General features: G+C 36.4%; 91 protein-coding genes (1 of these 91 running past the window's edge). 36 read left to right on the plus strand and 55 right to left on the minus strand.

Features of this window, described 5'->3' with window-relative positions; genetic code table 11:
- From HH304_RS07585 to HH304_RS21395, 3 genes are all read right to left on the minus strand, one after another.
- On the minus strand, nt 1-237 hold the 5' end (the start) of the coding sequence (locus HH304_RS07585) for an alpha-L-rhamnosidase-related protein (RefSeq protein WP_169679787.1). The gene continues 2,412 nt to the left of window position 1, outside the view; only the first 237 of its 2,649 coding nucleotides appear in the window; it begins with the start codon at nt 235-237; the stop codon falls past the left edge of the window.
- A gap of 146 nt (nt 238-383) precedes the next feature.
- On the minus strand, nt 384-785 hold the full coding sequence (locus HH304_RS07590; RefSeq protein ID WP_169679789.1) for a DUF7793 family protein: 402 nt from the start codon (nt 783-785) through the stop codon (nt 384-386).
- Nucleotides 782-1,684: a sensor histidine kinase gene (locus tag HH304_RS21395; RefSeq protein WP_169679791.1), complete on the minus strand. Its 903-nt coding sequence runs from the start codon at nt 1,682-1,684 to the stop codon at nt 782-784. The genes HH304_RS07590 and HH304_RS21395 overlap by 4 nt, the downstream gene beginning before the upstream one ends.
- A gap of 283 nt (nt 1,685-1,967) precedes the next feature.
- On the opposite strand from HH304_RS21395, the gene HH304_RS07600 reads away from it, so the two are divergent.
- A complete protein-coding gene (locus HH304_RS07600; protein ID WP_169679793.1) occupies nt 1,968-2,549 on the plus strand; it encodes a DUF4136 domain-containing protein in 582 nt (193 codons plus the stop codon).
- A gap of 63 nt (nt 2,550-2,612) precedes the next feature.
- On the opposite strand, the gene HH304_RS07605 is transcribed toward HH304_RS07600, so the two are convergent.
- The 13 genes from HH304_RS07605 to HH304_RS07665 form a co-directional block, all read right to left on the minus strand.
- Entirely contained in the window at nt 2,613-3,164 is a 552-nt protein-coding gene (locus HH304_RS07605; RefSeq protein WP_169679795.1) for a DUF3347 domain-containing protein, read from the minus strand.
- Nucleotides 3,165-3,302: 138 nt separating this feature from the next.
- The gene (locus HH304_RS07610; RefSeq protein ID WP_169679797.1) at nt 3,303-5,030 is read right to left on the minus strand and encodes an efflux RND transporter periplasmic adaptor subunit; all 1,728 of its coding nucleotides are present in this window, start codon (nt 5,028-5,030) and stop codon (nt 3,303-3,305) included.
- Nucleotides 5,031-5,047: 17 nt separating this feature from the next.
- Nucleotides 5,048-6,319, minus strand: coding sequence for a TolC family protein (locus HH304_RS07615; protein ID WP_169679800.1), 1,272 nt, complete (start codon nt 6,317-6,319; stop codon nt 5,048-5,050).
- A complete protein-coding gene (locus tag HH304_RS07620) occupies nt 6,306-10,244 on the minus strand; it encodes an efflux RND transporter permease subunit (protein ID WP_169679803.1) in 3,939 nt (1,312 codons plus the stop codon). The genes HH304_RS07615 and HH304_RS07620 overlap by 14 nt, the downstream gene beginning before the upstream one ends.
- Nucleotides 10,245-10,316: 72 nt before the next feature.
- Entirely contained in the window at nt 10,317-10,727 is a 411-nt protein-coding gene (locus HH304_RS07625) for an HYC_CC_PP family protein (RefSeq protein WP_169679806.1), read from the minus strand.
- A gap of 68 nt (nt 10,728-10,795) precedes the next feature.
- Nucleotides 10,796-11,368 carry an HdeD family acid-resistance protein gene (locus HH304_RS07630; protein WP_169679809.1) on the minus strand — a complete coding sequence of 191 codons (573 nt, stop codon included), beginning with the start codon at nt 11,366-11,368 and terminating at the stop codon, nt 10,796-10,798.
- A 174-nt stretch (nt 11,369-11,542) separates the two neighbouring features.
- Complete coding sequence (locus tag HH304_RS07635; protein WP_169679812.1) at nt 11,543-12,880, minus strand: OprD family outer membrane porin; 1,338 nt, start codon at nt 12,878-12,880, stop codon at nt 11,543-11,545.
- Nucleotides 12,877-13,902 (minus strand): c-type cytochrome, encoded by a 1,026-nt coding sequence (locus HH304_RS07640; protein WP_169679815.1) that lies wholly within the window; start codon nt 13,900-13,902, stop codon nt 12,877-12,879. Before HH304_RS07640 ends, HH304_RS07635 begins: the two co-directional genes overlap by 4 nt.
- 219 nt (nt 13,903-14,121) lie before the next feature.
- Nucleotides 14,122-14,283: a DUF1328 family protein gene (locus HH304_RS07645; RefSeq protein WP_169679817.1), complete on the minus strand. Its 162-nt coding sequence runs from the start codon at nt 14,281-14,283 to the stop codon at nt 14,122-14,124.
- Nucleotides 14,284-14,452: 169 nt separating this feature from the next.
- The gene (locus HH304_RS07650) at nt 14,453-16,411 is read right to left on the minus strand and encodes a monovalent cation:proton antiporter family protein (protein ID WP_169679820.1); all 1,959 of its coding nucleotides are present in this window, start codon (nt 16,409-16,411) and stop codon (nt 14,453-14,455) included.
- Between the two features lie 72 nt (nt 16,412-16,483).
- Nucleotides 16,484-17,119, minus strand: coding sequence for a chloramphenicol acetyltransferase (locus HH304_RS07655; RefSeq protein ID WP_169679823.1), 636 nt, complete (start codon nt 17,117-17,119; stop codon nt 16,484-16,486).
- Between the two features lie 10 nt (nt 17,120-17,129).
- Nucleotides 17,130-17,816, minus strand: a complete 687-nt coding sequence (locus HH304_RS07660; protein WP_169679826.1) for a potassium channel family protein — start codon at nt 17,814-17,816, stop codon at nt 17,130-17,132.
- A 2-nt stretch (nt 17,817-17,818) separates the two neighbouring features.
- Nucleotides 17,819-18,874 carry an endonuclease/exonuclease/phosphatase family protein gene (locus tag HH304_RS07665; protein WP_169679829.1) on the minus strand — a complete coding sequence of 352 codons (1,056 nt, stop codon included), beginning with the start codon at nt 18,872-18,874 and terminating at the stop codon, nt 17,819-17,821.
- 299 nt (nt 18,875-19,173) lie between these two features.
- On the opposite strand from HH304_RS07665, the gene HH304_RS07670 reads away from it, so the two are divergent.
- The 13 genes from HH304_RS07670 (at nt 19,174) to HH304_RS07730 (ending at nt 39,281) form a co-directional block, all read left to right on the plus strand.
- Complete coding sequence (locus HH304_RS07670) at nt 19,174-20,742, plus strand: arylsulfatase (RefSeq protein WP_169679832.1); 1,569 nt, start codon at nt 19,174-19,176, stop codon at nt 20,740-20,742.
- A 37-nt stretch (nt 20,743-20,779) separates the two neighbouring features.
- Nucleotides 20,780-21,799: a hypothetical protein gene (locus HH304_RS07675; protein ID WP_271711540.1), complete on the plus strand. Its 1,020-nt coding sequence runs from the start codon at nt 20,780-20,782 to the stop codon at nt 21,797-21,799.
- A gap of 148 nt (nt 21,800-21,947) precedes the next feature.
- Nucleotides 21,948-23,519, plus strand: a complete 1,572-nt coding sequence (locus HH304_RS07680; RefSeq protein WP_169679835.1) for an arylsulfatase — start codon at nt 21,948-21,950, stop codon at nt 23,517-23,519.
- Nucleotides 23,520-23,771: 252 nt separating this feature from the next.
- Nucleotides 23,772-25,670 carry a DUF3604 domain-containing protein gene (locus HH304_RS07685; RefSeq protein WP_169679838.1) on the plus strand — a complete coding sequence of 633 codons (1,899 nt, stop codon included), beginning with the start codon at nt 23,772-23,774 and terminating at the stop codon, nt 25,668-25,670.
- A gap of 178 nt (nt 25,671-25,848) precedes the next feature.
- Nucleotides 25,849-27,726, plus strand: a complete 1,878-nt coding sequence (locus HH304_RS07690) for a DUF3604 domain-containing protein (protein ID WP_169679840.1) — start codon at nt 25,849-25,851, stop codon at nt 27,724-27,726.
- A 184-nt stretch (nt 27,727-27,910) separates the two neighbouring features.
- A complete protein-coding gene (locus tag HH304_RS07695; protein ID WP_169679841.1) occupies nt 27,911-29,785 on the plus strand; it encodes a DUF3604 domain-containing protein in 1,875 nt (624 codons plus the stop codon).
- Nucleotides 29,786-29,961: 176 nt separating this feature from the next.
- The gene (locus tag HH304_RS07700; RefSeq protein ID WP_271711541.1) at nt 29,962-31,860 is read left to right on the plus strand and encodes a DUF3604 domain-containing protein; all 1,899 of its coding nucleotides are present in this window, start codon (nt 29,962-29,964) and stop codon (nt 31,858-31,860) included.
- A gap of 179 nt (nt 31,861-32,039) precedes the next feature.
- Nucleotides 32,040-33,575, plus strand: a complete 1,536-nt coding sequence (locus tag HH304_RS07705) for an arylsulfatase (protein WP_169679845.1) — start codon at nt 32,040-32,042, stop codon at nt 33,573-33,575.
- 402 nt (nt 33,576-33,977) lie between these two features.
- Nucleotides 33,978-34,805: a hypothetical protein gene (locus HH304_RS07710; RefSeq protein ID WP_271711542.1), complete on the plus strand. Its 828-nt coding sequence runs from the start codon at nt 33,978-33,980 to the stop codon at nt 34,803-34,805.
- 55 nt (nt 34,806-34,860) lie between these two features.
- Complete coding sequence (locus HH304_RS07715) at nt 34,861-35,733, plus strand: peptidyl-prolyl cis-trans isomerase (RefSeq protein WP_169679848.1); 873 nt, start codon at nt 34,861-34,863, stop codon at nt 35,731-35,733.
- Between the two features lie 17 nt (nt 35,734-35,750).
- Nucleotides 35,751-36,737 (plus strand): HupE/UreJ family protein, encoded by a 987-nt coding sequence (locus HH304_RS07720; protein WP_271711543.1) that lies wholly within the window; start codon nt 35,751-35,753, stop codon nt 36,735-36,737.
- Between the two features lie 17 nt (nt 36,738-36,754).
- Nucleotides 36,755-37,816, plus strand: coding sequence for a BamA/TamA family outer membrane protein (locus HH304_RS07725; protein ID WP_169679851.1), 1,062 nt, complete (start codon nt 36,755-36,757; stop codon nt 37,814-37,816).
- 319 nt (nt 37,817-38,135) lie between these two features.
- Complete coding sequence (locus tag HH304_RS07730) at nt 38,136-39,281, plus strand: DUF418 domain-containing protein (protein ID WP_169679854.1); 1,146 nt, start codon at nt 38,136-38,138, stop codon at nt 39,279-39,281.
- A 7-nt stretch (nt 39,282-39,288) separates the two neighbouring features.
- Here HH304_RS07730 and HH304_RS07735 read toward each other — a convergent pair whose 3' ends face one another.
- Genes HH304_RS07735 through HH304_RS07750 form a run of 4 tightly spaced genes read right to left on the minus strand, consistent with a single transcriptional unit; the run spans nt 39,289 to nt 46,116 of the window.
- Nucleotides 39,289-40,707, minus strand: a complete 1,419-nt coding sequence (locus HH304_RS07735; protein ID WP_169679857.1) for an efflux transporter outer membrane subunit — start codon at nt 40,705-40,707, stop codon at nt 39,289-39,291.
- Nucleotides 40,700-43,849 carry an efflux RND transporter permease subunit gene (locus tag HH304_RS07740; protein ID WP_169679860.1) on the minus strand — a complete coding sequence of 1,050 codons (3,150 nt, stop codon included), beginning with the start codon at nt 43,847-43,849 and terminating at the stop codon, nt 40,700-40,702. The genes HH304_RS07735 and HH304_RS07740 overlap by 8 nt, the downstream gene beginning before the upstream one ends.
- A 19-nt stretch (nt 43,850-43,868) precedes the next feature.
- Nucleotides 43,869-44,897 (minus strand): DUF1214 domain-containing protein, encoded by a 1,029-nt coding sequence (locus HH304_RS07745; protein ID WP_169679863.1) that lies wholly within the window; start codon nt 44,895-44,897, stop codon nt 43,869-43,871.
- Between the two features lie 25 nt (nt 44,898-44,922).
- Nucleotides 44,923-46,116 (minus strand): efflux RND transporter periplasmic adaptor subunit, encoded by a 1,194-nt coding sequence (locus tag HH304_RS07750; RefSeq protein ID WP_271711544.1) that lies wholly within the window; start codon nt 46,114-46,116, stop codon nt 44,923-44,925.
- A 350-nt stretch (nt 46,117-46,466) separates the two neighbouring features.
- Here HH304_RS07750 and HH304_RS07755 point away from each other — a divergent pair, with 350 nt between their 5' ends.
- Nucleotides 46,467-47,723 (plus strand): DcaP family trimeric outer membrane transporter, encoded by a 1,257-nt coding sequence (locus tag HH304_RS07755; protein WP_169679866.1) that lies wholly within the window; start codon nt 46,467-46,469, stop codon nt 47,721-47,723.
- Nucleotides 47,724-47,881: 158 nt separating this feature from the next.
- Here HH304_RS07755 and HH304_RS07760 read toward each other — a convergent pair whose 3' ends face one another.
- The gene (locus tag HH304_RS07760; RefSeq protein ID WP_169679869.1) at nt 47,882-48,463 is read right to left on the minus strand and encodes a hypothetical protein; all 582 of its coding nucleotides are present in this window, start codon (nt 48,461-48,463) and stop codon (nt 47,882-47,884) included.
- A 152-nt stretch (nt 48,464-48,615) separates the two neighbouring features.
- On the opposite strand from HH304_RS07760, the gene HH304_RS07765 reads away from it, so the two are divergent.
- Nucleotides 48,616-48,897 carry a GNAT family N-acetyltransferase gene (locus tag HH304_RS07765; RefSeq protein WP_169679871.1) on the plus strand — a complete coding sequence of 94 codons (282 nt, stop codon included), beginning with the start codon at nt 48,616-48,618 and terminating at the stop codon, nt 48,895-48,897.
- A gap of 50 nt (nt 48,898-48,947) precedes the next feature.
- Here HH304_RS07765 and HH304_RS07770 read toward each other — a convergent pair whose 3' ends face one another.
- From HH304_RS07770 to HH304_RS07845, 16 genes are all read right to left on the minus strand, one after another.
- A complete protein-coding gene (locus tag HH304_RS07770) occupies nt 48,948-49,238 on the minus strand; it encodes a putative quinol monooxygenase (RefSeq protein WP_169679873.1) in 291 nt (96 codons plus the stop codon).
- An 11-nt stretch (nt 49,239-49,249) separates the two neighbouring features.
- Nucleotides 49,250-50,026 carry a type 1 glutamine amidotransferase domain-containing protein gene (locus tag HH304_RS07775; RefSeq protein ID WP_271711545.1) on the minus strand — a complete coding sequence of 259 codons (777 nt, stop codon included), beginning with the start codon at nt 50,024-50,026 and terminating at the stop codon, nt 49,250-49,252.
- Nucleotides 50,027-50,122: 96 nt separating this feature from the next.
- Complete coding sequence (locus HH304_RS07780) at nt 50,123-50,698, minus strand: Crp/Fnr family transcriptional regulator (protein ID WP_169679875.1); 576 nt, start codon at nt 50,696-50,698, stop codon at nt 50,123-50,125.
- A 166-nt stretch (nt 50,699-50,864) separates the two neighbouring features.
- Nucleotides 50,865-51,620 carry a sulfite exporter TauE/SafE family protein gene (locus HH304_RS07785; protein WP_169679877.1) on the minus strand — a complete coding sequence of 252 codons (756 nt, stop codon included), beginning with the start codon at nt 51,618-51,620 and terminating at the stop codon, nt 50,865-50,867.
- 1 nt (nt 51,621) lies between these two features.
- Nucleotides 51,622-52,788, minus strand: coding sequence for a molybdopterin molybdotransferase MoeA (locus HH304_RS07790; protein ID WP_169679879.1), 1,167 nt, complete (start codon nt 52,786-52,788; stop codon nt 51,622-51,624).
- Nucleotides 52,788-53,774 (minus strand): GTP 3',8-cyclase MoaA, encoded by a 987-nt coding sequence (gene moaA, locus HH304_RS07795; RefSeq protein WP_169679880.1) that lies wholly within the window; start codon nt 53,772-53,774, stop codon nt 52,788-52,790. The genes HH304_RS07790 and moaA overlap by 1 nt, the downstream gene beginning before the upstream one ends.
- The gene (moaCB, locus tag HH304_RS07800; protein ID WP_169679882.1) at nt 53,767-54,663 is read right to left on the minus strand and encodes a bifunctional molybdenum cofactor biosynthesis protein MoaC/MoaB; all 897 of its coding nucleotides are present in this window, start codon (nt 54,661-54,663) and stop codon (nt 53,767-53,769) included. Before moaCB ends, moaA begins: the two co-directional genes overlap by 8 nt.
- Nucleotides 54,660-55,103, minus strand: coding sequence for a molybdenum cofactor biosynthesis protein MoaE (locus tag HH304_RS07805; RefSeq protein ID WP_169679884.1), 444 nt, complete (start codon nt 55,101-55,103; stop codon nt 54,660-54,662). Before HH304_RS07805 ends, moaCB begins: the two co-directional genes overlap by 4 nt.
- Entirely contained in the window at nt 55,096-56,109 is a 1,014-nt protein-coding gene (locus tag HH304_RS07810; RefSeq protein WP_169679887.1) for a HesA/MoeB/ThiF family protein, read from the minus strand. The genes HH304_RS07805 and HH304_RS07810 overlap by 8 nt, the downstream gene beginning before the upstream one ends.
- Nucleotides 56,106-56,342 (minus strand): MoaD/ThiS family protein, encoded by a 237-nt coding sequence (locus HH304_RS07815; protein WP_169679889.1) that lies wholly within the window; start codon nt 56,340-56,342, stop codon nt 56,106-56,108. Before HH304_RS07815 ends, HH304_RS07810 begins: the two co-directional genes overlap by 4 nt.
- Entirely contained in the window at nt 56,342-56,923 is a 582-nt protein-coding gene (locus HH304_RS07820) for a nucleotidyltransferase family protein (protein WP_271711546.1), read from the minus strand. The genes HH304_RS07815 and HH304_RS07820 overlap by 1 nt, the downstream gene beginning before the upstream one ends.
- A 23-nt stretch (nt 56,924-56,946) precedes the next feature.
- Nucleotides 56,947-58,101, minus strand: a complete 1,155-nt coding sequence (locus HH304_RS07825) for an XdhC family protein (RefSeq protein WP_169679893.1) — start codon at nt 58,099-58,101, stop codon at nt 56,947-56,949.
- The gene (locus HH304_RS07830; protein WP_169679895.1) at nt 58,098-59,252 is read right to left on the minus strand and encodes a cysteine desulfurase family protein; all 1,155 of its coding nucleotides are present in this window, start codon (nt 59,250-59,252) and stop codon (nt 58,098-58,100) included. Before HH304_RS07830 ends, HH304_RS07825 begins: the two co-directional genes overlap by 4 nt.
- 72 nt (nt 59,253-59,324) lie before the next feature.
- Entirely contained in the window at nt 59,325-59,660 is a 336-nt protein-coding gene (locus HH304_RS07835; RefSeq protein WP_169679897.1) for a winged helix-turn-helix domain-containing protein, read from the minus strand.
- Nucleotides 59,661-59,678: 18 nt separating this feature from the next.
- A complete protein-coding gene (locus HH304_RS07840) occupies nt 59,679-61,952 on the minus strand; it encodes a xanthine dehydrogenase family protein molybdopterin-binding subunit (RefSeq protein ID WP_169679899.1) in 2,274 nt (757 codons plus the stop codon).
- A gap of 26 nt (nt 61,953-61,978) precedes the next feature.
- On the minus strand, nt 61,979-62,443 hold the full coding sequence (locus tag HH304_RS07845; protein ID WP_169679903.1) for a (2Fe-2S)-binding protein: 465 nt from the start codon (nt 62,441-62,443) through the stop codon (nt 61,979-61,981).
- 387 nt (nt 62,444-62,830) lie between these two features.
- On the opposite strand from HH304_RS07845, the gene HH304_RS07850 reads away from it, so the two are divergent.
- The 16 genes from HH304_RS07850 to HH304_RS07925 all read left to right on the plus strand — a co-directional run bounded on the left by HH304_RS07850 (nt 62,831) and on the right by HH304_RS07925 (nt 83,568).
- The gene (locus HH304_RS07850; RefSeq protein ID WP_169679905.1) at nt 62,831-65,458 is read left to right on the plus strand and encodes a helix-turn-helix transcriptional regulator; all 2,628 of its coding nucleotides are present in this window, start codon (nt 62,831-62,833) and stop codon (nt 65,456-65,458) included.
- A 109-nt stretch (nt 65,459-65,567) separates the two neighbouring features.
- Entirely contained in the window at nt 65,568-65,825 is a 258-nt protein-coding gene (locus tag HH304_RS07855) for a hypothetical protein (RefSeq protein ID WP_169679907.1), read from the plus strand.
- A 155-nt stretch (nt 65,826-65,980) separates the two neighbouring features.
- Nucleotides 65,981-67,243 carry a DcaP family trimeric outer membrane transporter gene (locus HH304_RS07860; RefSeq protein ID WP_169679911.1) on the plus strand — a complete coding sequence of 421 codons (1,263 nt, stop codon included), beginning with the start codon at nt 65,981-65,983 and terminating at the stop codon, nt 67,241-67,243.
- 63 nt (nt 67,244-67,306) lie between these two features.
- Nucleotides 67,307-68,890: a M20 family peptidase gene (locus HH304_RS07865; RefSeq protein ID WP_169679913.1), complete on the plus strand. Its 1,584-nt coding sequence runs from the start codon at nt 67,307-67,309 to the stop codon at nt 68,888-68,890.
- Nucleotides 68,891-68,916: 26 nt separating this feature from the next.
- On the plus strand, nt 68,917-69,843 hold the full coding sequence (locus HH304_RS07870) for a 3-hydroxyacyl-CoA dehydrogenase NAD-binding domain-containing protein (protein ID WP_169679915.1): 927 nt from the start codon (nt 68,917-68,919) through the stop codon (nt 69,841-69,843).
- A 26-nt stretch (nt 69,844-69,869) separates the two neighbouring features.
- Entirely contained in the window at nt 69,870-70,253 is a 384-nt protein-coding gene (locus HH304_RS07875; RefSeq protein WP_169679917.1) for a cupin domain-containing protein, read from the plus strand.
- Nucleotides 70,254-70,277: 24 nt separating this feature from the next.
- A complete protein-coding gene (locus HH304_RS07880) occupies nt 70,278-71,432 on the plus strand; it encodes an AI-2E family transporter (protein ID WP_169679919.1) in 1,155 nt (384 codons plus the stop codon).
- A 20-nt stretch (nt 71,433-71,452) separates the two neighbouring features.
- On the plus strand, nt 71,453-72,892 hold the full coding sequence (locus HH304_RS07885; protein WP_271711547.1) for a metal-dependent hydrolase family protein: 1,440 nt from the start codon (nt 71,453-71,455) through the stop codon (nt 72,890-72,892).
- Between the two features lie 7 nt (nt 72,893-72,899).
- Nucleotides 72,900-74,234: a metal-dependent hydrolase family protein gene (locus tag HH304_RS07890; RefSeq protein ID WP_271711548.1), complete on the plus strand. Its 1,335-nt coding sequence runs from the start codon at nt 72,900-72,902 to the stop codon at nt 74,232-74,234.
- 7 nt (nt 74,235-74,241) lie between these two features.
- Nucleotides 74,242-75,564 carry a metal-dependent hydrolase family protein gene (locus HH304_RS07895; RefSeq protein ID WP_271711549.1) on the plus strand — a complete coding sequence of 441 codons (1,323 nt, stop codon included), beginning with the start codon at nt 74,242-74,244 and terminating at the stop codon, nt 75,562-75,564.
- A gap of 9 nt (nt 75,565-75,573) precedes the next feature.
- Nucleotides 75,574-77,271 (plus strand): amidohydrolase family protein, encoded by a 1,698-nt coding sequence (locus HH304_RS07900; RefSeq protein ID WP_271711550.1) that lies wholly within the window; start codon nt 75,574-75,576, stop codon nt 77,269-77,271.
- Nucleotides 77,272-77,312: 41 nt separating this feature from the next.
- Nucleotides 77,313-78,986, plus strand: a complete 1,674-nt coding sequence (locus tag HH304_RS07905) for an amidohydrolase family protein (protein WP_169679921.1) — start codon at nt 77,313-77,315, stop codon at nt 78,984-78,986.
- 97 nt (nt 78,987-79,083) lie between these two features.
- The gene (locus tag HH304_RS07910; protein WP_169679924.1) at nt 79,084-80,457 is read left to right on the plus strand and encodes a serine hydrolase domain-containing protein; all 1,374 of its coding nucleotides are present in this window, start codon (nt 79,084-79,086) and stop codon (nt 80,455-80,457) included.
- A gap of 26 nt (nt 80,458-80,483) precedes the next feature.
- Nucleotides 80,484-81,383 (plus strand): hypothetical protein, encoded by a 900-nt coding sequence (locus tag HH304_RS07915; RefSeq protein ID WP_169679926.1) that lies wholly within the window; start codon nt 80,484-80,486, stop codon nt 81,381-81,383.
- 71 nt (nt 81,384-81,454) lie between these two features.
- Nucleotides 81,455-82,192 carry a hypothetical protein gene (locus HH304_RS07920; protein ID WP_169679931.1) on the plus strand — a complete coding sequence of 246 codons (738 nt, stop codon included), beginning with the start codon at nt 81,455-81,457 and terminating at the stop codon, nt 82,190-82,192.
- A 164-nt stretch (nt 82,193-82,356) separates the two neighbouring features.
- Nucleotides 82,357-83,568 carry a DcaP family trimeric outer membrane transporter gene (locus tag HH304_RS07925; protein ID WP_169679933.1) on the plus strand — a complete coding sequence of 404 codons (1,212 nt, stop codon included), beginning with the start codon at nt 82,357-82,359 and terminating at the stop codon, nt 83,566-83,568.
- Between the two features lie 215 nt (nt 83,569-83,783).
- On the opposite strand, the gene HH304_RS07930 is transcribed toward HH304_RS07925, so the two are convergent.
- The 6 genes from HH304_RS07930 to HH304_RS07955 all read right to left on the minus strand — a co-directional run bounded on the left by HH304_RS07930 (nt 83,784) and on the right by HH304_RS07955 (nt 99,544).
- A complete protein-coding gene (locus HH304_RS07930; protein WP_169679935.1) occupies nt 83,784-84,143 on the minus strand; it encodes a hypothetical protein in 360 nt (119 codons plus the stop codon).
- Between the two features lie 112 nt (nt 84,144-84,255).
- Nucleotides 84,256-91,743 carry a S8 family serine peptidase gene (locus HH304_RS07935; RefSeq protein ID WP_169679943.1) on the minus strand — a complete coding sequence of 2,496 codons (7,488 nt, stop codon included), beginning with the start codon at nt 91,741-91,743 and terminating at the stop codon, nt 84,256-84,258.
- 41 nt (nt 91,744-91,784) lie between these two features.
- Nucleotides 91,785-93,242, minus strand: a complete 1,458-nt coding sequence (locus HH304_RS07940; RefSeq protein ID WP_169679946.1) for an FISUMP domain-containing protein — start codon at nt 93,240-93,242, stop codon at nt 91,785-91,787.
- Between the two features lie 13 nt (nt 93,243-93,255).
- Nucleotides 93,256-94,668 carry a RagB/SusD family nutrient uptake outer membrane protein gene (locus HH304_RS07945; protein WP_169679948.1) on the minus strand — a complete coding sequence of 471 codons (1,413 nt, stop codon included), beginning with the start codon at nt 94,666-94,668 and terminating at the stop codon, nt 93,256-93,258.
- A gap of 19 nt (nt 94,669-94,687) precedes the next feature.
- Nucleotides 94,688-97,765: a SusC/RagA family TonB-linked outer membrane protein gene (locus HH304_RS07950; protein ID WP_169679950.1), complete on the minus strand. Its 3,078-nt coding sequence runs from the start codon at nt 97,763-97,765 to the stop codon at nt 94,688-94,690.
- A gap of 123 nt (nt 97,766-97,888) precedes the next feature.
- Nucleotides 97,889-99,544, minus strand: a complete 1,656-nt coding sequence (locus tag HH304_RS07955; RefSeq protein WP_169679952.1) for a coiled-coil domain-containing protein — start codon at nt 99,542-99,544, stop codon at nt 97,889-97,891.
- A gap of 298 nt (nt 99,545-99,842) precedes the next feature.
- On the opposite strand from HH304_RS07955, the gene HH304_RS21225 reads away from it, so the two are divergent.
- A complete protein-coding gene (locus HH304_RS21225; protein ID WP_271711551.1) occupies nt 99,843-99,968 on the plus strand; it encodes a hypothetical protein in 126 nt (41 codons plus the stop codon).
- A 617-nt stretch (nt 99,969-100,585) separates the two neighbouring features.
- Here the strand turns inward: HH304_RS21225 and HH304_RS07960 are convergent.
- The 5 genes from HH304_RS07960 to HH304_RS07980 all read right to left on the minus strand — a co-directional run bounded on the left by HH304_RS07960 (nt 100,586) and on the right by HH304_RS07980 (nt 105,681).
- The gene (locus HH304_RS07960) at nt 100,586-101,731 is read right to left on the minus strand and encodes a helix-turn-helix domain-containing protein (RefSeq protein WP_169679955.1); all 1,146 of its coding nucleotides are present in this window, start codon (nt 101,729-101,731) and stop codon (nt 100,586-100,588) included.
- A 209-nt stretch (nt 101,732-101,940) separates the two neighbouring features.
- Nucleotides 101,941-103,011 (minus strand): PCMD domain-containing protein, encoded by a 1,071-nt coding sequence (locus HH304_RS07965; protein WP_169679957.1) that lies wholly within the window; start codon nt 103,009-103,011, stop codon nt 101,941-101,943.
- Between the two features lie 12 nt (nt 103,012-103,023).
- Nucleotides 103,024-103,800 (minus strand): hypothetical protein, encoded by a 777-nt coding sequence (locus HH304_RS07970; protein ID WP_169679959.1) that lies wholly within the window; start codon nt 103,798-103,800, stop codon nt 103,024-103,026.
- Nucleotides 103,801-103,965: 165 nt separating this feature from the next.
- Nucleotides 103,966-104,220, minus strand: a complete 255-nt coding sequence (locus HH304_RS07975) for a hypothetical protein (RefSeq protein ID WP_169679962.1) — start codon at nt 104,218-104,220, stop codon at nt 103,966-103,968.
- Between the two features lie 216 nt (nt 104,221-104,436).
- Nucleotides 104,437-105,681, minus strand: a complete 1,245-nt coding sequence (locus tag HH304_RS07980) for a sensor histidine kinase (RefSeq protein ID WP_169679964.1) — start codon at nt 105,679-105,681, stop codon at nt 104,437-104,439.
- A gap of 265 nt (nt 105,682-105,946) precedes the next feature.
- Here HH304_RS07980 and HH304_RS07985 point away from each other — a divergent pair, with 265 nt between their 5' ends.
- On the plus strand, nt 105,947-106,372 hold the full coding sequence (locus HH304_RS07985) for a hypothetical protein (RefSeq protein ID WP_169679966.1): 426 nt from the start codon (nt 105,947-105,949) through the stop codon (nt 106,370-106,372).
- A 118-nt stretch (nt 106,373-106,490) separates the two neighbouring features.
- On the opposite strand, the gene HH304_RS07990 is transcribed toward HH304_RS07985, so the two are convergent.
- The 6 genes from HH304_RS07990 to HH304_RS08015 form a co-directional block, all read right to left on the minus strand.
- Nucleotides 106,491-107,123, minus strand: coding sequence for a hypothetical protein (locus tag HH304_RS07990; RefSeq protein ID WP_169679968.1), 633 nt, complete (start codon nt 107,121-107,123; stop codon nt 106,491-106,493).
- A gap of 63 nt (nt 107,124-107,186) precedes the next feature.
- Nucleotides 107,187-107,741 carry an REP-associated tyrosine transposase gene (locus HH304_RS07995; protein WP_169679970.1) on the minus strand — a complete coding sequence of 185 codons (555 nt, stop codon included), beginning with the start codon at nt 107,739-107,741 and terminating at the stop codon, nt 107,187-107,189.
- A 128-nt stretch (nt 107,742-107,869) separates the two neighbouring features.
- Nucleotides 107,870-108,364: a hypothetical protein gene (locus HH304_RS08000; RefSeq protein ID WP_169679972.1), complete on the minus strand. Its 495-nt coding sequence runs from the start codon at nt 108,362-108,364 to the stop codon at nt 107,870-107,872.
- A 71-nt stretch (nt 108,365-108,435) separates the two neighbouring features.
- Entirely contained in the window at nt 108,436-109,314 is an 879-nt protein-coding gene (locus HH304_RS08005) for an RHS repeat-associated core domain-containing protein (RefSeq protein ID WP_333908747.1), read from the minus strand.
- A gap of 353 nt (nt 109,315-109,667) precedes the next feature.
- The gene (locus tag HH304_RS08010; RefSeq protein ID WP_169679974.1) at nt 109,668-109,874 is read right to left on the minus strand and encodes a hypothetical protein; all 207 of its coding nucleotides are present in this window, start codon (nt 109,872-109,874) and stop codon (nt 109,668-109,670) included.
- Nucleotides 109,875-109,932: 58 nt separating this feature from the next.
- Nucleotides 109,933-111,426, minus strand: coding sequence for an RHS repeat domain-containing protein (locus HH304_RS08015; protein WP_169679977.1), 1,494 nt, complete (start codon nt 111,424-111,426; stop codon nt 109,933-109,935).
- Nucleotides 111,427-111,519: 93 nt separating this feature from the next.
- On the opposite strand from HH304_RS08015, the gene HH304_RS08020 reads away from it, so the two are divergent.
- Nucleotides 111,520-113,169, plus strand: a complete 1,650-nt coding sequence (locus tag HH304_RS08020) for a dipeptidyl-peptidase 3 family protein (protein WP_169679979.1) — start codon at nt 111,520-111,522, stop codon at nt 113,167-113,169.
- A 270-nt stretch (nt 113,170-113,439) separates the two neighbouring features.
- Here HH304_RS08020 and HH304_RS08025 read toward each other — a convergent pair whose 3' ends face one another.
- A complete protein-coding gene (locus HH304_RS08025; RefSeq protein ID WP_169679981.1) occupies nt 113,440-114,378 on the minus strand; it encodes a sensor histidine kinase in 939 nt (312 codons plus the stop codon).
- Nucleotides 114,379-114,454: 76 nt separating this feature from the next.
- On the opposite strand from HH304_RS08025, the gene HH304_RS08030 reads away from it, so the two are divergent.
- Nucleotides 114,455-115,069 carry a TetR/AcrR family transcriptional regulator gene (locus tag HH304_RS08030; protein WP_169679983.1) on the plus strand — a complete coding sequence of 205 codons (615 nt, stop codon included), beginning with the start codon at nt 114,455-114,457 and terminating at the stop codon, nt 115,067-115,069.
- Nucleotides 115,070-115,343 lie beyond the last annotated feature (274 nt).

The raw sequence follows: 115,343 nt of genomic DNA on the forward strand, positions 1-115,343 counted from the left end.
GTCAGTACCAGGCGCAAACTCATTATCTTTTTCGTTAATGCTGAACTTAAATTTGATTTGCCTGGAAAAATTCTGAGAAGCCGGACTTTTATAATTTGATTTTAATTCATGTTCAGAAACTACTTCTCCAATATTATTACCCTGAACAACCTTATCAGTATATATGGTAAACTCATCAGATTGATATAACACATTTGTGTTATCATTAGAATTAGTCTGATTATCCTGACAAGACATGATTAAAATCGAGAGGATGAACGTGTAAAGGTATTTCATTAATTTTCTTATTTACCAATCAAATTTATGATTTGATAAATATAGAAAATATATGTCTTAGAAAAGTATTTATAATTATTTAAGACTAGACGAATGATTAAAGAATACTATTTTTTTAACCAGAAAATAGCCTCTTCTCTATTTGTAAATAACTTAGTAGGCTTCAATGGTTTATTTAATCCAAGGAAAAAGTTACCGATTAATTTACTGATTGGGTTGGTTACTATTAATGCACATTTTGTATAAGTTTTGGCATGGCTTTCACCTGAAAAATGCTTTCTGCATTCTTTAGTCATCCTAACCACGTTAGTTAAATTACATAATAGCGGATAAGGTTCATTATTTAGTATTTCTGAAGTTATTCTGGTTGATTCAAGACCATCCTGAAGTGCCATCTCAGTATTAGGTTGACAATCCGTTTCAAAAATACCATCGGATCTTAGAGTGAATTTGATTTTGTCATTCTCTCTATAAGATAAGATCTCGATTTCCTGATGAGGTGATATCATATTTTAACCTTATTATTATCTGAATACTTTTCACTTTTATTGGTAATATTCATTCCAATGGTAAAATAAAATGTCGCACCTTGCCCCTCTACAGACTCAACCCAGATTCTTTCTCCTGCTGATTCAAGTAAATTTTTTACCGTAGCAAGTCCGATTCCCTGACTTTCATGTGTTCCATCAGGGTCATACTTATGGAAAAGTTCAAATATTTTTTCTTGTTCAATTACCGGAATACCCGGACCATTATCTGAAACAGAAATTACAATCTTATCATCTTCTTCTTTAATATCTATTCCTATTCTGCATTCAGGCTTATCACAGTATTTTACTGCATTACTAATAAGGTTTCTTAAAATCCTGACTAAAACAGTTCGATTAAACTCGATGATCCATTTACATTTAGACACATCAATTACAACATTATCGTCCAATCTGTCAGTTTCAATAATTTCATTAATTATTTCATGAAGATCTATGGCTGTTTTTTGTTCAGTGGGATCACTTAAAACAGAATATTCTAATATCCCATGAACGAGATTTTTCATTTTATCAACTGTACTGGCGAGTTTAATAATAAGCTCTTGAGCATCAGTATTATTCCTGTCTACCGTATGAGCTAGAAGATACACCAATCCTGAAATAGAATTTAAAGGAGATTTTAAATCATGTGCTGTGCTGTATGCAAACTTTTCTAGCCTCTTATTGATTTGATCTAGCTTTTGTTTTTCTACAACATTCTCATTTAACTCTTCACTTAACATATTTAGGCCCAGACAAATAGCATCTAGTAGATCATTTCGACCATTAACGTCTAATGACCTAGAAAAGTCCATAGCAGCCATACCTCCTATCATATCAAGGATTTTGCTTAACCTATCATCTTGAATATTGTTTTCCACAAGCTTAAAACAGTATGATGATTTCTAAAAATAAAAAAAAATATACAAAAATATATTTTCCAGACGTTATTTAAGATAGCATATTTTTTTGAAATAATTGCATTTATCTTTCAACAATATGTTACCATATTTTATCTGATGATTGCAAATGATCGATGATTAATGAAGTATAAATTTTTTTTATAATTAAAATCATTAAGGATTTGTTTAAATAAATAATATCTGACTATAATAATAAAATTAATTATTTGTATATTAAATATAACTTTTAAACTATTTCCATATGAAGAATATATTTTATTTTCTATTAATATTTCTGATGGGATGTTCATCAGCAAATATAGTTGAGTCATGGAAAGACCCTGATACAACAATTAGTGAAACAGAATATCAAAAAGTTATGATAGCCGTCTTGGCTTCTAATGAAGGCAGGAGACGAACGGCAGAAGACTTTTTAGCACAGAAGTATCCGAAACTTGTGCCTTCATATAATGTATTCAAAGGCTTGGATGAAAAGAATATAGATAAGGAACAATTAAAGAGTATATTAACCAATCAGGGTTTTGACGCTGTAATTATAATGCGATTGGTGGATGTTTCTAAAGAAACTAATTATGTACCAGGAAACTATTCAGGGGGATTTTATGGGTATTATGGAGCGTATTGGCCAGGATATTATAACCCCGGTTATTATACTGAAGACACAAAATATTCAGTATCTACTGATGTATTTGATTTAAATAGAAATAAGTTGGTATGGTCTGCAATAACTTCCTCTTATAATAGTTCTAAAATTGAAACTGCTGTTGAAGACATTGCTTATTCAATAACTAAGGAAATGAAAAAGACAGGCTTCTTGCAATAAAGATATATCAAGTTTAGGAATGCAGAAAAAAGTCACGACCATTAGATCGTGACTTTATCTTTTTTAAAGCTCCTCGGTTACACTTCCACAATGTAGCATCATATCACCAAAATATGGGTTCATGATTTCCTTTTCAGCACTTAACCAACTAGCTCCTTTGTTATCAAAAGCCATCGGGCAATGTTGTCTGTACAACTTCACTTCTGTATTTGATGACTTTACCAGAGAATATACATTATCTGAAAGTGTTTCGAATGCCTCACGTTGCTCATCAATATTATTGCTTTCTGAAATTGATTTTGCAGCTTCCTGAATTTTCAGGTATTCCTCTCCTTCTTTTCCATCTACTAATTCTGAAATACTTTTTGCAGTGTTTCCAGAAGTTTCAGCATCTGCTTTAACCAAAGCATCCTTTACTGTCAAATATGAATTAACAAGATTAGCTACTAATTCATCTTCTTGACCAGTTGATTCTGAAGTTTCTTCACTTACCTCTACTGTAGAAGTTGTAGACTCTTCTTCACCAGTGTTTTCTGTAGATCCTCCGCACGAAATAGCAAACATTGAAACTACCAATGCTAAAGCTAAAACTAAATTTGATGTTCTGATTTTCATTTGATTTTAAGTTTTAAATCGTTTTTAAAAATATATAGGATAAAGCGGCTAATCCTACAATTAGCCAAAATAGGTTCTTTAATATTCGGTTTGCCTTTGATTTTCTAACTTGGTATTTATCCGTGTTACAGCAATCCTTCATTTTACTATTGTTTTAATTTCGCCACATGAAAGCATAGAAGCTCCAAAATATGGGTTCTTGATTTCATCTTCTTTACTTAACCAGTCTGCTCCTGAATTATTATTTGCCATCGGACAATGCTGAACGTAATAGGTCTCATTTTTAAAGTTAAACAACTTGGCTGTTTCAATTATCTTATCAGACATTGTGATGAATATTTGTCTGGACTTATTTATGTCGCCTGTTTTATTGAAGAGATCAATTTCTTTGAGCAAATCTTCTTTTAGTTCTTTAATCTCATTTACTGCTTCACCATCGAAATTGGCTGTATTAATATCTGAAACTGATTTTTTCATGCTTTTGGCAGACTCCAAAGCTTTAGTGAAATCATCATTTACCAGATCATCTTTTAACTCAAGATAGGTTGAAATCAATTCATTTATTTCCTTTTCACCTGTGATAGTCAGATTGTCAGATAAATCAATCCCTGTATTATTCCTATTCATCATACTCGGTTTATCCGCCAACTGAGCTGCGGCATCAACACTAAAAGTTCCATTTACTACCACTTCTTCTCCTGGTTTTAAACCTTCCAATACTACATATTGATCGTTAGTTTTAGGTCCCAGGGTTACTTCTCTTAATCTAAATGCAATATTTTCTTGATTTGAATCTTTGATATAGACTACAGATCTGGTTCCTGTCCACATCACTGCCGATTCCGGAATAATTATGGATTCACTACTCATCTCCTCAGAAGCATCAATCACTCCTGATACAAACATTTCAGGTTTCAGGTTCAAATCAGAGTTTTTCAAGGTTACTCTGGCATAAGCAACTCTGGTTTGTGGATCTATTACCGGGTCTATGTAATCTATCTTTTCATTAAAATTTTTACCTGGTAAGGATTTTATCTTAAATGATATATCATCTCCTTCTTTTACCCATGATATATCTTCTTCATATAAATCAAATAAAACCCATACTGAAGACAGATCTACAATTTTGTAAAGTGATTCACCCTGTTTTACATGATCTCCAATATTAACTGTTTTTTCAATCACATATCCGGAAACGTCTGCGGTAATAGGAAATTCATTTAATATCTTACCCGAACTAACAATTCTGTTAATCTGGCTTTCTGAAAGTTTCCAGTTGCGTAGCTTTCTAAATGCTGATTCATATAATTGAGGTTGACTTTCTTTTATCTTACCTGCTTCAATTAATTCTTCTTGAGCAGTAACCAGGCCTGGTGAATAGATATAAGCAATTACCTGGCCTCTCTTCACTTTTTCACCTGTAAAGTTAATGTTAAGCCTTTCTATTCTACCCGGAATATGAGCGGTCTGTAGAAACACTTTTCTTTCATCTTGCTTTATTTTTCCAGTTAATCGAATAACTTTTCCAACTTCCCCTTTTTTTACCTGCATAGTCTGGATGTTTGCCAGTTTCATAGCAGATTTAGACATTGTTACAGCTTCCGGGTCTGTATTTTCATCAGAATCCCCTTCTGCCGGAATAAGATCCATACCACAAATCGGACAGTCACCCGGCTCTGGTTGTCTAATCTGCGGGTGCATTGAACAGGTGTAAATCGTTTCTTCCGCATGGTTATGTTCAGTCATCGATGCATCAGCAGAAGATTCGTTTTCACCTTTGTTTCCTATAACTAACCCTGATATAATACCTATCAATAGCATAAAGATACCGTAGGCAAATAGTTTACTTTTATTTGATATTTTCATGTTATTTCTTGTTCGATTTAATCTTCAAATTGTTTGTTCCCTGTTTGGTCCAGGTAATACATTAATTCAGCCTCGGATAATTTATACTCTTTTATTGCTTCTAACTGTAGAGATTGATATTCGAGTAACTCTTGTTGAATCCGAAGTAATTCTTCAAAATTTTCACCGCTATTTGCATAAGCTTTGAATTGAAGATTAAGCATTTGCTTCAGATTCTGAATTTGTTTATCGTATAAATTCAGCTTGTCAAGTGCTTTTTCCATTTTAAAACTTGTCAATGAATAGCCTGATTGAAAATCATTTATTGATTGAAGCCTCATTTGATTATACGATTCAGCCATAGCCTTAGCCTCATTTTTAGCAGCTTTATATTTTCCGCCAAAAATCGGTAAGGAAATGCTTACCATCGGCATAATTATATCTCTGCCACTATCCTCGACAGGCATTGGAGCATCACCAACTATTACATAGTCCAACCCTACCCCGAATCCGGGTTTACTTTGAGCTGTAATTGCATCTATTTGTGCTTCTGAAGCAGCAGCTTGAAATTCATAAGATTTTACTAATGGATGATTATCAAATAAAGAATCAGACCTGTATAGCAGCTTTTCTTGTGAAATTATTATAGTATCTGAAATGACTACTGTCGTATCCGGAGCTCTGTTTAATAATGAATTGAAGCCAACTGTATAAGTTGATTTTTGCTTCTCCAAAATTGTTATTTCGGTTTCAGATTTATTAATCAACAAATCTGTTCGTAACACATCAACCATAGGAACCTGGCCATTTTCAAACTTGATTAGAGCGATTGATTTATATGTCTCAAGAAGTTCAATATTTTGTTCCAGTATGAAAATCTTTTTATCAAGTTCGTATAATGGATAATAATATCCGGCTAGTTTTTGATATACCTGGCTTTGAGCATTGAGCAATTCCTGATATTTCCCGGAAGCTGCAATAGCTGCTGAATTACCCTTAGCTTTTAAAGTTCCAAACCATGGAAACATTTGCGACAATGACAATTTTGCTCTTTGAGGACCAACTCTTGTTTCTACTGGTGATATAAAATATCCAAAGGAAAATGTTGGATCAGGAAGACTCGTAGCCTGATCAATTCGCTGCATTGATGCTTCAAATTGATGGTGTTTAGCTTTAAGTCCCGGATTATTCTCAAGAGCTATTTTATAATAATCTTCAAAGCTTTGCCCAAATGAAGGAATAGCTATATAGATTAAAACAGCAAGGATCAACTGAGGTCTTATCATTGAATTATATCTATTTCTTTTCATTTTGATATCTTTTTTCTTCTCTCCAGCAATAAATCACCGGAACGATAAAATATGATATAGATGATACCAGCATACCTCCAAAAGCAGGAATAGCCATTGGTATCATAATATCTGATCCCCTTCCAGAAGAAGTCAGAATTGGTAACAGGGCTATAATAGTTGTTGCAGAAGTCATTATTGCCGGTGTAATTCTCTTTTTCCCAGCCTCAACAACTGCAGCCTGTATGGATTTAATACTATCAGGTTTATTTCTTGAAAAACTTTGATCCAGATAGGTAGCCATAAGGACTCCATCATCGGTAGCTATACCAAACAGAGCAATGAAACCAACCCATACAGCAACACTTAGGTTGATCGGATGGATTTGAAATATTTCCTTAAGGTTTATATTGAAAAGGTTAATATCACCAAACCCTTCTACTCCATACAACCAGATCAATATAAATCCGCCACTAAAAGCCATCGCTATACCTGTAAATACCATTAGTGAAGTTGTCACCGATCTGAACTGAAAATAAAGAATCATGAAAACCAGTCCCAAAACAATGGGTACAATTATGGTTAGTCTCTTTTCAGCTCTTATTTGATTTTCATAAGTTCCTGAGAATTTATAGCTTAAACCTTGAGGGACATTTAATCTGCCTGATGAAATAGCCGCATCTATCGCTCCTTTAGCTTCTTCAACCACCTCAACCTCCGAAAACTCAGATTTTCTATCAAACAATACATAGCCTGTTAGAAAGGTTTCTTCACTCTTAATTGCCTGAGGACCTTTTACATATTCTATATCAGCAATTTGTTCCAAAGGTATTTGTACTCCAGTTGGAGTTGGTAAAAGAATTTTTTTCAAAGATTCAGGATCATTTCTTAACTCTCTCGGGTATCTAACTCTGACTGGGAATCGCTCTCTTCCTTCAACAGTAGTTGTAACTTGCATACCTCCTACAGAAGTTTCAAGTGCTTCACGAATGTCTTCAATTGTTAGTCCAAAACGGGCAGCCTCATCGCGTTTGATATCAAAATGCAAGTATGGCTTTCCAACAATCCTGTCTGCAAAAACTGCCTCTTTTTTTACTGATGGAACTTGCTTTAAAATTTCTTCAAGCTTCATCCCAAATGACTCAATTGTTTTCAAATCGGGACCGTAAACTTTGATACCCATTGGAGCCCGCATACCAGTTTGCAACATAACAAGTCTGGTTTCTATAGGCTGCAGCTTAGGCGCTGACGTTACTCCAGGGATCTTAGTTACTTTTACAATCTCTTGCCAGATATCGTCAGGAGAGTTAATGTGGTCTCTCCATACGCGAAAGTATTCACCGTTGCTATCTTCAATTAGCTCATTTCTTGGTTTGTCATTAATTACTTCAGAAAGAGAGTGTTGTAAATTTGACTCTAGCTTCTCTCCTTTACTATCATAAAATATGCTTTCACCCTTGTCAAAACGAAGTTCACCGCCGTATTTATCTTTCTTATTAAGAATATACCTACCCCTTTTATCAGTTCTATACCTTATTTTCCTACCATCTTCATTTGTTAAAAATTCAGATTTGTAGTTAATAACATTTTCAAACATTGATATTGGGGCCGGATCAAGGGCAGATTCCACCCGACCAAGTTTACCTACGGTAAGTTCTACCTCAGGAATACTGGTTACCAACATATCAAGCTGAGCCAGGGTTTCCTTATTATATTCAATTCCCGAATGAGGCATTGATGTTGGCATGAGTAAGAAACTCCCTTCATCTAATGCTGGCATAAACTCTTCTCCTATTCCCGGGAATGTATGTGACAATGATGACCAGATAGTTGTTGTTCTGATATTTATCCCTAGCTTATCAAAACCATAGCCTATAAAACCAAAGACTGTGTTAAATCCTAGCCATATATTTAATGCTAGGATCATAAGAGTTAATGGTATGGCTAAAAATGCTTTTTTGAAATTTAGACAAATATCAAGTAGGTATGGGTAGAATTTTTCCAGAAGAATAAATCCTCCAAGGATTAGACCTACTAGTATAGAAACAAAAAGTATATTTATTACTAAACTAACTCCTGCTCCAAGAGGTAGCCAATAGTAACCTAATAAAACGATTACTATAAGTATACTTAATATAAGCTCTGCATTGGTATAAATTACATTTACCCAGCTTGGTTTGAAATTGTTTTCAGTCGGTAAAATTGTTGATTTTAGAATTCCAAGAACTCCAAAAACCATCAAAGCAATTCCAGTCCAAATAATCCCGGAGAAAAGAGCTATCAGGGAAATTATTATTAAGCTTATATTTAGAACTAATGCTGATTTTTTAGACTTTAATCTGATACCAAATACCCAATTCGCAATAGTAGGTAACAAAAACAAGGCAACCAATAAAGCAGCAATCAATGCAAATGTTTTAGTCCAGGCCAAAGGTCTGAAAAGTTTCCCTTCTGCAGCCTGCAATGCAAATACCGGGATAAAACTAACAATAGTGGTAGACACTGCAGTCAAGATTGCAGAACTAACCTCGGCTGCTCCTTCGAATATTGCATTTTTCAATTTTTCGAAATACCCGGGATCGGCTTTTGTATCGGGCTGGTTTAGTTTTTGTTCATCGATCTTCTTGATGATATTTTCAGAAAGAATCACTCCCAAATCAACCATCGTACCAATTGCTATGGCTATTCCTGATAGTGCAACGATGTTTGCAGTTACACCAAAATATCTCATAGCTATAAATACTATTAGAACAGCTATAGGTAGTAGAACGGAAATTAATACCGAGGCTCTCAAATTAAGGATCATTACAATCACAACAAGAATTGTAATTAGAACTTCCAGTGAAAGAGCTTCTTCAAGAGTTCCTAAAGTCTCATGAATAAGTATTGACCTGTCGTAAAACGGAACAATAGTTAGTTGAGATTCTGTCCCATCTGCAAGTGTTTTGGTTGGTAAACCAGGTGAAATTTCTTTGATTTTAGCTTTTACATTATTGATAACAGCCAAAGGATTTGAGCCATATCTGGCTACAACCACTCCTCCTACTACCTCAGCACCGTCTTTATCAAGAATACCTCTTCTCTGTGCCGGTCCTAAAGATACTCTTGCAATATCTTTTACTCTAATCGGAACATTATTCTGTACATCAACAACAGCCAGCTCCAGGTCATCAAGTGATTTTATATATCCTAATCCTCTTACCAGGTATTCGGCTTTATTAATTTCTACAGTTTTAGCCCCAAAGTCTTTATTTGAATTCCCCACTGCCTTCATTACTTTAACAAGCGGGATATTATAGGCTTTTAATGCATCCGGGTTAACATCAATTTGATATTCTTTAACATATCCACCAATTGAAGCTACTTCGGAAACACCCTCAGATGAATTGAGTGAATATTTAACATAGAAATCCTGTACAGTTCTGATCTCTTGAAGATCCCAGCCACCTGTAGGATTTCCATTTTTATCGCGTCCTTCAATTGTATACCAGAATATTTGTCCAAGAGCAGTTGCATCAGGACCTAAAGAAGGCTGAACATTTTCGGGTAATAAGCCGGAAGGCAATGAATTTAACTTTTCAAGAATTCTCGATCTGGACCAATAAAATTCAATATCCTCATCGAAAATGATGTAGATACTTGAAAATCCAAAAATTGAAGAACTTCTGATTGATTTTACACCTGGAATCCCTAATAGATAAGTCGTTAACGGATATGAAATTTGATCTTCGATATCCTGTGGAGATCTTCCAGGCCAGTTTGTAAATACGATTTGCTGATTTTCACCAATATCAGGTATTGCATCTACCGGAACCGGGTCAGTTGGCAAAAAATCTATGTTCCAGTTAAATGGAGATGTTACAACTCCCCAGGCAATCAGGAATACAAATACAAGCGTAGTTACTAATTTATTTTCAAGGAAATATTTAATTATCCTATTTAGCATGACGTAATTTATTTATCAAACAATAAAATATTTTCTGCATTAAAGCAGATTTTAATTATTGATAAATAATCGCTAAATACGAAAAACCTCATAGTGCACATTCAAGTCTCGTATCACCAGAGGTATTGGAACTTCATAAAGATTTGTGGATAGATCTTGTTCTACGGAAATGGTAGAAAAAGAATAAACGAATGAAGTGAGAAAAATGAAATTAATATTGTCAATTGAAGTCTTTCCAGGTACAACTGGCTCATCTACTTCAAAGGAATTATAATGATTTTCACAACACTTTGGACCACTAAGATAAGTTTGGCCATCAGCGTACTCATGATCAGTAATTTCCATTCCACAATTTAGATCATCATTGCCTATAGACAATTCAGATAACATAGCCATTCCACCGCAATAGTGAGTGGCCATTGTTATTCCGCTATTCCCCAGGAACAATAATAATGCTAACGATATGGATAATAACTTTCTCAAATCTTCATTTTGAACGGAGCAAAGGTAATTATTGTTACTAAAAAACAAAAATTTAATTCCTTTTAAGATTAATGAGAAAGTTTACCTTTTATCTTTTTAAGCTTAAGGGATAGAAATATTTCAAAAATACCTATCACAACGAATGTAATAGCTGTCCATACTACTACTGTTGATCCGGCAACCACAGGATTCCAAAGTAATACAAAAGCAAATATTACTCCCAGAACGCTTAAACCAAGTAATAGACCCCAATTTTCTTCGCCATATTTTTTCATTTCCAGCGACCAGGCAATGCCTAACATAGATCTGAACAGAAGCCCAAACCCAACAACAAAAGCCAGGACAACAAGGCTTATTTCCGGTCTGGAAATCAATATAATTCCTACTATTAAATCCAAAATACCTCCAGCCAGTGACCAGCCCCAGCCATCTAGCTCCTCTCTGTTTGAAAAGGCATATATAATTTCAGAAATCCCGGTAAACAAGAATGTTATGCTAAACACAATAGCTAAAGCAACATAAGCAGTTACTTGGTGTGTGAAAGCATATACTCCTACGATTATAAGGAGTACGCCAGTGATTAGATGTAAATACCAGTTTTTGATATTTGACTTAACTTTTTTTATAATTTGTTCGGCCATAGTGGTAGTTGTTTATATTAATATAAGCCAAACAGTTTATAAAAGCAAGCACCTATCTTGCTGATTTACTGTTATTTACGAAGACATAACAGGAGCTTAATTTTTAAATAACTTTAAATTATTTATTAATTCAGACTTTAACCAAAATAGCTTATCAACTTAATTATCAACTACTTATAAATTGTAATTTATAACCAGGTTAATCTGAAACATGTCAACTTTGTTAATAATAAAGTTTGGGTTATCCGGATATGTACCACTTCCTGGTTTCCATGTTAATAACAATTCAGGCTCAAGCTTTGGCAATTTCTTATGTTTATAATAGAGATCCAGGTTGACATGTGTATAATCTGGCATCGCATATTTGTTTAATTCAGGATCTGTTACTGTGGGCCTAAAATGCCTTCCTACATTAACCGTAGTATTGAAGGTATTTTGCTTCCACTCAAAATTCCGTTGATAGGATACAACTATTGCATGATTATTTGCAAAGCCCTCTGTACGCTCCCTTTTCTGGAAACTAAACAGAAATTCCCTTCCCCACTCTCGAGGAAACAAATACCTTCCGGATGGAAAAATATAATCATATGCAACTGAGAAGTTGCTTTTATTTACTTTCTGATTAAACTTTATACCCAGTATATTTGCTTTTGATGATGTAAAGTATCTTAAAGAATCATTCGAATTACCACCATCTCCTACCCTTATTTGGTTAAGCCATTCAAAGCTAATAGTCGTTTTATTATCATTAAGATATATAGATGGCCTTATGTATAACGAATTAAACAGGTTGTCTGCAAAGTAATTCCAGAGTTCAACTTTAAAAGCTTTGCTTATTTTATAATCAGCATTTGTCACAATCAGATAATCTGAATGGGTATTGTTTTTATAACCTGAAGGAGAACCGTCCTCATTTCTTCCCGTTGGATAGGTGCCAATAGATGACCCTATTGAGAAAAATTTATTTGTAGAACGCGGAGATATTTCATTTATAAGACCTAATTGAAGAGTTGTATTTTTAATAGAGTTAGTCTTATACCAGATACCTTGAATAAATGTTGGAATCATTCTTCCGTCTTGTCCATTCAAAAACGGAGATTTAACCTTCATTCTTCCTATTTTGATATCATGGCCTTTATTATGATACCGGACATATAATTCACCTAACACAGGAATAAAGTCATCTTCAGGGTTCTCCAAATCATATAATCCAAGCTCATATCTGCTCAATCGGTTAGTTGTTGGGTCGGGTATACTTAGGTCTTGAATATTAGTATTAATCGAAACATACCCGGCAACTGCCGCTTCAAAATGGTTATTAAATTTGTATTTATATTTGATAAACCCACCTAGAGCAATAGAATGAAAATCCCTCAAACTATCTTTATTCAGGGTACTCATATAAAAGGTTCGGAATTGACCAGATAACTCTGAATGCTTTATAGAATCGCGATCCTGTGCAAATATTCCACTACCCAGTAAAAGAAAGAAAAGAACTATACTTACTCTCATTTCGTCTTTTTGATTTTATACTTAGCCTGATAATAATCTGCAATTGGCTTAAATGGTCCATATTTATGTTGTAAAGAGTCAAAATCATCATCCCATGGACCATAGGGAGTTGAAACCGGTTTTAGTTTAAGATCAGGAAAGTCATTAATTGTATTTTCCTTTATTGGTCTGTTAAATTTATTAATATATGCTGCTACATGTATAGCTTCTTCATCAGATAATTTTGGATTATCTAAAGTTGCCTGTCCAAAAGGCATATTACCTTTTATAAATGCTGCAGCTGTGAGCAATCTATTCATACCTGCTCCATGATTGTAGGTGTCATCACCCCATAATGGTGGATATTCATAGTATTTTGTACTTGAATTAGATTTTATTCCCTCACCATTTTCACCATGACATACCTGACATTCTGCTTTGTAAATAGTTTTTCCAATAAGTGTATCGGCTTTAAAATCAGGTAAAATGATATTGGCAAACCCTTTATGTAGGTTTATTGTAGAATCAGAAACCCCCTCACTTAGCCAATTCATGTATGAAATAATTGCTTCCATCTGAGGAGAATCTTCGGGTAATCTTATGCCATTCATACTTCGCTCCATACACCCATTTACTCTTTCTTCCAAGGTAGAGACTTTATTTTCTCTGCCCCTGAATTGAGGATAGCGTTTTGAAATTCCTACCCACGAAGCAGCACCAGCCTTCGTCCCACCCTCTAAATGGCAGTTTGTACACGACAGGTTATTTCCCGAGTATCTGAGACTTTCGCTACTCACTTCAGACCCCATATATTTTGAAGATTGGCTAATTAATAAATATCCGTATTTAATTTCCTGGCCAATTTTCCCGGAAGGTAAATCAGACTCTATGGATTTTATCTCTGAATTAGATACAATAGCCTTTGATTTGAATAAATCAGGTTTAATATAGGCTACTTCCAGGATAGTAAATACTATTATAACTCCTGAAACCAGCAATAGTAATATTATCGACAGCTTACTTATTAGTTTTTCAATGTTCATTTAAAAAAATTGATTAGACCAAATTCAGGTAAAGCTTTTTTAACTAACTCCCCTTACCTGAAAACACCAGATTTTACAGAAACCAATATGTTTTTCAGGTATCAATTACAAAAGTAGCTTGCTGTTGATTGGTAAAAAGTAACTATAGTCACATTTGGCTAATAAAAAATGCCACTATATATAAGTGGCATTAAATTTATATCAATGTCGTACTATTCTTTATTTCTTCACAAGTCTGGCAAGTAGTGATAATACAAACAAGACAACGAAAATAAAGAAGATGATTTTGGCAATTGATGCTGCTCCTGCTGCAATTCCTCCGAATCCAAAAATTGCTGCAATTATCGCAACTACCAGAAATATTACTGTCCAACGTAACATAGTGAATTATTTTTTAGTTCTGCCCAATTTGTTACCAAAAGCCTGCCAACTTATTATTTGAGTGTTTTTGGGCATTTTCAATATTTACTTTGGTAGTTATGGGGATAATATTCTACATTAATCGTAGAAAATATCAATCACATTTTCACAACTTATTGATTAACAGAACCTAAGTCACATCTTTTATGAAATGAGAAATATTAGTGGAATTCCCACTAACATAAATAACATCATTAGGCTTAAGATATTCTTCAGGATCAGCCGTAATGAAAATATTATTTCTATTAATGCCAAGGATATTAATTTTATACTTTTCCCTGATATCAGTATCCTTGATAGGTTTATTAATATACCCTCCAGATTCTCTAATTATTGTAATGGCTTCAATATTAATATCAGGAATGTTCAAGGGTCTTATAACCTTTGAGGTATTATCTTTTGTCAATGCATTATAGTTGTCAGACCTAAATGAATGAGCTAGTTGTTTAAGTCGCTGAATCGGAATAAGATACCTATGTAGAGCTCGTGTAAATAACTCAATAGAAGTTTCAAACTCTTCTGGCACAACCTCATCAGCTCCAGTTAATAGCAAGGTATCAATATCCTTTACAAACCGGGTTCGTACAATAATATGTATTGAAGCAGAGTGTGATCGAATACTAGATATTATTCCTTTAATAGCAGCGGAGTCTGAAATTGCTATTATAGCAACTCTGGCCTTTTCTATTCCTGCTTTATGCAAGATAAAATCATTAGATGCATCTCCATAGATGATGTTTTCTCCTTTTTCTTTCTCTAATATTACCGTATCAGGGTTAAATTCTATGATTATATAAGGAACGTTGGCAATTTTTGACGCATGTGCCACATTTTTCCCATTTAGCCCATAGCCAATTATAATTATATGATCATGGAGTAATGTATCAGATGCAGTTTCTTTATAAATATTCTTTCTTTGCTTTTTCCTTTTTACCAAATATTGACTTATTCGTTCAGAATTAATCATAATAAAAGGTGTACATATCATTGAGATAATAGATACTGATAAAAAGTATTGATTAAGTTCTGCTGATAACAGATTATTATCTATACCAACTTGTGATAGGATAAATGAAAATTCACCAACCTGGAAAAGAGAAAGCCCGCCAATAATGGAAGACCTGAGCGGGTACTTTAATAAGATAGCAGCTATCGATGCAATTGTAGTTTTAATTACAAATACCAAAATTAAGACCGGGACAATTATTATAATATTTTTTAACAAGAAAGACAGATCAAGCAGCATACCTATTGATATAAAAAAGAACCCGGTAAACAATTCTCTAAATGGTAAAACCAAACTAACTGCGCGATGACTATAATCCGATTCGGAGATAACCAAACCGGCAATAAATGCTCCAAAGGCTAATGATAACCCAACTTCAGCAGTACCTACGGCAACTCCTAGGCATATTGTTAAAGTAGTGAATATGAACAGTTCATTACTTCTTGTTTTTGCCACAGAATGCAGCAATTTTGGAACCAGATAACGTGCTGCAAAAAGTGTAAAAATGATTATTATTACAGTTTTTAGAGCAAGAGTTGAAATGCTTCCTAAAATATTATCTGATTTTCCTGCCAGTATTGGAGTCAATAACATCATTGGAACAACGATGATATCTTGAAAAATTAAAACACCAAGTGAAAACCTGCCATGCGGGGTATCCATTTCATCTCTGTCTTGCAACATTTTGAAAACGATGGCCGAACTGGATAATGAAAACAAAAAGCCTATAAAAACGGCAAGACTCCAATCTTTAACAAGAATATATATTATGCCTGTTGTAAAAAGTATAGTCAGCCCAACCTGTAGTCCACCTCCCAGTAAAACTGTTTTCTTTATTAAAGCCAATTGCTTTAGTGAAAATTCAAGACCTATAACAAAAAGCAATAAAATGACGCCGATTTCAGCAAGCATTTCAACTTCTTCATTTGCAGCAACGAGAGTTAATCCATATGGACCGATAACTATACCTGAAATAAGAAAACCAATAATTGTCGGAACATTGATCTTATGAAATAAAGAAACCACAATAACGGATATTCCAAGTAGATATAGAATATCGATTAATATGGCAGGAGTATGCATTTGAAGTATATTTAGGATTTGATTAAATATATCCCAATAGTGTGATCTATACTAAAGAAGCACTTTATTTATTCAGTATTGGTTTAAGTTATTTTCCAACGCTTGAAAAAACAACCCGACATCATAACCGTCAACCAACGCATGATGAACATGAACTGATACGGGAATTACCTTCTCTCCCGATATATCAGTAAGCTTTCCCACAGATATTTTAGGACAGCTATCCTTAGTGCCAAATGTTCTGGCATGGCTAATAGAGGTGAACTTAACCCAAGGTATTGATGAAAAATGAATGACATCAATAGTATTTTTCGACACATCTAGTCCTGAACTATTTTTTACCCTTTCAAATTCTTTATTAACCATTTTATTAAACACTTTGAAATCATCATTATATGCAATATTTGAGAATCCAAAGGTTTTATCGTCTCTTAAAACAGTAGATGATATCCCGATACTTTCAAATTCCACTACCTTATCTTCATCAGTTATTCGTAAACGAAAAGCTTTAACTGAATTGACAGCTTTTAAGATAGAATGCATATAAAATAAGGAGAATGACTCTTCATTTGCCTTACACCATTTATATCCGCCTGTACATTTCACATCTGCTGTTAATCCATAGAAAGGCTCATCAAATGACTTAAAAAAATGATAATGTTCCCTTCTATTCCAGTTATCAATATCGAGAATTTTGAATTTTGCCAATTGTAAAAAGTTAATCTTTTGAAATTGAGTTTAATTTTCCAATTAGGAATGCAAGAATTATAGCAAGGTATAATTGACCCGCTACCCCTGTAAAAATTGCAATCGATCTACCAAAATTTGAAGTAGGGATTAATTCTCCATATCCTATGGTTGTTAGTGTAACGAATCCATAGTATAAAAAGATTCCGGTTCTTGAACCCACTCCTTGATCTAATACAGCTTGATTAGCAGAGAAGTTAAATGAATTATTATCATACGTATATGCAAAGGCAATGATTAACGATAGAGATAAACCTAGAAGTAAATACCCGTTTATAGCTTCAATAATTACACTTGACGAAACTTTTTTAGCCGCAGCAATAATGAAAATCAGCTTAAAAACGATGTAAAAGAAGAAGAGAAACTCAACAAATGCTATAACTTTAAAAAAAATAGAAGTTTCAATAAATGCAGCTAAAGTTCTGTTTGCAAATAATATTACTCCTATTATGAAAGTCCATGGTTTTTTGCCTGAGCCTTCTTCAATTGATTTAAAGGAAACAACATAGCTACACAATAGGATAATGACAGCATATAATAGTCCATAAATCTTTTGTTTATAATCTTCATGTACCATATTATTAATGAAGATTGTATAGAATAAAACTGCTGTCAATAAAAAGTTGACCCATAGATTAATTTTAGTTCTTTTAACCATAATTATTCGGCTTTTTCAATCTTCTCATTTACTTCTTCTTTTTCCTCATCATTTAATTCAAGTTCATTTTCTTTATCTTCTTTATAGGTTAAGGCCAGATCTACTAGTACAGGAAAATGATCAGATCCAATTTTAGGTAAAGTTTCCAGTTGAATTAATTGAAAGTGATGGCTACAAAATACATGATCCAGGGGCCATCTCAAAAGTGGATATTTCGCATTAAAAGTATTGTAAAACCCTCTACCCCTTCTTGGATCTAGTAATTGACTTGTCTTAAGAAATAGTTCTGTGGTATGACTCCAGGCAACATCATTCAGGTCTCCTGCAACAATAACTGGCAATTTTTCTTTGGCTGCTTTTTTTCCAACCTTTAAAATCTCGGCGTCACGCTCAGTTGCCCAGGAATTCTCTGAAGGCACTGGTGGTTCAGGATGTAAACAATATAGTTTTATCCTTTGATTTTGAATATTTACTATTGTTTCGATAGATGGAATATCATCTTTGATAAGGTATTTCACTTCAGTATTTTCCAAATCATATTTACTGATCAATAGCATCCCATAGGTATTATCCAGATCTTTGTAAATTCTTTGATGGTAATCCTCACTTAATGACTTATCGACTGCATTTTTCCAATCTTCATCTGTCTCTACGAGCAAGATTATATCAGGTTCATATTCTGATATTAATTTTGTGAGCTTATGATAATTACGATTATACTGATAAACATTAGAAATCATTAACCTGATTTTAACATGTGGGTTATTGCTGACCTTACTAATCTGAACCTTTGAAAATACAGTATAGGGATATATTTGATATGATAAGTAACCAAGGCTTAAAACCAGTCCTGCAATAAAAAAATAATCGAAGGCCTTAAGTTTATTGAATAGCCAAATAAATATACATAATACAACAAAATTAATTACCCACTTTTGAACCCTTGGAAATTCAAAAACCCTGAAAGTCCAGAAATCACTTTTAATTAAAGGAATAAATGTTATCAGAGTGATAACGATAGCTAGAATACGCAGTATAATAGTTTGATATAGAGGCACGAGTAGAATGACTTTGTATGTTATAATCAGTTAAATATAATTGATATTGAATTTATTTAAGATAACAATTTCAATCTAGTTAAATAATCAATCATAATACAAAATCTAATACAGGTTATTATATACTCGAAACTGTTATTTATTATTTAGATTATTAGCAGATTAAATATTAATAATTTAACTTAATAAGTGACATGTATTTTATTTAGTATTAGACTAAGCTGATCAATGGAATCGATATTCCATTATTGTTTGCTACTACGACACTATTGATAATTTCTATTAACATTCTTAACGCTATGAGACAATTTACAAAATTAAAAGTGGGTTTACTTTTGTGTCTGTTTTGTTCTATTTCTTTATTTGGACAGGACAAACCAAACATATTGGTAATATGGGGAGATGATATTGGCACCTGGAATATCAGCCATAATAACCGGGGCATGATGGGATATAAAACACCGAATATAGATCGAATAGCAAAAGAAGGTGTTGGCTTTACTGATTATTATGCCCAGCAAAGTTGTACTGCAGGACGCGCTGCATTTATTTCGGGCAGCGTACCCGTGCGTTCAGGAATGACAAAAGTAGGTTTACCCGGAGCAGCACAAGGTTGGCAAAAGACCGATGTCACGATGGCTACCGTGTTAAAAAGTCAGGGGTATGCTACAGGTCAGTTTGGTAAAAATCACCAGGGAGATCTTGATGAGCACTTGCCTACTATGCATGGATTTGATGAGTTCCTGGGCAATTTATATCACCTGAATGCTGAAGAAGAGCCGGAAAACCGTGATTACCCTAGAGACATGAAACTTAAAAACGGAAAGACCTTTCTTGAGACTTATGGTCCACGAGGGGTTATTCATAGCTGGGCTGATGGCAAGGGAGGTCAGCGAATCGAAGACACTGGTCCATTGACTAAAAAGAGAATGGAAACCATCGATGATGAAACTGTAGCTGCAGCCATTAGATTTATCAAAGAGCAGAACGAAGCCGGTAAACCTTTCTTTGTTTGGTGGAATGGCACAAGAATGCACTTCAGAACACATGTAAAAGAAGAACATAAAGGCATTTCAGGTCCTAGTGGTGATGAGTATCATGATGGCATGGTTGAGCACGATATGCATGTAGGTGAATTATTAAAAGTATTAGATGAACTGGGCATTGCAGATAATACAGTAGTAATGTACTCAACGGATAATGGTCCGCATTATAATACATGGCCTGATGCTGGAACGACACCTTTCCGTAGTGAAAAAAACTCTAACTGGGAAGGAGCATACAGGGTTCCGGCTTTTGTCAGGTGGCCGGGCAAATGGCAAGCAAATGTTACATTAAATGGTATCGTTGCTCATGAAGACTGGTTACCTACCTTTGCTGCAATTGCAGGAGCACCGGATATAAAAGATAAGCTATTAAAAGGAGTTGGACTAAATGGTAGAAACTACAAAAATCATATTGACGGATATAATCTGAATGATTATTTATCGGGGAAAACAGATCAATCACCCCGTCATGAGTTCTGGTATGTTAATGATGATGGTCAGATCGTTGCTGCCCGTTATGATGACTGGAAAGTTGTATTTCTTGAAAATCGTGGTGAAGCATTTGGAGTCTGGATGGAGCCTTTTACCGAATTAAGAGTACCTGCAATATTTAACTTACGAAGAGATCCTTTTGAAAAGGCACAACACAATGCTAATGTATATTATGACTGGTTGTTAGAAAGAGCCTATGTATTAGTGCCAATTCAACAATTAGCAGGTGAATTTTTACAAACTATGAAGGATTATCCTCCAAGTCAATCACCGGGTTCATTTAATTTGAGTTCAATTGAGGAAAAAATAAAAGAAGGATTGGGGCATTAAAAAAATGGTGGGTATAAAGCCCATCGCCTAAACATTTATGATTCGATCTTTAAAAATTGTTTGTGTATTAATTTTATTTTCATCTTTCTATTCGTTTGGACAGGGAAGACAGGCATATGACAATGAAGTCTATAATGACTATTTTGATAGCCTTAAAAACATGGAATATAATAAGTTCCTCCCGATTTTAGGCGATAAGGTATATAAAAGAGGTTATGATATCCAGTATGGTTATGGAATAAGTGCTGTATATTTCACTCAGACTCAAGAGATTGATATTCAGAGAACTTTATTGGGTTTTAATAATAGTGAACTAGTGGATATGAGTGATTTTATAGTATTTGCCCCTACTGTAGCTACTACCAATGCCTATACTGTCAGACCGGATATCTGGATATTACCTTTTCTGAATGTTTATGCAATTATCGGAGGGGGTACAACCCAGACTGATGTTACTTTAATTGAACCCATTGGAATCCAGACATCTCAGCGTTTTGGAGCTTCATCATTTGGCCTTGGTGTTACACTTGTTGGGGCTGTTGGGCCAGTCTGGATGGCCTGGGATAATAATTATAACTGGGCAGATGTTGAAGTAGTGGTTGAGCCTGTACCGGCATATAACGGTAGCCTAAGGATAGGTCATACTTTCTTCAATGCTAATAATCCCCAGAAAAGCCTTGCAGTATGGGCCGGAGCCTTTTACCAGATAATCCAGAGTGATACAGAAGGAAGTATTCCACTACAAAATGTCTTTCCAGATATCGGTAGCGGACAGACAATTGATAATCTAAGAGAATGGGCTTCTACCCTGCCTCCGCCCCAACGATTAATTGCAAATCAAATTATCAATAAACTTGAGGATATCAGTAATGGAATAGATCCCGATAATGCAATAATAAATTACAAGCTTGATAAGAAGGTAGCAAAACCTATGAACTTAATATTTGGTGCTCAATATCAATTTAATAAACATTGGATTTTAAGGACCGAACTTGGGGTATTTGGAAAACGAAGTCAGTTCATGCTTAATTTAAACTATCGCTTTACAGGATTATAGCAATATTTACCCGTAACAGTTTAGTTTAAGTTTTATTTTAAATCTGAACATTATAAATTAAATTAATAGTATTGAAGACTTATAAAACAATTGTTATCAATATCAGTTAATAAAATCTTACTATCTATCACACAAAATCAATAAAGCAATGAGAAGCAGAATACTATTATTTATTCTTTTTCTGAGTTGTTCGGTTCTTTTGAACGCTCAGGACAAACCCAATATACTGGTTATTTGGGGAGACGATATCGGGTGGTCAAACTTAAGTGCCTATGAGCATGGAGTTATGGCCTACAGAACTCCTAATATTGACCGAATAGGAAAAGAAGGCGTTATTTTCACAGATCACTATGCACAACCTTCATGTACAGCAGGTAGAGCAGCATTTATTACAGGGCAATATCCTATCAGATCAGGTATGACAACAGTTGGACAGCCTGGTGATGCGCTGGGACTTCAGAAAGAATCTCCATGTCTGGCAGAAGTGTTGAAAGCAGAAGGATACAGTACCGGTCATTTTGGCAAAAACCACCTTGGCGACAGAAATGAGCACTTACCAACTGCACATGGCTTTGATGAATTTTTTGGTAACCTGTATCACCTGAATACACAAGAAGAAGCAGAGCAAAGAGATTATCAGAATTTTGGTAAGGCATATTCAGGCAATTTAGAAGACTATGAAAAGAAATTCGGTACCCGTGGCGTATTACATTCATTTGCGACTGGTAAAGAAGATAATACTGATGACCCTAGATTTGGTAAAGTTGGTAAACAACGTATTACTGATACAGGCCCGCTTACTCAAGAGCGTATGAAAAATTTTGACAGGGCTGAAGTCATTCCTAAAGCACTTGATTTTATTAAAAGATCTAAAGACGAGGATGAACCGTTCTTTGTATGGTTGAATACCAGTAGAATGCACCTTTATACTCGTATTGAGGATGAATGGTTACAAAAAGTCGAGAAATATACCAGTGAAGCTGATTACTATGGCGCAGGTATGTTACAGCACGATTCTGATATCGGATATGTACTGCAACAATTAGAGGAAATGGGCTTATTGGATAATACGATCATCCTTTATTCTACAGACAACGGACCAGAGCATGCTTCATGGCCACATGGTGGTACTACGCCATTCAGAGGAGAAAAAATGACAACCTATGAAGGTGGTATTCGCGTACCATGTATGGTAAGATGGCCGGGTAAAATCCCTGAAGGAAGATCATTAAATGGTATTCAGGGACACCAGGATTTATTCACAACCCTTGCAGCTGCAGCAGGTGTTGATAACGTTGCCGAACAAGTAATGAAGAGTAAAAATCAATATATCGATGGAGTAAATAACCTTGATTACTGGATGGGAAAAACCGATCAATCAGCTCGTAATCATATATTCCATTACTATGAAAGTAAACTAACTGCGGTACGAATGGGGCCATGGAAATTTCACTTCTCTACCAAGGAAGACTACTATGCGAATGTAATTCCTCGAACAGTTCCATTAGTATTTAATATCCGGATGGACCCTTATGAAAGTTATTCCAGTACCGATGCATATGGACACTTGATGCAAAAGGTTTCCTGGCTCTTACAGCCAATGGGTGAATTGATGGGGCAACATTTAAAAACTCTGGCAGATTATCCACCAGTACAGGGAGGTAAATCATTTGATATGTCTAATGTCGTTCAGGAGTTTATAAATAAATCTAAGCAGTAAGAAAATATATTTCACTGAAACTTAAAAACCTGGTTGCGTTCGCTTTGAACTCAACCAGGTTTTTATTTTATGAAAGCCCACAATAATATTCAAAAGAAAATAACATACCCGGTATAGTTAAATACCAGAAACGATTATTTTAATATCATTATAAATGAATTAACTTATATAAGAATACACTGATTGCTTTCTGGTTATCAATCCCGATAAAAATCATTAATCAGAACTGCTATTTACAAAACAACACGATCAATGAAAACTATAAGTTATTATCTTATTGTAATATCACTCGTATTTCTTGGTTCCTGTTCAGGAAACCAGGAAAGTGAAGATACAACTGAATCAACTGAAAACGACATCGTTGAAGTTGAGGTTAAAACCAATCCTTTAAGAGATGTTTACTGGGGCGATCAGCACGTGCATACTGCCTGGTCTGCCGATGCCGGTGCAGCAGGTACCCGTATTGGCCCTGAAGAAGTACTTCGCTTTGCCAGAGGTGAAGAGGTGATAAGTGCATCACAGCAAAAAGCAAAACTTGCCCGACCTTTAGACTGGGTGGCTATTACAGATCACTCAGATGGAGCAGGTGTAATCAATGCCGTCATTGAGGGAGATCCGGAAGTTATGGGCGACCCAATAGTTGCTCAATATCATGAAGATATGGAAGCTGGTGGTGAGAAAGCCGCAGCAGTTATGATGGATTTAATAAATCGGCAATCAAACGGAAACCTACCTGATGTATTTATGGACCCTGAATTTGCAGCATCAGTTTGGTTACGAAATATTGAAATTGTCGAAGAATATAATGACCCCGGAACATTTACTGCTTTCATTGCCTACGAGTGGACATCCAATTATGGTGGGGGGAATAACCTTCACCGTAACGTGATCTACCGGGATAATGGTGATATAGCGTCCAAGATGTCACCAATGACGACTTTCGACTCTGAAAATCCGGAAGACCTGTGGAAATGGATGGCGAATTTTGAAGAAAAAACGGGTGGCCATTTACTGGCTATTCCACATAATGGAAATTTATCCAATGGTCTTATGTTTCGCACGGTAGCTTTTGACGGAAGCGAATTAACTAAAGAACTTGCCACACTAAGAAATAAATATGAGCGCCTCTACGAAACTACTCAAGGTAAAGGAACAAGTGAGGTCCATCCTTCTCTTGCCGCCAATGATGAATTTGCCAGTTTCGAGATATGGGACAAAGGAAACCTGGTAATGGTTCCTAAAGAACAAGAAATGCTTCAATATGAATATACACGTAGTGCGTTGAAAAATGGACTGATGCTGGAAGACAAGCTGGGTGTAAATCCTTTTAAGTATGGACTAGCATCAGGAACAGATACACATACCGGTTTATCTACAGCCGATGAGAATAATTTCTGGGGAAAATACGCTTCTTCAGAACCAAGCCCCGAAAGATGGGACGAAAAAGCGCTTGATTTTCCTTCTGGTTATGTTCTCGGTTGGGAACTTGGTGCTTCAGGTTATACTGGAGTATGGGCAGAATCTAATACACGTGAAGCACTTTGGGATGCGATGCATCGAAGAGAAACATATGCTTCAACAGGTCCTCGGATGACAGTTCGTTTCTTTGGTGGCTTTGATTATACAGAAGATGATCTGGATATTTCCAATATGGTTCAAAACGGATATGACAAAGGGGTGCCGATGGGAGGAGATCTTTCTAATGCACCTGAAGGCAAAGCTCCGGTATTTATGGTCTATGCAAATAAAGATCCTGAAGGTGGAAACCTTGATCGTATACAGATCATTAAAGGATGGTTGAATTCAAACGGAAAAACTGAAGAAAAAATCTTTAATGTTGCCTGGGGTGATGCAGATTCAAGAAACCTGGATAGCAATGGTAATCTTCCTGAAGTTGGTAATACAGTCAATGTTGAAAAAGCGACTTGGGAAAACAGTATCGGAGATTCTGAATTAAAAGCCATCTGGACTGATCCGGATTTTGACCCAAACCAAAGAGCTTTTTACTATGTCAGGGTAATCCAGATCCCAACTCCACGATGGACTGCTTATGATGCACTGAATTATGATCTGGAGATGACTGATGATGTGCCGATGAGTTTACAAGAAAGAGCTTATACATCTCCAATATGGTATACCCCATCAAAATAACACAGATTTAATTTTTAAAACACGGTCAGTATACTCCTGACCGTGTTTTTTTTGTTATCGATAGTTGATTCAATATAAATGAATTAACTTATATAAGAATACAGCCAATAGCTTTCTGATTATCAATCCACTATAAAAATCATTAACCAGAAATGCTATTTTCAAAACCACACGATCTATGAAACCTATAAGTTATTACCTTATTGTGATGTCGTTCATAATTATGACCTCATGTTCCGGGAATAAGGAAAGCGAAGAAACAGCCCAGACAACTGAAGAAGCAACAGTTGCAAACGAAATTAAATCAAATCCATTAAAGGATGCATACTTTGGTAATGTCCACATTCACACCAGCTATTCATTTGATGGATACACCAACAAATGTCCGACTAACCCTGAAGACGCTTATCGATGGGCAAAAGGAGAAGCTATCCCTGGTGGTGGCGGAGGTGGTGATCTGCAAATAAATGAGCCGTTGGATTTTTATGCCGTTTCCGATCATGCCGAATGGATGGGGATGTTTAAACAAATGGAAAATCCTGAAAGTCCATTGAGTAAACTGGATTTTGCAAAAAGAGTGACTTCAGAGGATCCCGCAGTTTCTTTCCAGGCATTTGCTGATTTTCTATATGATTTCAGTACAGGTGGCGAACTTTCTAAAGAACCCTTGTTTTCAGATCCGGAAATAATGAAATCTGTCTGGGCTGAAATCGTAAAAACAGCTGACGAGCATTATGAACCGGGAAAATTTACTACCTTCCCTGCTTTTGAATGGTCATCCAATCCTAATACTAGAAACCTTCATCGGGTTGTCGTATTTGAGAATTCAGAAAATATTCCTGATCTGGCTTTTTCAACGAATGATTCAGATAAACCGGAAGATCTATGGAAATGGATGGAAGGTTGTCGCGCTAATGGTGCTACTTTGTTAGCCATACCTCATAATGCAAATGCCAGTGATGGATTAATGTTTTCATTAAGAGATTCTGAAGGTAATCCACTTTCAATGGCCTATTCAGAAATGCGGATGAAAAATGAACCCTTGTATGAGATCTCTCAAATTAAAGGAACCTCCGAGGTTCATCCTGACCTCTCTCCAAATGATGAGTTTGCCGGATTTGAATTATGGGATTACACCCTTGCTGCTACTGCAGAACGACCAACAAATAGAAAAGGTAGCTATTTCAGACAAGCATTACTAGATGGAATAGAAATTGAAAAAAATGGAAATGGTAACCCATTTAAATATGGAGTAATTGGTGATTCTGATGGGCATAATTCAGCTGCCTCTGTGGAAGAAGATAATTACACTGGGAAATTTGCTACGGAAAACAGTCCAGCGCACCGTATTAATGGTCCGGAAGGTTTCTCGGAAAAAAACAAACAGCAGTTGCGTGAATTCAGCTCAGGAGGGTTAGCCGGAGTATGGGCGGAATCAAATACCCGTGAAGCTATTTTTGAAGCAATGATGAGAAAAGAGACTTTTGGAACTTCCGGAACGAGAATGAAAGTACGATTATTTGGCGGATATGACTTTCCTGATAATTTATTTGAAAATACCAATTGGGTAAAGTCTGCGTATGAAGGAGGTATTCCTATGGGAAGTACTTTACCGGCTTCTCAAGGAAAAGCCCCTACTCTTGTTATTCATGCCATTAAAGATGCAAACGGAGCGAATCTTGATCGTATCCAGGTAATTAAAGGCTGGGTAGATAAAAATGGTAAGCAAATGGAAAAAATATATAATGTTGTGGTATCAGATGATAGGACAATTGATTCAAACGGCAGTGTAGATCCCGTTGGAAATACGGTAAATGTAGCTGAGGCCTCATATTCCAATAGTATTGGTGATCCTGAATTAAAAACTGTTTGGACGGACCCGGATTTTGACCCTTCACTATCAGCTTTTTACTACGTTAGAGTATTAGAGATACCAACACCCAGGTGGAGTACTTATGATGCAAAGACTCTTGGAATCGAGCCCCGTGATGACTTACCTGTTACCATTCAGGAAAGAGGCTGGTCGAGCCCGATCTGGTATACCCCATCAAAATAACACATGGAATAATTCTTAAAGCACGGTCAGCATACTCCTGACCGTGTTTTTTTTTGTGATCAATAGTTGAATTAATATATATGAACTAAATTAAATACAAGTAATAATGCCAGTAGCCTTCTGATTATCAAACCCACTACAAAGCACAATGATCAGAAATGCTATTCACTAAAACACACGATCTATGAAAGATATAAGTTATTATCTTATTGTGATGACATTCGTGTTTCTTGGTTCCTGCTCTGGTAACAAGGAAAGCGAAGAAACGAACGAAACGACAGAAGAGGAAGTAGTTGAAAACGAAATCAAATCAAATCCTTTAAAGGAGGCATATTTTGGAAACCTTCATGTGCATACAAGCTGGTCTTTCGATGCCTATATAAATGGCTCGATCACCGGTCCGGATGATGCATATCGATGGGCACAAGGAGAATCCATACCAGGTGGTGGTGATGGCACTCCCCTTCAAATCAAAAAGCCTTTGGATTGGTATGCTGTATCTGATCATGCCGAATATCTAGGGGCTTTACCAAAAATGGCTGATCCAAATAGTCCGATGAGCAAACACCCTCTTGCAAAAGATATAACCGGTGATGACCCGGTGGCTGCCTTTGCTGCATATACCGAAATTTCTAATGGAATATATCAGGAAAGAAAAAAGGATCCGATATTAGGTGATTCTACTTTTGCAGCCAGTACCTGGACTGAGATAATAGATATTGCCGATAAACATTATAACCCGGGTACTTTTACCACTTTTGCTGCTTTTGAGTGGACTGCAGCACCTGACTGGAGAAATATCCATAGAATCGTTCTTTTTAAGGATACCGAAAATGTTCCTTCTGTCCCATTTTCTGCAGTTGACTCTGATGTACCAGAGAATCTATGGAAATGGATGGATGCCCAACGAGCGAATGGCAGCCATCTTCTGGCAGTACCGCATAATGGAAATGCCAGTGATGGAATTATGTTTCCAATTGGAACAACCTATGGTGGAAGTGAGATTAATCAGGAGTATTCAACAACAAGAATGCGCAATGAACCAGTTTATGAACTGATTCAGATAAAAGGTGCTTCTGAAACCATGCCTCTACTTTCACCTAGTGATGAATTTGCTGATTTTGAAATATGGGACTATACCCTTGCAGCTACTGCCACACCACCAAAAAATAAGAAAGGTGGTTACATGAGGGAAGCGCTTATTCGCTCAATGAAATATGAACAGGAAGGTAAAGGAAATCCATTTAAATATGGTTTCATTGGAGATTCTGACACCCACAACTCCTATTCTCCTATTGAAGAAGATAATTACCATGGCAAATTTGGGTTTGAAAATAATCCTGAACACCGGTTAGACGGACCTCCGGGCGTTGATGAAAAGGGAGCAAATCAAGTGAGAAAGTTTGGAAGTGCAGGGCTTGCAGGCGTATGGGCAGAATCAAATACCAGGGAAGCCATATTTGATGCGATCATGCGAAAAGAAACCTTTGCTACATCCGGACCACGATTGAAAGTTCGATTCTTTGGCGGGTTCAATTATCCTGAAAATATATTGGAGAATTCTGACTGGGTGAAAGAAGGATATGCAAATGGTGTACCGATGGGTGGAGATCTAACTGCTTCAGATGGAAAAGCACCTTCATTTATAATTCATGCGATAAAAGAAGCTGATGGTGCAAATCTTGATCGTATTCAAATTATTAAGGGCTGGGTAGACGCAAATGGAAATACTTACGAAAAGGTGTTTGATGTAGCCTTTTCAGATGATCGAAAATTAGATGCTAATGGAAACGTACCGGCTGTTGGAAATACAGTCAACGTAGCAGAAGCTAGTTACACCAATGATATTGGAGATACCGAGTTAAAAACAGTTTGGACCGATCCTGAATTCGATCCTTCACAATATGCTGTTTATTATACCAGAGTGCTTCAAATTCCTACTCCTAGATGGAGCACCTATGACGCAAAAACTTTAGGTAGAGAACCAAGAAAAGATCTTCCGGTAAGTATACAGGAAAGAGCCTGGTCAAGTCCGATCTGGTATACTCCAGCAAAATAATACACGATTTATTTCTTTAAAAATGGTCAGCATACTCCTGACCGTTTTTTTTGCGGTTAATGGTTTGATTATTATAAATGAATTAACTTATAAGAAGTATGTTAATAGCCATGTAATTTTCAATTACACCACACTTGAAGATTGATTTATTGGCGAACTATAAAAACACACGATCTATGAAAACCATATACAACCAATTGGTGATTCTGTTGGGAATTATCGTAATGATATCCTGTTCAGGAAGCCAGGAAAGTGACGATACCACTGAATCGACAGAAAACGACATAGTAGAAGTTGAGATTAAATCAAACCCAATGAAAGATGTTTACTGGGGCGATACGCACAATCATACCGGAAATTCCTTTGATGTATACTTATTTGGCACGCCAAACTCTACTCCCGAAACTGCTTACCGTTTCGCTAAGGGAGAAGAAGTTGAAAGCCCGACTACAGGAAGACCAATGAAATTGACTGAACCACTTGACTTCCTTGTTATTGCTGATCATGCAGAATTATTGGGATCAATGCCATTAATGTATGAAAATACCCCGGGAATTTCTGATTCAAAATCAGGTCAGGCATTTTTGAAAATAGCCCCGGATAAAACTGATGAAAAAGGACTTCAGAAAATTTATGATATTTTAAACTTTGCAGCTTTTGACCAGCCTAATGAGGCCAATCTGGGCAGTAAAGATTTGATTAATGATCTTGGGGGAGAAAACCGTAAAGAAGCCTGGGCGCGATATGTTGAAACAGCAGATGCACACAATAACCCGGGAACATTCACAACACTTATAGGTTGGGAATGGTCATCCAATAATAGCGGAGCCAATTTACATCGGGTAGTTTTTATGCCACAGGGAAAAGATGTTGCAAATCAGTTTTTACCATATAGTGCATTAAGTAGTGATAATCCTGAAGATCTCTGGGCATGGCTGGAGGAGACAAGTGGTCGTACCGGTGCCGAGTTTGTCGCCATTCCTCATAATCCGAATATCAGTCTGGGGCTGATGTTTCCTGAGACCAGGCTAAATGGAGAACCTATTGACAGAGAATATGCTGAAAGCCGTATGAAGTGGGAGCGAAATGTTGAAATCACCCAAATCAAAGGCGATTCAGAAACCCACCCTGCCCTGTCACCAAATGATGAATTTGCTGATTTTGAAACATATGATTTTGCACTGACGCCTGACGGAACCAGATCTAAACCAACAGAAGCTGATTATGTCCGATCCGGATTAAAACGCGGGCTGGCAATGGAACAAAAGCTAGGCGTAAATCCCTATAAAATTGGATTAATAGGAAGTTCGGATTCTCATACCGGAATGTCTGCAATAGAAGAAACGAATTTTGCCGGCAAAGGTCAACACGATGCCACTCCTGAGAAAAGGCCTCATCCAACAGGTATTGGATCTTCAAAGGGCTGGGACATGGGAGCTGCAGGCTGGGTTGCTGTCTGGGCTGAAAATAATACCCGCCAAAGTATTGTTGATGCCTTCCAGCGAAAAGAAGTCTATGCAACAACGGGACCTAGAATTACATTACGCTTTTTTGGAGGCTTTGAATTTACGGACGATGATCTTTACGGAAACATGTTACAAACTGGTTATGACAAAGGCGTTCCAATGGGTGGTGATTTGAATCAAAATGGAGAAAAAGCACCAACATTCATGATCTCTGCCATCAAAGATCCAAATGCAGCTAATCTCGATCGAATCCAGGTGGTTAAAGGATGGCTTGAAGCAGATGGCAGCACCAGTGAAATGGTTTATAATGTTGCCCTATCAGATGACAGAACTGATGGAAGTATTGCTGTTGGTAATACTGTAGATATGAATACAGGAAAATATACAAATACCATAGGTGATGCCGATTTAAAAGTAGTCTGGAAAGATCCGGATTTTAATCCAGCACAGCATGCTTTTTATTATGTCAGGGTATTAGAAATTCCAACTCCGAGATACTCCTTACTTGATGCGATTGAATTGGGAATAGATGTAAAGGAAACCAACCATCCTGCCACAATTCAGGAAAGAGTCTATAGTTCCCCGATCTGGTATACTCCAGCAAAATAAAACACGATTTATTTCTTTAAGAACGGTCAGCTTACTCCTGACCGTGCTTTTTTTATAATCAATTGTTGAATTAAAAAATATGAATTAACTTTTGTTTTAGTAAAACCAATTGCCATCTAGTCTTCCTTACCACCACATTCTATTGAAATTGAATTACTAGTAATTTAAAAACACGATCTATGAAAAAATTAAAAAGCATCTTTTTCATCCTGGCATTTGTGTTTCTAGCTCCGGCGCTTATTTGTCAGAATAAGGACAAACCAAATATTTTGGTAATTTGGGGCGATGATGTGGGTATGTGGAATATTTCAGCTTACCATAGAGGAATGATGGGTGGAACAACCCCGAATATCGATCGAATTGGAAAAGAGGGAATGATCTTTATGGATCATTATGCCCAGGCATCATGTACAGCAGGCAGAGCGGCTTTCATACTAGGCCAGTATCCGATGAGAACCGGTTTAAGTACCGTTGGGTTACCCGGAGCTAAAGAAGGGATCCAGGATAGTGATCCTACACTTGCTCAGATGTTAAAAGCAGTTGGGTATCGAACTGGTCAATTTGGCAAAAACCACCTTGGAGACAGAGATGAACACTTACCTACTGCTCACGGGTTTGATGAATTTTATGGAATTCTTTACCATCTTAATGCCGGTGAATATCCTGAGCAATATGACTACCCAAAAGATCCTGAGGTTCTAAAACAATTAAAACTTAATCAAAGAGGAATAATTCATTCAAAAGCTACTGGAAATGGTAAGCAGGAAATTAAAGATTTAGGTCCTTGGGGAACAGAAGTTCAGCGTAATCTGGATCAGCAGGTCCTAGAAGAATCAAAACGATTTATCCGTGATGCTGTTAAAGATGACGAGCCATTTTTTGTCTGGCATAACACGACAAGAATGCATTACAGAACCAACTTGAATGATGAATACCAGGGTAAGAGTGGGTATGGTTTGTATGCAGATGGTATGATGGAATTGGATGATGATGTGGGAGAATTACTTAATCTTCTTGAAGAGCTCGGGGTTGATGAAAATACGATTGTAATGTTCTCAACAGATAATGGAGCCGCATCAAACAGTTGGCCTGATGGAGGAAACCATCCTTTCCATGGTCAAAAAGGTGTTGGTGGCTGGGAAGGCGGTTTTCGAGTTCCCGTTTTAGTGAAATGGGATGGCCATATCCCTGCAGGAACTACTACAGGTGAATTTATGACAATGGAAGATTGGGTACCTACACTTATGTCATGGGTTGGTCAAACTGATGTCAAAGAGAAACTACTTAATGGACATTCAATTGGCGGCAAATCATTTAAAGTCCATCTGGATGGCTATGACCAAAGTGATATTTTATTAAATAATGGAAAGAGTAAACGTAAAGAGTTTTATTATTTTACAGAAACTACTTTACATGGTATGCGATATGGAGATTGGAAAGTGCTTTTCAGAGATCAAAAACACTGGTTCCGTTCTCCTCAGCCATTATTATCAACACCAATCGTAACTAATTTAAAACTAGATCCTTTTGAACGATTTCACGATGCTCGAGGATATGATGAGTGGGCTGAAAACAGAAGTTGGGTACTTGGCCAGATAGGTAGCCATTTAGGATCCTTTTTGGAAACTTTTAAGGAATACCCTCCCAGCCAAGAAAGTTTTTCTATTCAGTTAGGTGACTTTAATTCAATGCTCAATATGGTGACTTCGGATTAAATTAATAAGTCAGATAGATTCATGGTACTAAAATATAACATGAATCTATCTGATTTTTCTTAATGATATTTTTAAGTAAATTTTACTATTAAATATTTCAACATTTCGGTTGATTTTTAGTGTTGGTTAGAAATTGAAATAACTTCATAATTTTAAAGCGAACTACCCTAAACCCTTCTGATCTTTGATTTCTTTTAGTTCAATTATTTCCTGAGAACGAAATCATATATCCAAAACCGTAACTTGTCATTTAAATCATTAGGCATATTTGTATAAATGATTTAACTTATATATAGTATGTCTATAACCCTATCATGATTGATAAAGTGATAATTTTGATATGCTATTTATTAATTCATTTAAAGCCCAAAGTATGAAACTATGGTACAACCGTTACAAAATATGAGATTATTGTATTCCTTAATTTTCTTTATTTTTTTAAGCTTCAGTGCTAATGCACAAGAGGAAGACAAAAAGGAAGAGCAAATTGATACAAAATCAGGATCAGAAGCTGAAGAACTGGCAAAAAAACTGGCTAATCCAATAGCTTCATTAATATCTATACCTTTACAAAACAACACAGACTTTGGTATTGGTGAACTTGAGGGAACCAGAAATACCTTAAATATTCAACCTGTGGTTCCAATCAGATTAGGTGATAACTTAAACCTGATAACACGGTATATTTTCCCAGTTGTTACACAGTATAACATTACTGGTGTCGGTGAGAAACAAAGTGGCCTAAGTGATGCTGTTGTATCAGCTTTCTTTTCTCCGAGTAATTCTAAAAACTTAACCTGGGGTATTGGCCCTGTATTTTTGCTACCAATTGGCACTGATGACCTTCTTACAACTGATAAATTTGGCGTTGGCCCAACAGCTGTAGCATTAACTCAAACTAACGGGTGGACAATTGGAGGTTTGATAAATCAGATTTGGTCTGTTTCAGGTAATGAAGACCGTGCAGACGTCAGTCAAATGTTTGTTCAGCCTTTTGTGGTATATAACTGGAAATCCGGGGCTGGTCTTGGGGCTAATTTAGAATGGACACAAAATTGGGAGACTTCCGAATCTACTATCTGGTTAAATCCAACATTCAGTGCCGTGAGTTCTATGGGAAACCAGAAATTTCAGTTAGTTATAGGTCCCAGATTTAATCTCGATGCCCCCGATGGAGCAAAGGCTGACCTAGGAGGCAGGGCAGTACTAATTTTCTTATTTCCTAAATAGGTTGAACAAAAAAATGTCAGTATTTTATTAGTATCTACCAAACCAGTTTTTGATAATGAAAAGATTTTTAAAAGAACCATTTCTTCATTTTGTATTAATTGGGTTCGCCATATTTATTGTTTATGCTTTGACTGTGGATGATAATGACTCTGAAAATGCAATTATTATCGATAATAGTGACATCAGTCATATGGTTTCAATCTGGGAGTTGCAATGGCAAAGAAAACCTACTACCGAAGAACTATCCGGACTTATAAGTAAAACACTCAAACAGGAAATCATGTATCGGGAAGCATTAAAAATGAATCTTGATCATAATGATGAAGTGATTAAGCGCAGGCTTGCTCAAAAAATGGATTTTATAACCAGCGATGTATCTGCAATGGTAAATAATCCAACTGACAAAGACTTGAAAAATTATTACAATAAGTATTCTGAAAGGTATATGCGGCCCGCTCAATATAGCTTTTACCAGATTTGTTTCACTTTTGATAACCACTCAGATCCGGTCAATCAAGCCAAATCAGTTTTAGAAGAGCATGGTAATGTTTCAATTGAGGAATTCACAAAATTAGGTGACCCACTACCCTTTCCTTTTTATTATGAAAGTATCTATGCCAATAAGCTTAATTCAGAACTTGGTGGAAACATTGCTGAAACAATGGAAGGATTACCATTAAATCAATGGACCGGTCCTGTTGAATCAGGTTTTGGAACCCATCTTGTCTATATCACCGAGAAAATTGAACCTCAACTACCCTCTTTCACTCAAATGAAAGATGTGATAAAGAGAGATTATGACTATGATATGGAACAGGAAAGTCGTGAAAAGATTTATGAAAATTTAAAAAGTAGCTATAACATTAAGCTTGAGGCAGATATCAATAAAGAGTTAAGAGAAAAGATTTTAAAAGAATTCGGTAGCTAACATAAATTGAATTAAAGATGATTAAGCGATATTATTTATTAATCTTATTCTTGTTTCTGCCTGAATTTCTTTTTTCACATGAAATGAGGCCTGCCTATCTCCATATCAAGCAGGTAAATGAAACGACCTACCATGTATTCTGGAAGATCCCTCGCCGAGGCGATATGGTGATTCGGTTGAGTCCCGTTTTTCCGGAATCATCATCATTAAATGAGTTTGCATTGCCTAAGCTGATGGATGGCGCAATGCTTTATTCTTATTCTTTGGTTACAGAAACTCCCTTAGAGGGTCAAAAAGTTACTATCGATGGATTACAAAAGACCATGATCGATGTGCTTGTAAATGTAGACTATCTTAATGGAGAAAAGGTGTCATTTATGCTGAAACCTGATGATACGGAAAAAATCATACCCGGAAAGATGAGTACTTTTGCCGTTATCAAAAATTACACAGTGCTGGGTGTAGAACATATCTGGTTTGGTATTGATCATTTACTCTTTGTCCTCGCCCTGATTATTATTACCAAAGGATTTAAAAAGATTGTAAAAACGATCACAGCCTTTACCATTGCTCATAGTATTACCCTGAGTATGGCTGTTTTAGGATTTGCAAATTTACCAGGTCCACCTGTCGAAGCGGTCATTGCTTTAAGTATTGTGTTTCTTGCAATTGAAATAATTAAAAATGCCAATGGTAAAGAAACAATTACAAGTAAGAAACCCTGGTTAGTAGCATTTACATTTGGATTATTGCATGGCTTTGGATTTGCCGGAGCATTAGCAGAAGTTGGCCTTCCACAAACTGATATACCCTTGGCGCTAGCCTTTTTTAATATTGGTGTAGAGCTCGGACAAATTGCCTTTGTAATTTTGGTTCTATTAATTATTAAAGCATTATCATACAAAGAAAACTGGCCTTTGATATTAAAGAAAGCTCCTGCTTATGCCATTGGATCTTTAGCTGCATTCTGGACTATCCAGAGAATTGCCGGGTTCTGGTTTTAATTATAATTAATAAAGTGATGGTCAAAAAAAAATATTCCTACTTATTGATTATCAGCTTATTATATTTAATTCCGTTTAAATCAGATTGTCAGGAAAAGCTTAATAATGATAAAAAATTCAGGGTAGTTGCTCTACCAACCATAGACTACAACAGGTCATTAGGATTCAAGATAGGTGCTACAAGTATGGGTTTCTTTGACCTAAACGAAAAGGACTCCATTTCACCAGTTTCATCTGTTGGTTTAATGGGGTTTTGGTCTACAAATAACTCCTGGGTTGTAATGGCACATACTCAGTTATTTTTATCAGAAAACAAATATCGAATAAAAGCTGCAGCAGGCCTGGTAGACTTCAACTCTCAATACTATGAAGAAGATGTTTTTCCGGGTGGTTTATTTGTTGATTTTAATACAACTTCAGATTTCGTCTACTTCTTATTTGCTTTTAAGTTACGTAAGAATTTATACCTTGGTCCGCAGGTATTATTTTCTAAAAGAGAAACTCTATTTGATCTACCAGGAGATTCCGGTAATGAACAAAGGGCATTTAACGGACTTGGTGGTGCATTAGAGTGGGATGACAGATCAAATGTGTACAATTCTCATTCGGGTTTATATGCGAAGCTATCCGGATTTAGCTACAATGACTGGCTTGGGTCGGATGTTGAGTTTAATAACCTCCAACTAGAAATAAACAAGTATTTTCCATTAGATTCAAACCGAACCATTGCTACCAGGTTTTTTGGGTATTTTGCTCTTGGAAATAATATTCCCTTCGAAGCTCAGCGTTCTGTAGGAAGAAAAGACATTAGAGGCTATACACAAGGTGAATTCAGAGGAGAGCAAATTATATCAGCTCAAGCAGAATACCGATGGACTTTCTATAATAAATGGGGAATGGTTGCTTTTGCAGGATTGGCTATTTCTAATGACCCCGAAGGCTGGAGTCAGTTGTTACCAGGCGGTGGTGCCGGCATAAGATACATGATGATCCCTGATAAGCGCATCAATGCAGGTATTGATATTGCTGGTGGTGTTCGTGACTGGGGAATCTATTTCAGGATAACAGAGGCATTTTGAAGCAATACTTTTTCTATTGTATTGCTTCAATTGTAATTGATTTTTTCAATAATAAGTTAATCTTGTAAATCGTATAACTTATAATCTTCATTATTCATAAAATAAATTCCTGCCTGGCAGTAGGCTTCTACTCAATGTTTATTCATTATTCCTATTATAAGATACTATACATATTATAATAATCAATGAAAAAATTTAATTATTTCGATACGACAATTATATAAAAGTGATATCAAATTATAAGATTCATTGATAGTGATTAGTGGTAATTGCATAATTTTATTTTCATGCTATATTGTTGTTTTAAACTAATATAAGCATGAGCCAAAATATTCGATTACCCCATTTAGATGCTATCAGAGGTCTAGCCTTATGGGGAATTTTTATTGTAAATATTGTCTGGTTTTCGTTTCCATCTGAATATTTTGGAGAACTGTATGGCGGTGGACCACATTGGTACAATGACTTTATAAATTTTCTCAGGACTGAATTATTTGGAGGTCGTACAGCAACTATTTTTGCTTTATTATTTGGTCTGGGAATGGGCATGCAGTGGAATAAATGGAAAAGTTCTTCTATTTTATTAAAGAGAAATATAGTTCTTGCTTTATTTGGAATACTTCATATAATCCTTTTATTAGGTGGAGATATATTATTGGATTATGCATTATTTGGGCTGATTGGTATTGTACTTATCCGTCTTCCAAAAAGAATAATATTGGTAACAGCCATAATGATTGCACTATATCCATCGATGCTTATTCTATTTAGACACTTAGAATGGATAGAAGCTGCAGGAAACGCACCAGCAATGGGAATATCTGTTGATGAAAAGATTGAACTTTTTAAGAATGGTCCGTTTTGGCAACAATGTCTTTTCAGAATAAAACAATATCAAATAATCTGGCAAAACCCATGGGTGATTAATTTTTACTTCCCTCCTGTATTCGCTTGTTATGTTTTTGGGATTTACTTAAGTAAAACCAACTTCTTGAATTCGTTATCAGATCAATCCAGATATTGGAAAATTTTTATTCCTGCCCTGATATACAAGATTGCTATTACTTTAATTAACCATCTATCTATAACTTGGATGGTTGAGTTTAAGTCAACAATAGTTTTTCAGATACTCATGCAATGGGATCAGTATGTAACTTCAGCTATCCTTGTGATTTTGGTCATTCTAACCATTAATACAACTTTTGGAAAACGGTTATGGTATCCTTTCAGGCTCTTGGGTCAGATGTCATTAACAACCTATATTCTTGAAAGTGTTTTATCAAGCATTCTATTTTACTCATTTGGATTTGGTCTGTATAATGAATTAAGTCCGCTAGCAATACAGCTTTATTGCCTGTTTTTTACAATTATGATTATCGCTTTTAATTATTTCTGGCTTAAGCGATTCGAAAGAGGCCCATTGGAGACCATCTGGAGGAAACTAAGTTATCCTGACAAGATGTAATATTAGGTTATTTGATTTCAGAAGGCTGCCAGCCTCCCCCTAATGCTCTGTACAATTCTACCACTGAAAGAATTTGTAGTAGCCTTGCATTAACGATCTCAAATTGAGCCACCTGGGCATTGTCTTTCGCATAAATCACCTCCAGATAACTAGCAAGCCCTTGTTTTTGCAGTTCTTCGGAAAACAGCACGGCATCTAATAATGCACGGTTCTCTTTGCGTTTTAGCTTCACCAGTTCCTGAAAATTTTGATATGTGTATAATGAGTTAGATACTTCTTTGTAGGCATTCAGGATTGTTTCTTTATAATCGTAATATGCAATTTGTTGATCAGCAAGTCGGACTTCTTTTTGTGTCCTGAGTTTCCTTTGATTGAATAAAGGAAGTGTCAGATTACCAATTACATTACCAAATAAAGAATTGATGCTAAATAAGTTATCAAAATCCATGCTATTAAATCCTCCGGCTGCATTTATTGACAGTGTAGGATAAAATGAAGCTCTAGCTGAATTTGTCAATTCAAAAGCACTAATCAGGTTATATTCGGCTGCCTGTACATCTGTCCTGTTTTGTAAAAGCTGAATTGGTATTCCTATATTGAGCTCCTCGTTTATCTGAATGTTATCCCAATTTGCTCTATCAACAGGTCCGGGAGTTCTACCGAGCAAAATGGATAAAGAGTTTTCAACCAATCTAATTTCATTCATTATTTGCAGTAAACTACCTTCTGCTTTATATAGAAAAGCTTCACTCTGCTTAACTCCAACGGCATTTTCCTGGCCTGCTTCTTTGAGTGCATTGATTATCTCTAACCCTTTTTGCCTGTTTTCAATTGTGATTTCAAGAATTCTAACTTTTGCATCTAAAGAAACAAGAGTATAATAGTTTCTAACAATTTGGGAAATAATCACTGTTTGCAGATATCTGGTAGCATTTATTGTTTGCATATATTGAGCTGCAGCTGATCTTTTCAGGCTTGTAATCCTTCCCCAGATATCAAGTTCCCATGAAAACACACCACCTAAAACTATATCAGTATAATGTGTATCAGACGGCCGATCCTGAAACAAATATGAATTTGTCGGAAGATAATTTTCACCTACCGAAAACGCACTATTTATACTTGGTAAATAATTAGATCTTCTTTGCTTAAAAATTGATTCTGAAGCCAGTATATTTTGCTTCGCTTTCAAAATGCTTAAGTTATTTTTTAACCCTTCATCAATATAACCGATCAATATCGGATCATTATATATTTCCCGCCAGTCGAGTGTGGCCATTGATATGGTATCTTCTGTAAGAGTATCAGCATAAAAAGAGTCAACAGAATATGTTTCAGGACGTTCGTATTTTTTTGTAGCAATACAGCCCTGAATAAATAAGATTGAAATAAACAGTAGTCCAATATGTTTAATAAATCTATTCATTTAACTCCTCATTTGAATTCTTATCAAATTCCATTGGTTTGATCTTTTCTTGTAATGTTTGAAAGACCACAAATAAAGCTGGAATTACAAGCCCTCCGATCAGGGTTCCTACTAATAATCCAAATGCTGCTCCGGTAGCCAGGGAACGATTACCATTTGCTCCAATACCGGAGGCTAACACAAGAGGCATTACACCCACTACGAAAGCAAAGGATGTCATTAAAATTGGTCTGAGTCGATCTTTAGCTCCTTGAATAGCTGCTTCAGCAATACCCATTCCTTTTTTGCGCTGTTGAAGACCAAATTCTACTATAAGAATGGCATTTTTGGCAATCAGCCCAATAAGCATAACCAAGGCAATCTGAAAGAATATGTTATTTTGAAGTCCTGCAAGTTTTTGAGAAACAAAGGCTCCCATAACACCGATTGGAACAGCTAACAAAATACTCCATGGCAAAAGATAACTTTCATACTGTGCTGATAATAATAAATACACAAACAGGAATGTAATGATAAAAATTACAGTTGTCTGACCAGCTGATTTGATCTCTTCAAGGGTTAACCCTGAATAATCTATACTGTAATTTAGTGGTAGTTCGGTTTTTTCCATTTGATCTATCAAGGCAATAACATCGCCGGAACTATAGCCTTGTGATGGGGCACCATTGACTGCCGCTGAATTAAATAAGTTAAATCTACTAACAGACTGAGGTCCATAAACCTGTTTGAAAGTGATAAATTGATTTACCGGTAACATATCACCATTGGCATTTCGCACATTAATGTCATTCAGGCTACGAAGATCAGCCCTTTCATCAGCTGAAGCCTGAATCATTACTCTAAACTGCTTTCCGAAGCGAGTAAAATTGGCAGCATAGATTCCCCCGACATATCCTCCCACAGTCTGAAAAACATCAGATACTTTTACACCATTAGATTTAATAGCCTCTTCATTAATAATCATTTCATACATCGGATAATTTGTATTGAAGGCAGTTATGGCATATTGCACTTCAGGATGATCCATTAATTTCGACAGGAAATCTCGGGTTACTCTTTCCAGTTCCTGCTGGTCTCCACCGGTTCTGTCCAATAATTTAAATTCGAAACCAGAACTCACGCCAAAACCTGGAACACTCGGTGGACTGAAAAATATCATTCGGGCATCAGGCATTCCCTGGGAAATACCAAACAACTTACCGATAATGGCTTCCACAGATTGATCATCATGTTCCAGTCTTGTTTCCCAATCTTCAAGTTGAAGGAAAGCAACCCCGTAATTATTACCTACTCCATTTATCAGACTAACCCCTCCTATAACCGTACTATTAACAACACCAGGAATCTTATTTGCTTGTTCTTCAAGTTGTTTTAATACAAGATAAGTTCTATCGAGTGTCGCACCTGGAGGTAATTCAATATTGGCAAAGACAACCTTTTTATCCTCACCGGGAACAAATCCTGTAGGCATTGAATTATTCGCCCACCATATACCAAAAATGGATAACAGAAGGATACCTAGCACAAATATTTTATGCCCGATAAGGAAGGAAACAATACTGCCATATTTCTCGGTAAACTTTTCAAAGGCAACATTAAAAGCATCATAAAAGCGTTGAAGAAAGTTCTTTTTTTCCGGTTCATGGTGATGTTTTAGAATCAGTGCACAAAGCATTGGGCTTAATGTTAGAGCATTTATAGCTGAAATGAATATTGCACACATCAAGGTAATTCCAAACTGTTTAAAAAACACCCCTGTGGGTCCTGCTATAAACGTTACCGGAATAAAAACCGCAATCATAACTAGTGTCGCAGAAATCACGGCAGATACAATTCCACTCATAGCTTCCTTTGTAGCTGTTTTCACATCCATTTCAGGTTTTTTGGCCATCTTAGCATGTACAGCCTCAACTACCACAATCGCATCATCCACAACAATCCCGATGGCCAGGATCATAGCAAATAAGGTTAACAAATTAAGTGAATAGTCAAGAACAAGGAGAAAGAACAGTGCTCCAACGATTGAAACTGGCACAGCAATGGCCGGAATAATGGTAGACCTGAAATCCTGAAGGAAAATAAATACTACTATGAATACCAGAATAAATGCTTCATAAAGTGTGTGTAATACATTTTCCATCGAAGCTTCAAGAAATTCATTACTATCAAAATTAATTAAATAATCAACTCCCGGAGGGAAATTAGCTTCCTGTTCCTCCAAGTATTCTTTTACTTCTTCGATTATAACCTGAGCATTTGATCCTGGAGTCTGATAAATGCCCATAGTAACAGATGGATTACCATTGGTTTCGCCAATAGTTCCTGCAGTAAATGCTCCTAATTCAACTTTTGCAACATCAGAAAGTCTTAAAATCTCACCCTGATCTGTTGCTTTAACTATGATGTTTTCATATTCCTTTACTTCATCAAATCTTCCCTGATATTTCAACACATACTGAGTTGCTGCACCGGTATTCATCCCTATTTTACCTGGAGCAGCTTCAATACTTTGCTCATTTATAACAGCCACTATATCCTGAGGAACAAGATCATATTGTGCCAGTTTCTCCGGAGACAGCCATACCCTCATTGAATAATTTTTAACTCCGAAAGCCCTGGCGTCACCCACACCTGAAATTCTTTTTATTCCGGATATGATATTGATATTCATGTAATTCTGAATAAATGTCTCATCATACGTTTCGCTTTTGGAATAAAATGATATAAACATCAATGCACTTGTCTGCTGTTTTCTGGTAACCACACCTGATCTGACAACTTCCTGAGGTAATTTAGGAATGGCCAGGGAGACACGATTCTGTACATTTACTGAAGCTATATCCGGATCCGTTCCCTGCTCAAAATAAACCGTGATTTCTGCATTACCTCCATTATCTGCTCTGGATTCAATATATGTCATCCCCTCAACCCCGTTAATTTCTTCTTCAATTGGAACAACAACACTTTTTAATACAGTTTCCGCATTAGAGCCTATATAGTTTGTTCTAACTTTTATGGTAGGTGGAGCAATATCCGGATATGTAGTGACAGGAAGGCTCAATAACCCTAAAACACCAAGAAAAATAATTGTGATAGTAATTACTGTTGATAATACAGGCCGATCAATGAATTTTTCAATCATTTATATTCATTATTAGAAATTACTGAACTTCAGGTATTTCATAATCTCCTTTTAAAACTTCTTCTCCAGGTAAGTAAACTCTTAATAGGAAATTCCAGCCTTCTGGAGCATCAAGTCTATTTTTAACATCTCCGCAATTTTCTTCAGAACCATAATGTACTGTAAATGTTCCGTCGTTATTTAATTTAACATTCGAACCATTTAATAAGCAATTTTCAGATTTAATATATCCATCTTCACCATAAACCGTAATTGACCAAAAACCTGTATTTGAAGGAACCTCATAAGTAGCTGAAAAGCAATTTGATGCAGATGCATCTTCAGGAGTATAGTTGAGGTAAGTTGCGGCTTCTTCTGGTAATAAACCCCATGCTGCAGCTGCCGCAATATGCCTGGTATTTTCATTTACTTCTCCCCTTTTACCCATCATTCCTTCCCAACTTGCATAATTAGCACTTTCTTCATTATAAACTGTTCGTAGTGAATCTAAAGACTCTTTGTCCCATTTGAATTCAGGGAAATCCTTTGCGGAAACTGATTCCACAACAAATTTATTCTGAAGGTCATTAAGCATCTTTATTTCATTCTCATCATCTGCATTATAAACTTGTAACCGAATGATTATATATAGAAAATCTGTGTTACCATTCATGGTGTATTGTCCAGGTTCATATATAATTTCCTGTACATAATGGTCATTATCAATTATGTAAATGGATGCATACCGATCATCTGGTATTTCAGGGAAAGTGATATTTATCCCCTCTCTGGCATCAAAAACACCCCCTGAATAAAGAACATCTCTATTCATTCTAATTACAGTTTGTTTATCTAGTGGTGTAGGAGTTCGATAATGAAAAAATTCATTTGATTTTCCAGCATTATTTATCATTTGGACGAATGCATTATCGGTTTCAGCCCTAATAAAGTTTTCGGGGGTTACAGTTTTCTTTTCTGAGACAATTTTATCTATACTTTCTTTGGATTCATTTTGTTGTCCGCATGAAAAAAGAATCAATGATAAAACTAATAATTTGATGTATTTCATAATCGTGTATTTTAATATTTGAGAATTAATTATTAACAGGTCGTAAAGTATTAACCAGACTATCAATATCAACTGATTTTGGTTTGATAGGCGCTTTATGTCTGAGATTGTTTGCTCCCATCGCAACAACAACCTCTCCCTTCTTAAGACCTGATTCTACAATAGCCAGATTATCAATTCTATCAATAAGCTTGACGGGAGTTGTATTGGTGCTATCATTCCTGACTGTATATACATAAGATATCCCTTGCTGCTCAAATACTGCTGTTTCAGGAATTACAAGTACATTTTCAAATTTTCTTGGTATTCTAATTAATCCGGTACTCCCCTGATTTAATAGCTTGGAATCATTATCAAACTTTACCCGAAACTGTATAGTTCCTGTTTGAGGGTTTATTTGTCCTGAAGTAGTCTGGAGTTTACCTTTTTCTTCGAAAATACTTCCATTTGCCAATTCAAGTTCAATTGGAGGCATTAGATTAATTTTTTCCTGAAGATCTTTACCAGGATACTCCTGAAAGAAATTTATGTATTGTTGTTCATTTATTGAGAAATATGCATAAATCTCACTAACATCAGAGATGGTAGTAATTGGATTACTATCAGTTGGCTTAACTAGCGAACCCTCCCGGTTATATATTCGACCTACAACTCCGTTTATTGGACTGGTTATCTCCGAAAACTTTATATCTTCAAGAACACCCTGATATGCTGCCGAGGCAATTTGATGGTCAGCCTGGGCTTTACTTAATTGCCCCTTGGCTTTTAATAGTTCTGCTCTGGCTGTTTCAAGCTGTACTGAACTAATAATATCCCTCTCAACGAGAGGCTCTAGTTTATCCACTTCAACTTGTGCTGCTTTTACATTTGCTTTAGCAGACTCTATCGCTGCAAGGCTCGAACTTACTGAAGCCTGGGCTGCAGATGCATTTTCAGCCTGAATATTAGCCTCTATTTTAAATAGTTTTTGTCCTTTTCGAACTGTCTGCCCTTCATCAACAAATACTTGTTCTATATACCCGCTTATCTTTGGTTTTACTTCAATATTAATGACTCCGGATATTTCAGAAGGAAAGATAAAGTAACCATTGATATCTCTTTGATCAACTTTTACAACTGGAAATGATCGTCTCGGAACAGTTGTATTATCATTTTTTTTACCACAAGAAGTTAATAATAAAATGACAATGAATATCTGTAATGATCTAATAGTAATCATCCGTTATCTGGTTACAATTAATACTATTTTGGTTTGATCATCCTGACAAAATATTTGGCAGATAACAATCCTTAAGAATATAATTTTTACTATATTTAATTTAACTATTTAATATTAAAATTTATAATTAGTTGAATTGTTTATAATTAAATGATTTTTCTTTCTGTGATGTGTTGAAACAATGCCTATTGTGATATCAGGAAAATTCGAGAAATGAAAGACAGGTCAAGTTTCATTTAGATAATTAATAAATAAGCATCTTAAATAATCTTAATATTTAGCATCAAACTCTTTAATAAGTATTGGTGGTATTTTAAGTAAGTTGATTTCAATTATAGATCCGTTTCCTGATGAATAAAATATGCATAATTAATCGAGTAATAATTCTGTGCCTGATATTTCTGTTTACAACTACAGTGATACAAGCCCAAAATAATCGAAATAATGCTATAAAAGTTGTTACATTAAATACATCGGATACAATTATTGTTGATACTACAAGAATGTTTGAAGATGCTCCCCTGGACATTAGTCAAGATCGAGGTTTGTTTATCGTAAGTCCAGATAGGAAGATGCAATTAAGGATACTTGGCTCTATTAGATATCATATTGTAATGGATCAGGTTAATTTAATTTCAGAGAATTCATTCAACACCCATGAAATCCCAACCGGAGATGATAATAATCCGATATTTAATTATTCAAACCAGCTGAGTCAGACCCGACTTGGTTTTGAGGTAACACGCCGAACAGATTTAGGTGATGTATTTATACGACTGGAAACAGATTTTGCCGGACCAGATGGTTTTAGAATAAGACATGCCTATGGGGAAATTAAAGGATTATTACTTGGGCAGACCTGGAGTTTGTTTTCACATGTAACTTCTGTACCCGCAACCGTTGATTTCGCAGGACCAACATCATCCATTAACATAAGGACACCACAGATTAGATATACATTCAGGAATTTATCAAACGGGTGGAATCTGGCATTAGGATTAGAATACCTGGTTCCGAATCTGAATTTTCCGGATTCAATTAATGCCGAGATATTTCAACTTACACCTGACCTCTCTGCTCGTTTAAATAAGACATTTAAATGGGGTGAAATTCAGGTTTCCGGATTATTACCTATCCTTTCTGGCAGGAATGTATTTGGAGACTTAAAAGTTAAGACAGGTTATGGAGCTGCGGCTTCAATTGTAGTTAACTCATGGGTTGGAGGTAAATGGTATTTACAATCCGTCGTTGGAAGAGGCATATCACGTTATTTTAATGATCTTGACAATAATGTACTTGATGTACTTGTAGATATAAATAACAATTTAGCTCTCCCTCTTAATTATGGAATTAACGGATCTTATGAACATGCCTGGAATAAAAACTGGACTACAAGCTTTACTTATGGCATTCTTCAGGTTGAACGGTATACCATCACACCTCCAAGTTGGTATTTCAAAGGACAAACATTTAGATCAAACACTTTCTGGTCGATTTCTGAAGGTGCAAAATTAGGAATTGAAGTAATCTATGGTACGAGGGAAGATAAAAATAATGAAACCGGTGACGCCTTTAGAGGGAACATATTAATGTTCTATGACTTTTAGATTTAATCACAGCCATGTTAATTTCACCCTGCTATGTGGTTGTTGGCCTAATTACAAATTAAATCATGTACTGCTAAAGTTTAACTGGAAAGTCCTGCTATCCTAACAAACCAAAAGAATCGCATTGTTAATTATTTATATATAATTCGTCTTAATAATTAATTGTTTGCCTTCAAATATCTAGAACGGAAATGCTCATTGTTTTTGAAAACACAGGAATTTATTTCTGATATACTATTTCCTTTTTCTTTATCCATTTCAAGCATATCAATTAACGACACACCCACTATTGGATCAATTTTATCCCTTAACATAAAAAAGACCTTATCAATTTCGGGGTGTAACAATAAACTTTGAGTTGTGGGGGTTATACTTGAATATTTATGCCTATAAAATTCACACATATCTTTTAACATGTGATGAGGATGGCTCAGATCAAAATCATATTCCTTTACGAGGCTATTAATCAATTCGTCTGGCATATTCTCTTTCTCATATTGAAATGCTACCTTATGGGTTTTACTATCAATATCCTCAAATGATTCGGAACTGGAATTTAATAATTCTTTATTTTTTTGAAGTAATAATATCTTCATTAATTGCTCAATTGATAACCATAGTAGATTATTCCCTCCTACAGTCCCCCCTCTCATCCAAAGATATCTGCCTTGAATATAATTTCTGTCTGCGGTAGACAACCAGTTGTTTAATACCTTGATAAAGTGTTTGTTTTCAGCCATATATAAATATAACAAATCTATGGCTAATTATATTTAATTTGGAATGACATAAAGATTTGTATTAATAATATTACTATTATCATATCATTAACCCCACGTATAACATATATAACATAATTGAATATTTAGGCAATAATGATATCTTCAAAGAAATGGAAATAGTAAATGAAACTAAAGATACCAAGGGCAGGTTCGTAGCCATGGAAGATGATATGGAACTCGGTGAAATGACTTACAGTATTGCCAATAAAGATTTAATAATTGTGGATCATACCGGAGTTAATGATGAAGCCAGAGGGAAAGGAATTGGTAGAGCATTGTTTCTACACCTGGTTGATTATCTTAGGACAAATGAAATTAAAGTTATTCCCCTTTGCCCATTTGCAAAGTTGATGTTTGATAAACACCATGAAATGACTGATGTTGTCCGGTAAATTTTTACGGAATGAAAAAGCTTCCGGTTAATTTACCGGAAGCTTTTATATTATATAGCACTAGCAAGTGTAACTTTTCTTTCTTCTAATAATGGGACTATCTGTTCCAATACTAAACTCTTGAAATGTTCAGAATTCTTATGAGATTCAATCGCATTCTGACCAAGATAAGCTTCGTGAAGAATTATAACATTTTTATCTTCAATACTCTGATGAGCATTATAAAATAAGTTTCCTTCTTCATTTTCACTTTTTATTTTAAGTTCCTGTATAAGATTAAGAACAGTTTCCAGAGAACCTTCTTTTACTTTCCAGGTAGCAAATACATGAATATTGCTCATAAATATTGGAGTTATTGATTGACTTTTTTGTTTAATAACTTTAATACTTCCTCACCTACTCTATGAGCTGAGGCAGGATTCTGGCCAGTTACAAGTCTGCCATCAACTTCAACGTGAGACTCCCATAATCCGGATTTCTTGAACTCAACTCCTCTTTCGATTAAAGCTGTTTCTAGAAGATATGGAACTACATCTGAAAGTCCAACGGCATCTTCTTCTTCATTTGTAAACGCATTAACTGTTTTACCTTCGATAAGATGTGAACCATCGCTAAGCTTGATGTTAATCAACCCTGCTGGACCATGACAAACTGCACTTACTATACCGTTGTTTTCATAAATAGTAGCTGCAATTTCAGCTAGTTCTTTGTTGTCTTTGAAATCCCACATGGTTCCATGGCCACCAGCATAATGAATAGCTAAATACTCTTCCGGATTAACTTCTGATGGTTTCATTGTATTTTCAACCTTAGCCTTATACTCCTTGTTTTCCCAAAATTTCTTATTGATTGGGTCTTCAAGATCAAACCCGTCAACCGGAGCCTTCCCTCCTTTTGGACTTACAAAATCAATTTCATATCCTGCGGCTTGAAGTATATCCCATGGATGTGCCACCTCACTTAAATAAAATCCAGTCGATTCGCCAGTATTACCTTTTTGGTCATGGCTTGTTACTACAAATAATACTTTCTTTTTCATTTCTCCTCCTGTTTTGTTTTGTGCATTTGAAAAAAACATTAACAAACTTGCAGTCAGTAGTAATATACTTGTTAATACTCTCATTTTCATTACATTAAATTGTTTTGACAATGCAAAGGTGTAAAGATTTGACTGATCATCACAGGAGGTAGATCACAGGTTTTTTGTGATCTATATCACAGGCATTTATTTACCAAGGCGACTCAATGTTTCACGACTTACGCCGAGATACGATGCTAATATTGTTTTGGGGATTCGTTGAACTAAAGAAGGATATAATCTGATAAATTCATCATATCTCCCGCTTGCGTCTTTATTTAAAAGTGTAAGAATTCTCTTCTGAAGGGCTACATATCCTTTATTTGACTTGACCCTGAAAAAGTGCTCAAGCTTATGAATTTCAGAACAAATATGATCTTTATCTTCCAGAGAAATATATAACAAATCACACTCTTCTATGCAATCAATATTTATTGTTGCTTTTCCGCCATTGTAAAAAGCATTATAATCAGTTACCCACCAGTCTTCCATTGCAAATTGGAGAATATGATCTTTTCCTTCAAAATTGGTCGAATAAGCCTTTACTAACCCGGAAACAACGAAATACTCAGGTACTTCCAATTGATCTTCTTGAACAACAAATTGGTGTTTCTTAAAATGCTTTTGATGATAAAAAGACGCAGCATATTCAAACTCCTCATCAGAAAGTGATATTAATTCTTGAAAATGATTACGCAATTTTTCTTTTGCAATAGAGTCCAAAATGATGCGATTAATAAGTGAAAACTATAATTCAATTTAATTCAAAGACGAATCTGATACAATATTGTTTTGTATACCTATGTGTTTTAATTTCAGAATAGAAAAACACTTACCCTCGATAAAACACAATGAATTATTACAGGTAATTTGCAAGGTGATTGAAAATTTAAATTTGAATTCCAATTCCATAAAACAGGACCAACCTTAGGCCAACATATAAAATAAGGATTGAAGTAAGTATTCCCAATATTTTAAGATTAAAGCGCTTACTTGATAAATAAGAGCCAATTAATCCACCAATAACTACAGCAATTACAAGGCTTAGTGCCATTTTTATATCAAGTATATAAGAGCCTGCAATATTCAGACTAATAATCCCTGCCAAAGAATTAACAAGGATAAACACGGATGCCAAGGAAGCTATAACCCTTGGATTCTTCCAGTGCATCAAATTTAAAGTTGGCGACAGGAAAATACCTCCGCCTATTCCGGAAATCCCTGATAATAACCCAATAAAACCTCCCATTAGGCTTTTTTTACTATTTGAAAAGTCTTTTGAGGAAATATTACTTTTCACATATTTAAGTATCATAAATAATCCGGCCAGAATTAATGATATTCCCAATATTAGAAAAAATGTAGATTGAGAGAGCTTTATTTGCCCCCCCACAAATGCCATAGGAATACTTAAAATAAAAAACGGCCATATTGCTTTAAAATCAAGTACATTATTTCTGAAATACATTATTGTGCCAATTGCTACAACACAAACATTTAGAGTCAGTGCTAATGATCTTATCTCATAGAAATCGGTTAATACAAGGCTTAAAATTGCCAGATAGCTCGACCCGCCTCCAAATCCAACCGAACTATAGAATAAAGCTATAAGAAAAAAAATGATAGGTAAATACTCTAAAGACATATTAATGAATCAGATAACAATCTAATAGATCACCTTTAATCATTATTGAGTCAGCTTCGATAAATGCCAGGGCATTACCAACAGCCATTGAATGAAGCATTGAAGAACTTTGAGCATTTAAAATTTCAACTTCGTAATTATAAATCTTTGCTTTCAAAAATGAAGGCTTGTCCGAATTATTTTCAAAATTATGTGATAATGGCAGTGAAAGCTTCATTAATCCCGGAGATTCCATACCGCTAAGTTTTTGTAAAAGGGGAAGAACATAAATATAAAAACAACTCAATGATGAAGCAGGGTTTCCTGGAAGAGCAAATACATATTTATTTTCCTTCTTACCATAATAAAGAGGCTTCCCAGGTTTTTGGAATACCTTATAAAAAAGCTCTTCTACCCCATTTTCTTCCAGTGCCTTTTTTACAAAATCATAATCTCCGACTGATATTCCACCACATATTAGCAAAACATCAGAGTCTTTTAGTATCTTTTCTATTTCAGCTTTTATAGCATCAAAGTTGTCTTCAATATGGTTTCTGGTTTTACACAAGAATCCAAATTGAGTACATGCTGCGGATAATGCAAAACTGTTCGATTCATAGATTTGTCCATCAAGTCTGTCTTTTCCAATTTCAACAAGTTCGTTCCCTGTAGTTATCAGATTAATAACAGGCTTACTAAAAACTGATACTTTTTCAATACCAAGGCTACCTATCAACCCCACACTTGCAGGCGTTATCCTATGATTTTCCTTAAATACTACCTGACCATTTTTTAGTTCATCACCTTTTCGTCTGATACATTGTCCGGTGGATGGCTCAGTTTCCAAAATAAGATTCTCACCTTTAACAATAGTCTTTTCCTGCATAACCACCGCAGTTGTATTCTCCGGAACTTTCGCTCCGGTAAATATCCTTGCTGCTTCACCCGGATTTAAATTGACTTTATCCAGGTCACCAGCTGCTACTTCACCAACGATAGTATAATTTTTAGATATCCCGCACAGTGCGTATCCATCCATTGCTGAATTGTCAAAAGCTGGTATATCAAAAGGTGCAATAATATCTTCTGCAAGAGAATAACCAAGGGAATCTGATAGACTTCTTAATTCTGTCTTCATCTCTGTATTTTGGTTAGAGATGATATCTAAAGCTTCTTGTATTGTAATCATTATCCTCCTATTGAAATCATTGAACGGTTTTTTTCATAATGGTCTGAATCCATTTTAACATCCATTCCATCACGTGAATACTTTTTGGTCTTTATTGCATTAAGAATCAGGTTATCAATCTGTTCCCCTTTCCTCAATGGAGTAAGCAAATCTGTTTCTGAATTTGCAAAAAGGCAGTTTTTCATTTTACCATCGGCCGTTAATCTCAACCTGTTACATTCACTACAAAATGGATTAGTAATAGTACTGACTATGGCAAATTTACCTTTATGTCCCGGAATCTGATAGTTGTTTGAAGTGCTGTGTTTTGGATTTACAAGTTCTTTAATATCACCAAATTGAGTTGAAACTGTATCCAGGATTTCCTTTTTCCCCACCACATTAGTCCAATCCCATTTATTCCCTTTAAATGGCATAAACTCAATGAACTTTACCGTCAGATTTTTATGCTTTGTTAACTCAATAAAATCATTTATCTCCCTATCATTGATACCTTTTATTAATACGATATTGAGTTTAACCTCCATATCCATTTCGAGAGCCTTGTTAAGATTTTGCATGATCCGGTCAAAATAATCTCTCTTGGAAATAAAAACAGACTTTGCTTTATCCAATGTGTCCAGGCTAAGGTTAATCTTCGTTAATCCAATACGCTTAAATAAATCCAGGTATTTATCAAGCAGGATTCCATTTGTTGTTATTTTGAGGGTCAACCCTAAATTAGCCAACTCTTCAACAAGGAAGCCAAAGTTCTTTCTTACCAGAGGTTCGCCACCTGTAAGACGGATGGTATCGACTCCCAGATTCTTGAAAGTTACAGCCATGCTAATAACCTCTTCCAAAGTCATTATATTGGGCTTGTCCATTAATTCTATACCTTCCTCAGGCATACAGTAAAAACACCGAAGATTGCACCTGTCTGTCAGGGAAATTCTGAGATAGGTATGTGGTCTTCCGAACTTGTCTACTATTTTTTTCTCAGTCATGTCTGCTTCCTTCAATTACTTTGTAAACATGTAAAACATGAGGAAATATCGAATCAATACATTCTGCCGCTCCTTTAGTTGATCCTGGTAAAATCAGAACTAATCTTCCATCTTTGATACCGGCAACTGATCGAGATAACATGGCATAAGGCATTCTTTGCTGGCCATAGTTCCTCATTTGTTCTTCTACTCCTTTTAACCTGATATCAAGTAATGGTTCAATCACATCCGGGGTTACATCCCGCGGTCCTACTCCTGTTCCTCCGGTATAAATAATCATATCATGGCTGTTTTTACTTAAGATTGCCTTGATTTTCTCTTTATCATCAGGAATAATTGTGATATCACAATCAATACCCAGGTCTGAAAGCTTTGAACTAATTATCTTACCGGCCTTATCTTCTCCCTCTCCTTTCGAAATGGTATCTGAACAAACAACTATTTGAGCAGTCAACCCTTCTGAATCTAATCTAAATGACGATTTACCTCCTTTTTTCTTTTCAAGCCTGATAGTGCCTATCTCTATATTTTTATCTATTGGTTTTAACATGTCATACATGTTTAAGGCTACAATACTTGCTCCATGCATTGCTTCGACTTCAACACCGGTTTTATAAATTGTCTTTATGGTAACTGAAATATGTATCTCTAATCCTTGGATTTGATATTCAATTCCGGTGTATTCAATTGGTAATGGATGACAATCAGGCAATAAATCAGGAGTCTTTTTTATGCCAAGAAGCCCTGCAGCCTTAGACATTTCAAATACATTCCCTTTTGGAACTGTGTTTTCCTTTATCCGGTTTATGGTATCCGGGCTACTTGCTTTTACAATGGCAAGCGCAGTAGCTTCTCTGAGTGTATTGACCTTATGTGTTATATCTATCATTTATTAACCTTCCATTGATGAGTTTGGTCTTCAAACATTTCTTTTCCGAAGATTGGTACTTTTGCCTTGATTTCTTCAACCAGATAATTGCATGCCTCGATAGCAGTTTTCCTATGAGCAGACGATGTAAAAACAAACAGGCAAATTTCACCTGTTTTAACTTGGCCCAGACTATGGTAAATATGGGCACAGGTCATGTCATATTTTGAAAATGCTGATTCACGTATTTCATGAAAAACCTGTTCTGCCATTTCCTCATATGCAGTATACTCAATAGCAGCAACTTCTTTACCTTCTATCCCATCAGCTCTAATTTGACCGAGAAATATGCTATGGGCACCAATCTCAGTTTTAGACTGGTGATTTGCTATTGACTGAGCAATTTTCTCGGGAGGAATTGCTCCTTGTATAAATACTTTATTTGGTTTCTTTTTATCCATTGATTATCGAGTTTAGTCCGCCTTCAACATTTTTCAGGTTTTGAAATCCAAATTCGCTTCTGAGGATTTCTATTGCTTTTTTACTTCTAATACCAGATTGACAAAAAACAAGGACCTCATCATTTGATGGAATCTCGGATACCCTGTTTCTGAGGTCATTCATTGGTATTGTAATAACATTTTTATCATTAATCCTTGGTTGTTCAGAAGTGTCTCTGACATCAAGGTAGGTTTTGCCTTTATCTGATAATTCACAAAAAACTTTAACGGGGATTATCCCATGTTTCTTTATCTTTTCTATTTCTTCTTTTTGAGGCCTTATTTTTATAACCTGTTCAGCGCCAGTTAGAATATTTATAAGCTTGACTCTTCCATAAAGTATATCTCCGGTATCCAAAATAATCTTCAATGCCTCAATTGATTGAAGTATACCTAATAAACCCGGAGTCACTCCTAATACCCCTGTAGTTTCACAGCTTATGTTCTTATAGGCTGGTACGGGAAAAAGACATCGATATCCAGGGCCTTCCTGATAATTAAAAACTGCAAGTTGACCTTCATTTTTATAGATTGATGCATAAACCCATGGTTTGTCAGCCAGGATACAAGCGTCATTAATTAGGTATTTTGTTTCCAGATTATCAGATCCATCGATCACCAGATCATACTCTTTAATCCTGTTTATTGCATTTTCGATGGTTAAAGCTTCATTATAAGTAACAATTTCAATCTCACTATTAAGAGATCTTAATTTTTCATAAGCAGCAATTACTTTAGGTTTACCTATATCAGATTCATTATACAAAACTTGCCTGTGCAGATTGGTGATAGAAACTACATCATGATCCATTAGCCCGACTTTACCTACCCCCGCACCAACAAGATATTGAGCAGCCGGACATCCTAATCCACCAACACCAATGATTAACACACTGGCCTGAAGAAGTTTTTGTTGTCCTTCGGCACCTACTTCGGTGAGTTTAATTTGTCTATCGTATCTATTCATCCTCCTGCAAATGGTGGTAAAATTGCTACTTCATCGCCTTCATTAAGCCTGATATCAGTTTCAAGACTTTTATTTACTGCTATTTGAATTGACGCCGGATCTGTTAAATCATATTGTTTTATAAGATGATATTTAAGTTCAGAGGCAGTGAAATCATCAGAAACATCTATAGTTTCCTCATTCATGCCCGTTGCTTCAGCGATCATCCCAAAGTATTTTAGTTTTAATTTCATTATTTCTTGCTATAGGTATTAAGAGTTTCTACATCTTCCTGAGTATCAATATCAAATACACCGTCTTCAAATCTTACCGTGTTATATTTAATATTGTCTCTGATGATTAATTTTTTAGCTCCCTGATCACCCTCCAGACTCATTAAATCATTAAATAATTCCTTCGAAAATATAGCCGGAACACCAATTTGCCCATTATATTCCGAGAAGGTAGAATTGTTCTGACTATTAAGTTGGGTTTCAATTATTTCATTTAGCTTTTGAGTATTTATAAATGGTTGATCAGAAAGTAAAATCATTATATGTTCTAATTCTGGCTTAATTTCCAGAGATTTTTTTAGTCCGGATTGAATACTAGTAGCCATACCTTTTCTCCAATCGTCATTTAATACTAATTTGAATGATTTAGGATTGATTATTGACCTGATTTCATTTGAATTCGCTCCTAAAACAAGGGTTTTCACAGTAAAAGGTAATGATTCGGCTACGTCAATGACATGCTGAAGTAATGGTTTATCTTGAAATTGAACTAATTGCTTAGGATATCCCAGTCTGCTGGATGATCCGGCTGCAAGTATCATAACCCCTATATTTTTATTGGATTTCAAATTTTTACTGTGTTAAAATGATTTTCAACAGAATCATGAATTGGTCCATCCTTATCTTTTAAAAACCGGGCATTGGTGTTGGTAATTACAGATTGGATCTCGGATAATATTGACAGTCCAATTTCTGCCGGAGTCTCTGCTCCCAGCTGCAGCCCAACAGGTGAATGTATTTTATTTAAAACAGATGTCATTATTTCAATTCCCTCTGACTTCAGCTCATCAACCATCCTTGTAAACTTCTTTTTTGGACCGAGAATTCCAATATATGGAATTGTTTCATTGTAAATTAACAATTTTAAAACAGCCAGATCATAGTTATAATTATGGCTCATTAAGACAAAATAACTTCGTCCATCAATTGATATATTATCTAAAGTTTCTTCAGGTTTAGATACGATTATTTGACATGAAGAACCGAATCTGGATTCATTGGCATGAGAAGATCTGCCATCTGTAACAACCACTTTCCAACCCAGTATATCAGCTTGCCTGGCTAAAATCTGTGCGTCATTCCCTGCACCGACGATTACCAACTGTACCGGAGGTGGACAATATTGAATAAATGCGCAAATTTTTGATGAATCAACAGTAATCTCGGCAAACCCTGATTGATTCTTTTCAAAAACAAATTCTGAATGATTAAATAAAATGTCTTTTATCTCCGAATTGTCAATTTCACCAGCAATCAATCCCTGCCTGCCAACCAATAATTTGGTGCCCGGTTGTTCATGGTTCCGATCAAAGCTAAACAAGATTATTAAACCTAATGGATCTTTTGACCTGGAGACTTCTTTAAGTAACTCACAAGGGTTTAGGTCATCATCATAGTCAATTGGCTCAAAAAGCACCTCAATAATGCCATTACAGCCTAGTTGTGCTCCAATTACAGCATCTTCTTCTTTAGTTGTATCGTAGGTCACAAGTTTATTCCTGCCCTGGTTTAAAGCATTTAAGGCCTTTCTTAATGCATCTCCTTCAAGGCATCCCCCACTAATCGCTCCGGTAATATTACCGAATTCATCTACGATCATTCTGGCTCCAGCTCTACGATATGAAGAGCCTTCTACATGAACAACAGTAGCCAATACACAATGAGTTTCTTCATTTTTTAAGAACTCATATCGGGACACTATGGAGTCAAGTTCTCTCATGCTTCTATAGATCTTAATTGATTCACGGCATTTTTAATATGCGAAGCAGCAATCTCAATATCTTCTGTTGTTGTATTTCGACCAAGACTAATTCTTAAAGAGGCCAGAGCTTCTTCATCACTTAGTCCCATTGCCTTTAAAACATGAGATGGCCTCAAAGTATTGGAGCTACATGCAGAACCCCTCGATATAGCCAGCATATTAAGTCTTCTAAATAATTTTTCTCCCTCAATATTTTTAAATGAGACATTAATAGTATTTGAAAGTCTTTCGGAAGAACCAGAATTTAAACTTGAACCTTCTATTTCGAGTAAACGTTTTTCAAGTGTTGATCTTAAAGTGAATAATCTTTCGTTTTCTTCATCAAGTAGCGAAATGGCGATTTCAAGTGCTTTGGCAAACCCTATTATTCCAGGGACATTTAATGTTCCCGGACGAATACCATATTCCTGTCCTCCCCCAAAAAGAACCTGATTAATATTAAAACGGTCTGTCTTATTTATATATAATGCACCAACGCCCTTTGGACCATATATTTTATGCGAAGAAAAGAAGGCCAGGTCAAGATTTAATTCTTCCAAATCTAATGGTAGCTTGCCAACTGCTTGTGTTATATCACACAATAATTTCACTCCTTTACTATGGACAATACTTTCGATAGCCTGAATCGGGTGAATGACTCCGGTTTCGTTATTTGCCATCATCAGACAAACCAAAATCGTTTTGCTTGTTATGGCTCGATCTAATTCATCTAAATTAATATTACCTTGATGATCAACATCTAGAGTGGTTATTTCAAATCCTTCTTGCTCTAGATTTTCCAATGTATCTAAAACAGCTTTATGCTCTGTTTTACAGGTAATTATATGATTTCCTTTTGATCTATATTTTCGGCTGAATCCATTAATTGCCAAATTTGCTGCCTCTGTTGCTCCGGAGGTAAAAATGATTTCCGTTGGATTACAGTTTAATAAATCTGCTATATCTTCTCTAGCTTGTTCTACCGCTTCATCAGCTTCCCACCCAAAAGCATGATCGCTACTGGCATTACCATATATTTCTGTGAAATAGGGCAACATTGCTTCCACAACCAGTTTATCAACAGGCGTTGTTGCGTTATAATCAAGATATATATTTCTACTTCTATTCATGTAAGCGATATGTTTTGTAATATATAACGTTTAATAAATTATAAGGCTTAAGACTAAACTTAAACCTCATAATTATATGCTCATTAATTCATCTTGTTCGATTAGAAGATCATTTATTTTCTTTTGTAGCTTATCATATTCAAGCATTACTTTAATACCATACGGGGTTATTTCTGCCCCACCCCCATGTGGTCCTCCCTTTTTAAGGATCACTAAAGGCTGTTTTGAATGGTGATTTAACCTTTGCACTATTTCCCAGGCCTTTTTATATGACATATTCATAAGTCCTGCAGCCTTTGATAGAGAACCTTCACTTTGAATGCCCTTTAACAACTGGTTAGGGCCAGGCCCAAAGAAACGCTCATTATCTTCTTCAATCCAGCATTTACATTTTATCACCTTGTTCATACCAATTGAATTAAAGAATTATCCTTTAACCTTCACACCACTATTCAGTTCATTAATAAATGGTTGATTATAAAACCTTTTCCCTGTTGCTTTATATAATGCATTAGCCAAAGCTCCCATTATTGGTGGAAAAGGAGGTTCTCCTAATCCCGTAGGATCGATTCCGTTTTCTACAAAGTACACATCAATTTTTTTAGGTGCTTCGGAATGCCTGATTAATCTGTAAGTATCAAAGTTTTTATGTTGTGGAACACCTTCATCAAATGTCATCTGACTAAACATTGCATGACCGATACCATCGATTGTACCACCTTCTACCATATTCTTAGCTGCATCCGGATTAACTACAATTCCACAGTCAACTGCACAAGTCACTTTATGAATATTAGGTTTATTATCATTCATACTCATATCGAGAATTTGTGCTACATACGAATTATGGCAATAATAAGCGGAAACACCTCTTGCTACCTCATTACTTTCATTCCCCCAGCCTGATTTCTCTCTTACTAATTCCAGAACACCGGCATATCGTTCTGCATCATAATCATTTTTCTCTCCTACCGGATTATCCTTAGCTCTTTTTAAGAGATCAAGTCTGAATTGAATCGGATCCTGCCCCATTTCTTCTGCCAATTCATCAAGAAACGATTGTTCAGCTCCGGCAATAAAATTAGAACGCGGGGCTCTGAAAGCTCCTACAGAAATATTTGTATCGATAGACCAGCTTTCGGCCAGATAATTATCTACAGCTCCGGCTGGGAATCTGTCGGCAAACAACGGACTCTCAGGTATTCCGCCTGCATTAACATGAAATGCCAATAGTTTATTATTTTCATCAAGAGCTGCCCGATAAGTTACATGATATGCAGGACGATAAACTCCATTTGTCATATCATCTTCACGAGTGTAAACAAGCTTAATTGGCTTGCCCATCTTATGTGAGATCACAGCTGCTTCAACTAGAAAATGACCATAGAGTCGACGACCAAAACCACCTCCCATTCGGGTCATTTGAATATCAATTTTATCAAGATCAAGACCGAATCTTTTACTTACACTTTTTTCTGCATATTCAGGAGTTTGAATAGGCCCCAGTAAATCTGCTTTGTCATCTGTAACATCAGCAAAGAAGTTCATTGGCTCCATGGTATTATGAGCCAGAAATGGACACGTATATGTTCTTTCAATTATCCTGGTAGCATTTTTAAAACCACTTTCAGGATCTCCGTCCTTCCTTACAACTTCAGCATTTTTTCCACCAAGAGTAGCCAGCAGATTTGCATGTATTTCGCTGCTTTCCATACCACTTGCACCATCCATACCGGCAGATTTTTCCAGAATCTGAGCTTTTTCAACCAATTCAGGATTCATTTCCCATTCGACTTCCAATGCTTTTTTGGCTTGCATTACTTGCCAGGTCGATTCACCAACTACAACAGCAAGCTTAGAAAAAGCTGCCACATCACTCCATTCCTTTTCCATATCCTCAGGATAAGTGTCGATGGTGAAAACATCTACAATCCCAGGCATGGATTTAACAGTTTCGACATTCATGGTTTTGAATTGCATACCAAATGCCGGTGGCTGAACAATCATGGCAATCAGCATACCTTCTTTTTGTACATCAAGCCCATATAAAGGCTGTCCGGTAACTATTTTTTTAGCATCGACATTTTTACGTGATGTACCAATTATTTTAAAGTCTTTATTATCTTTTAACTCTACTTCTTCCGGGATGGGTACCTGAGCAGCCGCTTTTGCAACAGCCCCATATTCTAAAGTCTGTTCACTTCCTGCTTGTTTAATTATTCCTTTGTCAACACTTAGCTGAGAAATATCCGTATTTAGCTGAGTTGCAGCAGCTGTAAGTAGCATATGTCTGGCAGTAGCCCCAGCCATTCTCAAAGATTCCCAGCCCTGTCGTATTGATTGACTACCTCCGGCTAATTGACGCGTAAATATATCAGTATTTAATGGTGCTTGTTCTACGACAACCTTATCCCAATCAACATCTAATTCTTCCGCAACTATCATCGGCATAGATGTTTTAACATTCTGTCCGATTTCAGGATTTGGAGAAAAGATAGTAACAACACCATTATCACCAATTTTGAGATATCCATTAATTTCAAACCACTCTTCAGGCATTTCAAGAACCATTTCTTCAACACCTTCTTCAGTCGGTCGTTTACAAGCCAGCCAGTTGAAACCAATTAACAGTCCACCTCCGGCAAAAGAGACACTTTTAATAAAGGATCTTCGTCCTATTCCTGTTTTTACCTTGCTCATTTCTTGTGGGGTTTATTGACTGAAAATTATGACTGTTGGGTTTTTGCAGCTGTTTTTATTGCTGCTTTGATCCTGGTATAAGTTCCGCATCTACAGATATTTCCATTCATTGCAATTTCAATATCTTTATCGGTCGGATTTGGGTTTGATTTAAGAAGCGCAGTTGCCGACATAATTTGTCCGGCCTGGCAATAGCCACATTGTGGCACATCATGTTCGAGCCAGGCTTTCTGAACAGGGTGAGTTCCATTTTCAGAAAGTCCTTCAATAGTCGTTATTTCATTATTTGCAGCTGCGGAGATTGGCAGCTGGCAGGATCTCACTGCATTGCCATTAAAATGAACCGTACATGCACCACATTGTGCAATACCACAACCAAATTTGGTTCCTACAAGATTTAGGTGATCTCGAAGAACCCATAGTAATGGTGTAGTTGGATCAACATCAACAGTTTGATCTTTTCCGTTTATTTTTAATTTGAATTCTGCCATGGTTAAGGGTTTGGTTCAAATTAATAAAATTATATGTCATATGCGATTGAAGAGACTATTTTATATAGAGTCAAATATGTTAAATATTATAAAATATTAGTTTTTTAACATATTTAAATCGAATTCCTAAAGCTTTAATTTCAGATAAGACTCTAAAAACTATAGTTGTAATTTAATTACGTCAATAAATATTTGTCAACTAATAATTGAAATATCGTTCTGTTTGCAATAAAAAGGCAAATAATGTAAAGCAAAGAAGAAAATTATTGTAATCAAAACATGAATTTTTAATATTAACTTATCATTAAGTTTAATCCTTTTGTATCGCAAAATCATAATTATTAAACTTCAATTAATTATATTATAGTATTAATAGAATCATGCTCCATGTTAAATGTAAAATTCCATAAGCCTGTTCTTGGTAATCAGATTATTTCACGACCCAGAGTAATTGAAATTTTCAAAAACATACCTGTCTCAATCTTAGTATGTGCACCCGCTGGTTATGGTAAATCTGTAGCAGTAAGTCAATGGTTGGATTATCAAGAAAGTCATTACATGTGGTTAACCTTAGATGATGAGCAAAATAATATATCCTTATTTTTAGATTATTTTATAACCGGACTTGAAGAAATATACCCGAATCAGTTCCATGATACAAAGTCATGTATTAATAACAATAAAATAGCGGACTTTGATACCCTTAAAGAAGTTTTTATTAATGAATTAGATACAATTGAAGAATCACTGGTTATAATCCTGGAGGATTATCATCTAATTAGTAATACATATATACACTCTATAATAGAGACCTGTATTAAATATTGTTCTGGTTTTATAAAATTTGTTCTAATATCAAGAGTTGATCCTCCAATCAACACATTTGACTTAAAAATATACGGTAAACTTCATGAGATAAGAATGAAAGATTTATCTCTGGATCATAATGAATTCCAAAATTTTATTAGATATAATTTAAAGATACCCACTTCAAAAGATGAATTAATCAAATTTGAAGGCCTTGCTGAGGGATGGATTTTAGGTATCAAGTTGGCTACTTCAATTGTTAATATCAACAGATCAATATCATTGAGTACATCATTACTGATGTCACATGATATAAGCAGACTTGTTAAAAATCTAACGGAATATTTAGAAGATGAATTATCAAATCTGTTATTGTATTTTTCTGTATGCAAAAAATTCAATGAAAGTCTGCTTCGTTCTATTTTAAAATTTAAGGGTAAGAAATGGAATTATGATTCAGATATAATCCAGATATTAATTGACCATAATTTATTCCTTACACAATTAGATAAAAATGGAGAATGGTTTAGATTTCATCATTTCTTTAGAGAGATTCTTTTAAAAATTGCTATTGATAAAGATCAGGAAGGCACTAATTCTTTGATCAGCTTTGTCGGTCAATGGTTCGCAGAAAATGATATGATTGAAGAGGGAATAAAGTATGTAATTGAAAGTAATCAATACGATGAAGCAATTGAAATAATTTCGCGATTTCGAATAAAAATGGTAAATAATGATGAGTGGTACAGGGTTCAACGCTGGTTGGATCAATTACCTGAAAATATCAGAAAATCTGATCCTGATATTTTACTTGCACAAATTCTTATTTATGAAGATACATGGGAATTAGGTAAGATTCCACCAATGCTAACTGCATTAGAAAACTTATTAGTCACAAACATCAGTAACCATCACAAATCAGAAATACTTTACCACCAAGGGCATAGAGAATTATTTGTCCTTTCAAATCCTAATAAAGCCAAAGAATTATTTATCAGATCAAAAGAGCTGTATAATGAGCAATCAGCATTCTGGTCAAGGAGGGAAATGTTTTTAGCCACAGCCCTGCAAATGACAGGTAAAAGTGAAATTGCTTTAGATTCATTAAATATAGCAGAGCAACAAAATAATGCCGGAAGTCATTTATTTCTCAGAACCTTATTTTCAAAAATGTTGGTTTTATTACTTTCAGGTGATTTTCATATCGGAACAAAGACTGCGGAAGAGTTCGCTTATTTTGCTAAAGACAGCGGTTATGATTCATTAGAATCTTCTAGCTGTTATATGTCTGCTAATACATCATTTCAAAAGCTTGAAATTCAAACCACCATTGAAACCCTTAATCGCGGATTACAACATTTTGGAAAAATGAATTATCGTCTTTATTTCGATGCAATGGCAATGAAAGCTTTATGCCATATGGCTGAAGGTGAAAATCAAAAGGTAGAAAGCACAATTGAAAATATAAAAAAATTAGTTGATCAATTAAATGATAAATCTTATCGCTCCTACTATGAATCAGTAAATGCTCGAATTAAATGGTTGAATGGGCAAGAAACTGATTTGATAAGCTGGGCAAATAACATTAACAATCAAGTACATTTCACTCAATTATATTTTTTAATTGATGTTCCTGTTTTTACGCAATGCAAAATTTTAATATCATCCGATGATATAAACTTGATTGAAAAAGGTTACTTACTTTTGAATGAAATTGAAGTTATTTTACTTGATTTTAATAATCGATATCATGATACTGAAATCAGTATATTAAAAGGTTATTATTTCTACAGAAAGGGCGATAAATTAAAGGCTTCAAGTTTGGCTACAAAAGCTATTCAAAATGCGAATTTACAGGATGCATGGTGGTCGGTACTTGAAATTTTAATTAGGGATAGGGATTTTTTGAAAGTTTTAGATTACAGGTTAATCCCTGAAAAATTATTAAAATATTTACCTCAGAAAACAGAAAATTCCGGGCGCAATGATAAAATTAATTCCATTAATATAAATTCAGATAGAGTTTCTTCTCGGGAAATAGAAGTATTAAAAGCAGTAGCTTTGGGGTTGAGAAATAAAGAGATTGCTGAATCCCTGAATATTTCAGAAGTAACTGTTAAAAGCCATTTAACAAATATTTTCAGGAAAATAGATGTGCCAAATCGTACATCTATGATTAAAAGAGCCAGAGAATTAAACCTGATTTAATTAGACTTTAGATTAATACGACTTTTTTGCGACTTTGGTAGGATGTTTTTGATATATTAAAAGATGATATTTAATATATCAAAGAATTAACAATTCAATCTATTTATCCATGACCACCAATTACCTATTTGCTAACCCGGCAAATTATCAAATCCAGTTATTTGGTCCCCCTTCCCACACACTTAAGGAAAGTTTGGGTTCAATGAATATCAAAACCAAAATCATTGAAGGAAATAAGTTCACAGAACTAACGGGAATTTTACCTGATCAAGTTGCTCTTGTTGGAGTAATCCAGAAAATCCATCAGCTACATTATGCAATTACATCCATCCAGATTATTGATATGGATATTAATCACCTGAAATAAATTTCACCTCAAAAGAATTGTTATGTACGAAGTTTACGAAAACAAAAATCAATCAACATACACTCCTTTCCGTTATACGAAATCATCAGAGTTGTATCAATTTATTGAGTTTATTTATAGTGAAAATTCCTCAACAACTTTAAAACCTGATGTACATGAAAAGCTTAAATAAACATTGCTATTTATTCCTGCTAATTTTAATATCAACATCAGTTATTGCACAGGAAAGAGACACTGTCAATGTGGATTCTTTAAATATCAGCCAAAAAATATATCCTGCCGGTGACGTCAAAGAAACGAGTCAGGTTCTTTCGGCAAATGATTTAATTGAATCTGACTTCCCCGGATCCTGGCCGATGTTCGGTTCCGATATCAGAATGAAAATCGGTGGATACATAAAAGTAGATGCATTATATGATGTCGATGGCACACTGGATAAAAATCAATTTTTAATGTCAACAATTCCAGTTGAAGGTCAGCCTGAATATGATAACCATGGGTATTTCAGCTTCTTTTCAAAAGAAACCCGTTTCAATATTGATGTCAGGCGAATTGGTGAAGGGAAAATCCCTTTAAAACTATTTATTGAAGGAGATTTCTTTACTTCAGGAAACCAATTCAGACTCCGTCATGCCTACATTACAGCTGGTGATTTTATCATCGGTCAGACATGGACTACCCTGTCGATTCTTGAGTCATTGCCATTTATGATTGATTTTGCTGCTGGCGATGCACTCTTTGGAGGTAGAACATCACAAGTTAGATATCAAAAGAACCTTAAGGAACATATAAAAATAGCAGTAGCTATTGAAAGTTTTGATCTGCTGGGAATTGAAAATTCAAATAATTTACCAGGCAAATCTTCAGCTCAATTTCCATTGTTTGCAACAAGGGTCGACTTCAATTGGAAAACCGGATTAATAGTGATTGGTTCGAGTGTGGGACAAATAAGATGGGATGGTGGTTCTGTGGGAACTTCAACTGCCTTACAAATCGATGGAGTTATTGCAGGAAGACAATACATTGGAAAGAATAATTACTTCGCCTGGAATATAAGTGCAGGTAAAGGTTCTGGCGAGAACATTATGGCTTTTGCCGGCAGTAATGCTAATGCAGTATTAACGGATAATTATGATCTTGAGACGATTTCTTCTTTTGCAGCGGTACTATCTTTTATGCATAAATGGTCTGACCGTATGTCTTCAAATTTCTCCTATGCTTATGGCTGGTTAGATACTCCCGAATCGCGAGATCCATTAGCATTGAAAAAAGGCGGGGTTGGACATTTGAACCTGATTTACAGACCCTATAAACGGTTCTCAGGAGGTATCGAATATATGTGGGGAGCACAACGAACAACTGACGATTCTTATGGGAATGCAAGTCGAATTCAAACAATGGTCAAATTTGAATTTTAAGAGGTATGACTTTAACAATACACTAATATTTAAAAATATAACTCTCACTAAAATTAAATAATAATGAAATCACTACTAAAAAATCTTTTCATACCCGCAGCCATTGTAATCATTTCAATTTTGGGTTGTGGAGAAAATCAGGATCAACAAAAAGAGGAAACAACAGAGGAAGCAAAACAATCTGAGTCAATAAATTTAAATGAATTCACCTCAATGCAAATGAAAGGTGTTGAACAAGTTTCCGTTGAGGTAGATCTTGATGGAGCAGTGCAACGCTTATCAAAAGCTGTGACATTTCCCACCATTTCTAATCAGGATAGAGAAGATTTTGACACCAAAGCCTTTACAGACTACCATAAGTTTTTGGAGAAAGCCTATCCCAATGTTCATAAAACACTTAAAAAAGAGGTACTCGGAGATCCTAGACCCTATAGTTTATTGTACACCTGGGAAGGTAAGGATCCAAGTTTGGAGCCCGCCTTATTTTATGCACATCAGGATGTCGTACCAGTTCCAGATGATAGCAGAGATCAATGGAAGCAGGATCCGTTTTCAGGTGCTGTTGTTGATGGTTATATCTGGGGCCGAGGAGTACTTGACGATAAAAATCAGATTCATGCGATTCTGGAGGCAGCCGAAATGAAAATCAAAGAAGGCTGGCAGCCATCCCGAACCATTTATTTCGTCTTTGGACAGGACGAGGAAGTAGGTGGAGCAGAAGGCGCAAAAGTGATTGCTGATGTACTGGAAGAGCGTGGCATTGAACGATTTGCTTATGTGATGGACGAATCAGCCCCGTTGACACCTGGGATATTCCCGGGTATCCAGGAAAATACCGCACTAATCGGTATTGCACAAAAGGGATTTATCAGCCTTGAATTGTCTATAAATGGCGTAGGCGGACATTCCTCCATGCCTCCTGAAGAATCAAATATTGGAATTATAGCCAAAGCCATCACCAAACTGGAAGCTGCTCAATTTCCCTACAGAATTCACCCGGCGGTTCGTTCACAATACCGTTATATGGGGCCTGAATTACCAGAAGAGCAACAGCCATTGTATGCAGCCGTGGCCTTTGGAAAAGATGGTGAAATGACAGATATGGAGAAGAAATTCATTGAAGTCATGTCAGGTAATGAAGTGACCAGAGCGATGCTGCATACCACCATGGCAGTAACCATATTTAATGCAGGTATCAAAGACAATGTACTGCCTCCGTCTGCATCAGCAGTGGTGAATTTCCGACCGATGCCCGGTGATACTCCGGAAGTGATCATTGACCATGTAAAAAAAGCCATTGATGATGATCGAATTACTGTGAAAGACATTTCTGCTTCAACGCCAGCTACCAATATCGCAGAGGTAGGAAATGCCGCTTATAATATGCTCGAAAAAACCATTCGCCAGATCTGGGGCAATGACCTGATCGTATCACCATTCTTTGTTGTTGGCGGTTCAGATTCAAAGCATTTTCAGGCCAGAGATTTTGCACCGGATGTATATACTATCACGGCAATCCAATTAGAAAATACCGAAGAATTTAAAGGCTTTCATGGCGTAAACGAACGAATTCTTGTGGAAGAATATGGTAAGTCTATCGGCTTCTTCTACCAGATATTTGATAATCTGGAAGAATTGAAGAAATAAAATCTTAGAAAAAAAATATTAAAATCATGAAAAAGCAATCAGTAGCAATTGTTGGAGCAGGGCTTATCGGGTGCAGTTGGGCAGCGTATTATGCTTCCCATGGACTCCAAGTCAATGTCTGTGATGTACAGGAAGGATACCAGCAAAACGCACGAGCGAGAATCAGCAAGCTGGCAGCAGAGATCCCAAATGTTGATGAGGAAAAGGCTGTGGAACAAATATCCTTTTTCACCTCCATTGAGGAGGCAGTAAGAGACGTAGACCTTGTCCAGGAGAATGGCCCTGAAAGATCGGATATTAAGCAACAAATGTTTGCCGACTTTGAACGTTTTGCTCCTGAATCAGCACTGCTTGCCTCATCAAGTTCGGGTACTGTACCGGCTGTTCTGTCCGCCAAGATGGAAGCACCGGAACGAGCCCTCATTGGTCATCCGGTTAATCCAGCTCATCTATTACCTGTGGTAGAAATTTGCGGGGGTCAGGATACACCAATAAAACTGGTGGAGCGATTGGAGAAATTCTACCGAGACTGTGGACGTGTGACCGCTACCCTCAATAAACCCATAGATGGGTTTGTGACCAACCGTTTACAGACGGCCCTGGTAAGGGAGGCAATTCATCTTGTTGGCGAAGGGATAGTAAATGTAAAGGATTTAGACTCACTTTTTATGGCATCCCTCGGCGTAAGATGGGCTTCTATAGGGCCATTCTTAACTGGCCAACTCGGAGGTGGTAAGGGGGGCTTTAGAGGAATTGCGGAAAATATCTTGTCCTCTTTATTCACTTCGATGGGTTTTGAACCTGTATCCAAAGAAACATTGGAAATGTTAGAACAGCAGACTAACCAATTCTATCCTATGGAGAAAATGAAGGAGTTTGCTACAGTGCGCGATGAACGACAGAAAGCCGTTCTTGATATCCAAAGCAAGCACCCACTACCCACTAAAGATTGATTTTTAGAACCCTAAAAAATAAAGTAATGAGCGATATATATAAATTAAAATACACAAAGCTATATGCAGATGAAGACGGTGAGACCCATTTTAAGGAGGAGGAATTCGTCATGAACAGTAAAGATTATTCTCCTCCGGCTCCTCCGGTTTGGGTGGCCCCAAGAACCAGGGCTACCGGTAGTACCGTTGTTGCCTTCCCTGTTGGATGGTATGGCGATTTTCATCCAGCACCCAAGCCTCAATGGATGATGATCTTAAAGGGAACTATGGAGGTGGAAGTAAGTGATGGAGAAAAGCAAACATTCCTTGCTGGCAGTATAGCCTTTTTAGATGATCTAGGCAGTAAGGGACATATTAGCAAAAGTATTGGTGATGAAGTAGCCATAGTCTCGGTAACGGAAGTAGAATAAGCAGATATAAAGCCCATTTATGTTATGAAAAATGTAGAAAGATTAAATGAGCGTTTTAAATCAGTCGCGGAAATCACTATTAGACTAGGTTTTCTGCTTTTACTTATTGCCTGGTGCTTGCGCCTGCTTTATCCGTTCTCCGGAATTATAGTTTGGGGAATGATTCTGGCATTGGCTATAGCCCCCTTATACAAATCCTTAAATAGTAGATTGGGTAATAAACCCAAAAGAGCTGCTACAATAATCGTACTGGCTGGATTAATTATCATTATTCTGCCCGCCTGGTTATTTATGGGGTCATTAGTAGAAGGGTTACAGGAACTTAATTCAAATATAAATGCTGGATCATTGACTATTCCTCCTCCTACCCAGCAGGTAGCTGACTGGCCAGTTATTGGAGATAAGGTCTACACACTCTGGGTAGAAGCTTCTCAAAACATAGATACATTTACAGATCACTACAAAGAACAGATTAATGCATTCGGACAAGGCCTCCTTTCAAGATTAGCTGGTTTAGGAGGAAGCATTGTTAAACTAATCATCGCGACAGTAATTGCAGGAATTCTATTGGCTACCCCCGGAACAGAACAAACAGCCCGGAAGTTCTTTCACAAACTAGCGGGTGATATGGGTGATGAGTTTACTACTATTACAGCCCAAACAGTAAATAATGTAGTGAAAGGTGTGATCGGTGTAGCGTTTATCCAGTCGTTCTTACTTGGTCTTGGATTTCTACTGTCTGGCATACCCTATGCAGGCCTATGGACTCTGGTGGTTTTGGTTATGGCTATTCTCCAATTACCCGTTTTGCTTGTTACCATTCTGGTTGTGTTATGGCTATTTTCGGAACTCTCCCCCTTCCCTGCTACATTATGGACCATATACCTGCTGGCGGCAGGTGCATCAGACAATTTCCTTAAGCCAATTCTTTTGGGCAAAGGAGCAGCAGTACCTATGGTAGTGATATTTCTAGGCGTTATTGGTGGATTTGTGTTATCCGGGTTCATCGGATTATTTACAGGAGCTATCATCGTATCCTTTGGATATAAACTGTTTATATATTGGTTAAATAGTGATGAATTAGAACTTTCTGAAAAAACAGCCAGCCAACTGTATGCCCAAGGTTCGGATTCTGGAAGTTTTAATGATGATTTTGATTCAAATAAACATTCAAATTAGTTTACAGAGACCTCGATAGTTTGCTTCAGTTTATCCTGACCAACCAAAGAATATTCGCTATCCAGTTAGCCATTAAAAAACATAAATTAAAAAAGAACACTAAAAGTAGTCCAGCAATGAAAAAACAAAGTATAAATCTTTGGATGTTTACGCTAATGATCCTCATAAGTGGATTTTCTTATGCTCAAACACCAAAAAATCAAATTCTTATCACCAATGCTAAAATTTTCGACGGAACGAACAAGCTGGTGGAAGGAAAAGATGTGCTCATTCAAGGGAACAAGATCGTTCAGATTGCTGCAGGAATCATGATTACTCAAGATGAGCATTCCCAAATCATCGATGCCACAGGCATGACATTAATACCCGGACTTACCGATGCGCATTGGCATACCATGCACGCCCATATTGCCAGTATGCAAATCTTTGTAAATGACATTGGTTATCTGACCCTGGTGGGTGCTGAAGCCGCCGAAGCCGCGTTGATGCGGGGATTTACATCGGTACGCGATGTGGGAGGACCGGTTTTTGGAATCAAGAAAATGATCGATGAGGGAAGAATTTCAGGGCCAAGAATCTATCCATCTGGTGCGTATATAACCCAGACCTCCGGCCATGGAGATTTTCGTTTTCCAACGGCAATGACCAGAAAAGACGGAAGAGAACTTCTTGATGGGGAACTGATGGGCTGGACTAAGATCGCGGACGGTGTTCCTCAGGTTATCAGGCGGGTTCGTGAGAATTTAATGAGTGGTGCCACTCAGATTAAAGTGATGGCTGGTGGAGGGGTGGCTTCGCTTAGTGATCCACTCGATGTAAGGCAATATACGCTGGATGAAATGAAAGCTGCGGTGGAAGTAGCTGCGACATGGAACACCTATGTATGCGTCCATGCCTATTCTGATGTCGCAGTTCGTGGAGCACTGGAAGCGGGAGTCCAGTCTATTGAGCACGGTCAAATGATCACGGAAGAGACAGCAAAACTGATCAAAGAAAAAGACGCTTGGCTTTGCTTGCAACCCTTGCTGAATGATGAAGACGCAATTCCATTTCCTGACGGATCTTTCGAACAACAAAAATTCCTGGCAATGACGGCTGGCACCGAAAAAGCCTACGGGTTGGCCAAAAAGTATGATTTGAAGGTCGCTTTTGGCTCGGACTTACAAAATGGCGCGGCGATTGCCGCCACACAGGGGAAAGCACTGGCAAAGCTCAAAAGGTGGTATGAGCCATGGGAGGTATTGAAAATGGCGACCAGCACTAATTACGAGCTCTTCAAGATGTGCGGACCCCGAGATCCCTATCCCGGAAAGAATGGTGTCATCGAGGAAGATGCGCTGGCTGACCTGATCATCGTGGATGGCAATCCTTTGGAAAACCTCGATTTGATCGCCGATCCTGAAAACAATTTCAAGGTGATCATGAAAGACGGTAAAATCTACAAGAACATAATAGATTGATAAAACCATGAAAAATTTAAAATCGAGCATCTGGTTGCTTCTGGTGATGACACTTTTAAGTGGACTTGCTTTTGGGCAAACACCAGTAAATCAAATTTTAATTACTAACGCCAAAATTTTCAATGGTGTCGATGAAAAATTAATAGATGGAGATATTCTGATCGAAAATAATCTGATCAAAGAAATTGGCCCTTCCATCAAAGCACCCAACGGTGCCGAGGTGATTGATGCAGCTGGTAAGACAGTGATACCGGGTTTGATCGATGTGCACTGGCATATGGCACTGGCTGAGCTACCTATGACATTTATTTTAACTGGAGATGCTTTTGAGGTCGGTATACGAAGTACCATTGCCTCCCCAAAAACCTTAATGCGAGGCTTTACTACAGTACGGGATATGGGAGGAAATGTGTTCAGTCTCAAAAAGTTGATAGATCAAGGATTAGTGGTTGGTCCGCGTATTTTACCTTCAGGTCCTATGATCAGTCAAACAGGTGGACATTTTGACTACAGGCTTATCAATCAAATACCGGATAGACTTGGCAATATGACTTACTGGGAAGAGGTAGGGATGTCTGCCATTGCAGATGGTGAAGCCGAGGCTCGGCGCCGAACCCGAGAAGCTTTTATGTTGGGCGCAACACAAATTAAAATTGCTGGTGGCGGTGGAGTTGCCTCCCAATATGACCCCATTGATGCACGACAGTATTCCCTGGAAGAAATGAAGGCCATAGTTGATGTTGCGAATAGCTATAATAGCTATGTAGGAGCCCATATTTTCACAGACGATGCTGTACAAACTGCGATAAAAGCTGGAGTCAAAAGCATCGAACATGGTATGCTCATGGGCCGGGAGACCCTTCAAATGATGAAGGACAATGAGGTTTGGCTCAGTACCCAACCCATATTGAATGATGAGGATGCGGATGAATTCCCTAGCGAAGAGTCCAACAGGAAGTTTGCAGAGGTAACACAAGGAACAGACAATGTCTACAAGGTTGCGAAAGAAATTGGAGTGAATATCGCATTTGGAACAGACCTGTTTATGGGTGCTGAAAATGCTGCCAAGCAAGGGAAACTGCTTTCAAAATTAGATCGCTGGTTTACTCCTTATGAAGCTTTGAAAATGGCAACTTCAGAAAACGCAAGATTGCTGGAGCTATCAGGGCCACGGCATCCCTATAAGGAAGGTCAATTAGGTGTGTTGAAACCCGGAGGTTATGCCGACCTGATTATTGTGGATGGTAACCCTTTGGAAAATTTGAAATTGGTTGCCGACCCGGAAAACAACTTCAAGGTCATTATGAAAGACGGTAAAGTCTACAAAAACACATTAAACTAGTTCAACCATGAAAAAGCTTAATAAAAACATCTGGTTGATCATCGTAATGACACTTTTAAGTGGACTCACTTATGCGCAAACACCAGCAAGACAAATCTTAATTACCAATGCCAAAATTTTTAATGGTGTCGATGAGAAATTGATTGATAGTAACATTCTTATCGAAAACAACCTGATCAAAGAAATTGGACCATCCATCAAAGCCCCTAAAGGCGCCGAGGTGATTGATGCAGCCGGAAAAACAGTGATTCCGGGACTTATAGACATGCACTGGCACATGATGTGGGCTAAAATGTCAGTACCGGTAGTCATGTCCAAGGACGCCTTTTATTTGGGCATTATGGCCGCCAAGACTGCAGAGGAAGACCTGCTGCGCGGTTTTACCACTCTGCGTGACATTGGGGGGAATACCTTTAGCCTGAAAGAAGCCATTGACCAGGGAATTATTCCCGGGGCCCGCATTTTTCCTTCAGACGCTTTAGTGAGTCAAACCTCCGGTCACGCCGATTTTCGGCCTGGAATAGAGCCAAACCACGCCCCCTACCTGGAGACATCTGGGCATTCGATCATTGCAGATGGTGTTCCTGAAGTCTTTCGTGCCGTACGTCAGCAGTTACGTCGTGGGGCAACCCATATCAAACTCACCGCAGGTGGTGGCGTGTCCTCCGATATGGATCCACTTGATGTAAGACAATACTCTTTGGAGGAACTCAAAGCTGCAGTTGAAGCCGCTGCTGAATGGAACACCTACGTAGCGGTACACGCGTTTAGTGACGATGCGGTGCAAATGGCGATTAAAGCCGGCGTGAAGTCCATAGAGCATGGGATGCTAATAACAGATGAAGCGGCAAAATTGATGGCAGAAAAGGATGTGTGGTTGAGTATTCAACCCATCCTGAACGATGAAGACGCCATTCCATTTCCAGAGGGTTCGGTGAATCAAAAAAAATTCGTGGAAGTTACAAATGGTACAGACAACGCTTATGCACTGGCTAAGAAATATGGTGTGAAGACCGCCTGGGGTACAGACGTGATCTTCGATCCCGAACTTTGCCTAAAACACGGGAAGTTACTGGCTAAGCTAAAACGTTGGTACACACAGTATGAAGCATTAAAAATGGCGACCTATGATAATGCTCAACTGCTCAAGTTGAGTGGTCCGCGCAATCCATATCAACAAGGTGAATTAGGAGTAATCAAAGAAGGAGCCTATGCCGATATGATTATCGTGGATTGTAATCCCCTGGAGAACCTCGATTTGGTTGCCGATCCTGATAACAACTTTAAGGTAATCATGAAAGACGGTAAGATTTATAAAAACACTTTATAATAATAAAACATGAAAAAATTAACACAGTTGTTTGCTATCATTTTCATACTTGGGATAGTCATGGTCGCATGCAAATCTCCAACTGAAAAGGCAGAAGACAACAAAGCAACCTTTAAATCACTTCCTGCCGATACGGAATTTGATGTCGTCATCCTCAATGGTCGGGTGATAGATCCGGAAACCAATTTTGACGGGGTTCGAAATGTCGGAATTAAAGATGGAATCATTGGTTTGATCACCGAAAAGGATATCAAAGGAAAGGAAACCATGGATGCTACCGGACATGTGGTGGCTCCGGGTTTTATTGACCAACACTGGCACTGGCCCAGACCAGTTGGCTACAAGCTTGGGTTAAGAGATGGTGTTACCACTGCCATGGATTTAGAATTTGGATGCTACGGCCCCAATGTTGGCAAATGGTATGACATGCACAAAGGCCGCTCACAAATGAACTATGGAACCGGTTCCAGCCATGAAGCCGCCAGAGGAGCTATTCTCGACAAGATCGAAAATGCTGATGAAATTCTACTGGATGCTCCCATGGCCATTCCGGTGAGATCAGGTACCCAATGGGCCTATGGTGTCATTGATCAGCAAACGGGTAACGAGCTGTTAAAAACCATAGATGCAGGTTTACAGCAAGGTGCTTTAGCTGTTTCGGCGACTTTAGGTTACTGGCCCGGGGCTACGGCTCGGGAAGTCTTTGAGATACACAAACTGGCTGGTCGCTATGGTCGTTTTTATGCCATCCACTCCAGAAATACACCCGGGAGTGCAACAAGGGAAGCCAATGGCGCTCAGGAAATGTTTACCAATGCCATGGCACTCAATGCGCCCGTTTCGATGAACCATTTTAACAACCCTGGATGGGAAATGGTCCAGGAACTGCTGGTAAGAATGCGTGAACAAGGACATAATGTATGGGGCGAAGTGTATCCGTATGCGGCTGGCTCTACTTCCATCAATGCAGCCTTTATTAAACCGGAACATTGGATAGATGAGCTTGGACACACCTATGAGACCACCCTTCAGGATCCTGAGACTAATGAATTCTATACGCTGGAGAAGTATGAGGAGGATGTGAAAAAGGATCCCACCAAAGAAATTATACTTTACAAATCTCCTGTTGAGGACATCCCTTCCTGGCTGGCATTACCGGGAGTTGTTTTGGCGAGTGATGCCATGTTTGCAGCCCCTGGTGGATGGGATCAGCTTCCCTGGGATACCAAATACGAAGACCTTTCAAATACTCACCCAAGAGTAGCAGGTACAAGAGGAAAAGCGCTGCGAATTGCCAGAGAGAACAATATTCCATTGATGCAAATCATCGCCATTGCCAGCTACAACAATGCAAAGTACCTGGGAGAAACAGGGCTTGAGGCGATGAAGGTACGTGGACGTATGCAAGAAGGGATGGTCGCAGATATTACGATTTTCGATCCAGTAAATGTAACCGATAATGCTACTTACGAGCATGGAACCGTGCCTACCACAGGAATTCCATATGTTATCATCAATGGAACCATTATCGTGAAAGATTCGAAAGTGCTGCCGAATGTATACCCCGGACAACCTATCCGTTTTGAAGTTACGGAATCAAAATACGAAGAGGTAAGCCCGGAATTATGGAGAGCGGAATATTTAACACCTCCTACAGAACCTATGCACGAGTTAAATGACTGTATGCATGCAATAGGCAAAAACTAAAAATTCTCAATCTGATATATTAACCAATAAAATTTAAGAATATGAAGAAGTCTTATTTGATTTTCTTGTTATTCACCCTATTGTTTTCCAATATGTTGATGGCTCAACAGTATGACCTGGTCATTCTGAATGGACGGGTCATGGATCCGGAGACGATGTACGATGGCATTGCCAACGTTGGGGTGAAAGACGGGCGAATTGCCGTGATCACCAAAGACAAAATTACCTGTAAAGAAACCATCGATGCCACCGGCCTGGTGGTTGCTCCTGGCTTTATCGACACCCACTTCCACGCACAAGATGCGTTTGCAACCAAGATGGCGGTGGCCGGTGGTGTTACCACCGGTATGGACCTCGAGGCGGGATCATCACGCGTAGGCGATTGGTATGACAGAAGAGCGAAAGAAGGCTGGCAAGTGAACTATGGTACCACGAGTTCCATGCTCTTCGCCCGGATTATGGTCCACGATCCCGAAGTGGACATGAGTGAGATAGTCGACGCCAGAAACGGTCAAGGAATCATTGCAGCAAGTGCCGCGGATGGCGTGCAAGGATGGGCTGTAACCAAAAGTAGCATTGACCAAATGAACCAGATCATGAAGATTTTGGATGAGGACCTTCGTCAGGGAGCCATAGGTATTGGAATCACGTCGGCCTATTTTCAGCGGGGTGTAACCAGCTACGAGCAGTTTTCGGCCCAGCGTACAGCCGGTCGTTATGGTCGGCTTTCATCCGTCCACACGCGGTACCACATTCAGTCGCAGACACCGAACGAGGCAACAATTGCTCTCGATGAAGTGCTGGCCAATGCAATGGTGCTTCGTGCACCGCTGCTCCTTGCCCATGACAATGATTACGGCTGGTGGGAAAACGAAGAAAAGCTGCAGCTGGCTCGTGCACAGGGCTATAATGTATGGGGCGAGTATTACCCTTATGCGGCTGGGTTGACATGGATAAGTGCCGATTTTCTCCGCCCTGAAGTATGGGAAGATATTAACGGTTACAAATACGAAGAAACCATCTTTGATCCGGGAACTTCTAAATTTCTGACCAAAGATGAGTTTCTGGCGATGGTAGAAGAAAAACCTGGTTACAATGTTGTGGTGCACATACCTCCGCGTCAGAAATGGATGAAATACTGGCTGACCATTCCTGAGATGGTCGTAGCATCAGATGCGTCTCCCGGTAATGGTGAGGACGGCAAATTGCTGCCTTATGATGCAGACGTCACGAAATACGCGGGCCATCCTCGCACTGCCAGCTGCTATGCAAAAACCTTAGAGCTGGGTCGGGAACAAGGCGTGCCGCTTATGTTCACCCTGTCGCAATTAAGCTACTGGAACGCGAAACATCTCGGCGATACCGGGCTGGAAGCCATGAAAGAGCGTGGACGCGTACAGGTGGGTAAGGTCGCCGATCTTACACTGTTCAACCCTCAGACAGTAAAAGCAAATGCGACGTACTCGTTTGGTGAAAATGGTCTTCCTCCAACAGGCATTCCTTATGTGATTGTCAATGGAACCATAGTGGTTGATAAAGGAGAGGTACTGCCAGTCAAACCTGGCCAGCCAATACGTTTCCCAGTGGAAGAAAAGGGACGGTTCGTACCTGTGGATTTCAACAATTGGCTTGGGGATTTCACCATTAATGTACCAGACATGCATGAGATGGATGACACAGCTGCACCAAGATTAAAGGAGCAAGATAAAAAATGATCCTAGAGAGCCCAAGCCAAGAATTAGGGATAGATGATAGGTCAAAGACCTAAATCATGTAAAAAACTGTTTGTAAAATATTTTAAAGTAAAATATCATGTTTAAAATAGGTTTAAGAATATCGGCATTATCTGTTCTGTTCTTCGCTTTGAGTTGTTCTGAGATCCAGAATGATAATAATGAGTCAGGCTCGACTTCTTCAAAAAATGACGATTCCGGGGTAATTTATGCCAAACCCGAAAATGTAGCTTCCAATATTCCTTATGAGGAAGTGGCAAGGATCAGTACATTCTTTAATCAACCTGAAAATAAGGTTAAAATTCAGTTTCCAAGTGCTGAAACCGAATATGCCTGGCAGCATTGGTCACAATTTTATCCTACCGCCCCCCTTTACAGAAGCGGACAGGTAAGTGAATTGCCTTATAATATTCATCCTGAAATTGGGGAACTCAGTTTTGTAGGGAGGGACGGAAAAACTGAGACCGTGGATTATCATTTTGAAAACTTCCCGGTTGATGCCATGGTGATAGTAAAAGGTGGAGAAATTGTTTACGAGCGCTACAATACCATGCGACCCGATGATAAGCATATTTGGTTTTCAAGTAGCAAGGTGACTGGTGCTACCATGTTAGCCTTTTTAGAACTTGAAGGAAAAGTTGATGTACAAAAACCCGTGACCTATTACCTCGAAGAGTTAAAAGGAAGTGATTGGGAAACTGTAAAAGTAGTGGAGGCACTTGATATGGCTACCGGATTAAATGGAACGGAACATGACGAACCCAACCATGATCCCAGGACCAACCCGAAACAAATCTGGTTCCGTTGGGCAGCCACTTCAGATGTAGCCATGCTACCAGGCGACATAAGTAAAAACTGGTATGATATTCTGGGAGAAATGAAGCGTGTGAAGCCTGCTTATGAAGCTTTTGAATACAATTCGATTAATACCTTCGTGATTAACCGAATCGTGGAAAAAGTAGGTGGAAAATCTTTGCATGAACAACTAAGCGAACGGATTTGGAGCAAAATGGGTATGGAGCATGATGCTGATTTGCAAGTGAGTCCTAGTGGTAAGACTCTGGGTTTTATTGGAATGAACACCAGCGTAAGAGATATGGCTCGATTTGGTATGGCCTTTACTCCTAGTGGAACTAAGCTAGCCGGAGAGCAAATCATCCCGAATGCTATCATTAAGAAGATTCAGGATACATCGCATTCCGATATGTACGCCACTGCTTTTGCCAGAAAAAAATTCGCGGCATCATTCCCGGATGTTGAAGGATTAGCCAACCGATACCAATGGGATGTCGTGATCCCGAACGGGGATTTCTTTAAAAGCGGCGTGGGAGGTCAGGGCCTTTTTGTTTCGCCTTCAAATGATGCGGTTGCCGCCTGGTTTTGTACCGGAGACGGAAGTAATCAGGAAGAGACTATGGTAAGAGAGATTATCTATAGTCTGGCCGGAAATTAAAACACAACCAATAAATTTCAATAATCATGAAACACCTATCTAAATTTTTAATAATAATATTTATACTAATTGCTCAACCAATATTTTCTCAGGAAGATAATATAGAAAAAGAAAGCGCTGCAGATATCGCTAAAAAACTGGCAAACCCAAATGCAACACTGGGTCAAATGCTCTTTCCAATAGATTATATAAAGTATAATGGAGATATTGACGGTGCAAGTAAACAGCATGGGTTCCTCATAAGTTTCCAGCCATCATTACCCATCCCACTTTCGGAGAGTCTGAACCTGTATGTGAGGCCGTTAATTCCGGTTTATATATCCCAACCCGTTATTGGTGAAAATGGATTCACAAATAAAGCTTCATTTGGAAATATCAGTGCAGACATTGCTGTTGGTAAAACCTGGCCTTCAAAATGGATTACACTAGTTGGTGTTTTTGGTGGCTTTCCGACAGCGTCAGATGAAGCCTTACGGTCAAAACAAATAACAATAGGTCCAGAATTATTGATAGCTAAATTGACTAGTTGGGGTGTTTGGGGAATTATGGTTAGCCATGCTTTGGGAGTTGGAAAGGCCAGTGATCCGGATGTCTCATCATCAACGATCCTGCCTGATGATTATTGGATCACATCGAATGGCTCATCAAATACAAGTGTTACAGCAGGGCAGTACTTCTATACTATCAATCTTGAAAATGGATGGCAAATCACCGCTTCACCAACTTATTCCTATAATCATAATGCATCAGAAGGAAATAAATTTACTTTTCCAATAGGCACAGGTGCGCAAAAAGTTATAATTGCTGGAAAAATGCCAATCAGATTAGGGCTACAATATTGGTATTATATAAGCAGCCCTGAATCTTTTGGACCACAACATCAGGTAAGGTTTACCATAGCACCGGTAATACCACTACCCTGGTGATATTCTTTTTAACAAAATTATAAACTATACAAATTAAATAAATTACATTATGTGGTTTTAACTCTTATACAATGAAGAAATTAATCATCATTATTCTATTTCTCATTATGCAAGTATCGATTATGGCACAGCAATTTGTTGGAGACAATCAATGGGTAGCACCACATGGTGTCGCTACGATAGTCGGTACTGCCGGGCAGGAATATGCTCAGTTTTATGCGATTGCTGCATTGTTTCCGGATTGGGAATTCAACACGCAATTTGTCCATTATTATGATGATCCACGGAGTAATTCGGAATCTTATACTTCATTTTCATTTTTTGTTAAGCATAGGCTTGTTGAAAATGATGCGCAGACTGAAGGTTATTCTGTTTTAGCAGGTTTAGGGTTATTCCCTCAGCATCTGGATGAAGGTGAAGTAACCAGTGAATTCCAGTCTTACTGGGCGATGTTTACAGCAACCTATGCTTTTGCTAATAACACCATACTTTGGGATATATTACCCGGAGCAACAGTGAACTTTGACCACAAACAAACAAAGAAAACAGCCTGGGGATTTACATACAGCACCAGAATCGCAATATATAAAGTCATCCCTCAATCGGCTATAGTTGGAGAAATATTTGGAACAGCTGGAGCAGCTGAATCTCCTGCTTCCTATCGTGCAGGTATTCGCTGGGAAAGCCCAAAACTGGTTGTAGCTCTCTCCTACTCTAATGCATTTAATGGTTCGTATGGGGCAGGATTTGAAATTGGTGCCTTCTTTTTTACGAATCCGCTATTTGGAAAAAACAGGATTCGTAAATAATAATTAAACTCAAATTTCAATTATGATCTATTTGACAAAGAAAATATCCTGAACAAAAATCTTGATTTACACCTGATTTACAATAACTTAATTTTAAATACTTTAAGCTTAAGTTCAGTAAAAACTAGTAATAATTCATATGAGAAACATTAAAAATTAACAAGATGAAATCATTTATACTCATCACAATAATTCTTTTGCTTTTTCCTTATCAAAGCATTTATGGCCAGGATAATTATTCAAAACTTAGGGGAAGTCCGGAGGATAGTTTGACTACAAAAGACTTTCCAGGAGCCTGGAACCTTCCAAATACTGATCTATATCTGAAATTTGGTGGATATTTTAGACTTGATGTAATTTATGATTTTAATGGTGCAGGAAGCCGAAATCAGTTGCTTATGAATCAAATACCTGCAGACAATACTCCGGAGGCATCTGCTGGACCATTTTTTAATATGCATGTCAGAGAAACCAGGTTTAATTTTGATTTAAGAAGAACAACAGACTCACGACGGCCACTTAAGTTTTTTCTGGAGTTTGATTTCTTTGATGAGTCTTTAAAAGCCGGGCAACCCAGGTTAAGGCATGCATTTGTGAAATATGGAAATCTATTGGTCGGACAAACATGGACCAACCTGTCTGATTTAAGGGTTTTTCCATTCATAATGGACTTTTCCGCCGGAGATGCACTATTTGGTGGAAGGACTATTCAAATCAGGTATGAAAAAGAATTTATAAAAAACTGGCAATATGGAGTTTCGCTCGAAATGCCAGCATTAAATGGAATTTACAACCCATTTAATCAGCCAGGAGAACCAATGCCGGTCGTTCCTATTTTCTCAGCCCGAATAACTAATAATCATGACAATGGGATGATTACCCTCGGCGGTCAGATCGAACAGCTTAGATGGGACGGACAGGATCAGGGACCAAATACTACTAGCCCGGGATGGGGTGTAGTGTTTAATGGCCGTCAAACATTAACAAATAACTTTTTTATTACCTGGCACAGTTCATACAATAATGGCATAACCAGACAGATTTTGATATTTGCCGGAACAGATCAGGGTGCTGTGTTAACACAAAATGGAGATATTGAGCTAGAAAATGCAATAACGCTCGCATTTGGAGGTGGATATCAATTAACTAAATCATTATCTACTAATATTGCCTATGCCTACATGGACCGTGGTAATCTGGAATTCAGGCCTGATAATACTCTTGAAAGTGGTGGTATGGGTCACTTTAATTTTATCTGGACTATAGAAAAATTTGCAATGGCGGGCATTGAATATGCCTGGGGAAATATTAATAATCTGGATAAAGCAAAGGGTAATGCTAATCGGTTACAAGCAATGGTGAAGTATTCCTTTTGAAATCTTTAATACTAGCAATTGTTTTTTCATCAATTAAAAAAAATAAAAAAGCATAGCTATTGGTAATAGCTATGCCTAAGGCTTCAATTACGGGATCAGTTATTAAAGAGATATAGTCATTTAATTGATTTTTAGTTGATATTCATTTAAGAATAATTGCTCTAATTCATATTATCTTAATTATTATATATTTCACTTATTGATTCATCAAATATCTAATTACTGATATTTATTATATATTGAATCAAGTTTTCCCAGTCTTCAGGATAATCTACTGTATATTTGTAAACATTGTCGTCAGATGCAACCAGCAGTCCATTCTTAAGTTTAAATTTGTTTATGCTACATTTGACTGATGAAATATTCTTTAAAAATATAGATTTTATTTCCAGTCCATTATGCAAAAAGAGCAACCGTTTATTAGTTAAAGCTAATTCTCCTAATAAAACTATCCCGAAACGGATGTAACCAGACTTTCCATTAATTATAATGTATTCATTATCTAATAGATTTTTCACCACATCTACATCTACATTATAAAACTTAAATCTACTTTTAAACAAATCCCATATCATGTTGCTTTCTTTTAAGTTCCAAGGACCAGAATTCAGACCATTCCATCATTCAGGAATAAAATGCCAGAGCTGAATTTGCTCCGGCATTAATTAAGGCAATTAATCAATCAACTTATTTGACTATAATCTTAAATCTCCTTTCTGGTAAATGATCTGTCTTTAAAATACAGATGTATATGCCAGCAGCGATATTGTTAAATCGTAAATGTTCGGTATGATCACCCGGAATCACACTATACCTGTCAATTCTATCCATTAACTGACCATTGTAATCATATATTTCAATGCTAACATTACTCTCCTCTTCAAGCTGGTAGTATAATTTAGCTGACTGATTAACTACAGGGTTTGGATACAGTAAAGCAGGCAATCCTTTTTCTACTTCTCCAGGGTTTAATCCATCAGTCACACCACCAACCTTTGATGGGTCATCAATAACCACTACATAAACGATATGTAAAACAAAACCGTCTTCCCTTCCATCATCGGCAGCAAATACCAACTGACCAGTACCTACTTTTAATGGATTAAGATTGATGAACTGTTGCCCGATTGCCATATCAACAATCTCAGGAGAATAATTACCAGCAAATAATTGTAAATTATCGCCATCATCATCAGAAAACAGATCCATTGGACTTAATGTCAAGGCACGATTTGAATCAGCAAGGTTTAACGTGATCACCTCGTATTCCATATTAAATACTGGCGGTCTGTTTTTATCAACAACATGTATCCGGACAGTATCAATATATGCATTGCCCATTGCATCTGCGAATTTTACTTTCAAATCATGGTGCCCACTACTTTCATAATTTGTGTGTACCGAGAGTTGTGCAGTATTCGAACTCGTTTGGGTAAACTCATATTCCAAACCAACAGGAGCTTCGATAAGTGTAGCAGTAGCAGATTCGCCTTCCGGATCATTAAACAGGTAATTAAATACTTTAGATTCTGTCTCAACCATCTGGACAGTATCCTCATACATATTTGGATAAAAGTCCAGTTCCGGAGAACCATTTACATTCAAATTAATGCTGGCTTCTTGCAAAGGTGTATACTGATCATTTGATCGAATTAACAATTTACCCAAATGACTACCTCTTCCTGCGACTTCTGCATCTATTGTTGCTGTCACTTCGATACTTTCTCCGGCTGCAAGTGTGCCTGATCTGGCATCAGTTGATAACCAATTATCTTTACCGGACGATGTTAACGCCCTGATTTTGTATACCGATTGGCTGAAATTATTCTCTGACCAATAATGATTCCCATCCGGTCGAAAATTGCCTGAAAAACTATTTTTGTAAACTTCAGGATCGTCAGATTTCTCAATTCCAATATAACGATTCGGATATTCAGGAGTATGCTCCGGTAAGGTGATAATTACATAGAATGATTCTCCTTCAGGTATAAAAAATGGTTTTTCTAATGGGAAATAAATCCAGTCCTCATAAATTTCATCGACAACAAACTTTTGCTCATAGACTTTTCGTCCATCTTGCGGCATATCTCCACCGACGTAAACTGAAATCAGGATATACCTATCTTTACCAAAGATATTTGTATAGGTCTTAACATGTGTAAGATTAAACCCTCCATCAGGAGATGTGAAACGATTTGCATAAACATAATGACCATTCGTTGTGAACGGAACAAATACACTAATGTCTTCGTTTTGAAATTCCAAACTTAAAGAGTCTACAGCTATTCTTTCAATGACATCGTAATTGCCGATTACTTCCGATTCATATGTCTCGAGCGGAAATGGGGCTACCTCTGGTAATGTTGCCGGTATCAGATTAAACTTCAGAGTTGATTCACTATTATTATCGATACTGAATGTATAATTTTCCTTGGTTGTATTCGATAAATTATAAGTCTGATCAACTGCCGTCCAGCTAAAAATTGGAGAGTCAACCAGCTCACAAGATATGATCGTTTCTCTTGTACTAAAGTTTCCGGAAAAAACAACTTTGCCAAGTACATCAAGCTTTTGTGATATAGGAAACTCGACAAATATGGTGACTTCTTCAGCCGGATTGATTAAAATATCATTAATTAAACTTCCGGAGACACTTTTTACAATTTTTATACCTTGTTCATTATATAGTGTCAGGCTTTCGAGTCCTTCTGATTTTATGTTACTAATTGCTAATACATCCATTCCAGTATTTTTTAAAATGACTGGCTCTCTAATTGCTAACGGACCGGTATAAATCTTTTCAAGAACCTCGATATTGTCTGTTGGTGATAGTTCAGGCATCCCGCTGATATTAATTTCAACCGGAATTTCTATTTGCTCATTCGTAACACTATTAGTAAAGATCCTGACCGTATCATTGTAAATACCTGAGTATAGGATATCGTCCGATTTAACTGTGAGGTTAAATTCTTTCTGAGCTTGATTTTTAACCAGACTGTGTTGTGGTGGAATATACTTAAAAGTGGATGAATCAGATACATTTGCCCAACGCACTATAAATACATCCTTACCTTCTGTAATCAATTCTTTTCCATCGGGACTAATGATTCCATAATTCATTTCAGCTCCCCATCCGTCAATATCAAGGTAGCGGAAGATAATTTCACCATCACTATTAATTTCTGCCTGGAAAGTCACATCACCCGGGGTTTGCGAATCATAGAACCCCTTCAATTTTGTCCATTGCACAATTAATTTATCATCTTCTATATGATAATTTATACTTGAACCAATTGGAGAGATTCTCAATTTTGCCCAAAATGGAGCCATCACACCATAAAATTCAATTCCTGGAAATACCCTGATTTGTGATGGCTCGGTTTGGTCCATGATAGACAAATACCCGTTTCTTCCAATCCAAACAGACTCATATTTATTTCCAAAAAATGGAAATTCGAATGGTAACTCTAATTTCGATGTGTTTTCATTATCAAAATCTATTTTCCCTTCTTTAAGATCCAATGACTCCCAACTATTGGCTATCATTGAGCTATCTGATGTTAACAGATTGTACCCATAATTTGTCTGACCAGCTATTGGTACATTGCCGACAGCAATTCCTGAATCCAAATCGGAAACAGAAGCTAAAGCACTATTGATTGCTCTTACCTGTAAATCTTTATCGATTGTAAGGTTGGTAATATTAAATGGGATTGTTTTCTCTTCACCCGCAATTAACGAAACTGAAACTGGGGTCTGCAAATCAGTTATATAATTCACATCGCCAGTTCCTTGAGCTGTAACAGCTACCTGCTGAGACGGGAAATTGTCATACGATAAGCTCAATGTCCCAACAAAGTTCCCCACACTACCCGGAATAAACTCAATTGGAATCATCATTTTGGAATTTCCTTCAATAATTACCGGTGTTGCAAAAGCAACTGGTACAAATTCTGGTTGATCACTAATCACTGAATTTAAAGTAACAGGATTAGCACAAGTATTTGTTATCTGTAAATATTGAACTAGAGAAGACCCGACAACTATAGCACTATCATATGCTAAAGCTTCTGGTACTGATATATTTACACATCCTGTGACATTTATAGTTACCGGAATTGAATCAAGTTTAGAGGAGGTATTATTTGACACATAAATAAAGTCGTTATATGATCCTGCCTGCAAACCATGAAAAGCCGGGTCGACAGCAAATGTTACTGTTTCTGATTTACCTTTTTGGATTGTTCCGTTTAATGAACTCGTCTCTGAAACCATCGTAACCCTCCTGGTAGGATTAAATCGAATCACCATATCATTTTTAAGTATCTCCGGATCTTCAAATTCTTTGACAATGATATTATCAACGATCTCAATACCTACTAAAACTGTTCTGGATTTGGTATCTGAAGCTACTCCTTGAATATCCTTGTATCGGTATTCAACAGTGCCATCTCTAAATAATACAATTTGATATTCTACTGTCTCTCCAGTTTTGAAATACCCTTTTTCTCCATAGCTCCATACTTCTGCATTGAAACTAACTACCAGTCGGTCACCAAAAGAAAAATATTGAAACGTTTTATATTGTAAGGACTTACCATCAATCTTGAAAGGAATAAATGCGGCATATCTTAGTACTGCCAGCTGCCCCAGCCTGTTTACTTCTACCTCTTCTATGTATTGGTCAAAATATGGGAATTTGAATCCAATAGGTATGATTGTGGTATAATTTATAGATTCAACAGTCGTCCCGAAAGATGAAATATCATCCCAAATACCAGCAGCAGGTCCATTAACATCATCAGAGGTTTTGAAAGTGTAATTTACTTTTTTAACTAATTCACCAGATCTCTTCTTGACCAGACTATAATCATTTAAATCATAGATAAGTTCGACATTATCTGTTGAGGAATTAGTAATAGTCAAGCTCAATTCTGCCTCTGATCCATATTCTACATCAATAGTTGAAGATGCTAAAGCCAGGCTCATAGATGGCTCATTTTCACTGATTATGCGGAGATTATATTCAAAATCTCCTTCGTCGGTATGCAGTGTAAGTGTTTCATTTATCAATCCTGAACGAATGGGTTTATAGGAAAATTCAAACAATTCACTATTTTGTGCTTTAACTAAAACCGAATCTGTCAAATTGACTGTAGCACCACTTGAGCTAAAAGTATACCCTCGTATTGTAGCGTTTCCATACCCACTATTCTCAATATCAAACTGCAATTCATTATCCACATTGACATAACCTTCGAAATCTAGTGTTTCTGAATTATTCAGCTTCGGCTTATGCCCTTTCACTAGTAGCTTTAGTTCAATATTATTTATTGGTTTGTGAATATCATTTGTATAAATTCCGATTGATGCCAGATGATTACCATTGGTTAATGCATTGGCATCAACAGTAATGTTTACATCCTGATTAGAGAATTGAGGAATTTCTCCCTGATTGGGATCAAAAAACACATAAGATCCATCATCACCAGTACTAAACGCACGCAGCATTGGAATCACAGGCCTTAAGGCTAATGATGTTGCCCAATCATAGGTTCTTCCATTATCTTTAGATTGTAAAAAGTGATCGTACAATTCATCATCAGCGGCAAATTGAAGCACCATTGGGTATAACATTTCTTTAGGGTAATGAAGAACCACCCAAAAACTTTCATTATCTTGAAACTTCTGAGGTTTATATAAAGGAATCCGATAATACTTTAAAACATTAGTTGTATCAGGATAATATTCCTGCATATAAACAGTTTCGGCTTTAGACAAATCTTTTCTTGACCCACGTTTGATCTCAACAACAATCGGATGCTTATTTGTTTCTGGTATTAATGCAACTTCAAGGTGAGTTAAATTTAATGCATAGTCATACGGCACATCAAATCGACTCGCAAATATCAATCCGGCATTCGTATTTCCTGAGCCAGCTAAAAATGCCGGCGGAGTACCATTCTCATACGAAATACCAGCAATAAATTCAGGAGAGTCATTTTCCCAATGTTCAGTTGACGCTAACGCACTTTGTGATACTTCCTCACTCGTTAAGTATTTGATTGGCTCAAAATCAACTCCATCTTCAATTGAAGATATTGATGCATCTGCTAATCCTTCTTTATAATATATTGTTGCATCAACTTCTGCTGTTTGAACAATCTCTGGTTCCCTGAAATAGGTTTCATTAGAAATTGCAGTCTCCCAATAGATTATTCCCTCAGAAATATTAGAAAAACTTATTGGTACATTCGTTAATGGAGATTCATTTACATCAATTTCTAAAGTAATGCTTTCCACAGAGGACATAAAATGTGGTTCACTAGAAGTGGTTGCTTTCAGGATATTTGAAATTTCAGAAATGTTTTCAAACTGGTCCGCAGATTTCACTGCAAAATAGTAATCTGTTTCTTTGAACAACCCTCCAATGTTAATGTTAAATTTCTCTCCGGTTTCTTTATTATTTTGAATTAAAAACAAAACCTGATTATCAAAATTTGCTGCATTTATCGGCGATTCGCCCACAGCCAGGTAATAACTGGACGGACTAAACCCATCTTCATCATCCGGGACAGTCCATTCCAGCCTGATTTCATTATGAAATGTCTCAGCAGCAATAAGATCTGTTATCGGATTTGGCGGTATTCTATTGTCATCAACCAATGATTTAGCTGCATTAAGAATACCCTTACCATACTTATTGTTATGTTGAAATTTAAACGGAACAGTAGAATTCAATAAAATTCTACGCAGATCGTTGGGAGTAAAATTGTCTCCGCCAAATTTTGAAATCACTAAAGCAGCAACCCCTGAAACATGCGGACAAGCCATTGAAGTACCATCCATGTATCCATATTGATCTCCAACTAACGTACTTAATACAGCTGCTTCATCTCCAAAATTAAAGCTATCCCCGCCAGGTGCAGAAATATCTATCCAGTTACCAAAATTTGTATAGGGAGCGGGAAATCCGGTTGGACCAGTTGAAGAAACCGCCACAACTTCTTCAAAAGCCCCCGGATATCGAATAGATTCAATGGCACTATTTCCTGAGGCAAAGAACAGGATTCCTCCCTTCATTGGGCTCCCTTCATATTGACCAGCTTCGGCAATAAAATATCGGATAGCCTCTAATACTTCAGGCTCGTAATAATCATCCCGGTTATACCCCCAAGAATTTTGAGAAATAATAGCTCCATTATCTGCACCATACACGATGGCTTCGGCAAAATTAAGGCCTCCATTGTTTCTGGTATCAAAAACCTGAGTTGACATTAATTTAACGCCATTTCCAGAACCATTTCCACCGGCAACACCAGCAACTCCGATACCATTGTTATTGACAGCACCGACGGTACCTGCTACGTGAGTACCATGATCTCCCGGGGTTATCGGGCCATAAACATTAAAATTATAGCCATAAAAGTCATCGATATAACCATTTCCGTCATCATCAACTCCTTCTTCACCGTTTAGTTCAGCCTCATTTACCCACATATTGGCTTTAAGATCTTCATGATTGAAATCTACTCCCTGATCGACAATGGCTACAATAATATCAGAGCTACCTGAAGTTATTTCCCATGCACTAAAAAGATCGATATCAGAACCATCTTCGCCAAATCTTCCATCATTTTCATAATGCCACTGATCAGTTAGTAAAGGATCATCAAAATTTTGTTGTGATAACTCATTATACGCAGAAATATTATTTTTCGATTCAGCCCTAAAGATCACAGGCTGCTTATCTCCATCAATCCTTGTTTTTTTATAAACAGGTTTGATGATATCAATCTCTGCAAGACCTTCATAATAGCTGATTACTTCTGCGGGACTTTGAGCACTATCAAATTCCACTTCATACCATAAATGCAGATTATATTTCCTGTGTTTCGCCTCAAACTTCGGCGAAAAAGGAAAAACACGTTTAATTTTCGTAATTCCTACCGATTTACTTACTGCATCAACACTCTGTATACCAACCTCATCAGTATCTTCATATACAGGGGTTAATCTGGCATTAGCCTGGTTAGTAAATGCGGATTCTTTAAACTTTATCCTCACCTTTCCACTTACAACAGCATCTGGTTCTTCATATCCACTTTGCGCATTAATGGAATATGTGCCAATTATGCTGAAAAAAAACAGGATAATGTATGTTATTTTATTCATAATAATATCTTTTTCGATCGTAAAATCTAACTATCTCAGGACTATTGGACTTCCCTCACGTAGCGAACAGGTAATGCATAAAAATAAAACTGAATAATTGTTGTACCCGTTTCTATTGAAGTGTTATCCCCAAAAAATCCTAAGCCATATCCGCTGGATCCATATGATGATGTCCAAAACATGCCAACATTATCCTGATCCATAAAGACATTTCTAAATGCCGGATCACTACTACTTGAAAATGACAAATAGCCAGGATATGAAAAATTAAAGCCACTTTCTCCACCCTCGATCAGGGCTTCTTTGGCATAAGCAATTCCACCATAGGAATTTACTAAAGCATCTACCTCTTCTGCTGTGGGCAAACGCCAACCTTCGGGTGCACTGGTTTCTGCAGTATATATATCATATAATCGTCCATACTTTTTTCTATCTTCTTCAGTATCAACTGCATGACCATCTTGAATAACTGCCCGGTAGGCATACCCGTAATACCATGAACCATTACCCGGATTTGCAGCGTAGTTAAAATTCTCAGCCATCCATTCCAGTCCATTGATCTCCGTAAATTTGTAGGTTTGATTATCTCGACTATCTTTAAACATCCCCCACTTTCCTCTGAATCGGATATCGACTGTATCGACTGACTCATAACCATCAATGACTACTTTCCAGGTCAACTGATAGAGCGAATCGGCAATCCCTTCGACTAAAGAATTAGGGTTGTCTATATTATAAAGTACAGCCTTGTCACTATTTCTGATAACTTCCCACCCCCCGGTCGCTCCGGCAGGTAAGAATCCTTCCAGGTTGAAGAATTTTCTAACAGCTGCTTTATCATTTTTGATATCCAGACGATCTGGGCCGGCATCGGCTTTCAATTGATCAGTTCTAAAAGTAATTTCCTCATATTCCTCCTTTGAGCCATAGGTAAGGACCCATCTTAAGGTATATGCAGAATATTCCTTGCCAATGAATTCTGCTTCACCAAGCTGATCATTTTCTATCCGGCCGTCAGATCCACTTACAATCTCCCAGTGCCCTGAAGCTCCAAATTTCGGTTCTTCAGCTTTCAGGTAATGAGATACGTTGTTAAATAAGGTATCCACATCAATAGCAGGGGAAAGAATAACGGGCTCCATAGCTTTAAAGGAAACAGTAATGATTGACGCTTCATATTGGTCGCCATTACTTATCTCCCACCCTAATTGGTAGGATTCTCCGGGTTCTCCATAAAACTTAGTCCGTGGATCATTTACATCTTCAAACCTTCCGTTTTCTCCAATATAAATTCTCCATGTACCGATTAATGGCTTTTTTACCGGAACAGCATTTAATTGAACAACATAGCCTTCATTTTCTATATCAATAAAGCTGGGCCCCGCATTTGGATTAAGGTCAAAAACTTCCTCATCCGGTGAACATGAATTGGCCAGAAATATGAGTAACAGAAATAAATATTTATTGCAAATTATTTTCATCAAACTATCCTTTCGCATAATTAATTTATTATTAGTACCCAACATTTTGATCTGAATTACTTAACAGCTCGTTTGCATCAATTTCTGATTGAGGTATGGGAAAAGTCAGGCGGTAATAATCTGCATCCTGAGCTGTAATAGTCATTTTGACCCAATGGTCGCCACTGCGATTAAAAGGTAATTGACGGCGTTTGATATCATTCCATCTGAATCCTTCACCAAATAATTCCTTGCGTCGCTCAAGCAATATTTCATCAATTAAAGTTTGCCCGGTAGCCGTACTTTTAATCACTCCAGGATTTGAGCGTTTCTGAATATTATAAAGGAGGTTTTGCGCATTAGAATAATTTCCTAATTCTGCCTCAGCCTCAGCTTCGATCAGGATCATTTCTGAGGCTCTGATACATATTCTTTCTGCATTACCAACAGCGCTATTATGTCCGAATTTTAATACTAAATACCTGTCCGGATCAATATCATTTTGTTTTAAAAATAAGCCTTTCCGTGCATCGGCATTTGAGAATTTACTGACAAAATCATCATTGGCTCTTATTGAACTATATCCTGCAACCGGCCAGTAAAAAGATGGAATTGACAGGTAAACATTATTGTCTTCCTGGGTATAGGCTATAGTAAATATTGTCTCTGAGTTTCTGGCAAAAAAACCACTATACATTTCATTGATATCCATGAGGGTCATTCCCTCTGCAGCACTATTTGCCATTTCACTGGCTGATTCCCAATTTTGCATATCAAGATATGCTCTTGCCAGAACAGCCTGGGCTGCTCGCTTATCAAAAAAACCTTTATCAGTATTGTTTTCCAGTTGAGAGATAGCTGTTAACAGATCATTCTCAATTTGATCGTAAACTTCTGTTAATGTGGCTCGGGTAAATCCTGAATCAGTGTTTTCGGAATCAGTATTTAGCAAAATTGAAGGTGCTGAAGGATCTTTAACATATGCGACACTATACATTTGAGCTAATTTCAACATTGTATATGCTCTTAGAACTCTTGCCTGCCCGGTCAACTCATCTATCTGATCAGTTGTCGCGTCAGGTATATAGCTTGCATTATCGATGATCTTGTTTGCATCATGAATCAACTTATATCCTGACCACCAGGGATTGTCGACATAGGTATAGTTAGGTAAAACGTTCATTTGATACACCGGGACCCACCAATTCCAGTTATCCACTGAATTGATCATGATATCTTCACCCATGATGTCAGACATGATAGGATTATAAAGCCCTTCAAAATTAAAACTACTTAATTGATCGTATACCCCGATCAATGCTGAGTTGGCAGTGATATAAGAATCAAATACTTTATCATCGGAGATGGAATCTGTCGGTTCATGTTCCAGAAATTCATCACCACATCCGACAAGGATAAGTAGTAGAAAGACAGATTTTATAAGTGTTAATGTAAATTTCTTCATAGTATTAGTCATCAATTTTCTATAACTCTACTTTAAGACCAAGAGTGATTACTTTAGTGCCTGGAATGGTATTGCTAGTTGTTCCATTAATAGCCACCTCAGGATCATATCCTTTATATTTTGTCAGTGTGAATAGGTTTTCACCTGATACGAATGCCTTCAGGTTTCTAATCTTAAGTGATTCATAAATATCCGATGGAAAGTTATATCCGATGGTAATATTCTTTAATCGCAGATAAGATGCATCTTCGATAAACCTGGATGACATTTGATTCGATTCATCCATATTATTCTTAACATATCGGGGAACATCAGTATACCTGTTATTTGGAGTCCAGGCATTCAATGCATCAGTTGCAAGGTTTGAACCGGGCTGGGTTCCGTCATGCATATTGGTTGCATAATCATTGTTGTATACTTGACCACCCAGACTATAAAAGAAATACACACTTAATTCCAGATTCTTGTAGTTGAGACTATAATTCAATCCTCCGAATGCTTTTGGCAGGGAAGTACCCAGCCTTTTTCTTTCGGCGTCATTATAATCACTGGTAACTGATCTACCGGAACCTAACGGATCTTCATATGCGCTTGACGGCAATCCGGATTCCTCTCTGTCATCTGAATCTTCATTGACATACCACATTGGTCTGCCATTATCTGGATTTACACCTGCCCATTCACGCATATAAAACTGGTAGATGCTACTGCCCTCTTCGAGCAATTTGGTTCCAGAAACAATCTGCTCAGTGGTTAATTCAAGAATTTCGTTGGTATTGAAAGAAATATTGAAACCTATTGAACTGAAAACATTTTTATTTTCTATCAACCTGTAATTTAAAGCTGTCTCAAGCCCGGTATTTTTCATTGCTCCAAGGTTAGAAATAATTGATCCAAACCCGGTTCCTGCAGACAATGGTCGGGCAAATAAAAGACCATTAGAATTTCTGTTATAAAACTCGATTGATGCATCCAGCTTTCTAAATAAGTTAAGCTCAAGCCCGATATTCAAACTCTTGATCTTTTCCCAGCTAAGGTCCTGGTTAGCCAACTGAGTTGGAGTTAATCCAGGATATCCGCCATAATTCGCTCCACTGCCATACAGCCCTAATGAAGCATAATTACCAATATTGTTATTTCCTGAAGTACCATAGCTTACTCTCAGTTTAGCATTGTCAAGCCAGGTGAATTCAGGCATCCATTCTTCCTGTGTTATCTGCCACCCTGCACCAACTGAATAGAATAAGCCATATTTATTGTTCTTACCAAACCTTGAACTTCCATCCATTCGCGCACTGGTAGAAAAGAAGTATTTATCGTTAAGGTCATATTTTATTTGAGAGAGATAGGATGCCATGGTCCAGGAGTAAACACCACTTGCAGGTTGTCCTGGTTTTGATCCCCAGACTAATTCAGGTCTTCCCGGGACAGAAAAATCAGTCACACCGGCAGATAGAACAGAAACATCCTGACCAAGAGCTTCCTGTCCGATTAATGCTTCGAAATACGAGTTATTAGTAGCTTTCGAGTAGGTTAATATATTTGATATATTCCACCCGAAATTATCAGTATTAGATGTTGACGTACGGCCATTAACTCCGGCTCCATTTCCATGATAAGGGTTATAATAGTTTAAGCCGTTGTTAATGCTGTTATCTATTCCTGCTGATGTTCTGAAATTGAAAGAAGGAGATATTTTTACATTTAAATAAGTATTGACGACAGCTCTTTTTGTATCATACTTATATTGATCAAGTTCGGCTAAACCAACCGGATTAAAATCAAATACTGCTTTATTGCCCCACTCATAATCACCAAATTCATTATAAACGGGAGATGCGGCATTGATCACTTCAGCTGATCGGACCGGGTTTGCTCCTCCTGATCCACTTGGAGGCGCATTGGTCTTCGAATAAGATAAGTGAGAATTTAAACCTGCTTCCAGGAAATCATTGATCTTATGAGAAACGTTTATTTTATTTGAAATTCTTTTGAAATCAGAACCTAAAGTGATTCCGGAATCACTAAAATAACCTAGTGACAAGAAAACTTTAGTTAAATCTGATCCCCCGGAGATACTTAAATTATGGTTTTGAATGATACCATTCTTATAAATTTCATCGCGCCAATCTGTATCGGTAAGAACCTGAGAACCTGGTATAAGTTGCCCGTTATTATCTAATGGGTTATCCACACCAAATGGATTGTATCCAACGGTTTCTTTTACATTGGCATGTGCATAAGCTCTGGCATCATCAATAGATTCTCCATCAATTAATGCCTGATTATAGAGACCCATCCATGAATGCTCAAAAAATTGAGTTGAATTCATCAGATCGTATCCCTTTGAAATTCGTTGAGAAACTCCCATCTGACTATTAAAGCTAATTTTAGTTGATCCGGATTTCCCTTGTTTGGTTGTGATTAATACGACTCCATTTGCTGCCCTGGAACCGTATAGTGATGATGCAGCAGCATCTTTAAGAACTGTTATACTTTCAATATCGTTGGGGTTGATATCTGTTATTGATCCGGACATTGGGATTCCGTCAAGCACAAATAATGGCTCACTACTTGCGCTTAATGAACCAATTCCACGAATTCGAATGGTTGAACCCGAGCCTGGTTGTCCGGAACTACTTGACACCATCAGGCCAGGTGTTGTTCCTTGTAGCGACTTTTCAAAAGAGGTGACCGGTCTGTTTTCTAATACTTTTTTGTCCACAACTGATGCTGCTCCCGTGTAAGCTTCTTCTGTGGTAGTACCGTATGCTACTACCATCACAGATTCCAGTTCCTGAACAGTTTGACTTAAAGTAACATTAATAACAGACCTGTTTTCAACAGGAATAACTTTTGTTTCTGTACCGATAAATGAAAAGACAAGCTTAGAACTTTTGTCTGGAACACTTAATGTATAATAACCATTGATGTTAGTCACGGTACCTTGACTAGTTCCCTCAATGACAACATTTACTCCGGGTAAACTTTCTCCATTTTCATCTTTTACATTTCCTTCTACTGTAATCGACTGAGCGGAGACAAAATTCACCCCCAGAAGGCAGAATAATAAAAGGCAGCCTATTAGTCTTTTCATTATATAATAATTTGGATAAGATTTTATTATTTTGGGTTAAGGCAGATAGTTGAATTGAGAATAATACCCGGTATGCTTTAAGACACACCGGGATATTATTTCAATCATACTAAACCAATCGTATTAAAGCGCACATGGTGCAAGTAGTTGATCTATTGCGGTATCTCGATCCATTTCTGTCCAGTTCATGTAGAATTTAGCTACACGTGTACCATTCCAGTTTTCAAAATCACCACTTTTGATTTTAGTAAAAATGGGCTCCATAGTACACATTCCAACATTTTCATCTAAAGGCATATACACTCTTAGATATTCCTGATAATTCTTAAAATTATTTAAGGAAGGAAAAGCATTGAATTCCGTCGCTTCCTTTATATCCAGAAATAAAGTTGAAAGATCAGTCATACTGGCAAATCCATCAACTCTTACCGGACCACCAACTTCAAATGGGCCTATTCCGCCACCACCTTCAGTTGGAGCTTGAATGGTTAATCTAACATTCAATGCATTCTCAAGCATATTAAACCCATCAAACCAGTTGGTTTTTTCAGATATATTTATACTCGCATTAGAATATGCTGATGCTCCCGTTGAAACCAAAGCATTGAAGATGCTGATATTGTCAATATTTGATCCGTTATTAGAAAAATCAATATTTGCACCAGTCATTTCGGTAACATTATTGAATGACTCAATAGATGTTATTGCACCATTATTGATCACTTGAATGTCGCCACCAATAAATGTTAATGTCTCGAAAGTTGGAAGTGTAGTTAATCCACTTCTTTCAGTTTCATTCCAGAAAATTGAATTATCATTAAAAGAAACACTTAACTCTCCATCAATAGTTTCAAGATTAGGAACTTCAATAGCCATTAATCTTGCGTTATACTCGATTATAAAGTCTCCTCCTATAGTAGAAGCGGCAACTGATATTTCAACGATCTTTGTATACTCTACTTCAAAATCACCACCGATTTCACCAAATGATATAGCAGGTACATCTCCAACATAAGAGATCAATACATCGTTTGATACATTAGTAGCTGAAAGATCGAGGTAATTAATTGCCCCATAGAATAAATATTCAGGATCATTTGCCCAATAACCATTGATATGTAGCTCATCTACCTGGTCAAGTTTTGCAAATGATAATGTTGTTAACATATCATTACTTTCAGTGAAAAGCTCACCTGACACAAGTACTAATTCGTCAGTAATTACCTCTGTTAGCCCAGTATTAGATACGATCTCAAAATCACCTCCAATTGATGAAAGCATTGATAGATTTAAAGTAGCTTCAGTATTAACTCCTGTAATGATCAAATCTTCACCAACGCTTTGCAGGCTTTCCATGGTAATTGTAGTACCACCGTTAATTTCAAGATTTTTTCCTATTAACTTTATTCCAGTAAGGTCCTGAATGTTGTCATCATTATTAATAACAACTTTACCAGTAACGATAGTCGCACCCTGAGCTACTAATGAATCATAATCAGCTGCTGTAATTACATTACCATAATATACTGCGTTAGCATTTTCAGCAATTTCTTGTTCTAATAATTGTAGGTCGGCTACAAGATCAGAGTTTAATGCAGCAAGGCTTGCTTCAAGATCAGCAATGGCAGCAAGAAGTGCTTCTTGTTGAGCTTGCTCCAGATCATCAACTTTTGTATTTAAATCATCAATCTGATTTTGCAGATCTTCAAGATCGTCTTTTACACAACCAGTTGTGATTAAAATGAAAGATAGCACTAGACACCAAAGTTTAATTTTCATAAGTTTAAGTTTTTAGGTAAAAAATTGATTTGGTTTGTTCTAGCAAAGTACTTAACACATTATCAAAGCAGGTTTCACTTACAGTTTTGTTGTACCAATGCATGAATTGGCACCATGTTTTAATTGATACCTTCAATGTTATATTCTGATAATCAACTTATTAATAAGAGAATTTTAAATATTGGATGAAACACAAAATTGCACATTTTAATTAAATGTGTTTTAGAAATATTATAGTTGAGTAAAAGTTACTAGTCAATATTTTGAATTCTAGTGATGAATTTTAACAATTAGAATATTGAATAATTTGAAGATTCATAAAATTATTGATGAGGTATTATTCAGGAAGACTGAATTAAAACTGAATCTGAAGGTGGTTATTCAACTTGTTGCATTGAAAAGCTCTGAAGAGAATGGCAAATAAAAAAATCGTGAGAAAAACTAAAAGCACCATAAATATTTATGGTGCTTTTTCACATTTAGACTCTGTAATTTTCAATAATTCTTATATCGATTAACCAAATAGATATAAATACAAATAATACTAAACCAAATAGCAGTCCCAATTCCAAATGCGAATATTCTCCAATTGCTTAGTTCATCAATCATAGTCAGTGAACTGATATTATCAATAAAAATTAATATGATGAATATAAACCCGAAACTGACTTTATCCTTTAAAAAAAGCTTACAAGATTTATTTTTCATTTCTTATGATCCCTTTCCATAATTAAATAAACCTTAATAGTCATTTACTTTATTACCCTGAAATAATATCTTCATAAAAAAGCCAACTTATTTATAAGACAATATTTACAGATACTTATTTTCTATTTGCCAAAAGTATTAATTTGTATTTTGAGGGGGATGTCAATTGATTCCGATATGTACCAATGCATGGTATGAATCATAATTCAAATCTGGTACGCGAGTTTAATTATGTTAAATCTTACTAAAGTTATATATAAATTAACAATGGTCATATTGAGTTATGTAAGAACATTAAATAGTTAATTGATAAATCTATCCCATATTTCAATCTTAGTTTTCTTCTTCAATATGTTTTATATAGTCTGAAGGAGTATAGCCGGTATACTTTTTGAAAATACGGTTGAAAGTTGTCTTTGAATTGAATCCAGCTTGTTCGGCAAGGTAATTTAAGGTGTGCTTTTTGTAAAATCCTTGTTTGATCAATGATTTAGCTTCTTCAAGACGGTATTCATTCATGACTTCATAAAAGGTCTTATTGTAATTTTTATTAAAGACCTCAGAAATTCGTTTATAGGTAATTCCGGTAGACTCCACAAGATCTTGCATTTTCAGATCATTGATCAAATAGGGTTTCTCAGAAGAGATATATTTAGATAATTCTTCATAATCCTGATTATTCTGGGATGTTACTTCCCGCTTAACCTCTTTATTGCCTGACAAGTCCACAATTTTCCTGATATCTTCAGATTCTGAAAAAAGTTCTGGTCTATTGATAGTAAATATTCCAAGAACAATGGTAAAGATCGTTAGTCCGCCATAGAATACTTTAAAAAGGTCAATGAAGATTTCAATGCCTAAAATATCAAAAATTACCCCAGTTGTACCGTTCATCCAGAGAAGAATATTAATAACAACAAATAACCTTAACCAGCTCAAAGTTTTCAATTGAAACGCTGATAGGTGCTTTTCTCTGAAATACTGGAAATGATGGATCATTCGAAGACAAAAAATACTATAGAATATACCTTGTAGAACAATTACAATATTAAATATGACTTGTGTAGTTGAAAACCAGGCTGGCATTCCTTCTTGAAGCATTCTTCTCTTTTCATCTGCGGATTCTGTAAAAAAAGGCAATAAGAATAACAAGTATAAAACTGCAGGAATATAGTGCAGCATTTGCAAAAATGGCTTCTTTATGTCCCGATATAAATAATTCCGTAGATATAGATACATCAATGGGAAAAACAATAAGGCAAAAACATCAAACAATGCATAAAAATGGGGGTATTCATTAAAAAAGGCAGGTGATTGAACAATAAATACCATTACAGTAACCGACCAAGAAAACACAAGTGCTCCCAGAATTCTATTTGGAAAAAAATTACCCGGATAAAAAATCAGGTACATTGATAAAAGGAAGGACAAAACCGCTCCCATCATCAATACCAATTCAAAATAGTTATCTATAATCATTATTGAGTTAAACCAAAAGTGCAAATAATAGCTTAGTTTATTAGATTACTTTTAGATCAATTTAATTCTAAGCTACAATATTTATTAAATCAGGCATTTTTCAAAAATATTCACAAACATTTGGTTATACTAATGCGACTATTATATAAATATTTTATTTTTCCTTGAAGTATTTATACTTAATTATAATGATTTTAATCATTGAAAAATCATTCATAAACCATCTCAACATCATCAATAATCAATGTACTGCCAATAGCCCCGGCAAATTCTGCACCACCAAAACTTGAAGATGCTACGAAAGTAATGTGTGTTGGGAGCACAAATTCTACAGAATCCATACTAACATATCCGTGATCTGTTGGCTTCATATAATCCGGAAAGCTATTGTCCAATTCTCCATAAGTGAATAAAACCTCTTTATCTACTAGGCTCTCAATAAGATCACCACTTCTAAACCATGCAGTGGCTAATCTTTCGGTTTTTCCATTTGAACGAACTTCCAGTAAAGCATAGATATCCAGCATATCAGAATACGGAAGAAGATTTCCATTTTTGTCTTTATTTTCACTTCCGGGCTCATATTTATATTTAAATTTTAATTTCACTGGTCGCCCTATGAATGGGGTACCAAATTCTATCGCTGCCTCCGGATCTGAAGGATCTATTTTATCAGAATTGAAAACACCTGTAAAAATAGAACCGGCTGCTATTGGAGCTCCAAATGTAGACCCTAATAATCCATTATCCAGGGTGATCATTTTAGCTGCAAGGTTATTGTTACCCAGATCTTCTTGAATGGTAGCTAATTTATTTAATATCATTGTCCCTTTATTTCCTGTACCCCATATAGTATTTGCCGCGCTTTCTCCTGGCTCATAATACTCCGAAGCTGTTTGATACCACGAATTAAGATCTCCGTTTTCAAGCTGAGGTGTTGATGAGGCTACAAAGGCTGTGATTGTCCAGGTGGAAACAGTCCCATCTTCAGCTGTAATTATGATCTGATCAGAATCAGTTAAATTCAAAACATCACCTGGGTTCTTATTGGATGAAGCAAAGGATGAAATTTGCAGAGTTTGAATTTCAACTTCTGTAAGGTCAACTCCCCCGGGAATTTCGACTTCTACAGTCTTATCATTTCGATTGATCACGGCATTTTTAGCCTGATTCCTAACAACCAGATTCTTAATATTTCCTTGATCTGACAACCCAAAAAAATCTTCATCCACACAGGAGAAGACAATTAAGCTAATCAATACATAGTACAACTTTTTCATGGGAATATTATATTATTTATTAGCTCCAAAATAATAAGCCAATCCAAGTTGGAGTGATAAAAGATTAATATTAAAATCAACGTTTTGTCTGATAACCCGCGAAGGCTCATTATTATTAACCTTGCTTTCTTCTACATTTAATTCATATCCCAATACATCTAATTGTACCTCTAAAGCAAAGGCTTCCATAACAAAAAAGGTAAGACCTGGACTTAATCCAATGCGAAAATTATCATCGGTTCCATATATCTTTTCCACCTCATCGATTTTTTTAATGTTTCTGATTAGCGTATTACTCCTTCCAAATCTTAATTCAAGTTGTGTGAAAAAGCTTAAACGTTCATTTTTTGTTAATGGAACCGATGACCGGAAATTAGGAATAATAGCAAACCCCCTTGTAATTGAATTTGACTGAAGGGTATCAGGATCACGAAATACTTCGCCCTCAAATTTACTTTGATAATAATTAAATGAAATTCCAGCCATACCAAAATTACCCGTATAATACCCTCCTTTGATTAGTATGTCATAATTTAAACGCTCACCATCAATTACCTGCTGAAAAATATTATTAGTGTTAGTTAATTTTCTATCTTCTAATGAAAATGACAAACCTACATAAAAATTTCTCTTTTCAAATGGTTTGAATCCCTCATTATAATAGCTTGATAACAATTCGTATGGGGTATATTTAATTGTATCCTGATTATTCTGAGAATGAATTAGAGTGGGGGTAATAATGATTAAAACAGTAAAAAAGATAAATGTTAGAAAATATTCTTTTTTCATAGAAATGAAATGATTTACAGTATGAATGAACACCCAATTATTACTTCAAGAATTTACATTATTAATTAGTATTTTACAATCATCCCTTCGACAGTTTTGTTTTTGAATATAAAAAAGCACAAGATAAACTTGTGCTTCACTATTAAGATTAAATTGAATGAATTATCAGGATTCTTCTTCTCCGACTTCTTCTCCCTGAGTAGTTACAGAACCTGTACTGGCATTACCATAAACAGGAGTTTCGTTTCTTAAAATATCAATTACTCTGGCAAAATTTTCTGCTGTCATATATGGTGTTTCCTGACGTTTACCCTCGAAAGTTGTGAAATAGAATTTGCCCAGATCAATTTTCGGATCCCAAAAAGCCTGGTATCCTTTTAACTTAGTCCATCCGGTAGTTCCTTGCGCATAATGTGGCATAGTTGTAGAATTTAAATTAGAAATTATTTAATGCACTACACATATAAAAGCTCTTTATTTAGTGCATTACTAAAACTACAAACATTTGATGGTTTAGAAAATACCCAGCATTGGGCATTTTTTCAGAAGCTTTTATCACAAGAACCCTTAAATTAATCGTTTAATAACATTTAATAGAATTAATTAAATTAAGGTCTATTTTAAAGTTCAATTACATCAACTTTTAGGCAAATTCACATTAAAAACAGTCCCCTTATTAATTGCACTGCTTATCTCTATTTCACCATTATTCAATTTCAGAAGATGAATACAAAATGTCAGCCCTATCCCTTTCCCTTTTTCACCTTTTGTGCCAGTGGTCTTAAATGATACTTCTTGATTCATTATATTATCAATCTGCTCTTCTGACATTCCTCTTCCCTGATCTGAAACTTTAACTTTAATACCCTTTTCACTTTCATTTGCTTCAATTTTTATTGTAGTATTCTCAGGAGAATATTTAACGCAATTATGAAGGACATTTCTAAAGATAATTTTAAAATGATTTGGATCAATAAAGGCTGTATTTGTATCAAGTTTTTTTATTACACTTATGTTTTTTTTCGTTAAGTCGTACTTTAACTGATTCAGTAAATTATTTAATTCAAAATTCAGATTTATACTTTCAGGCTTACACTTTAAACCTTTTAATTGATTCAAAGACCAATACAAGAGATCGTCTATTGTATTTCTAATTGGAATAATTTGTACTTTAATATTTTCTGAATGCTCTACTAACTCATCGTGAGTGATGTATCCTTTCAAAAAAGCATCTAACAGAGCCTCGAAATTGTTAATTGGCCCTCTAACATCGTGGGCTATAATATTAATCAGCCTGTTTTTATCTTCATTAGCCTTATTTAGTTTGATAATTATAGACTCAAGAAGCCTCTTTAATAAAATCATTACTATATAAGAAATGATAATTACAGCAATAGAATTCACCAGTAGCAATAATGGAGGGCTATTATAGCTATCTGGGAGTAAAGTAGCTTTAAGGTATTTGAAATAGATAAAACAAAGAATGGTAACGGATGTGAAGATTTTTTCTGATTTCCCATCGAGAAGAAATACACCAACTACCATAATTAAAAAGAAAAAATTCTCAGTATCAGTAAATCTAAGATCTCTATAGGCAAAATGAACCGCAATAAACACCATTGGTAAGATTGTAAAAAGCATTAAATAAATGGCTTTCCTACTTTTCTGAATCCTGCAAAGGTGAATTACAATAAAACTGACAGATATAATTATAATATTTACAATTGCAACATCATAGACTTTGTATAACATACAAAATATGCATAGAAAGGTGCTAAGACCTATTAGGATAAGAGAAATCCAAATAGTAGCAACTGCTCTTGTTTTTACAAACCGGTTTTCAATCCCGTAAATACTTTGCCTGATAATTTTAGACAGCATGCTATTTAGATTAAATGGCTCAATAGGAATATAGCAATTAAAATTCGCTTTTCCTTTCTACAATCGGCATTTGTATTGCCTTTAAGGCTCATTTGTAAACACTTTCTTTGAAAATTCCCTTTAGCCGATTTATCTCATAATTAAACCGGAAGTATTCAATAATGTTTTTTCTTCTTAAGTGTTACTTTCTTTAGATATCTGCATTATTTCTAATAGAGATTGCCATTAATTCAATCAAAAATTAAATCTTTAAATTGATTACTTTATGAAAATTCTTATCAACACTTTACTTCTATTTATTACTTCAATTATTATGTTTTCATGTTCAGAAAGTGAAGAAATTGCAAATTCCTTAGAAAACACCCTTTCAAATCCCCTAGAAAATACCGTATGGTATGAAAACAGGTATTTTTCAGAAAATTGTAGCGATGAAAGTAACGAATTTGAATATAGCTATGCATGTACAGATTCATATTGTATGGAGATCAGATTCACTAAAGACAGCATGTTTATTGAGGAATTAAGAACTGGGGACTTACTTGAAAAGCATCCTTATTCTTATGAAAATGGTGTTTTGCAGTTTAGCCAAGCCACTAAAAAAGTAGTTTTTAGAGGTGGAAATATGCTTTGGGATAGAACAAGACCTGATGAGGATTGTAATATATATTTTGAATTTGTGCCAGCGAATTAAATTTTCATTTTACTTTATTAGTTGTGTAAATTAAAATCTGAAAAACATACCTAATTACAATAATTAAACTAATGACTAGTCCTAAAATAGTGTCAATCTATTTTAGGACTAGTCACATTTAAGAGACACTTATTATATATCTTTTCTTGATTCGCCATTGACCAGATTTTTCGAATAAATACAAAACTCTTGCCCCACATTCTCCTTCACAAGTAAAATCAGCATATAAAACAGCCTTATTTCCTCTATCATTTATTATCAGCTCTGATATTTGCAAAAAATAAAAGTCTTCACTCTCAGTATAGTGATCTACAAACTCAATATCATTTCGGGTTAATAGTAAATATAATTGTAAAGCTTTTCGGCTTTTAGCATTCGAAAGTTCTGTGAAAATATTTAAAAAGTCATCTTCGAAATTATCATCTGTTAATTTCTTTCTGATGTTTTCAATATCATCTTGAGGAACACCAATAGTAAGTGAGTCTATAAATATTATACCCGGCTTATGTTCTTCAAGTATATAAACTCTATTTTCAAGTGTTGAATCAGCATCTGGCGGATAGATATAATCCGGGACATTAATATTGTTATTGATATCATTATTTTCAACCAATGTTGAATCAATTACCAGGGTAAGAATAGATTGAAAATCATTATCTGAAACAGGATTTCGAGGCGTCTTTGAACCACACCCTGTTATTAATAATAACGAAAGTAATATAATAATGTATTTATTAAAGAGCTCATTCATATTAACTTACAAAGTTATCATTGTGTACCTCCACTGGCGCGCGTTGCGCAGCAAAACGCGTGACTACTTTAACAACTTTACATCAATTAAACCCTTCTTATCCCCAAAATAATCTCTCGCCGAACTATACCAGTACTTTTCTGGTTCATCTACAATTTCAGAATCAACCGGATTATTATGTATATAATCAAGCTTTTGCTCCATTATTAAATTACTATCCAATTCTATTGGGTGATTTCCATCTATCCAAATCTTATTTGAGGTAATTCTTTTTAATTTACTTCCGGCTTTTTCAAAAGCTCTTAATAACCATTCACTACGACTCTCATTAATTCTACCAATTTCGGTTATGATCCTCTTATTACTAAGTTTTTTAAAATCCCGCATAATTGCTGCTAAACTACTGTCTTTATTGCCAGAACTTATAATCATATGGATATGACTTGGCATTATACAATAAGCATGAATATTTAAACCTCTTTTTCTCTGATAATATTCTAAAGTATCAAGTATTATATGTTTATACTCTTTTCGGGTAAAAAGATCAATCCAAAAGACAACTGTACATGTAACAAAATAGATCCCTTCTGGATTATTGAATTTATACTTTTCAGACATGATTTCGGTTGATTCATAGTTGATTTTGGAAAGATATATAAGATTAATTATTCTTACAAAGTATAAAGTAGATACTTATATCGGCACGCGTTATGCCGAAAAAGCAACGCGCGCCAGTGGGAGACTTATCAATCATCAATAGTGGTATCAAAGTGATCCTTAAATTTTAATTGAAAAGAATCACTTTTTAAAATCGGTATTATCATTTCATTTTTCTTATAATAAATAGTGTCAATATTACTTAACTTTATATATCCTTTTGCTAATGTTTCTTCGCCAATATTCTTTAACAAAGTATCATTTAAAAAAACTGTATAATATGCATAATAATCCGATTTTGGATTTGCACATTGTGTTGTTGAAGATCTAAAGTCAGTAAGTTGAATTTTTCTTTCGTTACTAATTTTAATATATAATTCTGAATCAGTATTTAAATCATTACTATTATAAACGGATTGTGATTTGATACAAAAAGTATCGCTACTTCTATTCTTTATTTGAAAATCAAAATAAACTGTAGGATTTACTAATTTACCTTTATTCTCATTTAAAGAATCTACCATATAGATAGTTGATCTTATTCCATTCCATAAAACATCAACATCATTTAATTTATCCTCCATAGAGTTTGAATTATTTTCAGTATTACAACTAAAAATAATTATTAAAAGTATTATGTTGTTTTTGTAATTCATTAATTACCAATATTTAAATAATAATTAAATAATTCGATATAATCTCGCTTAAAGTTAGGAGTAGTATTCTCCCAGGTAGAGTGATTCATTTGATAAATATATGCCCCAGAATGAGGTTTGCCACCTATACCAAAATTCAAAACTCCATGACCTATAAATTCATGTGCGCCAAGAGCATTCATAACATTAGATACAGTACCTAAATCGTTATTTCTTCTTCCCCGCCAAGCAACAGTTATTTTAATAACATCATTTTCTGCTTTACCTGAAAATCTGGTTTTTCCATAAATAGCTGCATTTGCTGTCCCATTAGCTATTTCAGGGTTATTATAATTTTCAGAGGTATTATTTTCATTATATATTGAAACTTTACCATTATATAATTTACTCATATCAACTCCTTGTGTCTGCGACAATATATGTGTAAATATTTTTGAAGCTACTGAAGATTTTAAACCTGCATCATTAATCCCTACACTTCTATCATCTAAATCATTTTGAAGTGCTAAATTTGTTTGAGTTCTATCATTTAGCGTTTCTTCTCCAAGAATAAATTTAATTTCATTAAAATCTGATTGTTTTAAGATTTTAATGTTATCTGATGTCTTGTTATCTTCATACAAGAAGTCCCCATTTTCATTATAATATCTATCAAGTGCTCCATCTGGATCTATTCTAACAACCGGATTGTTTTGAACAAAATTATAAGGAGAAAGCCATTCCCTTTTCTCTGCCATTGGATCAACACCCAAAAACATGCCTATCTTCGCATCATAATACCTAACCCCATAGTAATACAACCCTGTTTCTTCGTCTAATTCTTTACCATTGAACAAATATGGAGTACGGTTTGTGTTGCTGTGTTCTTCTACGCCCACCCTGCTACCTGGCTGCTCGCTAAAATGGTTTACCAGACCATTTTTAAACGCTCACCCCCTCCGAAGGCCATATATTGCTCACTGTTGTGATTATCTTTTAAGGAGTTCGCGAACCTCGTTCCTCGGTTTCAAAATGCTGGTATACTTCTCCACTGGCATCGGTGATGTAGCTCCTGCCCTGCAGCCTGGCACCTCACTAAAAATCTTCACAGGAGATTTTCTAAACGTTCGGTCCTCCAATGATCCGGGTGGTAGTAGTACTGGAATGGTTCTGATGCTGATCCACCATTTCCTCCTTTGCCGTTAAGCTGCCCTGGAGGTATTTTACCGCTCTTACCGGCTATTAAGATCTCTCAGTTTTCTCCTAAGAATTTCAGGTTCTTAACAATGCCGTCCCAAATCTTACCACTTTTTGTACTGTAGTTTACTTTATCTCCACCAGCAGCTCGTTTGTCGATGGTGTCATCATAACCACCGCCTAGCTTACTTACTATTCGTTGGCTTTCGATATAATAGTGCTTGGTATAACTTCCGCTTCTGATATAATAAATAAAGAACATTTGTGTTTACCAGCCCTGCAACCTGGCCCCTCACTAAAATGGTCTGCAAGACCATTTTTTACGTTCGGTCCTCCATATTTCCTGAACCTGACCTATGGCTACCGTCTTTGTAAACTGCCTGTCCCTGGCTTTTACCTTTTAATACTCTGGTTCCGGATGCATCATACACATAGTGATGGATTGCTCCGTTATCCATGATCGAGCGGATTCTGTTTTCTTCGTCCCAAACAATGTTTCTACGTTGTCCACTGACATCGTGGGTCCAGCCTGTCAGGTTTCCGTTCAGGTCGTACTGGTATGACTTGTCACCAATGTGTACCGGAGCATTTGGTTGTTCTTTACCATATTCGTAGGTCATATCGTAGGAAGTTCGTTTTTGAGTTACCCAGTTATTCCCTTCACCACCGCTGCGCTCGTGGGTCTGGTTTTTTCTTAAGATTCCACCAACGGTATTGTATTCCATTTCCAGGTTGTATCGATGCTTTTCATTGCTTCCGGTATAGTTACCTTCCGCTGATACTAAACGATACAGATCATCATATTCGTATGAGTATGTGGATGAACCACCCATCAGGTCATTTGATGGAACTGCCGCTCTGTTTGTCAGGCTCAATATGTTGTTTACTTTATCGTATTCATACACATTATCCATCATGTCGCGACCCTGGCTGGTCTTGGCATTCATGTTTTTAAGTCTTCTGCGGTCTTCTTCGTAAGAATAGGTAGTCTTAGTTCCATAACCATATTCTAAGAACACTCGCTGACCGAATTTATCATACCCCAGTTGCTCCACGTAGTTAAACTTGTACCCTTGCTTCTTCCCTTTCATGCTGCGAAGTAAACCACCGGCATTGTAGGTGTATTCTACTTTCTCACCGTCAGGGTAAGTCATTGACATTAACCTGTTCCAAGTATCATACTCCCACTCTGTCACATAAGTTTGCTCGGTATGACCAGGAATGATCACAGTACGAATATTCTTGATCACCTCTCCTAGTGGACCGTAGAAGAATTCTTGTGCTCCGGAAGCATCTTCCTGAAGGACTACCCTACCCGCACGGTTATTATCAGCACCAGCTTCACCAAAGGTGTAGGTCACATTGTTTTCCGGATTTTCCGGATAAATGATCTTTTCTAATCGATTGTAGTCGTATTCATAAGTTACTGCTCCACCAGATTCTCTTAGGTTAGCGGTTACTGTTTCTCTTAAGTTGCTTGCAATGTCATAGCTGAACGTAGTCAGTCCGGCATCCGGATGATCTCGGCTGATTCGACGACCAAACCAGTCGTATTCATACAATGTTTTATTTTCACGATCATCCATTGAGGCGATCTTCTCATTCATTGCATTATACTCAAAGCTCGTCCAGACACTTCCTTCACTGGTTACATTTTTAACAGCCGTGACACGCTCTCTGATATCGGTATATTGAGCAGTTCGAATACCATTTGGATCAATTGTTATGGTTTCAAACATTTTTCTTCCCTGGCGGTCTTCACCAAACCCATATTTCATTTCGGTTTTAGCTCCATCTGGAAGATATGATTTCACAGCTCTACCTAGTACGTCTTATTTTTAATTCAATTGATTCACTACAAATTTTAATGTATTTTTCAGCATCAAACTTTTCAAACCTATTAAAACATGAAAAATTTACTCTATACCGGAGCACTTATTTTTCTTTTCTCATGTGGTTCTCAATCTGACAACCAGGAGAAAGAAGAAGATTCCGCAGAAATGAATACAGTTAACCCAATTCAAGAGAAGGTGGATGAATTTGCTGAGTTCACTCTCAATACGGACCTGTCTGTACTAAGCGACAATGAAAAAAAGATGCTTCCACTTTTAATCGAAGCATCCCAAATTATGGATAAGCTCTTCTGGAAGGAAGCTTATGGCGATAAAGATGAATTGATGGCAAGTCTGAATGACGCTGAAAAAGCTTTTGCAAAAATCAATTATGGACCATGGGAACGCCTGAATGATGATAAACCTTTTGTAGAAGGTGTAGGCCCTAAGCCAGCTGGAGCTCAATTCTATCCAACTGATATGACAAAAGAAGAATTCGAACAATGGGATGAACCAAACAAGAAGGATCAATACTCATTTGTAAGAAGAAATGAAGATGGTGGACTTTATTTAGAGCCTTACCATGTTGCGTTTAAAGAAGAAGTAACTAAAGCAGCTGACTTATTAAGGCAAGCTGCTGAATTATGTGAGGAAGAAGGCCTTAAAAAATACCTTACTCTAAGAGCTGATGCCCTTTTATCTGATGATTACCTAGCATCAGACATGGCCTGGATGGACATGAAGAATAATACCATCGATGTAGTTATCGGTCCGATAGAAAATTATGAGGATAAATTATATAACTATCGTTCTGCGCATGAAGCCTATGTTTTGATTAAAGACAAAACATGGAGTGAAAGATTAGAAAAGTTCGCGTCATTTTTGCCAGAGTTACAGCAGGGATTACCTGTTGCTGATGCCTACAAGAAAGAAATGCCGGGTACTTCATCACAGCTAAATGCTTATGATGTTATTTACTATGCCGGTGACTGTAACTCAGGTAGCAAGACTATCGCAATTAACTTGCCTAATGATGAGCGTGTTCAATTAGAAAAAGGCTCAAGACGTTTACAGCTTAAAAATGCAATGCAGGCTAAATTCGATAAAATATTAGTGCCAATTTCAGAAGAGCTGGTCAGTGAAGATCAAAGAAAGCATATTACCTTTGATGCATTTTTTGCAAATACAATGTTTCATGAAGTTGCTCATGGCCTTGGTATTAAGAATACTATAAATGGAAAAGGTACTGTTAGATCAGCACTAAAAGAAAAAGGATCAGCTCTGGAAGAAGGAAAAGCTGATATTCTTGGATTATACATGGTTACCAAATTACATGACAAAGGTGAAATTGAAGGAGAGTTAATGGATTACTATGTAACCTTTATGGCTGGGATATTCAGATCCGTTAGATTTGGGGCTTCAAGTGCACATGGTCAGGCTAATATGATCAGATTTAACTACTTCCAGGAAATGGATGCATTTAGCTATGATGAAACAACCGGACGATATTCGGTTAACTTCGATAATTTCCAAAATGCAATGAATTCACTTTCAGAAAAGATTCTAACGTTACAAGGCGATGGAGATTACGATGGAGTAAGTAAATTATTTGAAGAAAAAGGAAGTGTGGGACCAGAACTACAAAAATCATTAGACAAAGTATCTGAAGCAGGAATACCAGTTGATATTGTATTCAACCAGGGTACGGAAGTTTTAGGTTTATAAAATTTTGTGTTAATATATGGAAAGCCGGCATAGTGATTTATGCTGGCTTTTTCTATTTCTAAAAATTAATTTAAACTGGCTCAAGCGTCCCGCTTGGGGCCGTAGAGGCTCCACTGGCGCGCGTAGCGAAGCAATACGCGTGACGACAATAACAATCCTACATCAACTACCCCCCGCTGTTTGGAGTATTTCGAAGGACAACTCAAAACTTTTTCAGTAAATGTATAGTCTGTGACTCGATCATTAATAATCAATAATTCATTTAAACTTTTAACCAATATTATGTGATTCTATTGGAAAATAAATCTGAAAATTAGTCCCCTCTCCTTTACTACTACTAATCTTTACTTGCCCATTATTCATTTTTAATAAATGCATACAAAAAGCTAGTCCTACCCCTTTGCCGACTTCACCACCAGTTCCTAATGTATCAAACGACACATCCCGATTTAATATCTTCCCTATTTGGCACGAAGACATCCCCTTTCCAAAATCTAATACAGAAATGGATACTGAATTAATATCTATTTGGCTATTAATATAGATGATTGAATTTTCATGAGAATACTTAATCGAATTATGTATAATATTTCTCATTATTATCTTAAAATGATTTGGGTCAACATAGGCTTTATTACATTCAATTTTTTTAATAATCCTGATATTTTTATCCTTATATGATTGTTCTAATTGACTTAGGATTTGATCAACTTCCCGATCGATATTTACAAGAAATGGGTTACTCTTCAGACCGCCCAATTGATCTAATGACCAGTACAATAATTCATCAACCATAACCTGTACAGGCCCAAGCTTTTTTTTAATATATTTAGAATGATTGATGAACTCTGCATTATTAATATATCCTTTCTCACTAGCATTTAACACTGTTTCAAAAGTCTTAATTGGCTCCCTAATATCATGAGACAAGATATTAATCAACCTACTTTTATCGTCGTTTTCCTTATTTAGCTTTTCTATTCTTAATGTGAATATCTTATGATTTCTTAGTTTAAAATGGCAACATATAAAAAGGCAGGTTAAAGTAAATAACATCAACGCTAAAGAACTGAGCATCTGTTCACTTACTAAAAATTTTAATACCCCGGGTAAATCAAATCTATAATCTAATAATCCAATTAATAATACAGATGTTATCGGTATGAGTATTACTACCAATAGTGAAATCTTGAATATTTTATCCTTCATTATCTTTTTTCATGATAATGGATACAAAAGTAATCGGAAAATATAAAAAATAAAATATTTTCCATATTTTTATATCATGAAGAAGAGAATACTTGACAAAGCAATTGAGTTATTTACAACATATGGATTTCGGGCCATTTCAATGGGAAAAATAGCCAGAGAATTAGGATGCTCTACTAAAACGTTATATCAACATTATCCTAATAAAACGTTAATCATAAAAAACATGGTTGAACAAGGGATAGAATTAGATAAACTATTCATTGAAAATACTGATAAAGAAGATATCCTATCTATAGAGAAAATTCTAAAATTCAAGGGGTTTATTCATCAAAGACATCTTCAAAACCTATATCCTGGAATGACTGACGATTTAAAGAAATATGAACCGGATATTTATGCGTTGATCGAAACATTTTTTCAGAATACCCTTTCCGTTTGGCTTGTTAAAATAATTGAATCAGGTAAATCAGAAGGTCATTTCAGGGAAAATATCAATTCCAATATTCTTTCAAAATATCTTATTGAATTATCGATGAAATCCTTATCTGCGAAAATTTACAGTCATTATGAATTATTGGCGGGAAAGGCTTATGCAGAGTTAACTGAAAATTTTATATATGGAATTGCTTCTATTAAAGGAGTGAAATTTCTAAATGAGAATTTTAGTAAATATTTTAACACCAAATGAATTAAAATCTCTATTCACTCATCAAGAACAATTTTGTCTCCAGATAACAAATAATTTTATAAACCATGCCAATACGCTACAATAATATGACAGCCAGCATAATGGTTTGTAGTGTCTTTTTCTATTTATAAAATTTAATTTAATCTGGCTCATCTGGCTCAAGCGTCCCGCTTGGGGCCGTAGAGGCTCCACTGGCGCGCGTGACGACAATAACAACCCTACATCAACTACCCCCCGCTGTTTGGAGTATTTCGAAGGACAAATCCAAACTTTT

Source organism: Marinigracilibium pacificum (genome assembly GCF_012926615.1).
Classification (GTDB): Bacteria; Bacteroidota; Bacteroidia; order Cytophagales; family Cyclobacteriaceae; genus Mangrovivirga; species Mangrovivirga pacifica.

Excerpts from the sequence above, each read along its gene's own strand:
- HH304_RS07785 (WP_169679877.1), bottom strand. The coding sequence starts at position 51,620 with ATGTCTTTAGAGTATTTACCTATCATTTTTTTTCTTATAGCTTTATTC.
- HH304_RS07840 (WP_169679899.1), bottom strand. The coding sequence starts at position 61,952 with ATGAGCAAGGTAAAAACAGGAATAGGACGAAGATCCTTTATTAAAAGT.
- HH304_RS07930 (WP_169679935.1), bottom strand. The coding sequence starts at position 84,143 with ATGATATGGGATTTGTTTAAAAGTAGATTTAAGTTTTATAATGTAGAT.
- HH304_RS07620 (WP_169679803.1), bottom strand. The coding sequence starts at position 10,244 with ATGCTAAATAGGATAATTAAATATTTCCTTGAAAATAAATTAGTAACT.
- HH304_RS07805 (WP_169679884.1), bottom strand. The coding sequence starts at position 55,103 with ATGGATAAAAAGAAACCAAATAAAGTATTTATACAAGGAGCAATTCCT.
- HH304_RS07775 (WP_271711545.1), bottom strand. The coding sequence starts at position 50,026 with ATGAAAATGAGAGTATTAACAAGTATATTACTACTGACTGCAAGTTTG.
- HH304_RS07630 (WP_169679809.1), bottom strand. The coding sequence starts at position 11,368 with ATGGCCGAACAAATTATAAAAAAAGTTAAGTCAAATATCAAAAACTGG.
- HH304_RS07735 (WP_169679857.1), bottom strand. The coding sequence starts at position 40,707 with ATGAATAGATTTATTAAACATATTGGACTACTGTTTATTTCAATCTTA.
- HH304_RS07965 (WP_169679957.1), bottom strand. The coding sequence starts at position 103,011 with ATGAAAAAGTTGTACTATGTATTGATTAGCTTAATTGTCTTCTCCTGT.
- HH304_RS07870 (WP_169679915.1), top strand. The coding sequence starts at position 68,917 with ATGAAAAAGCAATCAGTAGCAATTGTTGGAGCAGGGCTTATCGGGTGC.
- HH304_RS07690 (WP_169679840.1), top strand. The coding sequence starts at position 25,849 with ATGAAACCTATAAGTTATTACCTTATTGTGATGTCGTTCATAATTATG.
- HH304_RS07865 (WP_169679913.1), top strand. The coding sequence starts at position 67,307 with ATGAAATCACTACTAAAAAATCTTTTCATACCCGCAGCCATTGTAATC.
- HH304_RS07750 (WP_271711544.1), bottom strand. The coding sequence starts at position 46,116 with ATGATTACTATTAGATCATTACAGATATTCATTGTCATTTTATTATTA.
- HH304_RS07700 (WP_271711541.1), top strand. The coding sequence starts at position 29,962 with ATGAAAACCATATACAACCAATTGGTGATTCTGTTGGGAATTATCGTA.
- HH304_RS07720 (WP_271711543.1), top strand. The coding sequence starts at position 35,751 with ATGATTAAGCGATATTATTTATTAATCTTATTCTTGTTTCTGCCTGAA.
- HH304_RS07830 (WP_169679895.1), bottom strand. The coding sequence starts at position 59,252 with ATGAATAGAAGTAGAAATATATATCTTGATTATAACGCAACAACGCCT.
- HH304_RS07990 (WP_169679968.1), bottom strand. The coding sequence starts at position 107,123 with ATGAATGAGCTCTTTAATAAATACATTATTATATTACTTTCGTTATTA.
- HH304_RS08010 (WP_169679974.1), bottom strand. The coding sequence starts at position 109,874 with ATGTTCTTTATTTATTATATCAGAAGCGGAAGTTATACCAAGCACTAT.
- HH304_RS07745 (WP_169679863.1), bottom strand. The coding sequence starts at position 44,897 with ATGAAATACATCAAATTATTAGTTTTATCATTGATTCTTTTTTCATGC.
- HH304_RS07725 (WP_169679851.1), top strand. The coding sequence starts at position 36,755 with ATGGTCAAAAAAAAATATTCCTACTTATTGATTATCAGCTTATTATAT.
- HH304_RS07810 (WP_169679887.1), bottom strand. The coding sequence starts at position 56,109 with ATGAATAGATACGATAGACAAATTAAACTCACCGAAGTAGGTGCCGAA.
- HH304_RS07845 (WP_169679903.1), bottom strand. The coding sequence starts at position 62,443 with ATGGCAGAATTCAAATTAAAAATAAACGGAAAAGATCAAACTGTTGAT.
- HH304_RS07710 (WP_271711542.1), top strand. The coding sequence starts at position 33,978 with ATGAGATTATTGTATTCCTTAATTTTCTTTATTTTTTTAAGCTTCAGT.
- HH304_RS07855 (WP_169679907.1), top strand. The coding sequence starts at position 65,568 with ATGACCACCAATTACCTATTTGCTAACCCGGCAAATTATCAAATCCAG.
- HH304_RS07890 (WP_271711548.1), top strand. The coding sequence starts at position 72,900 with ATGAAAAATTTAAAATCGAGCATCTGGTTGCTTCTGGTGATGACACTT.
- HH304_RS07900 (WP_271711550.1), top strand. The coding sequence starts at position 75,574 with ATGAAAAAATTAACACAGTTGTTTGCTATCATTTTCATACTTGGGATA.
- HH304_RS07730 (WP_169679854.1), top strand. The coding sequence starts at position 38,136 with ATGAGCCAAAATATTCGATTACCCCATTTAGATGCTATCAGAGGTCTA.
- HH304_RS07605 (WP_169679795.1), bottom strand. The coding sequence starts at position 3,164 with ATGAAAATCAGAACATCAAATTTAGTTTTAGCTTTAGCATTGGTAGTT.
- moaCB (WP_169679882.1), bottom strand. The coding sequence starts at position 54,663 with ATGATAGATATAACACATAAGGTCAATACACTCAGAGAAGCTACTGCG.
- HH304_RS07715 (WP_169679848.1), top strand. The coding sequence starts at position 34,861 with ATGAAAAGATTTTTAAAAGAACCATTTCTTCATTTTGTATTAATTGGG.
- HH304_RS07680 (WP_169679835.1), top strand. The coding sequence starts at position 21,948 with ATGAGAAGCAGAATACTATTATTTATTCTTTTTCTGAGTTGTTCGGTT.
- HH304_RS08020 (WP_169679979.1), top strand. The coding sequence starts at position 111,520 with ATGAAAAATTTACTCTATACCGGAGCACTTATTTTTCTTTTCTCATGT.
- HH304_RS07835 (WP_169679897.1), bottom strand. The coding sequence starts at position 59,660 with ATGAACAAGGTGATAAAATGTAAATGCTGGATTGAAGAAGATAATGAG.
- HH304_RS07960 (WP_169679955.1), bottom strand. The coding sequence starts at position 101,731 with ATGATTATAGATAACTATTTTGAATTGGTATTGATGATGGGAGCGGTT.
- HH304_RS07860 (WP_169679911.1), top strand. The coding sequence starts at position 65,981 with ATGAAAAGCTTAAATAAACATTGCTATTTATTCCTGCTAATTTTAATA.
- HH304_RS07695 (WP_169679841.1), top strand. The coding sequence starts at position 27,911 with ATGAAAGATATAAGTTATTATCTTATTGTGATGACATTCGTGTTTCTT.
- HH304_RS07975 (WP_169679962.1), bottom strand. The coding sequence starts at position 104,220 with ATGCCACATTATGCGCAAGGAACTACCGGATGGACTAAGTTAAAAGGA.
- HH304_RS07970 (WP_169679959.1), bottom strand. The coding sequence starts at position 103,800 with ATGAAAAAAGAATATTTTCTAACATTTATCTTTTTTACTGTTTTAATC.
- HH304_RS07935 (WP_169679943.1), bottom strand. The coding sequence starts at position 91,743 with ATGAATAAAATAACATACATTATCCTGTTTTTTTTCAGCATAATTGGC.
- HH304_RS07940 (WP_169679946.1), bottom strand. The coding sequence starts at position 93,242 with ATGCGAAAGGATAGTTTGATGAAAATAATTTGCAATAAATATTTATTT.
- HH304_RS07850 (WP_169679905.1), top strand. The coding sequence starts at position 62,831 with ATGTTAAATGTAAAATTCCATAAGCCTGTTCTTGGTAATCAGATTATT.
- HH304_RS07635 (WP_169679812.1), bottom strand. The coding sequence starts at position 12,880 with ATGAGAGTAAGTATAGTTCTTTTCTTTCTTTTACTGGGTAGTGGAATA.
- HH304_RS07765 (WP_169679871.1), top strand. The coding sequence starts at position 48,616 with ATGGAAATAGTAAATGAAACTAAAGATACCAAGGGCAGGTTCGTAGCC.
- HH304_RS07815 (WP_169679889.1), bottom strand. The coding sequence starts at position 56,342 with ATGAAATTAAAACTAAAATACTTTGGGATGATCGCTGAAGCAACGGGC.
- HH304_RS07995 (WP_169679970.1), bottom strand. The coding sequence starts at position 107,741 with ATGTCTGAAAAGTATAAATTCAATAATCCAGAAGGGATCTATTTTGTT.
- HH304_RS07590 (WP_169679789.1), bottom strand. The coding sequence starts at position 785 with ATGATATCACCTCATCAGGAAATCGAGATCTTATCTTATAGAGAGAAT.
- HH304_RS07600 (WP_169679793.1), top strand. The coding sequence starts at position 1,968 with ATGAAGAATATATTTTATTTTCTATTAATATTTCTGATGGGATGTTCA.
- HH304_RS07905 (WP_169679921.1), top strand. The coding sequence starts at position 77,313 with ATGAAGAAGTCTTATTTGATTTTCTTGTTATTCACCCTATTGTTTTCC.
- HH304_RS07610 (WP_169679797.1), bottom strand. The coding sequence starts at position 5,030 with ATGAAAATATCAAATAAAAGTAAACTATTTGCCTACGGTATCTTTATG.
- HH304_RS07945 (WP_169679948.1), bottom strand. The coding sequence starts at position 94,668 with ATGAAGAAATTTACATTAACACTTATAAAATCTGTCTTTCTACTACTT.
- HH304_RS07950 (WP_169679950.1), bottom strand. The coding sequence starts at position 97,765 with ATGAAAAGACTAATAGGCTGCCTTTTATTATTCTGCCTTCTGGGGGTG.
- moaA (WP_169679880.1), bottom strand. The coding sequence starts at position 53,774 with ATGACTGAGAAAAAAATAGTAGACAAGTTCGGAAGACCACATACCTAT.
- HH304_RS07910 (WP_169679924.1), top strand. The coding sequence starts at position 79,084 with ATGTTTAAAATAGGTTTAAGAATATCGGCATTATCTGTTCTGTTCTTC.
- HH304_RS07675 (WP_271711540.1), top strand. The coding sequence starts at position 20,780 with ATGATTCGATCTTTAAAAATTGTTTGTGTATTAATTTTATTTTCATCT.
- HH304_RS07915 (WP_169679926.1), top strand. The coding sequence starts at position 80,484 with ATGAAACACCTATCTAAATTTTTAATAATAATATTTATACTAATTGCT.
- HH304_RS07790 (WP_169679879.1), bottom strand. The coding sequence starts at position 52,788 with ATGATTACAATACAAGAAGCTTTAGATATCATCTCTAACCAAAATACA.
- HH304_RS07760 (WP_169679869.1), bottom strand. The coding sequence starts at position 48,463 with ATGGCTGAAAACAAACACTTTATCAAGGTATTAAACAACTGGTTGTCT.
- HH304_RS07670 (WP_169679832.1), top strand. The coding sequence starts at position 19,174 with ATGAGACAATTTACAAAATTAAAAGTGGGTTTACTTTTGTGTCTGTTT.
- HH304_RS07955 (WP_169679952.1), bottom strand. The coding sequence starts at position 99,544 with ATGAAAATTAAACTTTGGTGTCTAGTGCTATCTTTCATTTTAATCACA.
- HH304_RS07615 (WP_169679800.1), bottom strand. The coding sequence starts at position 6,319 with ATGAAAAGAAATAGATATAATTCAATGATAAGACCTCAGTTGATCCTT.
- HH304_RS07645 (WP_169679817.1), bottom strand. The coding sequence starts at position 14,283 with ATGTTACGTTGGACAGTAATATTTCTGGTAGTTGCGATAATTGCAGCA.
- HH304_RS07740 (WP_169679860.1), bottom strand. The coding sequence starts at position 43,849 with ATGATTGAAAAATTCATTGATCGGCCTGTATTATCAACAGTAATTACT.
- HH304_RS07880 (WP_169679919.1), top strand. The coding sequence starts at position 70,278 with ATGAAAAATGTAGAAAGATTAAATGAGCGTTTTAAATCAGTCGCGGAA.
- HH304_RS08030 (WP_169679983.1), top strand. The coding sequence starts at position 114,455 with ATGAAGAAGAGAATACTTGACAAAGCAATTGAGTTATTTACAACATAT.
- HH304_RS07985 (WP_169679966.1), top strand. The coding sequence starts at position 105,947 with ATGAAAATTCTTATCAACACTTTACTTCTATTTATTACTTCAATTATT.
- HH304_RS07650 (WP_169679820.1), bottom strand. The coding sequence starts at position 16,411 with ATGCATACTCCTGCCATATTAATCGATATTCTATATCTACTTGGAATA.
- HH304_RS07875 (WP_169679917.1), top strand. The coding sequence starts at position 69,870 with ATGAGCGATATATATAAATTAAAATACACAAAGCTATATGCAGATGAA.
- HH304_RS07770 (WP_169679873.1), bottom strand. The coding sequence starts at position 49,238 with ATGAGCAATATTCATGTATTTGCTACCTGGAAAGTAAAAGAAGGTTCT.
- HH304_RS07895 (WP_271711549.1), top strand. The coding sequence starts at position 74,242 with ATGAAAAAGCTTAATAAAAACATCTGGTTGATCATCGTAATGACACTT.
- HH304_RS08025 (WP_169679981.1), bottom strand. The coding sequence starts at position 114,378 with ATGAAGGATAAAATATTCAAGATTTCACTATTGGTAGTAATACTCATA.
- HH304_RS07660 (WP_169679826.1), bottom strand. The coding sequence starts at position 17,816 with ATGGTTAAAAGAACTAAAATTAATCTATGGGTCAACTTTTTATTGACA.
- HH304_RS07640 (WP_169679815.1), bottom strand. The coding sequence starts at position 13,902 with ATGAACATTGAAAAACTAATAAGTAAGCTGTCGATAATATTACTATTG.
- HH304_RS07685 (WP_169679838.1), top strand. The coding sequence starts at position 23,772 with ATGAAAACTATAAGTTATTATCTTATTGTAATATCACTCGTATTTCTT.
- HH304_RS07980 (WP_169679964.1), bottom strand. The coding sequence starts at position 105,681 with ATGCTGTCTAAAATTATCAGGCAAAGTATTTACGGGATTGAAAACCGG.
- HH304_RS07705 (WP_169679845.1), top strand. The coding sequence starts at position 32,040 with ATGAAAAAATTAAAAAGCATCTTTTTCATCCTGGCATTTGTGTTTCTA.
- HH304_RS07920 (WP_169679931.1), top strand. The coding sequence starts at position 81,455 with ATGAAGAAATTAATCATCATTATTCTATTTCTCATTATGCAAGTATCG.
- HH304_RS07820 (WP_271711546.1), bottom strand. The coding sequence starts at position 56,923 with ATGATACTTGCAGCCGGATCATCCAGCAGACTGGGATATCCTAAGCAA.
- HH304_RS08000 (WP_169679972.1), bottom strand. The coding sequence starts at position 108,364 with ATGGAGGATAAATTAAATGATGTTGATGTTTTATGGAATGGAATAAGA.
- HH304_RS07825 (WP_169679893.1), bottom strand. The coding sequence starts at position 58,101 with ATGAGAGAACTTGACTCCATAGTGTCCCGATATGAGTTCTTAAAAAAT.
- HH304_RS07755 (WP_169679866.1), top strand. The coding sequence starts at position 46,467 with ATGAATAAAATATGCATAATTAATCGAGTAATAATTCTGTGCCTGATA.
- HH304_RS07925 (WP_169679933.1), top strand. The coding sequence starts at position 82,357 with ATGAAATCATTTATACTCATCACAATAATTCTTTTGCTTTTTCCTTAT.